This is a genomic window from Paenibacillus sp. J22P59 (assembly GCF_059383895.1).
The window spans coordinates 288358-403700 of sequence record NZ_JBXENX010000002.1 but is presented as its reverse complement, the minus strand read 5'-3'; the positions used below and the strand labels follow the sequence as shown (position 1 = coordinate 403700).

Annotated in this window: 111 protein-coding genes and 1 other annotated feature (1 of these 112 running past the window's edge); of the genes, 80 read left to right on the top strand and 31 right to left on the bottom strand. The window is 46.8% G+C overall.

Annotated features, from left to right (window positions below):
- Positions 1–220: the 5' portion of a WYL domain-containing protein gene (locus AC50YO_RS05105; protein ID WP_494843977.1), read on the bottom strand. It extends 599 nt beyond the left edge of the window; 220 of the gene's 819 nt are visible here — the first part of the coding sequence; it begins with the start codon at positions 218–220; its stop codon lies beyond the left edge, outside the window.
- Positions 168–1520 (bottom strand): helix-turn-helix transcriptional regulator, encoded by a 1353-nt coding sequence (locus AC50YO_RS05100; protein ID WP_494843975.1) that lies wholly within the window; start codon positions 1518–1520, stop codon positions 168–170. The genes AC50YO_RS05105 and AC50YO_RS05100 overlap by 53 nt, the downstream gene beginning before the upstream one ends.
- A gap of 324 nt (positions 1521–1844) precedes the next feature.
- Here AC50YO_RS05100 and AC50YO_RS05095 point away from each other — a divergent pair, with 324 nt between their 5' ends.
- From AC50YO_RS05095 to AC50YO_RS05075, 5 genes are all read left to right on the top strand, one after another.
- Positions 1845–2036: a hypothetical protein gene (locus AC50YO_RS05095; RefSeq protein WP_494843973.1), complete on the top strand. Its 192-nt coding sequence runs from the start codon at positions 1845–1847 to the stop codon at positions 2034–2036.
- A 75-nt stretch (positions 2037–2111) separates the two neighbouring features.
- Positions 2112–3236, top strand: a complete 1125-nt coding sequence (locus AC50YO_RS05090; protein WP_494843971.1) for a slipin family protein — start codon at positions 2112–2114, stop codon at positions 3234–3236.
- A 304-nt stretch (positions 3237–3540) separates the two neighbouring features.
- The gene (locus tag AC50YO_RS05085) at positions 3541–5202 is read left to right on the top strand and encodes a GAF domain-containing sensor histidine kinase (RefSeq protein WP_494843969.1); all 1662 of its coding nucleotides are present in this window, start codon (positions 3541–3543) and stop codon (positions 5200–5202) included.
- A complete protein-coding gene (locus AC50YO_RS05080; protein ID WP_494843967.1) occupies positions 5199–5876 on the top strand; it encodes a response regulator in 678 nt (225 codons plus the stop codon). The genes AC50YO_RS05085 and AC50YO_RS05080 overlap by 4 nt, the downstream gene beginning before the upstream one ends.
- Before the next feature lie 147 nt (positions 5877–6023).
- Positions 6024–6650, top strand: a complete 627-nt coding sequence (locus AC50YO_RS05075; RefSeq protein WP_494843964.1) for an FMN-dependent NADH-azoreductase — start codon at positions 6024–6026, stop codon at positions 6648–6650.
- Between the two features lie 73 nt (positions 6651–6723).
- Here the strand turns inward: AC50YO_RS05075 and AC50YO_RS05070 are convergent, their stop codons facing one another.
- Positions 6724–7602: a LysR family transcriptional regulator gene (locus tag AC50YO_RS05070; RefSeq protein WP_494843962.1), complete on the bottom strand. Its 879-nt coding sequence runs from the start codon at positions 7600–7602 to the stop codon at positions 6724–6726.
- Between the two features lie 112 nt (positions 7603–7714).
- On the opposite strand from AC50YO_RS05070, the gene AC50YO_RS05065 reads away from it, so the two are divergent.
- The 5 genes from AC50YO_RS05065 to AC50YO_RS05045 all read left to right on the top strand — a co-directional run bounded on the left by AC50YO_RS05065 (position 7715) and on the right by AC50YO_RS05045 (position 12137).
- On the top strand, positions 7715–9055 hold the full coding sequence (locus tag AC50YO_RS05065; protein WP_494843959.1) for a purine/pyrimidine permease: 1341 nt from the start codon (positions 7715–7717) through the stop codon (positions 9053–9055).
- A gap of 123 nt (positions 9056–9178) precedes the next feature.
- Complete coding sequence (locus AC50YO_RS05060) at positions 9179–10264, top strand: AI-2E family transporter (protein WP_494843957.1); 1086 nt, start codon at positions 9179–9181, stop codon at positions 10262–10264.
- 105 nt (positions 10265–10369) lie between these two features.
- On the top strand, positions 10370–11104 hold the full coding sequence (locus AC50YO_RS05055) for an MBL fold metallo-hydrolase (protein ID WP_494843954.1): 735 nt from the start codon (positions 10370–10372) through the stop codon (positions 11102–11104).
- Positions 11105–11116: 12 nt separating this feature from the next.
- Positions 11117–11686 (top strand): TetR-like C-terminal domain-containing protein, encoded by a 570-nt coding sequence (locus tag AC50YO_RS05050; RefSeq protein ID WP_494843952.1) that lies wholly within the window; start codon positions 11117–11119, stop codon positions 11684–11686.
- 127 nt (positions 11687–11813) lie between these two features.
- A complete protein-coding gene (locus AC50YO_RS05045) occupies positions 11814–12137 on the top strand; it encodes a hypothetical protein (RefSeq protein ID WP_494843950.1) in 324 nt (107 codons plus the stop codon).
- 193 nt (positions 12138–12330) lie between these two features.
- Here AC50YO_RS05045 and AC50YO_RS05040 read toward each other — a convergent pair whose 3' ends face one another.
- Entirely contained in the window at positions 12331–12558 is a 228-nt protein-coding gene (locus tag AC50YO_RS05040; protein WP_494843948.1) for a 3-dehydroquinate dehydratase, read from the bottom strand.
- A 420-nt stretch (positions 12559–12978) separates the two neighbouring features.
- On the opposite strand from AC50YO_RS05040, the gene AC50YO_RS05035 reads away from it, so the two are divergent.
- The 7 genes from AC50YO_RS05035 to AC50YO_RS05005 all read left to right on the top strand — a co-directional run bounded on the left by AC50YO_RS05035 (position 12979) and on the right by AC50YO_RS05005 (position 18785).
- Positions 12979–13749 (top strand): sugar phosphate isomerase/epimerase family protein, encoded by a 771-nt coding sequence (locus AC50YO_RS05035; protein ID WP_494843946.1) that lies wholly within the window; start codon positions 12979–12981, stop codon positions 13747–13749.
- Positions 13750–13773: 24 nt separating this feature from the next.
- A complete protein-coding gene (locus AC50YO_RS05030) occupies positions 13774–14796 on the top strand; it encodes a Gfo/Idh/MocA family protein (RefSeq protein ID WP_494843944.1) in 1023 nt (340 codons plus the stop codon).
- Between the two features lie 184 nt (positions 14797–14980).
- The gene (locus AC50YO_RS05025) at positions 14981–15301 is read left to right on the top strand and encodes a PadR family transcriptional regulator (protein WP_494843942.1); all 321 of its coding nucleotides are present in this window, start codon (positions 14981–14983) and stop codon (positions 15299–15301) included.
- Positions 15298–15855: an HAAS signaling domain-containing protein gene (locus AC50YO_RS05020; RefSeq protein ID WP_494843937.1), complete on the top strand. Its 558-nt coding sequence runs from the start codon at positions 15298–15300 to the stop codon at positions 15853–15855. Before AC50YO_RS05025 ends, AC50YO_RS05020 begins: the two co-directional genes overlap by 4 nt.
- On the top strand, positions 15855–16805 hold the full coding sequence (locus AC50YO_RS05015) for a DUF4097 family beta strand repeat-containing protein (protein WP_494843935.1): 951 nt from the start codon (positions 15855–15857) through the stop codon (positions 16803–16805). Before AC50YO_RS05020 ends, AC50YO_RS05015 begins: the two co-directional genes overlap by 1 nt.
- Positions 16806–17181: 376 nt before the next feature.
- Positions 17182–18045, top strand: a complete 864-nt coding sequence (locus AC50YO_RS05010) for a CAP domain-containing protein (protein ID WP_494844147.1) — start codon at positions 17182–17184, stop codon at positions 18043–18045.
- Positions 18046–18122: 77 nt separating this feature from the next.
- Complete coding sequence (locus tag AC50YO_RS05005) at positions 18123–18785, top strand: 3D domain-containing protein (protein ID WP_494843933.1); 663 nt, start codon at positions 18123–18125, stop codon at positions 18783–18785.
- Positions 18786–18828: 43 nt separating this feature from the next.
- On the opposite strand, the gene AC50YO_RS05000 is transcribed toward AC50YO_RS05005, so the two are convergent.
- Both AC50YO_RS05000 and AC50YO_RS04995 read right to left on the bottom strand, forming a co-directional pair.
- Positions 18829–19710, bottom strand: coding sequence for a polysaccharide deacetylase family protein (locus tag AC50YO_RS05000; protein WP_494843929.1), 882 nt, complete (start codon positions 19708–19710; stop codon positions 18829–18831).
- 253 nt (positions 19711–19963) lie between these two features.
- Complete coding sequence (locus AC50YO_RS04995; protein ID WP_494844145.1) at positions 19964–21226, bottom strand: methyl-accepting chemotaxis protein; 1263 nt, start codon at positions 21224–21226, stop codon at positions 19964–19966.
- Between the two features lie 242 nt (positions 21227–21468).
- On the opposite strand from AC50YO_RS04995, the gene AC50YO_RS04990 reads away from it, so the two are divergent.
- The 3 genes from AC50YO_RS04990 to trpS all read left to right on the top strand — a co-directional run bounded on the left by AC50YO_RS04990 (position 21469) and on the right by trpS (position 25406).
- Positions 21469–21879, top strand: coding sequence for an O-methyltransferase (locus tag AC50YO_RS04990; protein WP_494843926.1), 411 nt, complete (start codon positions 21469–21471; stop codon positions 21877–21879).
- Positions 21880–23135: 1256 nt separating this feature from the next.
- Positions 23136–24056, top strand: coding sequence for a hypothetical protein (locus AC50YO_RS04985; protein ID WP_494843924.1), 921 nt, complete (start codon positions 23136–23138; stop codon positions 24054–24056).
- Positions 24057–24102: 46 nt separating this feature from the next.
- Positions 24103–24370, top strand: a binding site (T-box leader).
- Between the two features lie 49 nt (positions 24371–24419).
- Positions 24420–25406: a tryptophan--tRNA ligase gene (gene trpS / locus AC50YO_RS04980; protein ID WP_494843922.1), complete on the top strand. Its 987-nt coding sequence runs from the start codon at positions 24420–24422 to the stop codon at positions 25404–25406.
- 34 nt (positions 25407–25440) lie between these two features.
- Here trpS and AC50YO_RS04975 read toward each other — a convergent pair whose 3' ends face one another.
- Positions 25441–25623 (bottom strand): DUF5325 family protein, encoded by a 183-nt coding sequence (locus tag AC50YO_RS04975; RefSeq protein WP_494843920.1) that lies wholly within the window; start codon positions 25621–25623, stop codon positions 25441–25443.
- Positions 25624–25753: 130 nt separating this feature from the next.
- Between AC50YO_RS04975 and AC50YO_RS04970 the strand changes: the two genes are divergently transcribed.
- Positions 25754–25969 (top strand): alpha/beta-type small acid-soluble spore protein, encoded by a 216-nt coding sequence (locus AC50YO_RS04970; protein WP_494843918.1) that lies wholly within the window; start codon positions 25754–25756, stop codon positions 25967–25969.
- 178 nt (positions 25970–26147) lie between these two features.
- Here AC50YO_RS04970 and AC50YO_RS04965 read toward each other — a convergent pair whose 3' ends face one another.
- Positions 26148–27131: a metal-dependent hydrolase gene (locus AC50YO_RS04965; protein WP_494843916.1), complete on the bottom strand. Its 984-nt coding sequence runs from the start codon at positions 27129–27131 to the stop codon at positions 26148–26150.
- A gap of 86 nt (positions 27132–27217) precedes the next feature.
- Between AC50YO_RS04965 and AC50YO_RS04960 the strand changes: the two genes are divergently transcribed.
- Complete coding sequence (locus tag AC50YO_RS04960; RefSeq protein ID WP_494843913.1) at positions 27218–27532, top strand: hypothetical protein; 315 nt, start codon at positions 27218–27220, stop codon at positions 27530–27532.
- On the opposite strand, the gene gerQ is transcribed toward AC50YO_RS04960, so the two are convergent.
- Together gerQ and AC50YO_RS04950 are read right to left on the bottom strand one after the other, a co-directional pair.
- Entirely contained in the window at positions 27529–28170 is a 642-nt protein-coding gene (gene gerQ, locus AC50YO_RS04955) for a spore coat protein GerQ (protein WP_494843911.1), read from the bottom strand. The genes AC50YO_RS04960 and gerQ overlap by 4 nt on opposite strands.
- Before the next feature lie 24 nt (positions 28171–28194).
- Entirely contained in the window at positions 28195–28617 is a 423-nt protein-coding gene (locus AC50YO_RS04950; protein WP_494844143.1) for a cell wall hydrolase, read from the bottom strand.
- 233 nt (positions 28618–28850) lie between these two features.
- On the opposite strand from AC50YO_RS04950, the gene cyoE reads away from it, so the two are divergent.
- Genes cyoE through AC50YO_RS04935 form a run of 3 tightly spaced genes read left to right on the top strand, consistent with a single transcriptional unit; the run spans position 28851 to position 31288 of the window.
- Positions 28851–29726 carry a heme o synthase gene (cyoE, locus tag AC50YO_RS04945; RefSeq protein ID WP_494844141.1) on the top strand — a complete coding sequence of 292 codons (876 nt, stop codon included), beginning with the start codon at positions 28851–28853 and terminating at the stop codon, positions 29724–29726.
- Positions 29727–29741: 15 nt separating this feature from the next.
- Complete coding sequence (locus AC50YO_RS04940) at positions 29742–30359, top strand: SCO family protein (RefSeq protein WP_494843909.1); 618 nt, start codon at positions 29742–29744, stop codon at positions 30357–30359.
- A gap of 2 nt (positions 30360–30361) precedes the next feature.
- The gene (locus tag AC50YO_RS04935) at positions 30362–31288 is read left to right on the top strand and encodes an AEC family transporter (RefSeq protein WP_494843907.1); all 927 of its coding nucleotides are present in this window, start codon (positions 30362–30364) and stop codon (positions 31286–31288) included.
- Here the strand turns inward: AC50YO_RS04935 and AC50YO_RS04930 are convergent.
- The gene (locus AC50YO_RS04930; protein ID WP_494843904.1) at positions 31279–31647 is read right to left on the bottom strand and encodes a toprim domain-containing protein; all 369 of its coding nucleotides are present in this window, start codon (positions 31645–31647) and stop codon (positions 31279–31281) included. The two genes, AC50YO_RS04935 and AC50YO_RS04930, sit on opposite strands and share 10 nt — an antisense overlap.
- 69 nt (positions 31648–31716) lie before the next feature.
- Positions 31717–32868: an MFS transporter gene (locus AC50YO_RS04925; RefSeq protein WP_494843901.1), complete on the bottom strand. Its 1152-nt coding sequence runs from the start codon at positions 32866–32868 to the stop codon at positions 31717–31719.
- 163 nt (positions 32869–33031) lie between these two features.
- Here AC50YO_RS04925 and AC50YO_RS04920 point away from each other — a divergent pair, with 163 nt between their 5' ends.
- The 18 genes from AC50YO_RS04920 (at position 33032) to AC50YO_RS04835 (ending at position 52707) form a co-directional block, all read left to right on the top strand.
- A complete protein-coding gene (locus AC50YO_RS04920; RefSeq protein WP_494843899.1) occupies positions 33032–33502 on the top strand; it encodes a hypothetical protein in 471 nt (156 codons plus the stop codon).
- Between the two features lie 37 nt (positions 33503–33539).
- Complete coding sequence (locus AC50YO_RS04915; RefSeq protein ID WP_494843897.1) at positions 33540–34694, top strand: transglutaminase domain-containing protein; 1155 nt, start codon at positions 33540–33542, stop codon at positions 34692–34694.
- Positions 34695–34722: 28 nt separating this feature from the next.
- On the top strand, positions 34723–36762 hold the full coding sequence (locus tag AC50YO_RS04910; protein WP_494844139.1) for a peptidoglycan D,D-transpeptidase FtsI family protein: 2040 nt from the start codon (positions 34723–34725) through the stop codon (positions 36760–36762).
- Between the two features lie 585 nt (positions 36763–37347).
- On the top strand, positions 37348–38307 hold the full coding sequence (locus AC50YO_RS04905; RefSeq protein WP_494843895.1) for a metal ABC transporter solute-binding protein, Zn/Mn family: 960 nt from the start codon (positions 37348–37350) through the stop codon (positions 38305–38307).
- Positions 38308–38330: 23 nt separating this feature from the next.
- Positions 38331–39140, top strand: a complete 810-nt coding sequence (locus AC50YO_RS04900; protein WP_494844136.1) for a metal ABC transporter ATP-binding protein — start codon at positions 38331–38333, stop codon at positions 39138–39140.
- A 7-nt stretch (positions 39141–39147) separates the two neighbouring features.
- Positions 39148–40104 (top strand): metal ABC transporter permease, encoded by a 957-nt coding sequence (locus AC50YO_RS04895; RefSeq protein ID WP_494844134.1) that lies wholly within the window; start codon positions 39148–39150, stop codon positions 40102–40104.
- On the top strand, positions 40101–40976 hold the full coding sequence (locus AC50YO_RS04890; protein ID WP_494843892.1) for a metal ABC transporter permease: 876 nt from the start codon (positions 40101–40103) through the stop codon (positions 40974–40976). The genes AC50YO_RS04895 and AC50YO_RS04890 overlap by 4 nt, the downstream gene beginning before the upstream one ends.
- Positions 40977–41115: 139 nt before the next feature.
- Complete coding sequence (locus tag AC50YO_RS04885; protein WP_494843890.1) at positions 41116–42477, top strand: ABC transporter substrate-binding protein; 1362 nt, start codon at positions 41116–41118, stop codon at positions 42475–42477.
- A 93-nt stretch (positions 42478–42570) separates the two neighbouring features.
- Positions 42571–44025, top strand: coding sequence for an ABC transporter substrate-binding protein (locus AC50YO_RS04880; protein ID WP_494843887.1), 1455 nt, complete (start codon positions 42571–42573; stop codon positions 44023–44025).
- A 177-nt stretch (positions 44026–44202) separates the two neighbouring features.
- Entirely contained in the window at positions 44203–44955 is a 753-nt protein-coding gene (locus tag AC50YO_RS04875) for a Cof-type HAD-IIB family hydrolase (RefSeq protein ID WP_494843885.1), read from the top strand.
- Between the two features lie 6 nt (positions 44956–44961).
- Positions 44962–45444, top strand: coding sequence for a DUF456 domain-containing protein (locus tag AC50YO_RS04870; RefSeq protein WP_494844132.1), 483 nt, complete (start codon positions 44962–44964; stop codon positions 45442–45444).
- Positions 45445–45471: 27 nt separating this feature from the next.
- A complete protein-coding gene (locus AC50YO_RS04865; RefSeq protein WP_494843880.1) occupies positions 45472–46194 on the top strand; it encodes a ThuA domain-containing protein in 723 nt (240 codons plus the stop codon).
- A gap of 30 nt (positions 46195–46224) precedes the next feature.
- The gene (locus AC50YO_RS04860; RefSeq protein WP_494843874.1) at positions 46225–47850 is read left to right on the top strand and encodes a putative polysaccharide biosynthesis protein; all 1626 of its coding nucleotides are present in this window, start codon (positions 46225–46227) and stop codon (positions 47848–47850) included.
- Positions 47851–47955: 105 nt separating this feature from the next.
- A complete protein-coding gene (locus AC50YO_RS04855) occupies positions 47956–49539 on the top strand; it encodes a copper amine oxidase N-terminal domain-containing protein (protein ID WP_494843871.1) in 1584 nt (527 codons plus the stop codon).
- 22 nt (positions 49540–49561) lie between these two features.
- Entirely contained in the window at positions 49562–49909 is a 348-nt protein-coding gene (locus AC50YO_RS04850; RefSeq protein WP_494843868.1) for a thioredoxin family protein, read from the top strand.
- Positions 49910–50083: 174 nt separating this feature from the next.
- Positions 50084–51016, top strand: coding sequence for a COX15/CtaA family protein (locus AC50YO_RS04845; RefSeq protein ID WP_494843866.1), 933 nt, complete (start codon positions 50084–50086; stop codon positions 51014–51016).
- Between the two features lie 169 nt (positions 51017–51185).
- Positions 51186–51905 (top strand): Cthe_2314 family HEPN domain-containing protein, encoded by a 720-nt coding sequence (locus AC50YO_RS04840; protein WP_494843864.1) that lies wholly within the window; start codon positions 51186–51188, stop codon positions 51903–51905.
- A 25-nt stretch (positions 51906–51930) separates the two neighbouring features.
- Entirely contained in the window at positions 51931–52707 is a 777-nt protein-coding gene (locus AC50YO_RS04835) for an SDR family oxidoreductase (RefSeq protein ID WP_494844129.1), read from the top strand.
- A gap of 64 nt (positions 52708–52771) precedes the next feature.
- Here AC50YO_RS04835 and AC50YO_RS04830 read toward each other — a convergent pair whose 3' ends face one another.
- Positions 52772–53017, bottom strand: a complete 246-nt coding sequence (locus AC50YO_RS04830; protein ID WP_494843862.1) for a NifU family protein — start codon at positions 53015–53017, stop codon at positions 52772–52774.
- A gap of 85 nt (positions 53018–53102) precedes the next feature.
- Here AC50YO_RS04830 and AC50YO_RS04825 point away from each other — a divergent pair, with 85 nt between their 5' ends.
- Positions 53103–53333, top strand: coding sequence for a YuzB family protein (locus AC50YO_RS04825; RefSeq protein WP_494843860.1), 231 nt, complete (start codon positions 53103–53105; stop codon positions 53331–53333).
- Positions 53334–53339: 6 nt separating this feature from the next.
- On the opposite strand, the gene AC50YO_RS04820 is transcribed toward AC50YO_RS04825, so the two are convergent.
- Complete coding sequence (locus AC50YO_RS04820) at positions 53340–54407, bottom strand: NAD(P)/FAD-dependent oxidoreductase (RefSeq protein ID WP_494844127.1); 1068 nt, start codon at positions 54405–54407, stop codon at positions 53340–53342.
- A 73-nt stretch (positions 54408–54480) separates the two neighbouring features.
- The gene (mqnE, locus tag AC50YO_RS04815) at positions 54481–55584 is read right to left on the bottom strand and encodes an aminofutalosine synthase MqnE (protein WP_494843858.1); all 1104 of its coding nucleotides are present in this window, start codon (positions 55582–55584) and stop codon (positions 54481–54483) included.
- Between the two features lie 250 nt (positions 55585–55834).
- Here mqnE and AC50YO_RS04810 point away from each other — a divergent pair, with 250 nt between their 5' ends.
- The 7 genes from AC50YO_RS04810 (at position 55835) to AC50YO_RS04780 (ending at position 64272) form a co-directional block, all read left to right on the top strand.
- Positions 55835–56197 carry a HesB/IscA family protein gene (locus AC50YO_RS04810; protein ID WP_494843856.1) on the top strand — a complete coding sequence of 121 codons (363 nt, stop codon included), beginning with the start codon at positions 55835–55837 and terminating at the stop codon, positions 56195–56197.
- Between the two features lie 191 nt (positions 56198–56388).
- Complete coding sequence (locus AC50YO_RS04805; RefSeq protein ID WP_494843851.1) at positions 56389–56868, top strand: hypothetical protein; 480 nt, start codon at positions 56389–56391, stop codon at positions 56866–56868.
- Positions 56869–56973: 105 nt separating this feature from the next.
- The gene (gene fabI, locus AC50YO_RS04800) at positions 56974–57753 is read left to right on the top strand and encodes an enoyl-ACP reductase FabI (protein WP_494843846.1); all 780 of its coding nucleotides are present in this window, start codon (positions 56974–56976) and stop codon (positions 57751–57753) included.
- A 930-nt stretch (positions 57754–58683) separates the two neighbouring features.
- Entirely contained in the window at positions 58684–60342 is a 1659-nt protein-coding gene (locus tag AC50YO_RS04795; protein ID WP_494843843.1) for an ABC transporter substrate-binding protein, read from the top strand.
- Positions 60343–60363: 21 nt separating this feature from the next.
- Positions 60364–61287: an ABC transporter permease gene (locus AC50YO_RS04790; RefSeq protein ID WP_494843840.1), complete on the top strand. Its 924-nt coding sequence runs from the start codon at positions 60364–60366 to the stop codon at positions 61285–61287.
- Positions 61288–61305: 18 nt separating this feature from the next.
- Positions 61306–62199 carry an ABC transporter permease gene (locus AC50YO_RS04785; RefSeq protein ID WP_494843838.1) on the top strand — a complete coding sequence of 298 codons (894 nt, stop codon included), beginning with the start codon at positions 61306–61308 and terminating at the stop codon, positions 62197–62199.
- Positions 62200–62208: 9 nt separating this feature from the next.
- Complete coding sequence (locus tag AC50YO_RS04780; protein ID WP_494843836.1) at positions 62209–64272, top strand: ABC transporter ATP-binding protein; 2064 nt, start codon at positions 62209–62211, stop codon at positions 64270–64272.
- 493 nt (positions 64273–64765) lie between these two features.
- Here AC50YO_RS04780 and AC50YO_RS04775 read toward each other — a convergent pair whose 3' ends face one another.
- The 5 genes from AC50YO_RS04775 to AC50YO_RS04755 form a co-directional block, all read right to left on the bottom strand.
- Positions 64766–64921, bottom strand: a complete 156-nt coding sequence (locus tag AC50YO_RS04775; protein WP_494843834.1) for a hypothetical protein — start codon at positions 64919–64921, stop codon at positions 64766–64768.
- A 44-nt stretch (positions 64922–64965) separates the two neighbouring features.
- Positions 64966–65868 carry a phosphate ABC transporter permease PstA gene (gene pstA, locus AC50YO_RS04770; RefSeq protein ID WP_494843832.1) on the bottom strand — a complete coding sequence of 301 codons (903 nt, stop codon included), beginning with the start codon at positions 65866–65868 and terminating at the stop codon, positions 64966–64968.
- Positions 65865–66806, bottom strand: coding sequence for a phosphate ABC transporter permease subunit PstC (gene pstC / locus AC50YO_RS04765; protein ID WP_494843830.1), 942 nt, complete (start codon positions 66804–66806; stop codon positions 65865–65867). Before pstC ends, pstA begins: the two co-directional genes overlap by 4 nt.
- Before the next feature lie 101 nt (positions 66807–66907).
- Positions 66908–67759, bottom strand: coding sequence for a phosphate ABC transporter substrate-binding protein (locus AC50YO_RS04760; RefSeq protein WP_494843828.1), 852 nt, complete (start codon positions 67757–67759; stop codon positions 66908–66910).
- A 29-nt stretch (positions 67760–67788) separates the two neighbouring features.
- On the bottom strand, positions 67789–69231 hold the full coding sequence (locus AC50YO_RS04755) for a hypothetical protein (protein WP_494843826.1): 1443 nt from the start codon (positions 69229–69231) through the stop codon (positions 67789–67791).
- Between the two features lie 217 nt (positions 69232–69448).
- Here AC50YO_RS04755 and AC50YO_RS04750 point away from each other — a divergent pair, with 217 nt between their 5' ends.
- The 5 genes from AC50YO_RS04750 (at position 69449) to AC50YO_RS04730 (ending at position 74791) form a co-directional block, all read left to right on the top strand.
- Positions 69449–70162 carry a response regulator transcription factor gene (locus AC50YO_RS04750; RefSeq protein ID WP_494843824.1) on the top strand — a complete coding sequence of 238 codons (714 nt, stop codon included), beginning with the start codon at positions 69449–69451 and terminating at the stop codon, positions 70160–70162.
- Positions 70162–71220 (top strand): sensor histidine kinase, encoded by a 1059-nt coding sequence (locus tag AC50YO_RS04745; RefSeq protein WP_494843822.1) that lies wholly within the window; start codon positions 70162–70164, stop codon positions 71218–71220. The genes AC50YO_RS04750 and AC50YO_RS04745 overlap by 1 nt, the downstream gene beginning before the upstream one ends.
- A 133-nt stretch (positions 71221–71353) precedes the next feature.
- The gene (locus tag AC50YO_RS04740; RefSeq protein ID WP_494843820.1) at positions 71354–72130 is read left to right on the top strand and encodes an ABC transporter ATP-binding protein; all 777 of its coding nucleotides are present in this window, start codon (positions 71354–71356) and stop codon (positions 72128–72130) included.
- Positions 72105–74036, top strand: a complete 1932-nt coding sequence (locus AC50YO_RS04735) for an ABC transporter permease (protein WP_494843818.1) — start codon at positions 72105–72107, stop codon at positions 74034–74036. Before AC50YO_RS04740 ends, AC50YO_RS04735 begins: the two co-directional genes overlap by 26 nt.
- Before the next feature lie 173 nt (positions 74037–74209).
- Complete coding sequence (locus tag AC50YO_RS04730) at positions 74210–74791, top strand: NAD(P)H-dependent oxidoreductase (RefSeq protein ID WP_494843815.1); 582 nt, start codon at positions 74210–74212, stop codon at positions 74789–74791.
- 978 nt (positions 74792–75769) lie between these two features.
- Here AC50YO_RS04730 and AC50YO_RS04725 read toward each other — a convergent pair.
- Complete coding sequence (locus AC50YO_RS04725) at positions 75770–77359, bottom strand: helix-turn-helix domain-containing protein (RefSeq protein ID WP_494843813.1); 1590 nt, start codon at positions 77357–77359, stop codon at positions 75770–75772.
- Positions 77360–77565: 206 nt separating this feature from the next.
- Here AC50YO_RS04725 and AC50YO_RS04720 point away from each other — a divergent pair, with 206 nt between their 5' ends.
- The 6 genes from AC50YO_RS04720 (at position 77566) to AC50YO_RS04695 (ending at position 82676) form a co-directional block, all read left to right on the top strand.
- Entirely contained in the window at positions 77566–78021 is a 456-nt protein-coding gene (locus tag AC50YO_RS04720) for a hypothetical protein (RefSeq protein WP_494843811.1), read from the top strand.
- A 39-nt stretch (positions 78022–78060) separates the two neighbouring features.
- Positions 78061–79341 carry a stalk domain-containing protein gene (locus tag AC50YO_RS04715; protein ID WP_494843809.1) on the top strand — a complete coding sequence of 427 codons (1281 nt, stop codon included), beginning with the start codon at positions 78061–78063 and terminating at the stop codon, positions 79339–79341.
- A 91-nt stretch (positions 79342–79432) separates the two neighbouring features.
- Positions 79433–80446: a FecCD family ABC transporter permease gene (locus AC50YO_RS04710; protein WP_494843808.1), complete on the top strand. Its 1014-nt coding sequence runs from the start codon at positions 79433–79435 to the stop codon at positions 80444–80446.
- Positions 80443–81435, top strand: coding sequence for a FecCD family ABC transporter permease (locus AC50YO_RS04705; protein WP_494843806.1), 993 nt, complete (start codon positions 80443–80445; stop codon positions 81433–81435). Before AC50YO_RS04710 ends, AC50YO_RS04705 begins: the two co-directional genes overlap by 4 nt.
- 178 nt (positions 81436–81613) lie before the next feature.
- Positions 81614–82462, top strand: coding sequence for a hypothetical protein (locus AC50YO_RS04700; RefSeq protein ID WP_494843804.1), 849 nt, complete (start codon positions 81614–81616; stop codon positions 82460–82462).
- A gap of 16 nt (positions 82463–82478) precedes the next feature.
- The gene (locus AC50YO_RS04695; RefSeq protein ID WP_494843802.1) at positions 82479–82676 is read left to right on the top strand and encodes a DUF4177 domain-containing protein; all 198 of its coding nucleotides are present in this window, start codon (positions 82479–82481) and stop codon (positions 82674–82676) included.
- 77 nt (positions 82677–82753) lie between these two features.
- Here AC50YO_RS04695 and AC50YO_RS04690 read toward each other — a convergent pair whose 3' ends face one another.
- A complete protein-coding gene (locus tag AC50YO_RS04690; RefSeq protein WP_494843800.1) occupies positions 82754–83980 on the bottom strand; it encodes a glucose-1-phosphate adenylyltransferase in 1227 nt (408 codons plus the stop codon).
- A gap of 148 nt (positions 83981–84128) precedes the next feature.
- Here AC50YO_RS04690 and glgB point away from each other — a divergent pair, with 148 nt between their 5' ends.
- Both glgB and glgA read left to right on the top strand, forming a co-directional pair.
- Positions 84129–86078: a 1,4-alpha-glucan branching protein GlgB gene (gene glgB, locus AC50YO_RS04685; RefSeq protein WP_494843798.1), complete on the top strand. Its 1950-nt coding sequence runs from the start codon at positions 84129–84131 to the stop codon at positions 86076–86078.
- Positions 86075–87556: a glycogen synthase GlgA gene (glgA, locus tag AC50YO_RS04680; RefSeq protein WP_494843796.1), complete on the top strand. Its 1482-nt coding sequence runs from the start codon at positions 86075–86077 to the stop codon at positions 87554–87556. Before glgB ends, glgA begins: the two co-directional genes overlap by 4 nt.
- 777 nt (positions 87557–88333) lie before the next feature.
- Here the strand turns inward: glgA and AC50YO_RS04675 are convergent.
- Both AC50YO_RS04675 and AC50YO_RS04670 read right to left on the bottom strand, forming a co-directional pair.
- Positions 88334–90082 (bottom strand): alpha-glycosidase, encoded by a 1749-nt coding sequence (locus AC50YO_RS04675; RefSeq protein WP_494843794.1) that lies wholly within the window; start codon positions 90080–90082, stop codon positions 88334–88336.
- Between the two features lie 153 nt (positions 90083–90235).
- Positions 90236–91042, bottom strand: coding sequence for an SDR family oxidoreductase (locus AC50YO_RS04670; RefSeq protein WP_494843792.1), 807 nt, complete (start codon positions 91040–91042; stop codon positions 90236–90238).
- A 280-nt stretch (positions 91043–91322) separates the two neighbouring features.
- On the opposite strand from AC50YO_RS04670, the gene AC50YO_RS04665 reads away from it, so the two are divergent.
- The 4 genes from AC50YO_RS04665 to AC50YO_RS04650 all read left to right on the top strand — a co-directional run bounded on the left by AC50YO_RS04665 (position 91323) and on the right by AC50YO_RS04650 (position 94440).
- Entirely contained in the window at positions 91323–91949 is a 627-nt protein-coding gene (locus AC50YO_RS04665; protein WP_494843790.1) for a DUF4291 domain-containing protein, read from the top strand.
- Positions 91950–91999: 50 nt separating this feature from the next.
- On the top strand, positions 92000–93157 hold the full coding sequence (locus tag AC50YO_RS04660) for a DUF5050 domain-containing protein (protein WP_494844125.1): 1158 nt from the start codon (positions 92000–92002) through the stop codon (positions 93155–93157).
- A 144-nt stretch (positions 93158–93301) separates the two neighbouring features.
- Entirely contained in the window at positions 93302–93772 is a 471-nt protein-coding gene (locus AC50YO_RS04655) for a PM0498 family protein (RefSeq protein WP_494843788.1), read from the top strand.
- Between the two features lie 380 nt (positions 93773–94152).
- Positions 94153–94440: a hypothetical protein gene (locus AC50YO_RS04650; RefSeq protein ID WP_494843786.1), complete on the top strand. Its 288-nt coding sequence runs from the start codon at positions 94153–94155 to the stop codon at positions 94438–94440.
- Between the two features lie 1207 nt (positions 94441–95647).
- On the opposite strand, the gene AC50YO_RS04645 is transcribed toward AC50YO_RS04650, so the two are convergent.
- Positions 95648–96802, bottom strand: a complete 1155-nt coding sequence (locus tag AC50YO_RS04645) for a metallophosphoesterase (protein WP_494843784.1) — start codon at positions 96800–96802, stop codon at positions 95648–95650.
- Between the two features lie 305 nt (positions 96803–97107).
- On the opposite strand from AC50YO_RS04645, the gene AC50YO_RS04640 reads away from it, so the two are divergent.
- From AC50YO_RS04640 to sda, 3 genes are all read left to right on the top strand, one after another.
- The gene (locus tag AC50YO_RS04640; RefSeq protein WP_494843782.1) at positions 97108–99273 is read left to right on the top strand and encodes a DNA topoisomerase III; all 2166 of its coding nucleotides are present in this window, start codon (positions 97108–97110) and stop codon (positions 99271–99273) included.
- Positions 99274–99443: 170 nt separating this feature from the next.
- Positions 99444–100115 (top strand): YheC/YheD family protein, encoded by a 672-nt coding sequence (locus tag AC50YO_RS04635; protein ID WP_494843780.1) that lies wholly within the window; start codon positions 99444–99446, stop codon positions 100113–100115.
- Between the two features lie 284 nt (positions 100116–100399).
- Positions 100400–100546, top strand: a complete 147-nt coding sequence (sda, locus tag AC50YO_RS04630) for a sporulation histidine kinase inhibitor Sda (protein WP_494843778.1) — start codon at positions 100400–100402, stop codon at positions 100544–100546.
- A gap of 10 nt (positions 100547–100556) precedes the next feature.
- On the opposite strand, the gene AC50YO_RS04625 is transcribed toward sda, so the two are convergent.
- Positions 100557–100796 carry a hypothetical protein gene (locus tag AC50YO_RS04625; protein WP_494843776.1) on the bottom strand — a complete coding sequence of 80 codons (240 nt, stop codon included), beginning with the start codon at positions 100794–100796 and terminating at the stop codon, positions 100557–100559.
- 118 nt (positions 100797–100914) lie between these two features.
- Positions 100915–101919, bottom strand: coding sequence for an NAD(P)/FAD-dependent oxidoreductase (locus AC50YO_RS04620; RefSeq protein ID WP_494843774.1), 1005 nt, complete (start codon positions 101917–101919; stop codon positions 100915–100917).
- A gap of 344 nt (positions 101920–102263) precedes the next feature.
- On the opposite strand from AC50YO_RS04620, the gene AC50YO_RS04615 reads away from it, so the two are divergent.
- Together AC50YO_RS04615 and AC50YO_RS04610 are read left to right on the top strand one after the other, a co-directional pair.
- On the top strand, positions 102264–103457 hold the full coding sequence (locus tag AC50YO_RS04615; protein WP_494843772.1) for an NAD(P)/FAD-dependent oxidoreductase: 1194 nt from the start codon (positions 102264–102266) through the stop codon (positions 103455–103457).
- Complete coding sequence (locus tag AC50YO_RS04610; protein WP_494843770.1) at positions 103457–103717, top strand: hypothetical protein; 261 nt, start codon at positions 103457–103459, stop codon at positions 103715–103717. The genes AC50YO_RS04615 and AC50YO_RS04610 overlap by 1 nt, the downstream gene beginning before the upstream one ends.
- 1114 nt (positions 103718–104831) lie before the next feature.
- Here AC50YO_RS04610 and AC50YO_RS04605 read toward each other — a convergent pair.
- Both AC50YO_RS04605 and hemQ read right to left on the bottom strand, forming a co-directional pair.
- Positions 104832–105494, bottom strand: a complete 663-nt coding sequence (locus AC50YO_RS04605) for a helix-turn-helix domain-containing protein (protein ID WP_494843768.1) — start codon at positions 105492–105494, stop codon at positions 104832–104834.
- 396 nt (positions 105495–105890) lie between these two features.
- Positions 105891–106637 (bottom strand): hydrogen peroxide-dependent heme synthase, encoded by a 747-nt coding sequence (gene hemQ, locus AC50YO_RS04600; RefSeq protein ID WP_494843766.1) that lies wholly within the window; start codon positions 106635–106637, stop codon positions 105891–105893.
- A 160-nt stretch (positions 106638–106797) separates the two neighbouring features.
- On the opposite strand from hemQ, the gene AC50YO_RS04595 reads away from it, so the two are divergent.
- The 3 genes from AC50YO_RS04595 (at position 106798) to dnaI (ending at position 109697) form a co-directional block, all read left to right on the top strand.
- The gene (locus AC50YO_RS04595) at positions 106798–107085 is read left to right on the top strand and encodes a YuiB family protein (protein WP_494843764.1); all 288 of its coding nucleotides are present in this window, start codon (positions 106798–106800) and stop codon (positions 107083–107085) included.
- Between the two features lie 106 nt (positions 107086–107191).
- A complete protein-coding gene (locus AC50YO_RS04590) occupies positions 107192–108715 on the top strand; it encodes a replication initiation and membrane attachment family protein (RefSeq protein WP_494843762.1) in 1524 nt (507 codons plus the stop codon).
- A gap of 19 nt (positions 108716–108734) precedes the next feature.
- Positions 108735–109697 (top strand): primosomal protein DnaI, encoded by a 963-nt coding sequence (gene dnaI / locus AC50YO_RS04585; protein ID WP_494843759.1) that lies wholly within the window; start codon positions 108735–108737, stop codon positions 109695–109697.
- 726 nt (positions 109698–110423) lie between these two features.
- On the opposite strand, the gene nagA is transcribed toward dnaI, so the two are convergent.
- On the bottom strand, positions 110424–111602 hold the full coding sequence (gene nagA / locus AC50YO_RS04580; RefSeq protein ID WP_494843757.1) for an N-acetylglucosamine-6-phosphate deacetylase: 1179 nt from the start codon (positions 111600–111602) through the stop codon (positions 110424–110426).
- A gap of 303 nt (positions 111603–111905) precedes the next feature.
- On the opposite strand from nagA, the gene AC50YO_RS04575 reads away from it, so the two are divergent.
- The 4 genes from AC50YO_RS04575 to AC50YO_RS04560 are packed head-to-tail and all read left to right on the top strand — an operon-like array spanning position 111906 to position 115050.
- The gene (locus AC50YO_RS04575; RefSeq protein ID WP_494843755.1) at positions 111906–113006 is read left to right on the top strand and encodes a sulfate ABC transporter substrate-binding protein; all 1101 of its coding nucleotides are present in this window, start codon (positions 111906–111908) and stop codon (positions 113004–113006) included.
- Positions 113007–113040: 34 nt separating this feature from the next.
- Complete coding sequence (cysT, locus tag AC50YO_RS04570) at positions 113041–113880, top strand: sulfate ABC transporter permease subunit CysT (RefSeq protein WP_494843753.1); 840 nt, start codon at positions 113041–113043, stop codon at positions 113878–113880.
- Positions 113881–113893: 13 nt separating this feature from the next.
- A complete protein-coding gene (gene cysW, locus AC50YO_RS04565; protein ID WP_494843751.1) occupies positions 113894–114772 on the top strand; it encodes a sulfate ABC transporter permease subunit CysW in 879 nt (292 codons plus the stop codon).
- A gap of 38 nt (positions 114773–114810) precedes the next feature.
- Positions 114811–115050, top strand: coding sequence for a YezD family protein (locus tag AC50YO_RS04560; protein ID WP_494843749.1), 240 nt, complete (start codon positions 114811–114813; stop codon positions 115048–115050).
- A 145-nt stretch (positions 115051–115195) separates the two neighbouring features.
- Here AC50YO_RS04560 and AC50YO_RS04555 read toward each other — a convergent pair whose 3' ends face one another.
- On the bottom strand, positions 115196–115342 hold the full coding sequence (locus AC50YO_RS04555; protein WP_494843747.1) for a YqzM family protein: 147 nt from the start codon (positions 115340–115342) through the stop codon (positions 115196–115198).
- Position 115343 lies beyond the last annotated feature (1 nt).

Below are 115343 nucleotides of genomic sequence, written 5' to 3'. Positions count from 1 at the left end.
TTATGGGCAAATCTTGAAGGGGGGCAGCAGGCTCACGGAAGTCAGCATCAAGGAGATGCTGAAGCTTAAGCAAGGTATTGGTCTCGAAGGCTGCCGCTGCTTCCGGGTGGGCCAGCATGGTTCTGAGCCAGTCCCGCTCATGAGAGGTGACCGCCATCGCCCCTGCTTCATCCAGTCGTGAGGTCATCTGAAAGTTGAATATTTTCTCGAACAGGTTCATAAAAGGCACTGATCTCCTTCCACTCAGCTATAAGCTCTCTTCTCAGGGAGGCTGGCTCTAGTACTTCGCAGCTAGATCCGAAGCTCCGAAGCCAAGGCTTAATTTCGGTAATTCCATTCACGGTAATTTCGAATAAAAAAGCCGCCTCACTTTCCTCGGTAATCTCTCCCCATTGTCCTTGCAGCTTCACTCGCTCTTTAATGAAATTATGGGCGACGCCTACTGGATTGTAGAAGCGAGCGGTTACCTTAATGGCTCTTCCTGTATCGACAAGCCAGCTGTATCGAGTGCGCTGTTCAAGCAATGCCAGCTTAGCTGTAAATTCTTCCGCAGGGACTGGTTTTTCCTCTGATAATTGCGTTAACCCTTCCATTCGATAGACCGCAATTCCTTGCCTTTTGTTATGTGCAAGCAAATACCAGCGTCCATATTGATGATCATAGGCGACTTGCAGCGGCAGCGCCGTTTCTTGCAGCCCCTCATTATTGCGTTCGAATAGAGGATTAGTATTTTTAGAGCCGTAGCTGGTTGGCGCTTTGGGTGAGAAATAGACAAAGGTCAGCTTGGTTCTCTTACGAATGGCATGCAGCACGGTATAAAGATGTGCTTCATCCAATATACGGGATGGATAATGATATTTATATAACAGCAGGTTCTCTGTTGTATCGAATTGCTCCCGTCGGTTGAGCGATTTTTTCAAGCTGTCTCGCAGCAGATAGCCTTGGACCGAGGGGATCTGTGTATTCGCCATAACATCAACGAAGGCATAAAGATCGGATAATTCTTCCTCGGTCAGGCTATTAACGAAATCATTATGTGCGGTATAACGATAAGGTCTTACGGTGGAGGCTTTGCGGATGACGCCGATTTCCTCCAAATATTTGAGATCGCTGCGAATCGTTTTCTCATCTGGTAGGGAGTAGGTGCCCGGAATATCATTGCAGCAAAGATCCATAATTTCCATTGCGGTTCGAGAATGATCCTGCAATGTACTGATAATGAAAGACAGGCGGTAGCTTTCGGATTCCTTTAAAGATTTGGAGCGGAACAGGAATAGCAGCAGTGGATCGGCCGATTCGTAATAGCTCATGCTCAGCAGCTCGGATAATTCCTTACTCTCCTCATTGGGAAGCTGCTGCTGGGCAGAGCTGACGATTCCTTTGAGCCGGCGCATCGTTTTATCGAAGGTATGTACGGATATGCCTAGACGATCGGCGAATTGCTGTCGATTGTATGCGCCGCTGGTCAGGATGAACATACGCAGAAATTGAATTTCTTTATCAAAGCTCTCTCTCGCCATAATGGATTCCCCCCGTTCTTCCCGAAATACATCTATTTATTGTAGCAAGTGAGGAGGGTTTGGGAAATAAGAAAATGCAGTCGCCATACTTTTGCCATGTTCGTCTGTAGGCTCTTGCGTAATAATGAGGGAGTGAAGCAGGAGCGGGTACGACCAAGGCAGGGATTTCCACAAATCCCGCAGTGCCAGTGCAGGATCTGCACGAGGCATACTGTCGGAAACCAAGCTGCGCTTTACTCCAATTAGAGGTTCGAATCCTCTAACGTCATGAGAGACGTTTATGGCTGAGCAATCGACCTGTAAAGTCGAACTAAAAAATGGTAGGTGAACAAGGCTCAGCAGGGCTGGAAAAGCCTGCGCTGTATCCTGAACTATGCAGCTCTCGGATACCGAGCATTCATGCTGCTGCTTCTGCCGTTGCTGAACTTCATCGCTTTTTTTCAGGCTTGTAAAGCTGAGCTTGAGGGCGAAGAGGCAAGGCTCGGCGGTACAGCGGACAGGATGCTCTTAAGCTGAGCTCCGTTCAAGATGCGGGAGCCTGTTTAACCACAGCATTTCATGTAACAAGAGTAATGAAGGGGGACTACATAGATGAAGACGAATAAATGGATGAATAAAGTGACGGTTCAAAACGATCAGAGAGGCTTGCTGTTCAAGGAGGGAAGCTACGTACGTTTGATTAAGCCAGGCGTGTATCGTTTTTTGCCGCTATCAGGCTATCATGTTGAGCTATTGGATGTCACGAAGCCCTTTATCGTTGCAGGCAAGGACTTGCAATTGTTCAGGCATGACGAGCTTCTTATGAAGGAACTGATCGTTGTTGATGTGAAGGATGATGAGTATGTGCTGCATTACGAGGATGGCAATTGCAAAGAAGTATTGACGGCAGGCAAGTACGCTTACTGGACTGCGGTGAAACAGCATGCTTTTACAAGAGTGGAGACGCAATCGCCAGAGCTTCCTACGGGTCTTCATGCATCCGTTCTGAGTAAGCTGAACGGTCTGTATGCCATTCATGAGGTTGCAGGACATGAGCGGGGCTTCCTTTTCTACGACAATGTGCTGCAAAAGGAGCTGGGACCGGGCAAGTACCGCTATTGGAAAGGGCCGCTCACAGCGGTCGTGAAGACGATCGATATGCGAAGGCAGCAGCTAGATATGACAGGGCAGGAAATGATGACAGAGGATAAAGTGACGCTGCGGCTGAACTTTGTATGCCAATACAAAATAACCGAAGCATTGAAGGCACTTGAGATTAAAGGCTTTGAAGAGCAGCTGTATATAATGCTGCAGCTGATTCTACGCGAATATGTCGGGATGATGAAGCTCGATGAGCTGCTGCGAACCAAGCAGGAGATCGGTGCTTTTGTGCTCGAAAGGCTGGCTGAGAAGGCGGATGATTATGGCGTGCAGTTCATGTCAGCTGGAGTGAAGGATATTATACTGCCAGGAGAAGTGAAGGATATCATGAACACAGTTCTGCTCGCAGAGAAGAAGGCGCAAGCGAATCTAATTACAAGGCGAGAAGAAACGGCCTCTACACGAAGCCTATTGAATACAGCGAAGCTGATGGACGAGAATGAAACGCTGTATCGGCTGAAGGAGCTTGAATTTCTAGAAAGAATATGCGATAACGTAGGCAATGTGTCGCTTACAGGCGGCGGAAACCTGCTGGAGCAGCTTAATGCTTTGCTCGGAGGAAAGCGAACAGGGTAATACTCAGACGGAAAGGCTGCCTATGGGCAGCCTTAAGTTTTTTTGGGAAAAAGAGTGCGTCTGCAGGAGCTCCTTTTTCTACCGGTTAATAGGATGTATTGCTAGGGTTACTGATTGCTCAATTATAGGTAATGAAATTGGGATTTGCGGCATGACGTTCCGCTATTTGATTGTTAATTCCTCGTAGGACAATAATAAAGGAACGGCATTACGTTATTAGTTGGAATTCATTCCTTTTCAATAGAGAGGTGAGACTCTCCATATAACAAAGTGTATAATGTTAGAGAATAAGGGAGGGGAAATTATGTCCCGTGAAATTCGTGCGAATGAACTGGTGGCTCTTAAGGAAATAGCGGAGCTGCTTAATACCACTAATGATATGGATCCTATGCTCAATGATGTATTGGCTAAGCTGCTGGAGGTGACGGGTTTCACGACAGGCTGGATATTCCTTCTGGATGATGAAATACCCGGCAATCTATGTGTAGCGTCGCAGAAGCTGCCTCCTGCACTTACCTCAGGCCATTATTCCTTAATGAGCGGAGAGGATTGCTTTTGTGTAGAAAGTTACCGGCTTAATAAGCTGGAGCATGCTGTCAATATAATTGAGTGTAAACGAATAAACTATGCGGTAGTGCACCAATTGGGCGATACGGAAGGGGTATCCCATCATGCAACCGTGCCTTTGAAGGCTGGAGCTGATCGGTTCGGGCTATTAAATGTGGCGCAGGCAGGGAAGGAGCATTTCACCGAAGATGAGCTTGCTTTGCTTCAGGGAATTGCTCTGCAGATTGGCACAGCAATTAAGCGGATAAAGCTGTATCAGGCACAGGAGCAGAATGCGCTGCTGTATGCTAAGCTGGGCGATGTGATCCAGCATATTAACCGAATTCAAGATATTAAGGAATTGCCATTGAAGGCGGTCAAATATATAGGCGATGCCTTCGGCTGGTCGCATGTGTCATTGTTTATCTATGAGCAGCAGGAGCTGTCTCTGCGTGCCCACTATTCTAATAACAGCGTACAGACACAATCGCTTTCTATTGAAGAAGGAGGGCCGGTGAGTAAAGCCTTTCATGAGAATCGCTTGGTTGTAGAATCCCACAGCGAGCAAGTGTTCTCTGCATCATTGGCCTCAATCGGCATTCCGCCCTATGCCTCAGCGGCAGCAATACCGCTTCGAATTCGCAGCCGCCCGATCGGTGTTCTGTTCATCAGCAGTTCTTGCGTGAAGCAATTTGATGATTACCATGAGGATTTCATGTATTCACTAGGTGATCATTTTACATTGAGCATTGAGAATTTGCGTGTATATGAGCAGCGAAGAGAGCTTGCTCTTATGGAAGAACGGAACCGGATGGCGCGTGATCTGCATGATTCGGTCATGCAGAAGGTGTTCTCGCTTGCTTTTATCGCCAAGGGAGCAGAGACTTTATTACAAGAACGGGAGCCCGTTGTGACCTGCTCGCTTCAAGAGATCAGGCAGCTTTCTCAGGAAGCAGTGAAAGAGATGAGAGCGCTGATCTGGCAGCTGCATCCCGCCGGCTTGGAGAATGGCCTGCTGCCAGCTCTGAAGCAATATGGACAAGGCATGGATCTAACCGTCTATGTACAGGCTGAAGGCATTAAGGAGCTGCCGCGTGCAATTGAAGAAGCGCTATGGCGTATAGGGCAAGAGGCGCTGAACAATGTGAGGAAGCATGCAGGTACCAATGTCGCTTATATTCGGTTAATCAAGACTGTTGACAATGCCAGTCTGGAAATTGCCGATAAGGGCAATGGGATTAACTCCGAGAAGCAGCAAGGGCGACTAACGATGGGAATGATGTCTATGCGTGAACGGGCAGAAGCACTTGGTGGGGAATTAACGATCAGCAGCGGCCAAGGAAAACCGACAAGCGTCAAGGTGACGATACCGATTAGCGTGATTGAGGAAAGATGTAGTGAGGAGAAGGAACGTACGTGAAGATTAAAATAATGCTTGTCGATGATCATCAAATCGTATTGAAGGGTCTTTCCTTCTTTTTAAATATGCAGCCTGACTTTGAATTGGTCGGTGAAGCCCATAATGGGAAAGAAGCTGTGGAGAAGGCCGCAGTGCTGCAGCCTCATATCATATTGATGGATCTTAATATGCCCGTGATGGACGGAATTGAAGCAAGCTCTTTAATTATTCAGAATCATCCAGAGATGAAGGTGCTTGTGCTGACGAGCTTCTCTGACAGCAGCCATATCGTTCCTGCGCTTCAAACAGGAGTATTCGGCTATATGCTGAAGGATGTGGACCCTGAACAGCTGGCAGAAGCGATCAGAAGCGCTTACAAGGGCAATATTCAGCTTCATCCAGACATTTCGAACGCGCTGTTGACTCAGCTTCATCCTCAGCGAGGAGAGGAGAAGGGACGAAGCGCGAATGAGGCTATCGAGGCGTTGACACCAAGAGAAATTGAAGTGCTCCAGCTATTGACAAAGGGGCTTAGCAACAAAGATATTGCCCATACGCTTGTCGTTGCAGAAAAGACGGTTAAGACGCATGTAAGCAGCATTCTGAGCAAGCTGAATTTGAGCGATAGAACCCAAGCTGCGCTGTTCGCTGCTCCTCTGTTCCAAACGGAAGATTATGAGGGAGCTCAGTCCTAAGACAATAGTCGTAAGACCTCTTCTCCGCCCTTTCGACAAATATACTGTGAAAATTCAGTCCATATACCGATGCTACTCGGCTCAAAACTCTATAAACTTAAGGTAGTTACAAAAGATTATTAAGTTCACTTCGGAGGGATATAGATAATGAGTACTGTACTGTTTATTAAAGCGAACGACCGTGATATTGAGCAAGCGGTGAGCGTGAAGTTGTATCACGCATTCCTTGACAGCTATAAGAAAAGCCATCCAGAGGACACAATCATTGAGGTTGATCTCTTCAAGCAAGAGCTTCCATACATGAATGCGGATATGATTAACGGTAATTTCAAGGCTGCACGCGGCTTTGATCTGACACCTGCAGAGCAAGCAGCTGTAGAAGTATCGGGCAAATATATCGATCAATTCCTCGCAGCTGATAAGGTTGTATTCGGCTTCCCACTGTGGAACCTGACAATTCCTGCTGTCCTTCACACTTACATTGACTACATCTATCAAGCAGGCAAAACGTTCAAATATACAGAGCAAGGTCCAGTCGGCCTTATTCCAGACAAAAAAGTCGCTCTATTGACTGCAAGAGGCGGCATTTATTCCGAAGGCCCTGCAGCAGCAGCAGAAATGGCTCATAACTACGTGAAGAACATTATGATGTTCTTCGGTGTAACGGACTTCGCACACGTTATCGTAGAAGGACATAACCAATTGCCGGATCAAGCAGCTAGCCTGATCGCTGATGGCATTGCTAAAGCAGAGCAAGCAGCTGTAAGCTTCTAATTTAACCAAAAGACTGCCTAAGGGTGTAACTCACCCATAGGCAGTCTTTTTTTTGCTTGCTATCAAGGCTAGGCTACAGATTTGTTACAAGCTCAATGAAATTACGTGCTGCTTTGGACAAATAGTGGTCTTTTAACCAGATCAGCCCCGAGGAGGATGCTCGCCCGGAGACGTCAATTTCATAAGCATAGATTTGACGGGGCTGATGCAGCTTAAGAACAGTCTCAGGCACGATTGTCGAGGCGAAGCCCATCGATACGAACTCCATTAGCATTACAATATCAGAGCATTCACCCAGCAAGCTTGGCGTAACCTGCTTTCGAGCGAACTGCTCCATAATCATGTCATACATGCCAAGTCCCTCGGTACTCGGGAGCAGCAGCGGGAATCGCTTAATATCCGGGTAGCTGACGGAATCACCTGTCAGTCCATCGGGATTGGCGGTTACAAAATAAAACGGTTCAGGCTCCAAATGATGGACGGAGAATTGGCTGAGCTCCAGCGGCAAACGAATAATCGCGAGCTCAATTTCTCTAGCCTGTACTAGGCGGCAGAGCTGTGACGATTCATTCTGCTGAATTTTGTAGGTTATATTCGGATATAACAATTGAAACTGCTGGAGCAGCTTGGGCAGGCGCGCATCAGACAGCGTATTGACTCCAATGGTCAGCTTGCCCCTTAGCCCATTGCCGGTTTCTTTCACCTCCAGTTGACATTCTTCCATCTCCTTGGTGATCTTCAAGGCTTGGCGATACAGCGTCCTGCCAGCCTCGGTCAGCTCTAGCAGCTTACCGTTGCGGTTGATGAGGACGACACCGAGTTCCTGCTCCATCTTTTTGAGCTGCTGACTTAGCGGTGGCTGCGCCATATGAAGCCGTTTGGCCGCGGCGGTTATGCTGCGTTCCTCTGTGATGGCGATGAAATACCGCAGCTGGCGCAAATCCAATCCCATTCTCTGCACGCTCCTCCATATGATAAAAGTATGTAAAATTAATATTTATAATATTTTTCATATTGCTAAGCCCATGTTAGCATAGATGAGCATTCTAAGAAAAGGAGCATACTTGATGACTCATTTTGTTAAAAACAGCTTAAGCTCAATACAATGGTTTATATTCATGCTTACGAGTTCCATCGCATTGCCCATCGTCATTGGAGGTGCGTTTCATTTATCAACAGGCGATATCGAGGGACTCATGCAAAGGACGTTCCTGATTGTCGGGATAAGCTCATTCCTGCAAGGCTGGCTGGGACATCGTTACCCGATTTTGGATGGACCGGCAGGCTCATGGGTAAGTGTTTTTGTTTTGTTTGCTGATATTTCGATGAGGCATGGACAGCAGCCCCAGCAAGCTCTGCAATTGCTAATGGGCGGACTTATCGTTGCAGGGGCTATCCTTTTGTTTCTTGGAGTGACAGGACTAATCAATAAGCTGCTGCCGCTGTTTACACCGCTTGTTACGGGTACCTTTCTCTTGCTGCTCGCTGTACAGTTAAGCGGAGTGTTCCTGCAAGGGATATTCGGACTATCCTCAACCAGAGAGATTCCCGATTATGGCGGTTCACTCATAGCCTTCGCAATTTTTGGTGTCGTTACCTGGCTGTCGATTGCGGGGAAGGGCTGGGGAAAAACTTACGCGGTGCTGATTGGCATAGCGGGGGGCTGGATTTTGTTTGCATTGCTTGGGAAAACAACCTTCAGCAGTTCTATGGAGGCGGCTGCGCCGTTCTTTAAACTGCCCGAGTTATTAGCGTGGGGACCACCGCAATTTAATGCAGGCATCGTGACTACTGCTGCATTGTTTACGATAACCCTCGTATCGAATACGATAGCAGCCTTGTCTGCTGTTAAGGAGCAGGTACCGAGTTCATCTATGACAATGAAGCAGAGATTGAATCGGGGCAGTATAGCAGGCGGCGTATCGCATATGCTGACGGCTGGACTGTCTACAGTAGGGGTCGTTCCTCTTCCCGTATCTGCGGGCTTCATCAAGATGACGGGGCAACGTGCGATAAAGCCCTTTTTAGCCGCATGCCTGCTCATGTCAGGGCTGTCCTTGCTGCCTGGCGTTGTGAGAGTTTTGTCTCATATTCCAGGGCAAGTGGCCAACGCCGTACTGCTTGCCTCCTTTGTTCAATTAATCGTGATCGCCTTCCAAAACCTGACGAAAGCCCTAACCGACCAACGTCGCTTCTCGATCCTTGGCATAACGTTATTGCTTGGCATAGGCATGATGTTTTTACCACAAAATGCTTTGAGCGGTCTTCCGCCGACCTTGCAGGATGTTCTTGGTAACGGTCTGTTGGTAGGGACGATAATCGTCATTGTTCTGGAGCAGCTATGGAAGACGAAGCCTGAGCCGGAGAATAGCAAGCCTGAAGGTAAGACAAGCTCGGCTTCTTAATAAATTTGATGGGCGAATAGCTTCGTGTAAGCCTATCGAAGGATATAAGTAATGATTCCTAATTCCCCTTACCGGGTAATAAGCTATAAAAAAGCAGATTACGAGGTAAAGGGGATTATTTGCATGCGCATAACTAAGCTTAATCGTATTTTTATCAGCATCCTTTTGCTGATCTCTATTTTCTATTTGTTGTCCCGCACGCCTTTTCTATCAGGGCCTCTCGTAGCTGGCTTCAAAATTATCTTCTTGCCGATCGTGCTATCGGTTTTTCTTTATTATTTATTAAGACCGCTCATCTCTATTCTTCACCGATGGAAAATACCTGCGTCGCTCGCAGTCATCATTATTTACTTGGGTGCTGCTCTGCTGCTCGTCCTGTTCGGTCTATGGGTATGGCCTCCGCTGCAGGTCCAGCTCACCGCTCTTGTTGAACGTCTGCCGAAGCTCGTCGAGGATATTCAAGCGCAATTCGTTGTACTGCAGAATCAACATATTGTGAAAAGCCTTGATCTCTCAAGGCTCGATTTCAGCGATAAGGCTGCTCAGTATTTGTCTCAAGTGATGAACACGGCGGCGAATTATATAACGAATGCATTCTCCTTCGTCTCCGGATTCGTTATCGTCATCTCCACGGTGCCGATTATTCTCTATTATTTGCTTAAGGATGATTCGAGCATGGTTCACAAGCTGATTGATCGTGCACCGGATAAATATAGAGAAGATTTACGAGATACGATAACCGAGATTGATAAGGCGCTTAGCGGCTTCATTGTGGGGCGGGTGATCTTATGCCTTCTATTGGGGGCGATGGTGCTTATCGGCTTCCTCATATTGGGAGTTCCTTATCCGTTGGTGCTTGCTCTGATTATCGCCTTTATGAATATGATTCCTTACATTGGTCAGCTTCTCGGTCTTATTCCTTGCGTTACGGTAGCTTTTCTAGATTCACCGAGCTCCGCGATTTGGGTTATTGTTATTGTTCTCATTGCTCAGCAGATCGAAGGTAATATTCTGTCTCCGCATATTTATGGAAGAAGGCTGGACATCCATCCGATTACGACGATTCTGCTTATTTTAGTTTCTGGAACGTTCGGCGGCATTATCGGAATTCTTGTTGTTATTCCTTTTTATCTGGTGCTTAAAATTATCGTTGGTCGGATGATTACATTGTTCCGTACGAATGACATCAAGAGGACCTCAGAGCTTTGATGATGAGATAAAAAAAGGGCAATAGAAAAAAGAGTTGCCAAAACTAATGTCATTAGTTATTATAAAACTAATAACATTAGTTTATGAGAAAAAGGTGGTTTTTATATGAGAATATCCCGTCACAATGCCATCATTCAACTTACCTATATGCCTAATTTATTTCCTGTTAACTGCTATTTGGTTGAAGAGGAGGACAGCTTGACGTTAATTGATGCTGCTCTTCCTAATAATGCCGCTGCAATTATTGATGCAGCCAAGAAAATAGGCAAACCGATTACTCGACTTCTGCTAACCCATGCTCATGGTGATCATATCGGTGCTCTCGATAAGCTTAAAGAACTGCTTCCGGAGGTTACGGTCTATATTTCCGAAAGGGATTCTCACCTGCTTCGCGGGGACCGCTCTTTGCGGCCAGGAGAGGGGAACAAGCCTATTCGCGGGAGTGTTCCGAAGCCGGGCAAAGTGAAGGTCATCCCTGATGTGCTGTTGAAAGACGGAGATCGTATCGGCTCACTGCTTGCTATTGCAGCGCCGGGACATACACCGGGGTCGATGTGCTTTCTCGATACCCGAGGACGGGAGTTAATTGCAGGGGATGCTTTTCAGACAAAGGGAGGCATAGCGGTGAGCGGACAGATCAAGCCGTGGTTCCCATTCCCTGCTATGGCAACTTGGGATCGTGAAATGGCGCTTGCGAGCGCTCGCAAGCTGGCGGAATTCAAGCCGTCTCTTCTTGCTGTCGGGCATGGCAATATGCTTGTATCGCCAGAGAGAGAAATCGCGCGTTCCATTGCTATCGCTGAGCAGAAGCTAACGGCAGGACTAACAACTAATGGATAGGAGAGTGAGCTAATGTCACCAAGAATGGGATTGGATCTGCCGACCATTATACAAGCGGCAGCAGAGCTGGCTGATGAACGAGGCTTAGAAGAGCTGACGCTGGCTTCATTATCTCAGAAGCTGGGGATACGTTCCCCTTCCCTCTATAATCATATTGATGGCTTGAACGGCTTGAGATTCAAGCTGGCTGTATATAGCTTGAGGAGCTTGCATGAGCAGTTGCTGCAAGCAGCAGAAGATCATACAGGTGACGAAGCAGTATTAGCTATTGGACAAGCCTATATGGAGTTTGCCCGCAAGCATCCAGGACTGTATGAAGCATCCTTGCCTGCTCAGGATACAGAGGATGCCGAGTTTCAGAAGCTGAGCGCGGATATCGTTCAGCTCATGATTAACGCTGTCCATGCCTATGCTTTGGATAACGAATCGGCTATTCATCTCGTGCGAGGCTTGCGCAGCATATTGCATGGTTTTGCTTCCTTAGAGAGAAGCGGGGGCTTCGGCATGCCGATCAATCTTGAAGAGAGCATACACCAGGTGCTGCGAACCTACCTCCTAGGAATAAGAGCTGCGATTCATTAGGTAGCAGCTATAAGCAGGGGAGTCTGGCCAATAGGGTCGGGCTCTTCTTTTTTATGCGAATGACCCGTAACGGAGAACCATATACATAGGAAGGGATGATTGATGACAAGTAGAGGTGGGATTAGTGATGTCGAACAAACGCTTGCCGCGAAGCTCTTTCCTGTCGCTTGGCGGTATGCTGCTTCCATTGCTGGTACATGGCCTTCATATGCTGCTTCCGCTTCTCGTCGCAGGGGGAATCTCAGGGGAGATTCATCATGCACAGGGAGCAATAAAGCAGGCGAATCCTTTTCTAGATGGATTGCTTGCCGGAATAACGATGATTTCAGTTCTATTTACTGTACTGTTTCTGTATCGATTATGGACGAAGCGAGAATGCAGCCACGCAGCATTATGGGGCTATACCGGAATATCTATACTTTGCTTTGTTCTTCTCGGGATCATGGCCTAAATGGCAGTTGCCAATTTGGCTGATCCCTGTTTTAATGAGGAATATATATAGAATTGACCTCAGAGAGGCACTGCTCTATTCTTGTACGGCAATAGGAAGCAGGTTGCCATTCCTCCGAACAGCTAACAAAAATCTAATAAGTGAAAAGGCTTGTTACTCTGCGCAGCAGCACAGAATAACAAGCCTTTATCTATTAGTATAGCGATATTGTCGTAGTATCTTTCTCATACAAAGAGTGAAGTGTTGCTTCGCTGCCAATAATCTCGACGCTAATAAGCGATCGGATACAGTTCTTCAAAGCGTTCTTGCCGGTGGTAAGCTTGCGGTTCAATACATCGGATAGCTTCTCTATTGCTTTTTTATTCGTGTCAGTCAAATAGACCGGGATGGTTTGATTATTGAATAAAATGATTGTTTTCATAGTATGGGCCTCCATTCCACAGTAGGAATTTCCATTATTTTAATATACGAAATTGAGAGAAAAAAAGTTTCGGTTACCTTGAAATAGATTTTGTCGGTTGTCTATTATCATAGTAACTTAAAAAGATTAAGGAATTCTTAAATAAGGGTTAGAATTTCGTTACAAAATGATGTCCGGCTGAAATATGGCGTTTTGTCTTGTCCGATGCGATGAAATTCTGCCTGAGATTATCTTCACCCGTATAAGCGGATTTGAAACAGGGGTTAAGGGTTCGGATTGCAGGATAGAATGAAAAGAGCAAAATCGCATAAGAAAAGGCTAAGAAGACAGCTGTTTTTTTATAGAGTAAGCGCTTTATAATAAATAGAGCAAGACAAAAACAAATAGATAAATTAGTGAAGAGATAAAAGGAGTGCTAAGATGACACGAATGGGAATCGGTCTGCAAATGTATACGCTCCGTGAAGAAACGAAAGAGGACTTCAAGGGCACTTTGCGTGCAATAGCCAAGATGGGCTATGAAGGGATTGAATTCGCGGGCTATGGCGGAATTGCTGCTGAAGAGATGCGCGAGTTGCTCGAAGAGCTGGGCTTGAAGGCGATTGGCAGCCATATTGGACTTCTTGAGCTGGAAGAACATCTGGATGAGGAAATCGCTTATCTTCAAACAATAGGAGCCAAGTATGCGATCTGTCCGTGGCTGCCTGATGAGAAGCGTGATGCAGCATCGTGGCTGGAGCACTTCGAGAAGTTCGAACAGTATGGCAGACGTTTTCTGGAGGCAGGAATTGCTTTCTGCTATCACAATCATGAATTTGAGTTCGAGGTTAAGATAGATGGACAGGCCGTATTCGATACTCTATATGAACGGATTGGAGCCGATCTGTTGAAGGTAGAGATGGACATAGGTTGGGTACAATATTCAGGAGAGGACCCGCTTGCTTATATAACAAAGTATGCAGGGCGGCTTCCATTACTTCACTTGAAGGATTTCCGTAAAGGTGAGGCTGGGGAAGACATCGATACGGTAGAGCTTGGGCGCGGCGATCTGCCGCTGCTGTCAATTATTAACCGAGCAGCTGAATCCGGCGTAGAATGGATTATTGTAGAGCAAGACACCTGTGCGAATCCGCCGCTTGTGGCAGTCGCAGAAAGCATGCAGTGGCTGAAAAACAATTACTTGAATAATTAATATACGAAAAGGCAGGGGAATCTGATGAATAAAGTAAGAGTTGCCGTTATCGGCTGTGGTTCTATCTCGAAGTATCGCCATATTCCAGAATATACGGATCATGGGCAAGTTGAGCTTGTAGCCTTTGTTGATCCCATTATCGAACGTGCACAGCAATTTGCTGACCAGCATGCAGGAGCGAAAGCCTATGCAGATTTTGAATCCATGCTTGCGGAAGTAAAGCCAGACGCGGTTAGCGTATGTACACCGAATGCTTTTCATGCGCCGATTGCAATAGCGGCTGCAAACGCAGGTGCTCATGTATTGGTAGAGAAGCCTATGGCGGTTACGGATGAAGAGGCAGCAAGCATGATCGAAGCAGCCGAGCGCAATGGCGTGAAGCTTATGGTGGGGCATAACCAACGTTTCATGCCGGCGCATATCAAAGCCAAAGAAATATTGAAAACAGGCGTATTAGGAAAAGTGCTTACGTTCAGAACCTCCTTCGGGCATCCTGGCCCAGACAGTTGGAGTGCAGATGGGGCAAATAGCTGGTTTTTCCGTAAAGAAGAGGCTATTATGGGTGCCATGGGTGATCTTGGCGTTCACAAATCGGATTTGATTCGTTGGATGCTTCAGGATGAAGTAACGGATGTAGCAGCCTTTATCGGTACTTTAGACAAGCAAGGCGACGTTGATGACAACGCATCGGTTCTGCTTCGTATGAAGAGCGGTGCCGTAGGAACGCTTATTGCAAGCTGGACTTATTACAAAGGCGAGGACAATAGTACGATTCTCTGGTGTGAGCAGGGAGTGATGAAGATTGGCACTGACCCGGATGATCAAGTCATCGTAGAGCTGCGTGATGGCACGGTGGAGAAGCATCGCGTTGGTGAAATTTCGACGAATGAGAACCAACTGACGAGCGGCGTTATTGATGCGTTCATCGGAGCGATTGTGACGGATTCAGCGTCACCTGTATCAGGTGAGGAAGGCCGCAGGTCGCTTCAGGTTATTCTCCGTGCATTCGAGTCGCAAGCGAGCGGCAAATTCATATCCATCCCATAGGAGCAAGAGCCCAATACCTGTATCGGACACGATGCAGGTATTATTTTTTGAACAGTATCTTGCATTATAGAATAGCGTGTGATAAATTAGGTCTATGGAATATAAATACAAAAAAGTATGTTCCGCTATTATGCAATATAGAATAGCAAGCAATATAGAGTAGCTGTATGAAGGAGAGGTGCTTGTGAACATTCAGTTTAAGAAAGGGGTTCTAGAAATATGCGTGCTGGTCCTTGCGGCAAGGGAAGATCGGTATGGCTATGAGCTGGCTGTGAAGATATCGGAGAAATTCGAGGTAGCTGTCGGTAGCGTATATCCTTTACTGAACCGATTAACGCAAGAAGGGCATTTTTCCACCTATTTGAAAGAATCTTCAGAAGGGCCGCCTCGCAAGTATTATCAATTGACAGAGAGCGGATGGATGCATATGCGAATGCTTGTTGATGAATGGGGAGCTTTCACTAGAGCGGTTAATGAAATTATAGAGGATGGGATTCAACCATGAGGATGACGAGAGAGAGTTATATGCGGGAACTGGAGCATCTGCTTGCCAAGGTACCGGAGCAGACACGCAGAGAATGGCTATATGATTATTATCAGCATTTCCAACAGGCGCAAGAGAATGGTCAAGCCGAAGAAGAGGCAGCAATGGAGCTCGGTGATCCTAAGATGATTGCTAATGAGCTGTTGTTCGGCTATCGGATCGAGCAAGCGGAGACAACGAACAGCTTCGGGAAGCTGTCGAAGGCCGTATTTGCAACAGCTGGTCTTGGATTATTCAACATTGTCTTCGTACTTGGTCCCTATATTGCTATAGCAGGTGTTCTTATCGCTCTATGGGCAGTAGCAGCATCTTTGGCACTTGCAGGAGTTGCAGTGATCGTTGACTGCGTCTGGGTCCAAACCTTTACAATGGCACAGGCAACATCACTGGCACTCATTTTCTTTGCGCTTGCCTTATTGTTGGGCATAGCACTGAAAGCTTTGACGAAAGGCTATTTCAATATGACACTGAAATATTTGAAATTCAATACAAGAATGATAAAGGGGAATAAATGATGAGAAGATGGGTGGCAGGCGCACTGATTATGCTTGGTATTGGCCTCGCAGGGGTTCTTGTTTCTTTTGACCTCGATGACTTGAAGGATTTTGGGACAGAGCCTTACTTTGAGGAGAAAATCGTAGATGGATCGAGTGCAAGCAAGGTTCATATTGAAAGCAATTCTCTTAGCATCGTTGTTAAGAAAGGCACCTCTAAGGATGTTGTCGTTCGGCTGGACGGTAAGGCAAGCTCGAAATATTTGGATCGGTTCCAGCTTGAGGTGGAGCAACAGGGAGATACCATTACTATTAACGGGGGATACAAGGATATTTTTGTTATAGGCTTTAACATTATGAATGTGAAGATGATTGTCGAGCTTCCGGAGCGGGAATGGGACTCCTTTGATGTGAATAATAAAAGCGGCAATGTGTATGTGTCCGATCTTGCAGGCAAAGAGATAAGTGTCAATACTTTATCAGGCAATATTAAAGGGGAGTCTCTTGCAGCAGATAGCATTCATTATGAGGTTACAAGCGGCGATATTAAATTGTCCAATATCCAAGGCAAGACAGCTACCTTGGAATCGAAGTCAGGCAATATTAAACTAGAAGACTATAGCGCTGATCAGATTTCCTTCAAATTGGGCAGTGGCAATCTAGCTCTCAATAACGGTGAGGGTGAGCTTAACGGCAAATTGCTAAGCGGCAATGTTCGAATAGAAGCGGCTGAAATTGCAGATCCGATTAAGATACAGGTGACTTCAGGCAACGTAACGATTCTGTCGGAGCAGGAACCGAGGTCCGCTCAGGTTAACTTCCGAACCAATTCCGGCAGCAGCAAGATCGAATGGAGCAACTTCAAAACAGAGAACGACAATGATAACGGATTAACAGGGAGCATTGGCCAGGGTGATCCCATCCTGATTGATGTGGAGACGGGATCAGGCAACCTGAAGATTGGTCATTAAGAATGGATTCGCAACGTCCTTAGCGGCAGTAATGCCTAGCTATAGGGCGTTTTTTTGCTGTATAAGAGAGTAAAATGAGCGGCTTCTTAGTAGATTCTAATGTTTAAATCTATTCAGATTGAATGGAGGGCGAGATTGCTAGAATTGCTTCAAGCCCTGACTCAAAAACGCTCATTTTTTGTAAAATGAGCAATTTCTCATAAAGAAGAAATAACGTTGAAAATGCTGATAAATCAAGCTTTCTTCCAGTTTTTGAGCCGTGTAATGCGCTTCTAGGCCATGTTACGATAGTTTGCGTTGGGACGGACATTAACCACAAAGCACACAAGCGTGGGCAATAGATTACAACCATTCGAGGAGGATGATTTCATTGAAGATGCAAACATTACGAGTAGGTGTCGCTAGCTTGGCAGCAGCAGCATTAATTGGTGTAGGAGTAACGGTACCAACTGCAGGTGCAGCACCTGCTGTGAAGACTTACTCTTCTACACTTACAGTTAAGCTAGAGCAAGACATGATTAAGAAGATTGCTGAGCAATGCGGTATCGATTTAAGCAAAATTAATTTCGGTGACATTCAAATACCTGGCTTTACTATTAAACCAGGGACAGGCACAGGAACAACAACGAAGCCTGATACAGGAACGAAGCCAGGGACAGGCACAGGAACAACAACGAAGCCTGACACAGGAACGAAGCCAGGCACAGGATCAGGAACAACAACGAAGCCTGACACAGGAACGAAACCAGGCACGGGATCAGGAACAACAACGAAGCCTGATACAGGAACGAAGCCAGGCACAGGCACAACAACACCAGGTACAGGTACAGGCTCAGGCTCTAACAATGGCTCGAACAGCGGAACGGTATCCCAAAGCGCTTATCAAACCGAGGTTGTTAATCTTGTGAACCAAGAGCGTGCCAAAGCAGGTCTGCCTGCACTAACATCGGATACATTATTGACGAAGGTTGCAACTGAAAAAGCAAGAGATATGGATGTTAACAACTACTTCAGCCATACTTCACCAACTTACGGTTCACCATTTGATATGATGCGTCAATTCGGAGTCACTTATTCTTACGCTGGCGAGAACATAGCCTCGGGTCAACGCAACCCGCAGGAAGTAATGACGGCTTGGATGAACAGCCAAGGTCACCGTGAAAATATTCTGAACAAAAACTTCAAAAAAATCGGCGTTGGCTATGTAAACGGTGAATGGGTTCAAATGTTTATCGGTTAGTATGAATGCGAAATCACAACGCCGGGCCGAACTGCCCGGCGTTTCTTCTATATAAATGTCAGGAGGATTTAACTATTATGAAAAAAACACTTATGACCGCAATATCATTCGGTATAGCACTGCTGCTCGCAGCAGGACCGGCAAGCGCTGCACCTTCAACACATAAGGCAGTTAGCGGAGATTCATTCTGGAAGCTGTCCCAGCAATATGACGTATCCCTGGATGAGCTTATGAAAGCAAATGCTGAGGTAGATCCGTTGAAAATATACATAGGGATGGATCTAACTATCCCTCAAGAAGAAGGAAAATCAGAGGTATCTAAGCCAGCTGCTTCCGAGAAACCAGCCGAGAAACCAACAATGTCGATGAATTCTGTAAAAGCGAATACGATTATGGCAAGCAGCGGCAAGGTGCATACGTTCAGCGAGAAGCTGACAGCCAAAGCAACAGCTTACACTGCTGCAGCTTCTGAGAACGGGAAATGGGGAGCAGTTGATTATTTCGGCAATCCTTTGAAGGTTGGAACGATAGCGGTTGATCCGAAAATGATTCCACTAGGTACCAAGGTTTATATTACCGGCTACGACTATAAATCTCTTCCAAAGGGTGGGATGGTAGCAACAGCGACAGATATGGGCGGCTCCATTAAAGGAAACCGAGTGGACATATTCGTTCCAGGAAGTACTTCGCAAGCAAGCAGCTTTGGCATTCAAGATATCAAAGTCTATATCTTAAAATAGTGAGCATAACCGGCATCATTCTTCCGATTGGAGGAATGGCCGGTTATTTTGTTTTTCTGGGTGATTGTCCAAGCAGCTCTGGCAAGGTGACAATCTCATAGCCTTTTTGACGAAGCTGTGTAATCAAGAGAGGCAAGGCTTGAACCGTACCCGACAGATCTTGGCCTGAGCCGCCTCCAGCATGCTGTAAAACGATCGATCCAGGCTGAAGTGTTTTTTTGATATTGCGTAAAACAGTGCCGCTGGAAGGGTTGTTCTTCCAATCATTCGAATCAGAATCCCAATTGACAACGATATAACCGTTTTTTCTGGTCCATTCGACTTGAGAAGGCAGCATCTCTCCATAAGGAGGGCGAATAAAGCGAGGGTGATAACCAATAATCCGGTTAATAATCCCATCGGTTCGCAAAATCTGTTGGTGGAACTCATTAGCAGTCAGCTTGGAGAGAACCGCATGATTATAGGAGTGGTTGCCGATAATATGGCCTTCCCTCTGCATTCTTTTCACCAATTCAGGATGCTTGGCAGCACGATTGCCTACAATGAAGAAGGTAGCACATACGTCATACTTCGCTAGCACATCCAGAATGGCTGGAGTAAATCTCGGGTCGGGCGCATCATCGAACGTCAGAGCTACGCGTCTTTTGCTTCTTGGACCGTTCAGCACGAATGCATTGGGATAGTTTTTGCTCAGATTCAGCCATGACATACTTTCTCCACGCGTTGTTGCTTTTTTTGAGCTGGGTACATGTACGGCCTTACCAGAAGCTGATAGATTCTTACCCTGTACATAGCTTGGATTAGGAGGGGCTGGATGGTCTTCCGCTGGCCTTGCCCATGCCGTATTAAAAGGTAAAGAAAGGGCAGTCAGGCCTGCTAAGAAAGCCAGGGATAAAGCTTTGTGTTGAATTATGTAGTTCAGCATACGTCCCGACACCATCGTAGGTTGAGCCTCCGTTTCTACAAGCAGCAGATTTTTATCGTCAACGTATTGTACCCGTCAGGCGTTCATTCATACGTTTAATCAATGCCTCATATTTGTGAGTAAGCAGCCCCAGCGAGCTAAAGTTTAAGAAAAAAGAAGCTTCAAATCCACTTTAAGTGTGGATTTGAAGCTTCTTTTTAATCTGAGACTGTCTAAACACATTTGGGACAGCTCCTATAGAACGTTAACCTGATTATTTCATCTTGAATACTTGAAGCGTGCGTTGGAGCTGTGTTGCCATGCTTAGCATCCGCTCCGTCTCGGTTACGACTGCTTGTACGGAAGCAATTTGCTCGTTCATAGAAGCAGATACCTCTTCTGTTCCGGCAGCTGATTGCTGTGTGATTGCAGAGATATTCTGGATGGAACCGGAAATTTTGTTTGCGCCCTCAAGCATTGCATCACTTTCTCTAGCGAAGGCCGAGATTTGGTCTGTGATGAATTGAACGCTCTCGACGATCTGCTTGAACACTTCTTCGGATTCACGAATCCGTTCTGTTTGAAGCTGAACAACTTCTTCATTTATTTTCATATTCTCAATCGTATGCTGGATGCCTTGGTTAATGCTTTTGACGAGAGTAAATACTTCCTTCGTGGAAGCAGAGGATTCTTCGGCTAATTTGCGCACCTCTTGAGCCACTACAGCAAATCCTCGGCCATGCTCTCCAGCACGAGCCGCCTCGATGGAGGCGTTCAAAGAAAGAAGGTTCGTCTGTTCGGCGATATCGGATATTGAGGTCGTAATCGCAGAAATGCCTTGTGCTTTGCGAGCCAGCTCCGTAATCGTCTCTGACACCTTAGCAGTAGCTTCGACGTTGCGGCGCATGCCCTCTGATTGCACTTCAAGTGCAAGACGGCCTTTATCCACCAGTTGCAGCGTCAGCTCCGAGCGTTCGTTCATTTCCTTTGTAGAATGAGCGTAATTAGAAACCTTAGTTTCGATCTCTGCGATAGATTCGGACATTTCGGATACATCCTCCGAAATTTCACTGGCTCCAGTAGCCAATTCATTAGAAGAAGCCGCGACTTGCTCCATAGCGATCTTCACATTATTGTTTTTCTCGAAGATGCTAAGGCTTGTCTCCGATACATGCTTTGTAATATTTGAGGACTCCGTTAGAATGTCGCGAAGCTTGTCTATCATGCTGTTGAAAGCATGGCCAAGCTCGCCAAGAGCAGCCGCTGAAGCGCTGTCAATTTTCTGCGTAAAGTCGCCTTTAGAGATGCGAAAGGCAGCAGAGGTCATATCTTCAAATGAGGAGCTTAATGACTTTTCGATAAAAGAAATAATAGGGAGTACCGCTATTGCAAGAACAATGGTAACAATTAAGCCTGTAATAACTGAACCACCAGTAAAGTGTAAAACGAGAAGCATAACAAGAGCATACAGCGCTAAATTGAAATAGGTGGTGAGCAACAGCTTGTTTCGCACAGATAACGAATAGTACCATTGGATCATTTGCGAGCGCCCCCTGAAATAGAATATCCATATTATAGCACCAAGGGCCCATTCGGTCTACAAATGTTGTTAATTATTTATTCGATAATAAATAGGTCTTTAAGCGCATATACATGGAGTCGAATGCTGTAGAAAAAGAATATATTCTGTATTGTAAAACGTTTGGACATGAACTATAATCAGACGCGAGAACTATTTTGTAATATAATAACTGAAATGTATAAAGGAGGGAATATTTAATGAACTTAGATGCCATGCCCTTGGCACGCCAGGTTGACTTTGTATTTCGACAGTTGGAAGAAGAGCTTACCTATGCAACAGCAGGTACCGTACACATCCATATTCGCAACAATGCTATTGGGAAATTCGGTCTAAGACAGAACCCCATTGAGAGTAAAAATGGAAAGGTAGAGGGGGAAGTATCCGGCCTAACTCCGATTCAGGTACAAGATTTTCGCCAATTGGCAATTGATGCCTTGAAGTACCGGCGCAGTTGGACACATGGCGAGATTATGTATGATTTTGCCGTTAGACAAAGCTCGGGTTCATGGTCGGCTAGCATCTGTTATGAATCGAATTACAATATGTCGAATTGGAGCCATCGTTATCAACCTATGCACCCGAAGCTTAGGGATAAGTACAAGGAGTAAATTTGAGCGAGGGATAGGTACGGAGTGAATGAGTTGAAGTGATCGGTAGGCAGAACAAGAGCCTTACTTTAACATTGGCTTGTACTTCGAACGATTTGCCTGTATTGCAAGGCAACCTCTGGGAAAGGAGTATTCTAATTAGAGCTGCTTTGTACATCGTAAGTGGAACATACTGGGGAGGTTCGATAGGGACAAATACATGAGGATAAGACGGACGTCGCATTTATAGAGTTTTTTTGAAAATAGTTCTCTCAAGATTGCCTTTCCCTCCATTAGTGAGGAGAGAGGCGATCTTTGTTCTATTTGAACTACATTTGCGTTATTTTCTTGATGCGCTATTTCTGGATCAGCGTTGCGAATCTGTATCGTTATTCTTCCTTACATTCTCAGAACAGTACTGCGGAAATGCATGAGTGCTTAGAGGCAGTCGTTTCTCATCATTTTTGTCTGAAATAACTGATCGGTGTTCCGCTATTTTGCTTCGGTAATCCATATATTTAAAAATAACGGAACTGCATTCCGTTATTACTTGAAATCAGTCGCTTCTCATCATTTTTGGCTGAAATAGATGACCGAGGTTCCGTTATTTTGCTTCGGTAAGCCATATATGCAAAAATTGCGGAACTGCGTTCCGTTAACTCCAAAAAAATATCCGTGCACATGCAAGCACCGGCTCTTATCGCACGTTAGGTCGATACTTGCTGGTCGTCTACTACGCGATATCGGTATCTGCAAAGCAGCTCTATAATTTCTGGGGGCGGTTCGAATTGATTAGGAATGAGCTGAAGTCTGGGATGTTCGGAATGACTTGGGCTGGATTGGAATTGCTCACACAAGTTGGGAGTTGCCGCAAACGTTCGGTGATCCTTTACAAAATTCGGGCATTCTTTACAAAGCTCAAAGGGTCATAAAAATAAGAAAAAGTTAGATGAAGTTTGAGACGGGGCGGAATTCAGAACGGCTTTGAAACAGCTTGCAATGGTTTGAATTGGTGTAGATAGCTTTAAATGTTTGTAATATGGTTTGGTATGGATCGAGATGGTTTTGATGTATGTAATGGACTGGTTGGGATGACTTGGAATGACTTTAAATGGTTTGAGCCGGTTGTGAGCGGGACAACACCCTTTTGCAGATGCTGGGCAGACATAGGAGATTTGTAGTGGTTTTTGATAAACCGCATCCATTTGGAACATTAATACGTCTAATCTGTTACGAATACAAAACATTACAATTACAAAAGGGAGAGGAGTGGTCGTATGAAGAAAACCTTGTATATTGGAATTGTCATTGCGGGAGCAATTAGTTTAGCGGGATGCGGGAATGGCAATGTACAGCCCTCGAAGTCGCCTGAGCCTTCTAATACGGTAATGCCAGCATCGCCTGAGCCGCAGCGAGCAGAGACAGTAAGCCCGGAGGAGAAGGCAGTTATCGAGCCCGCCGAGCTTAAAGAAGGGACATGGGGATTCGTTGATCAGACTGGGAAGCAAATTTTAACGAGTGATTTGACTTTTTCAACTGAGCAATTATCGGATATGAACTTTGCGGTTGGTGATTCCGGAAGCTCACTGCTGTCGGTGAAATATATCGGCAAGCAGGAAGCGAACGATCAGGATGATGGAAGGCAGACAATTCTGAACTTTGCCAATCAGGAGGGGTACTTATTTGAAGTAACAGATGGGGCTGCTAAGCCTAATGAAACGTATTACCTGCGAAATGCGGAGGATTTGAATGAACAGATGCTTTTGCCGGTACAGCTGATTGAAGGCCAGGACGAGGAAGCTGTAAAAGCAGAAATAGCTAAAAGCAAAAATCTTGCTGTCCAGTCTATCTGGCCTTTAGCTGCAATCGGCGGTGATCAAACGCTCTATAGCGTTCAATTCGAGCGGAAAGGCGATGACATGCTGGCAAGCTTGGTGCTGCGAACCGACAATAGGCTAGTGTTCTTCGATTATCCTGCGAAGTATGACGCTAATTCGACTTGGCGGGTAGATGATGGCGGTGAAATTACACGCGATATGTTTTCTATATTATTCGCTGCGCGCACAAAAGAAGGCTTAGTTGTCGGAATCAAGTGGATAGGGGCTGAGGGCGAGGCTGTATCCTTCCTCTCGCTATCCGAGAACGGCTTCTCAGAAGTGCCAGATTCGGGCTACTCAAGATACATGTCTCCTGTATAATAGTTCCATCTAGCTTGACTTTTTACTATTCAGCGATATAATCGTTGTAAATGCGATGACAGGAATAAGTAAGCTCAGGTGTTAATGCAGACAGAGAGCCGGTGGTTGGTGCAAATCGGTGCAAGCCTGATAGCTGAATGGATCCTTGAGCGGAAGGCGGAACGCAGCATTCTGTTGCCTATGCTTCTCCGGACGTTCCCCGTTATGGAACAATGAAGGCTTTAGCCGTTTAGAAGCGTATCCCATCTAAGAGCAGATAGGATAGGCGCGGTGACAAGCGAATTAGGGTGGCACCACGGTCCCTCGTCCCTTGCGGCGGGGGATTTTTTGCGTTCATATCTTTAAGAATAGAGGTCGATTAGGATGAAAAAAGTACTATCGGGTATTCAACCAAGCGGACAGCTTACACTTGGGAATTACATTGGAGCTATGCAAAACTTCGTAAAGCTTCAGCACACGGAGGAATGCTTCTTCATGATTGTTGACCTTCATGCTGTAACTGTGCCGCAAGAGCCTGCGGCTCTGCGTGAGCAGACAGAAGCTGTTGCAGCTTTGTTCATTGCAGCGGGCATTGACCCTTCTAAGGCTAATGTGTTTGTACAGTCGCATGTTCGTGCGCATACGGAGCTGGGCTGGTTGTTGACGACAATAACCAATATGGGCGAGCTTGAGCGGATGACGCAATACAAAGACAAATCAGCAGGCAAAGAATCCATTCCAGCAGGCTTATTCGTCTATCCGGCGCTGATGGCTGCCGATATTCTTATCTACAATGCCGACCTCGTGCCAGTTGGCGATGACCAGAAGCAGCATATGGAGCTGACTCGTGATGTGGCCCAACGGTTCAATCATCGCTTCGGGGAATACTTCACAGTGCCAGAGCCTTACATTCCTGAGGTAGGCGCAAGAATTATGTCTTTGGATGATGCGAGCAAGAAGATGAGCAAGAGCAATCCGAATCAGGGCAGTTATATTGCGCTGCTTGACCCGCCGGATGTTATCCGCAAAAAGATAAGCCGTGCAACGACTGATTCTGGCCGTGAGGTAAAGTATGATGTTGTTAATAAGCCGGAGATCAGCAACTTGATGAGCATTTATGCCCATTGCGCTAATATATCGCTAAGTGAGATCGAAGCACGTTATGAAGGCCAAGGCTATGGACCTTTCAAGAAGGATCTGGCTGAGCATGTCGTAGCTGTTATTGAGCCGCTTCAAGAAAGATACCGTGCAATTCGGGAATCCGGTGAAATTTATGACATTCTTAAGCAAGGTGCTGAACGAGCATCGGAAATTGCAGATCGAACGGTTGCAGAAGTAAGAGAACGGATGGGGTTTTTGGCTCGCAGATAGGTTAGGACAAAAGAAGGCTGGCGCGAATTTCGCGTCAGCCTTTGTTTTCTTGGCGGCGACGAAGCCTGGCTTTTACAATGAAGCCTCCGCCTATAGAGAATAGGGTAAGCAGGGCGAACAAGATAGCCAGCCAAGCGCTATGAGCAATGGAGATTGCAGTTGCACTCATTAGCAGAATAGCAAGCACAGCGAACAGCAAGGATAATGGCTTGGACATGCAATAATCTCTCCTTTACAAAAAAAAATAATATTTTTTAGAAGCAAGCATAGATTGATGGCTGATGCACATAATAAGTTTGCAAGCTTGCAAAACAACACAGTGGTTATACTGAAAGGAGCAATTCCCCATGTCTAATAACAGAAGCAGCAATCAATTGGTTGTACCTCAAGCACAACAAGCTATTAACCAAATCAAGCTAGAAGCAGCACAAGAACTTGGTGTGCAAATTCCAGCTGACGGTTACTACGGAAACGTATCCACTCGCGATGCAGGCTCTTTGGGTGGCTATATCACTAAGAAGCTTGTCCAAATTGCCGAGCAACAATTGTCAGGCAACCGTTAAGCCACTTTTTATACACAATGCTACATTAAGATCGAGGAAAGGCTCAAGGGAAACCTTGAGCTTTTTTCTATGTCTATTGTAGAACTTTGCTTTGCCTAATGACAAGGGCAATCTTTTACACCTTAATCTGAGCTAACAAAAAAACGAGCCTTCAAAATCAAGGCTCGTTCTCAATTCATTAATAGGAATTCATTCGGAGGCGCTTGGTTAACCGTTCGTCGCTTAGCCAGCCAACATAAGAGCCTACGGTCTGGTATTCTTTGTCCATCAGCAGCACTCCAACGAAAGGGTATTGCTTGCGATGACGATAACGAACATCAGACCAGCGCACTTCATAGCCCCATTCATGCTCGGTCACATCGGCACAAGCAAATTTGGTGAAATATAAGAAGGAGCATATAGCGGGATCATTTTTGGATTTATCTACAGCTTCATGCTCAGAGCAGCGTACGTGATCCTGCCATTGCAGCTTGCCTCCCCGCAAATGCCCCACTGCAAAGCTTCCGTCTGCCAACCGCTTAACGACATTCCAATTGGCAAGGGAAATGGTCGGTATAGCGATATATTGATCGTTTGGCTTATAATTGGTGTCCAAGGCAGCCAGCTTCCGCAGCGTTGCTCGTTGGGCAGTTGTTCGCCATATAAAGTACAAGGCAGTGAATAGATACAGAACCGGGAACACGATAGAGGGATTGAACCCAAGCGCCCACAGCGCTATGGCTATTGCATGCGTAGTAAATACAACGGGGTCAAAAATATGAATGATATTCCATGAAATCCATTTGTCTGTGAATGGGCGCATCGCTTGCGTGCCATAGGTATTGAATAAATCAGTCAGAACGTGCACGCTTACGGCAAGCAGTGTCCATCCTGCTACATGGAGCCAAGGCAGACTTCCTCGGTACAGAAGCTGCAAAATGCCTGTAATTAGAACCGTCCATATCAGAATGGCGGGGAGTGAATGTGACATCCCTCGATGATTCTTAATATAGCTTGCATTGCCCTTGAGCCTGAGAAAAGTGTCAAAATCCGGCGCTTGCGAGCCTACAACTGTACCGATTAGCACAGCAGTGTGTATCGCTGGACTAGCCGCTACGACAGGATCAATGGCGGCCAAGCCACCGAGCCCGATGCCTATAACAAGATGTGTGCCTGTATCCACAGCAAGACCCTCCTTGGAATGATGTGAATGTAGTATCAGCGAATTGAAACAACTTTATCAGTGGCAAATGAAAGGGGACAGGTGAATTGGATACTTATATCTGTTTTGCGGAATATCGGATTGCTCCAGAGCATCGAGTTGCTTATCTCGATTACACGAATAAGCTGCTTGAACTGGAGAAGGCAACAGCAAAGGTTCAATTATATGAAGGAACGGACCAACTGAATTTGTTCGTAGAAATATGGGAGGGCAGTAGCGCGAATGAGGTGGAGAGGATAAAAAAAGAACGCTGCGATGAGCGTTCTCCTTGGTTCCAGATTGCCCAGTGGATTTCTGGCGGAGCAGGCAAAATGCATGTATGGACGTTCAAGCCAGCGAAGGCCGGCATGAATGGTAATTAAATATCGTTTTCTTCTTCTCGTGAATTCAAAGGTGTTCCGTTGTTAATTACACCGCCTTGGAATGGATATTCGTAAGCGATCGGCCCATCGAAGGTCACATAATCCAGGTTCAGTGTCAACAACAAATAACGCATGCCGGTAGCTGTATCGCTTATTACAATATGATCACGGCCTGCTGCTTCAATTACGCCGCGGAACACTTTGGCATTCCATTCCCGATTGTTCTCATAAGTCATGTAGAAGGTTGCTGTTTTGCCGCGGTTTAATCGAAGAATATTTTCTACATAGGATTCTTCAACACCAGGAATGGTTACAATATTACCGCCAGTCGGCGTTACAAAGGCGCCATTGGGAATATTAGTGGGAATACCTTGTGCAGCGATATTGTTGGCAGGCAGTGTCATCGGCGTGTTAGGTCCAGCAGGTAATGCTTGAGCCATTGGGAAGTTAGGGCCGATATTGGCAGGAAGCGTAGTCGCTTGTTGACCCCATTGCTGTTGACCCCATTGTTGACCCTGTGTATTGTTGCCATAGCCGCCGTAGCCGCCGCCATAGCCTCCTGTGTTAGCTGGGCTAACCGCATTTTTGTAACCATAGCCATAACCGTTAGACATAATAATATCCTCACTTTCAATCATGGGAAATTTTTGTGATGCTGCTAGTTAATACACGCTTGGGCAGTCTTCTTGCGTTGGTATGAAGAAGCAATGGGCCTTGTATCTTCCGCTATTTGCTTGATCATACCAAGTACCTGGACATCCGCCGGCAGGCCGGAAAAACCATAGGGCATTCGAGGCCGGATGCTGGCGCTCGCCATTAATTACTCGCTTTGCTAAACGAACTTCACTGTCACGGGCTTTTTGATAAAAGTAGCCTTTTTGTGAAGCTTCAAAGCCACCCGGACTTTGGTAAATCATTTGCGGAATAGAACGGATATTTTTGAAATCAAGACAATTTCCGCGAATTCGGTTAACGCCAACATTGCCAACCATTAGCATTCCTAGATCGCCTTCGCCTTCGGCTTCGGCTCTCATAAGCCTCGCCAGCATCCTCGTTTCTTCCGCGTTGGTTTTTATAACTGCGATAGGTGGCACATCCCTTCCTGACTTACTACTGTCTAAGCCTTGATTATCTGGGCACCCGACTACATAGTCATTGTATTGTGCGCCCATCAAAAGGGTTACAAATTTATTGTCACAATTTGAATGACGAATTGATGAACAATAGTAGTGAACATTGTCATCATGAGGTTTTTTCTGTATGATTAAGAACGATTCATAATGAAATGTATAGGCGTGAATGACTAACGCCTTGTTGCATAACTCGGGAGGCTCGCTTCGTGCTTAAAGACTTGATTGCATTGACTAAACCGCGCCTGCTTAGGCTGAATGTATTCGCGGCTATCGGCGGATTTTGGGTAGCATCTAAATGGAGCATTGATTGGTTAATGCTGCTATGGGTAGTAGTTGGTTCGACCATCACGATCGCATCTGCTTGTGTCATTAATAACTACTGGGATCGTGAGCTTGATCTGAAGATGGAGCGGACGAAGAACCGTGCGCTGCCAACGCAGCGTCTGAAGCCTAATTTCGTGCTGGGATACGGCATTATATTAGGAATAGTTGGACTTGCTGTACTGTTCTTGCTCGTTAACCCGTTAACTGGCTGGCTAGGATTTCTTGGCTGGTTCGTTTATATTTTCATTTATACGATGTGGTTGAAACGAACTTCGACATGGAGCACATCCATTGGAGGAATATCTGGCGCAATGCCGCCAGTGCTTGGTTATTGCGCGGTTACAACAGAGGTGGATGCGGGTGCTTGGCTATTGTTTGCCTTTTTATTCCTATGGCAGCCGGCTCACTTCTGGTCGCTGGCGATTCGTCGTGTGGAAGAATACCGCAACGCCGGCTATCCGCTATTGCCTGTAGTGAAGGGCATTAGACGGACGAAGCTTCAGATGATTCCTTACACCGTATTGCTCATTCCAACTTGCATACTGCTATTTACCTATGGCTATGCCGGCTATGTGTTCCTGATTATTTCCTTATTGGCGGGAATTATCTGGGCTGTCCACACGGTTATGGGCTTGAAGGCGAAGGATGATGAGAAATGGGCAAAAGTGAATTTTCTTATTTCGGTTAATTATCTGATGGTTGTATTTATTGTAATGATGGCTAATACGTTGAAGTAAGGGGAGATTGGCAAGATGGCTTTGATGAAGAAGCATGGCTTCAAAATCGCCGTATTGGCGCTTTGCTTGGCAATGGGCATTTATTTAATTATTACAAATCTTTCAGAGTCAAAAGAGGCGGCACTGCCAATTGAAATGGCAGCTCCCGCCTTCGAAATGAACGACATTGATGGCAACCCAGTATCACTTGCCTCGACAAACGGCAAAGCGCGCATCGTTTATTTCTATTTTGCCAATTGTCCTGATGTTTGCCCTCCGACTACGTTCTTGCTCTCTGAAGTGCAGGATCAGTTAGAGAAGGAAGGCTTGCTTGGGACAGAAGTGGAACTGATGTCTATTACATTCGATCCGACAAGAGATACGCCAGAGGTTATCCGTGAGTTCGCCAAGCGGAACTATGCAGACTTTAAAGGCTGGCATTTCTTGCGCGGGGAAGAAGAGGCCACGATGAAGCTGGCTCAAGATTTCAGCGTAGGCGTAAAGAAGGATAAGGAAACCAACTCCTTCATTCACTTTAATGTGATCACGCTAGTGGATAAAGAGGGAAATATTCGCGACTGGGTTAATGGCAGCGATGAGGAGCTGACGCCAGAAGCGCTGGTTGCTTCTCTGAAACAGCTTGCCAAGGAGTAAAGATGGCGATTTTTTGGCATATTGTATGGAATAATGTATTGCCGCTGACTTTGTTGATAGCCGTTGGCTTCATCATGCAGCGGCTTTTTTCTTTGGACATCAAGACGTTGTCGAAGCTGAACTTTTATGTTTTTTCTCCTGCTGTTATATTCAAGCTGCTCTATACGACTGAAATATCGGCTTCATTAATTGGCAAGGTGCTATCGTTCGTCGTTTTGTTCATGGCTTTGCAATTCGCGGTCGTTGAAGCGGCAGTCAGACTGCGCGGACTGCAAGGCGGGATGCGCGGAGCGATGAGGAACAGCGTGTTATTTTATAATAGTGCGAACTATGGAATACCGATCAATCAACTGGCCTTTTCCGGGAATGCTTATACGCTGTCCATACAGATTATTATTATGGTGACGCAATCCTTGCTTCCTAATACGTATGGCATTTATAGCGTCAATGCACATCGTATGGACTGGCGCTCGACAGCGCGAGCGATAGTATCGCAGCCTATCATTTATATTATTCCGCTTGCTTTTGCACTGAATGGACTTAACATTAAGCTGCCCCAGCCGGTAGAAACGCCGATTTTTTATTTGGCAGATGCTTTTATCGGAACTGCGCTTGTGACGCTGGGCGTTCAGCTAGGGAGCATGAAATGGGTCATTAATAAATACATATTGGGCAATGTGTTGTTGTCTAATACGCTGCGCCTGCTGGTAGCTCCGCTTCTAGCTGCTATTGTTGTATGGCTGTTAGGAATTGAAGGGCTTATGGCTGCTGCCTTGATCGTGTCTTCTGCTGTACCGACTTCACTAAGCAGCGTGCTGCTGGCAGTAGAGTTTGATAATGAGCCGGAATTTGCCTCGCAGGCCGTATTCCTATCAACGGTTATTAGTATTGTAACGGTGTCCTTCGTTATATTTCTTCTTCAAATTTGATCTTCTTTGAGCCATATGGAAGCGGGATCGGGGTACAGAATATGTTCCTCGAGTCCCGCTTTTTCCAGTTGTCCGATCAAATATTCCTCTGGCGTATGCTCAACTCCGGAATAACCCTTTCTTGTGTAGATTTGCTCGGAGTCGGGGAAGACATCTCGAAGAATACCGCGTATGCGTTTGCCAGAGGAGTCATTGTCTGTAAATAAATAGACGTGCTTGCTGCCAACCTGCTTGCGCAGCTTCTCAATCTGCTGAGAGCCTGGCGTACCGAAGGTGCAATAGATCGGAACATCTTCATGCAGCACGCGGCGAATTCGGCTTCTATCGTTTTTTCCTTCGACGATGATGGCAATATCCATTTCTCGATCACCTGCTTTAGTTATATAGGCTTAGTGTATCAAATACGAAGGAAAATATCTTAGGCTTGTTTATGAAAATTTCGTGCGTGAAGGCAAGGTGGTGCGGCGACCGTGAAAGGGCAGCACAGTTACAGCAATCATCAGGGCCAAGAAAGCTAAATAATATGGCGATATGTAATCGCGAAGCTGCCCAGCCAGCATTGGACCAATAAAAGCGCCTATGGAATAAGCAATGGATAAGACCGAAAAGGTTCTGCCATAGTGAGAGCCTCCGCTTAATTCGATCAGCAAGGTCGATATGGCCGGTATAATAATTCCTTTTGCCATCCCGACAAAGAGGAGCATGACCGCAAGCGGGAATGGAGGGTCCGATGCAATCGTAAAGTACACGATAGCGAGAGCAAGCGATCCCCATAGCGTTCGATGAAAAGAAGAGATACGGTTGAGAAAGAGCAGGCTTAGCGTAATAAGAGCGCCGATACTGACGACAGAGAACAGCAGCCCTGTTGTCATCATATCCTGCTGTGATTTGCCGATCAATGGCAGCTCGAAGGAGAGGATGCCCTGGGCGCAGCTGGTGGCTACTGGAAGGATGAAGACGAGCCAAGGTATGGATGTAGCCTCCTGCTTAATCGGCAGCTTTATTGGGACGCTGTCAGCCTCAGTTGAGGCTGCTTTGATATCTCGAATAAAGAATAAGGCGCAGATGGCGGTAACAATGAGAATCCAGCCCAGTATGTAGAAGGCCGTCGTGAAGCCGATCTTGGCTACGAGATAGGCGCCAGCAGCAGGTGAAACAACGGTTGCCAGCGTATGGACAAGGCCGTTGCCTGCCATTAGCTTGCCTTGTTGAATGCGATCCGTTGACAAGCGTGCAAGAAGGGCCAGGCAAGCGGGCGAGAGAAACGCCAGCACGAATCCGCTGATGGAGCGAAGCAAGAGGAGCTCCCAAGGATCGGTAACCTGTGATTGGAATAGCAGAATAACGCCTGCTCCCATGAGGCTGAAGACGATAAACAATCTGCTTCCGTATCGATCAATGGCGAAGCCTGCCATTAAGTTGCCAGGCAAGTGCGTGATGGAATACATCCCCATCATAAGCCCGATGAAGGATGGCGCCGCTCCTAACGAAATGGCAAACGGGGTGAGAATTGGATATTGGGCATGCAGATCAAAAAAAGCGACGAACAAAAATAAGTAAAGCCATATAGCTGTTTTCACTAGGGCTGCTCCTCCTTAGGAAATGCCTTCTTTATCTACTTGTACGTTCAAGTAGGACAGGATATGTCTAGGTAACGGGGAGTTGGACGTTTACGCCATATTATGGGTGGGTTATAATGTTTGATAATGAGTCTATGCTCGCGTTATAATAGGAGGGATTGGGTTGGATTTTTTAGATTTTTCAAGCTATGACTGGAGTACTTGGACTGCCTTTTTTGAGAACAACTGGCTGTTGCTTGTTATAGCGCTTGTCGTACTGCTTATTATCATTGGGATTGTGAAGACGGTTGTGAAATGGGCGCTTGTTGCGGCTATACTGATTGGTGTCGTTGTATACAGCGGCTACAGCATGGATGACCTGAAGTCAATTGATCTGAATGCAATGGGTACGAAGGTAGTGGAAAGCGTGAAGCAAGAAGCGATTACAGCCATGGTCGGCGAGGTTGAGAAAGCGACATTCAAGACAAATGCAGATGGCACTTATACGGTGAAGACAGATAATGTAGAGCTGACAGGAGTACCGAAGTCCGGTGAGGTGGCTGTTACTTTCAAAGGAACCTCGCTTGGCACTTGGAAAATTAATGATACGATAGAAACGTTGATTAATCAGGCTAAGCTGAACAGTAAAGTCTAGAACCAGGCGTTATGATCTAAGGAAGCGAGGGATGCATATGGCGGATTGGGTTCGCACGGCTAGTATTTGGGAACCTGTCTCGATTATTGTTCTCTTGCTTTTGATTGGCTCATTAATTCAAGGGATGAGGAGAGGCGCGTCGGGTTCTGCGAGGCGTCTTTTCTATTTTATATGGGATACCTTTATTATCATTGTGTGTCTGCTCCTTGCAGGCCGCTTGGCAATGATTCTATCCCCTATTGCAGCAGATTGGCTGCTTGCAAATGTGAAATTGCCTAATCAAGAGCTAGGGGAGCTTGCACAGCTATGGTATACACTGCTTACAAGCCTCCGCGATTTTGCTATGCTTCGTTTTGGCGTGTTATTCTTAGTTTTGTATTTGCTGTTCCGATTGATTTTCTCTATGGCAACACCAGTGATCGAGTGGGTATTCTCGGCGTGGATGAGGCATGATGGGCATGAAGATGCTCGACTTCCGGGTAGTTCTACTGCAAGCAGGGCGGCAGGGGCGCTGCTAGGAGCTATTCTTGGGGCTGGACGTTCCTTTGTGTTAATCGCTATTTTGTTTATTTATGTCACATTGGCTCCGGAAGGACTGCTGGCAGATGAAATTCGGCAATCACCGTTGTATACTGAAGCAGCGGCAGTGCTGGAGCCGGTAGCCGGAGATATCATTACGAAGCAAGGTCCGGTTCTTGCTGAAGCGGTGCAAGCTGAATTCCAGAAAGTGTTGCAACGCAAATACGAGGTTATTGATTACGCGGTGCCTGAGAAGATTGAAGAAGCTGCCTTGCATGTGACCAAGGATGCTGTGACAGATGAGGAGAAGGCACGAGCCTTGTATGAATGGCTTGGCACCCGGATCGCATATGATTGGGATAAAGCTCGCAATTATGTAGAGCGCGGTATTTGGAAGGAACAAAATCCGCAGCAAACCTTTGATTCCAAGCAGGGAGTTTGTATTGATGTTGCTCGCCTCTATGCGGTGATGGCCCGTTCTGCAGGACTAGAGGTTCGTGTTGTAACGGGCCTAGGCGCAGATGGGCAGGGTGGATATGGTCCGCATGCTTGGAATGAGGTTAGAATTGGCGGAGAAGCGGGGCACTGGATACCGCTGGATGCAACCTGGGCATCCAGCGGCGATTGGTTTAATTCACCTGAGTTTGATCAGACACATATTCGAGAAGCATAACATACGCACAGGACATGAGGTGAAGGAAATGCACGATGATCCACAAAAACGTCAAATTAATAACCGAAGGCAATTTTCTTTTCGTCTGAACTTCTTTTTCTTCATCGTATTTGGACTATTTAGTGTTCTAATTATTCAATTGGCTATTCTGCAATTTGTAGAGGGACCGAAACTTAGTGCACAAGGAAACAAGAAGAGTACGAGGAGCATTAAGATTGCTCCGATTCGCGGCAATATTTATGATTCCACGGGAGAACCAATTGCTTATTCGACTGCGACACAGTCGTTATACTTTACGATATCCCCGGATTTCAAAACAGAGGATTCAGAAGAAATTGCCCGCAAGCTCGCTGAAGTATTCGATAAGTATGGAGATCCGGAGCTGACAATGACGGTTGAAGATATTATTAGGCAGATGGATCTTGATTTCCGCAGAAATATTATCTCGACGCCTCGACGAATCAAGTCCGGGCTGACGAATGAGGAAATTGCTCATTTCTTGGAGAATCGCAGTGACTACAAAGGCATTGATATTCTTGAAGAAAGTGTCCGCAACTATAGTAAGGATTCTGTCTCCGTACAGCTTGTCGGCTATTTGAAGAAGTATAAGGGTGTACGGGAATCACTGACTTATTATAAGGAGAAAAGCGAAGAACAGGATCCTCAGCTTCAATATTTGGAAGAGGAGGATGTCGGGTTCGATGGGCTTGAATATATGTATCAAGAGGTGCTCCGCGGGAAGAATGGCTTGAAGAAATATCCCGTTAATAACGCGGAACGGATTATCGGTCCTATGCAAATAACCAATCCACAAAAAGGCTCGGATCTCTACTTAACGATTAATCGCAATATACAATTAAAGACCGAGCAAGCGATCGTTGATCATATTAAAAAGATCAGTACTTCTACACGTAGAAGTGAGCGAGCACAGTACGCTAAGACAGGTTATGCGGTTGCGATGGAAGTAGAAACCGGTAAGATAGTTGCAATGGCGAGTATGCCAGACTATGATCCGAATATCTGGGCTGGAGGAAGAATCAGCAATGAAGATTACGAGAACTTTGAATCCGTCCTTGGCAACGGTACAATAAGCGAGGTATATGCCAAGTATGCGACTAAAGAAGAAAGGGATCGTCATCCTTCTTCTCTCGTTCCGCCAGGTTCAACTCTCAAACCGCTATCTGTTTTGATTGGTCTGAATGAGAAGCTGTTCACACCAAGCAGCCAATATAATGATACAGGCGCGTTCTTCTTTGGTCGTGAAGGACATCAGGTTCGAATTGGTAATGCCTCGAATCATGCCTATGGCTTGCTGGACCCGGCAGCCGCGATCGGCAAATCATCCAATCCATTCATGGCAGCGATGATTGGCAATAATCTGTATAACAAGTATAAGGGCAAAGCGGGCGTCGATGTCTGGGATGAGTACATGAAGCAGTTCGGGCTTGGCGTCTTAACCGGAAGCGGCCTCAAGGGCGAGTCTAAGGGGACGATCGACTATTACCATGAAGCCGAGACTGCAAGTTCTCAATCTGCCCTTGTACGTGCTTCTTTCGGACAGCAGGCTAGGTATACGACTCTGCAGTTGGCGCAATATACAGCAATGATGGCCAACAGAGGGAAACGAATGAAGCCGCAGTTCGTAAATGAAATCAAAGATGCCGATGGAAATGTGCTTCAGAGCTTTAAGCCTGAAGTATTGAACACGATAGATATTCCTGATGCGTATTGGGAAGAAGTCGAAAGAGGAATGGCATTGGTTAAGCCTCAGGGCTTCGACGGCGTAAGCTATACTTACGCGAGAAAAACCGGTACGGCGCAGTCCAGCGTTAAAGGACGTATGGCGGATAATGCCGTATTTATTGCCTATGCACCAGCTGATAAGCCAAAACTGGCGGTTGCTGTTATTGTGCCAGATGGTGAATTCGGCGGTTGGGGTGCCGCTCCGATTGCCCGTCATATATTTGATGCATATGACTATGAGATTGGTCTGAAAGGAGTGCCGGGCAAGCTATCCGATACTTCTAAAAACGGTGAGGCTGGTGACGGCTCCACGAAGTCAGAGTAATAAATTTAAGTGACTCAGAATTTATCTGAGTCACTTTTTCTTTTTCTAATTAGTACTATAAGGAAACGTAAAAATTAGTAACAGGAATAGTTCGACTTGATTGCATACTGCCTGTTAAGGGTTAAGTAGGTAAACAGAGGTCTGAGATACGCCGTTAAGTTGCAGGAGGATTATTCTGGGCGACGAATAGCGGAACGGGGATCCGTTAAAAGTAGCAAATGGAGGATTGGAGCGAGAATAGAGGAACGGAGTTCCGTTAAGGTGAGTATAAGAAGGTTTTTTTGTTAGTCGAAGAGCAATAGCGGAACGGCGATCCGCTAAAAGTAGCAAATGGAGGATTGGAGCAAGGAAAGAGGAACGCAGTTCCGTTAAGGTGAGCAAAGTTCAGGTAGTAAGTAAGGACCAGCGATGCGCAGGCATCGCTGTCTGTTGGAGCGGAAGAATTAGGGTCAACTGGACAAGTGGCAGAATATTTGCATAAAATAAATGTTGCACAAGCACAACATTTTTGTGTAATATAAAAAAAGAGGCACTAAGCTAACTAATGTTCGTTCGGGCAACAATAGGGACAGGGAGGAGCTGCACATGCGTATATATAAGGAAATAAGTTCTGCTAATAGGAGACTGATCTTCACAATTACTTATTTGATAGCGATTATGCTGCTAGTAACTGCATGCGGCAATTCAGACGGAAGCAAGCATGACGGCATGCTGAAAGTGACAACGACAACAGGAATGATTGCAGATATTGCCAGAGCAGTCGGCGGCACGGATGTCGCTGTTACTGGCCTCATGGGCTCCGGCATTGACCCGCATTTATATAAAGCGTCTCATGGCGATGTGAAGAAGCTGGATCAGGCGGATATCATCTTTTATAACGGGCTGCATCTGGAAGGCAAGATGGCGGAGATGTTCGAGAGGCTGGAGAAGAAAAAGACGACGGTAGCTGTTTCTTCGCAAATACCGGAATCGGATCTGCTTACCATCGGTTCGGGTAAGGATCTCACACATGATCCCCATATTTGGTTTAATGTGAAGCGGTGGATTTCGGCTACGGAGGTCGTTAGAGATACATTGGTGAGCAAGGACCAGGCTCATGCAGACAATTATAAGAAGAGGGCTGCTGAATATATTGCGCAGCTTGAGGAACTGGATCAATATGCAAGGCAGCAAATTGCAACGATACCGAAGGAACGCCGGATACTTGTCACCGCACATGATGCTTTTGGATACTTTGGTGCAGAATATGGGCTAAAGGTAACCGGTCTTCAAGGAATGAATACGATGTCAGAATACGGCTCGAAAAATGTGAGCGTACTTAGGGATTTCCTTGTGCAAAATAAGATTAAAGCTGTATTTATTGAGTCAAGCGTGCCTCGCAAGTCCATTGATTCCGTCATTGAAGGTGCTCGCAAGCTTGGACATGATGTAACGATTGGCGGAGAGCTGTTCTCAGATGCCATGGGTGATGAGGGTACAGTTGAGGGTACTTATATTGGAATGGTTAAGCATAATGTGGACACCATTGTGAAAGCTTTGAAATAAAAGGAGAGAACGGAGTGATCCAAATGACAATTTCAGAAGCAGCGGTGAATGCCAATAGGATAAATAAGCGGAAGGCCGCACCTTTGACAATAGAAGGATTAAGCGTTGCCTATCAGAAAAAGCCTGTGTTGCAAAACGTTTCTTTCTCAATTACGGAAGGAGAGCTAATCGGTGTAATCGGACCGAATGGAGCGGGCAAATCCACGATGATGAAAGCGGCTCTTGGTTTGATTCCGAGGCTGAGCGGCGATGTGCTTGTCTATGGCAAGCCCTATAAGCAGCAGCGCAAGCTGGTCGGCTATGTCCCGCAAAGGGAATCGGTGGATTGGGATTTTCCAACCAATGCGCTAGATGTTGTGACAATGGGGCGTTATGGTCATTTAGGCTGGTTCGGACGTCCAAGTGCGAAGGAACGTGAAATCGCAATGGAATGCTTGACCAAGGTAGGAATGGCGGATTATGCTTCACGCCAGATTAGCCAGCTGTCAGGCGGACAGCAGCAGAGGGTCTTTCTGGCGAGAGCACTTGCCCAGGATGCTAGCCTTTACTTCATGGATGAGCCGTTCGCAGGCGTAGATGCAGCGACAGAGAAGGCGATTATTACGCTCCTTCAAGAGCTGAAGCAGCAAGGGAAGACGGTTATTGTCGTTCATCATGATCTCGCAACGGTGCAAGAATATTTCGATTCGGTGATGCTGCTTAATGTGGAGCTACAAGCATTTGGCCGGACGGAGGAAGTATTTACACAAGAGCTGCTGCAGCAAACCTATGGGGGACGTCTTGCTTTTCTCGATCGCAGCAGCAATTCAGGCTTGACGGTCACGAAGGGGTGAGACAATGATGCAGATGCTATGGCTTTTGCTTAATGATCCTAATATGCAATGGATTTTCATTAGCTGTACGCTGCTTGGCTTAAGCAGTGGAGTTATCGGATGCTTTTCATACTTACGCAAACAGAGCTTGATGGGAGATACGCTGGCCCATGCTGCGCTGCCTGGAATTTGCATAGCATTTATGCTTACAGGTACGAAATCCCTTTTGTTCTTCTTAATCGGGGCAGGGATAGCAGGCGTAGCAGCTACCTTCGGAATTGGCTGGATTACACGCCATTCTCGAATCAAGCATGATGCAGCGATGGGAATTGTACTGTCCAGCTTCTTTGGCTTAGGAATCGTATTATTGACTATTATTCAGCATGGCAGCTTCGGCAATCAAAGTGGACTAGATAAATTTATTTTCGGGCAAGCTGCGGCTATGGTTGGATCTGATGTTCTGACGATGTCGATCGTTAGTGTTCTGCTTATAACGGTATGTTATTTGTTATTCAAGCAATTCAAGCTAATTTCCTTTGATTCGGGCTTTGCTAAAGGGCTTGGTTATCCTGTTGCTTTTCTAGAGCAGCTGCTCATGTTCCTAATGGTCATTGCCGTAGTGGTAGGCATTCAGGCAGTAGGGGTTGTACTTGTTGCTGCACTTATCATAACGCCTGCTGTCTCTGCAAGATATTGGACGAATAAGCTTGGCTTAATGGTTATTTTATCAGGCTTGATCGGCGCGGTAAGCGGAGCTTTGGGGACGCTGATTAGTTCTACGGCATCGAATCTTCCTACAGGCCCGTTAACGGTGCTTGCAGCAACCTTATTATTCGCAATTTCGGTACTGTTCGGACCAGAGCGGGGAATTATTGCGAAGAGGTTCGTACGGCGTAATGTAAAACGCCAGCTGGAAGAAGAAACTTCAGGTGGAGAGCGTGCGAGGCAGCGCGTAAAGGACATTAATGAGGGGGCGATGCTATGAGTGACTTTTGGATTTTGCTCACAGGCTCACTCGTCGCAAGCTGCTGCGGTATTTTAGGTGCTTTTCTCGTTCTTCGCAAAATGGCGATGATCGGCGATGCAATCAGCCACTCGGTCATGCCCGGTATTGTCATTGCTTTTCTAATTAGCGGCTCAAGGGATTCCTTAATGATGATGGTGGCAGCTATGATATGCGGACTCCTTGCCGTCTTCCTCATTCAAATGTTCCAGCAAAGCGGCATTCAATCTGATGCTTCTATAGGTGTTGTATTCACCGCGATGTTCGCCGTTGGCGTATTGCTTGTCAGTGTGTTCGCCAGACAGGTTCATCTGGATCAGGATGCGATACTATATGGTGAAATTGCTTATGTACATTGGAATACCTGGATCGTCAATGGCGTTGACCTAGGACCCAAGCCGGTCTGGCTGCTAGGCACTACATTATTGATCATCCTTATTATTATTTCTCTGTTCTATAAGCAGTTCAAGCTTTGTGCATTTGACCCGGCATTAGCCGCAGCATGCGGAATTCCGGTCGCTCTGTTTCATTACCTGCTGATGGGGATGGTCTCCATGGCTACAGTAAGCTCCTTCGAGAGCGTAGGCGCCATACTTGTCGTCGGTTTGCTTGTAATACCAGCCTCTACAGCTTATCTTCTGACAGATCGTCTTGGCATGATGATTGTGCTCAGCGCGGTTACGGGAATTGTCAGCACATTCATCGGATATGGAACAGCTATTGTATTAGATGCTTCCATTGCCGGCTGTATCGTCTGTGCAGCAGCACTTTTATTCATCCTTGCATTTCTGTTCTCTCCATCGCATGGGCTCGTTATTAAAAAACTGCGCATGCGCAAACTTATTCAATTATAAAAATAAAAAATACCATGTAGACCGCTTGGTTTTCTTCATTGAAGAAACCGGGCGGTTTTTTTAATATTTGTAAAAAAAGACTGTCTTAGTGGTATTAGTTGGCCGATATATAAGTTAACCAAAGTTCAAGGGGGATAAGATGAGAGCTATAAAGGGGTTCATTGTCATGGTAGGAACAGCAATCATGCTTATGGGCTGCTGGTCGAACCAACCTATACGAGAAAAGGAAACGAATGATATAGAGAACGGACAGCAGGGAAATGGAGAGGAAGAGAAGGTAAGGATTAATTATTATCATTGGGAAACAGGGGAGTCGTTAAATACGATTCAAGCGATCATAGATGATTTCGAATTAACGTATCCGAATATCGAGGTCAATAGTGTGCAGTTGGTTGCTGATGGCAATAGCGAAAATTTTTACAAAAAACTGGATATCATGGCGGAATCCGGTGCTGTCATTGATGTGGCTGCATTCTCCCATATAGATTTCCTTATCGAGCGGGCAGCAAGAGGCATGCTGTCACCTATTGATGACTATTTGAAAGCGGATACAATCATTCCTTCCGAGCAGTTTTTCATTAATCCGATGTATGAAGGAAAAGTATATGGGATGCAAGATATCGCTTCGCCTTGGCTGATCGCCATTAATAAAGATGCGTTGGAGGAAGCAGGTCTGCCATTGCCGGAATGGGGCTGGACCTGGGATGATTTCAGGGAGTATGCCAAGAGGATGACAAAAGGTACAGGAGAAGGCAAACGATACGGCGCTTATTTTCACACTTGGGGAGAGTACGTCAATTTCCCTGCTTTCACGGAAAAAGAGCATCCTTACTTGGATAGAGACGGGCAGCCGATCTTTGAAGATCCTTCTTATAAGGCCTTTTTCGAGCTTCGCGGCGCGATGGAGAAAGAGGATCATTCCGTCCAAACCTTCTCTGATATCGTCGGCAAGAAGCTGCATTACAGCACCGAATTTCTGAATGGGCGGACGGCAATGCTGCCAACAGCGACCTTCATCTTAGCGATGATTAAGGATAGTGAGAGATTTCCGCATAAGTTCGAGACCGTATTCGCTCCCCTCCCCCGATCCTCTAATGAGGTAGACATTGGCTTGTCTTATATTGGCGGACATTATAATGCGATAGGTGCGACGTCCGAGCACAAGGAGGAGTCCTACAAATTCATTCGTTATATGGCCAAGCAAACTAAAGTCATCCGTGATGTTCCCGGCACTAGGAAGGTGGATCAAGCGGTTGTCATTAAGGCGCTTGTTGCTGGAGGAGAGCAATGGATTGATGCGGAATCCTTGTCCAATACGATCTATGACAGCCGGGTCAAAATGATATATGACTCCTCCCTTACAACTGCCTATGCCAGCCAGTTGAAAAAAGTGATACAGTCGGGATTTACGCAATTTATATTGGATGGCGTTCCAGCTGAGCAAGCACAGGAGACAATGATGAAGGAGTCTTATAAAATTATCCAACAATTTTCCAAATAGTTGCAACTTATATCAAAACCAATCCGTCTTATAAATGGTGCAATTTGTATATGCATTCATGAATATAGACTTATTTGGAGGGAAACGGGGAAAATGAAACGATTGAAATTAATCACTTCCATGCTCGTCATGCTGACGCTTCTTGCCGGCTGCAGCTTCGGGGCAGAGGGAAAAGAAAAAGCAAATGAACAATCAACACTAAGAGTTATGTTTTATGATGAAGGACAGTTTTTCAGCCAATACGGCATGCTTTTCTCAGCGCTCTATCCCAAAATTGAGATAGAGGTCGTATCTACTTCCGGTATTCGAACGGAGAATGGAGAGAACTACAAGGATCTTCTCAATAAGTTCATTGAAGAAGAGAAGCCGGATATTGTCATGGTTGACATTGAGCAGTATGAGCAGATGGCAACAGACGGCAAATTGGCTGAGCTAGATTCTATGATTGAGAAGGATAAGTATGATGTAGAAGGTCTTGTACCTGGTGTAGTAGATTATTTGAAGGAAAGAGGGGCTGGCAAGCTATACGGCCTAACGCCATCTTATAGCAGCCAAGCTCTGTTCTATAATAAAGATTTATTCGATAAGTACAAGCTTACTTATCCAACTGATAAGATGAGCTGGAATGATGTGCTGCAGTTGGCGAGACAATTCCCGACTGACGGAGATAGCAAAGAACGGGAGTATGGCTTGAAGGTTGGCTACAGCGGCTCTATCTATGAAATTGCGAGCAATATCGCTAATTCCAAGCAATTGAGCTATGTCAATCCTGACAAGAAAGAAGTAACCATTAATACAGACGCATGGAAAGAAGTATTCCAAATGACGCTTGATGCTGTTAAATCAGGCGCTATTTATTCGGAAGACGATAATGCAGGAATGAATAATGGTACGAGCTACGAGGAATATTTGCTTAGCAATCCGTTTATCGGCAAGAAATTGGCGATGATGATTGAGTCTCCTTACATGCTGCAGCAGATTAAGCAAGCTGCAGATTATTTCAAGGAAAAGCCGGATAGTGTTGTAAGCAATTGGGACTTGGTGACGGTGCCTGTCGATCCTAACAATCCGGATTTCAGCAGCAGCAGTGCTTTTTATAATATATTTGCTATTGGCGCTCAGTCACCTAACAAAGAGGCAGCATGGACTTTTATTAGTTATATTACGGGGGATGAGTTCGCCAGAGTATCATCTAAGAGCTCACGCTACGGAGATCTTGGCATTCGACCTAAGTACTTCCAGGATGAGAAGGACGGACGTAATTATCAAGCATTCTATACGTTGAAGCCAAGTTCATTCAATCCTTACAAAGGATTGGATAAGCTGCCTGAGGAGTTCAATATGTCTTTTAGAAGCAGTGTAGAGGCTGAGCTTGAGAAAGTGAAGAAGGAAGAAGTGACGCTGGAAGAAGCTCTAGTGAAGCTGCAAGCTGATGGGCAAGTGCTGCTCCAGAAAGAAGCAGAGGAACCAAAAGAGTCGACACAGCCAGCTGAAGGAACAGATGCAGGTGGCGGAGCTGTACTAGAAGGAATTACAGTAGCCGAATAGCGATGTCTGGCAGAGGGAGTGGGAATGGTCTTGTTGACTGTTCCGGCTCCCTTTTTGCTGTGAAATAATAATTAGTGATGGGGGAAGGAACGGGAAGTGACGTTTGGAATCCTTCCAAACTGTGCTAAAATGACTTATAGCAGGCTTAAAAAGCATAACTTTTGAGGAGGATTCACAATGGGGGACTATAAGCTTATTGCGCTTGACATGGATGGTACACTACTGAATGAAATGAGCGAGATAAGCACAGAGAACGCATTATGGATACAGAGAGCTATGGAGGCCGGTGTTACGGTTAGCTTCTCTACAGGACGCGGATTTCGCAGCGCTCTGCCCTTCGCTGAGCAGTTGAAGCTGGAGACGCCGATGATTACGGTTAATGGCGGCGAGATCTGGTCACGGCCGCATGTTCTGCATCAGCGTTCTTTATTGAGCGCGAGCTATGTGAAGCGGCTGCATGAGCTCGCTTTGAAGCATGCAGGAACATGGTTCTGGGCTTATTCGACAGAGGATATTTATAATTTGGAGAAGTGGATTGAACCTAGTCATGATTATGAAGCCCATCATTGGCTCAAATTCGGTTATTATACAGAGGATGATGTGGTACGCCAACTGATATTAGAGGAAGTATCTGAATGGGATGCGCTTGAAATTACCAATTCCTCACCTTGCAATCTGGAGCTGAATGCAAAGGGGATATCGAAGGCAAGCGCCCTTCGTGAGCTGTGCAGCTTGCTTGGAATTGAGATGTCGCAGGTCATATCCGTTGGAGACAGCCTCAACGATATTGCAGCCATTCGTGAGTCTGGTCTTGGTGTAGCAATGGGGAATGCACAGGATGCGGTCAAAGAGGCTGCCGATGCGGTCACATTGTCCAATAATGAGCATGGCGTAGCGGAAGTCATTAAGAGATTTGTTTTGAAAGGTTGATGCTTGGTGGACATTCTAGGCTGGTCGTTAATTGTTATTTTATTCCTGGTAGGTATGGCAGGAACTATTTATCCGATATTGCCAGGGGTCGTAGCGATTTACGCGGCTTTTTTCGTATACGGCTGGTTTTTCTCCTTCGAGCCGTTCGGCTGGGTGTTCTGGACGATTCAGACGGTTATTCTCGTGGCCTTATTTATTGCGGACTATGCGGTTAGTGCATGGGGAGTGAAGAAGTATGGAGGCTCTAAGGCATCGGTCATAGGAAGCACAATCGGTCTTATCCTAGGACCCTTCGTGATACCGGCTTTTGGCCTTATAATTGGGCCTTTTGCTGGTGCTGTGATCGGAGAATTGATTATTGGCACTAGTCTCGAGCGTGCCTTAAAGATTGGCTTCGGCTCTCTTGTTGGCCTATTGAGCAGCGTCTTTGTAAAGATTGTATTGCAGCTTATCATGATTATTCTATTCGTTGTTTGGTTGCTGATGTAACAATAACTCCAAAGGGGCTGAGCAGGCATGATCAGAGTTACGATATGGAATGAGTATTTGCATGAGAAGGAAGAGGAAGAGGTCAAGCAAGTATATCCTGATGGCATACATCAGGCATTAGCAGCAGGGCTAGGCTCTGAATCGTTCACTATCCGTACAGCAACGCTGGAGGAGCCTGAGCATGGCCTTACAGAGGAAGTGCTGGGTAATACGGATGTATTGCTCTGGTGGGGGCATATGGGCCATGATCGTGTCGATGACGGCATTGTAGAGCGAGTCCATCAGCGTGTGATGAATGGAATGGGATTAATCGTATTGCATTCCGGGCATTTCTCCAAAATCTTCAAACGGTTGATGGGAACAGGCTGTGACTTGAAGTGGCGTGAAGCAGGGGAGAAGGAACGGATCTGGACCGTGAATCCTGCGCATCCAATAGCGTCAGGCCTGCCAGAGTACATCACACTGGATCATGAAGAGATGTACGGAGAGCACTTTGATATTCCGGCGCCGGATGAGCTTGTGTTCGTCAGCTGGTTTGAAGGCGGGGAGGTTTTCCGAAGCGGCTGTACATTCTTCCGTGGACAAGGGAAAATTTTCTACTTCCGTTCTGGCCATGAAACTTATCCCACTTATTATCACCCGCAAATACTGCAAATCATTAAGAATGGCATTAACTGGGCGCAGCCATCTGGTGCTGCAGCACCAGTAAGAGGCAATCATCAGCCTCTGGAGCAGCTCAAACAACACTAATTCAAGATGCAGGGAAAGTGACGGTTCATCATGAAAAAAGATTCACTAATTAAAGGTACGCTTATACTGGCAGCTGCTGCTTTAATTGCAAGGGTGCTCGGTATATTTCAGAAGACCCCTCTCGATTATATATTAGGGGAAGAGGGCGGCATTTACTTTGGAGTTGCGAATACGATTTATTTGATGCTTCTCATTATTGCTACGGGGGGCATTCCAAGCGCAATAAGCAAAATGGTATCGGAACGCTATGCACTAGGGCAAGAGCATGAAGCAAAACGAGTCTATCAGGCTGCCTTGCTGTTCGGAGCGGTTACAGGTGTAATCATGACGGTGGGGCTTTACCTCGCAGCGCCTTTTTACGCTGTGCATATTGCCAAGGCGCCAGGCGCTGAGCTCGCCATTAAGGCGGTAGCGCCTACCCTTCTCATCTTTCCTATCATTGCTATGATGAGAGGTTATTTTCAAGGACGCCAAATTATGATGGCTGGCGGCTTATCGCAGATAGTCGAGCAGATTCTGCGGGTTGCCGTATCGGTTGGACTAGCTTACTATGTCGTTTCCTTAGGCTGGGGTATCAACTGGGGGTCAGCAGCAGCTACTTTCGCCAATGTAATTGGCGGGATCGGGGCATTGCTTGTCATGATCTGGTTTGGCTTCCGTCTTCAACGAATGGATGCTAGAGAGAAGAAGATGACAAGCAACAAGGAGTCAAAAGTTCCGTTCCGCTCGATTTACCGTGAAATTTTTACAATGTCTATTCCGATCGTCATCACTGCAATGACGGTTCAGCTCATTTATTTCTTCGATGCCTCCTTGCTAATACGGCTGACGGAGAATATTTATGGTTATGACAAGGCTTCACAAGTGTTAGGTCACCTAAGCTTCCGGGCACAGGCAATCGCTGGCATACCGCCGATTCTGGCTATTGCGCTAAGCACTTCGATTATTCCGGTATTGTCTGCTGCCTATTCCCTGCGGAATATGGGAGAGGTTCAGCGCCAGACGTCGACCGTCATGCGCATCGTTTTATTTACAGGGGTGCCTGCGGCACTCACTCTTACAGTAGCAGCTCATTCTGTAACCGGTCTTCTATTCACAGGTCCTGGCGGAAGCGGGATCGTGGCCGCTCTAACGGCAGGAACGATCTTTCAAATTACGATGATGACGAGCAACTCGATCTTAACGGGGCTTGGAAAGCCGCGGATTCCGATGAGGAATACCTTTGTAGGGATTGCGCTTAAGCTGCTGTGCAGCTTCGCTCTAGCTCCAATAATGGGCGTATACGGGCTTGTAGTTGCAAGCAGCATTTGCTTTATTGTAATCGCATGGCTCAATCTTGAAGCGATTACCAAAGAAGTGAAGCTCCAAGTGCTTGGGCGTCGCTGGGCTCCATATCTGATTACGATTATGTTGTCCATGGCAGCAGGCTGGGGAACCGATATTGGGGTACGTAAATTGCTTCATGGCTTGCCTGAGAAGGTGGAGTTTTTGCTAGCGGCCATTGCGACAGGCACGGTAATAGCTATTTTATATTTGGCGCTGCTTATCGTATTGCGGGTAGTAACGATGGAGGATGCGAAGTCCTTCCCAGGCCCTCTAAGAAAGCTGTTCGTGATTTTACTTAAGCCTTTTAATCGAAAGCAGGCACAAATCTAGCGACCGAAGGGGAAAACTTACTTTTCCATACATTTACATGGAAGGGGACCCTCATGTACAATGGTAGATATTCTATTTATTGTACTAAGAGAGGAGTTTTGTTCATTGAAGAAGCTAGTTACTGTTAAAAAGGGGATTATGCTATTCCTTGCCTTGGCACTCGTACTAGTTGCGGGCTGTCAGGCTGTGTCTGGCGTAGACCTTAATGCTGTACTTAAGAACTCATTGAAGGTAACGTCTATGGAAGGCAAGCAATCCTTTGAGCTGAAGCTGCAGCTTAATGAAGCTACGTTCGAAGGCCTTGATGAGGAAGAAACAGCTCTTATTAAATTATTCTCGAATATGAAAATACAATTGGATGATATTAAAGTTCAGGATCAATCGAACGCATCCTACAAGGGCAAGCTAATTTTCGGGGAAAAGACAAGCATTGGCTTCGGACTTAAGCTTTCGAAGACTTTAGCTGTACTCGAAATCGAGGGTGCTAAGCAGCCGCTCGTGATTGATTTGAGTGAGGAAGGTCTTTCCACACTGCTGGGTGTTCCAGCCGTGGGTGAAACGCCAGCAGCAAATCAAGAGTCGCTGACAGCACTTGGACATAAAATTATTGATGAAGCTTCGAATTATTTCATCAACAACCTGCCTAATCCAGAGAAGTTGACAATCGCGACGGTTAATGAACCTATTAACGGCGTATCGACTTCATTGGTTCATGTTCATACCGAGCTTGATGGCATGAAAATTTGGGAGTGGGTCAAGAAATACGTTGATGCGCTCGTAGCTGATCGTAAGGGTCTGGATACGCTTGTAACGAATGTTGTAACGATCTTGGCTAGTAACCCTGATGTATGGGAAGCGCTTGGAACGGTTAACCCATTCGAAGAGCAAGGCCTGGATGCACCAACGAAGGAAGATCTAATTAAGGAAGCATCGACGCTGCTTGCTGAAGAGCTTGTAAGCTTGCAAGGCGAGTTGGCTAAGTTTGAAGCACAGGAAAAAGAAACGCTGAACAAGGTTTTAAGTAAAGAGACGACGCTAAAAGCGGATGTCTATGTGGACAGCAAGCTGGATATTCGCAAGCAAGTGATCGAAGCCACGCTTAAGCCATCTGATGCTTTCTTGTTCCCGCTTGAGGCTATCGTAATCCGTACGGAGACAGAGCAATGGAATGTGAACGGCACAGTTAAGCCGGAAGTTCCTGTTGCACCGGAGAACGCAGTAACGGCTGACCAATTGTTCGACTTGCAAGGCTATCAAGCACTGAGAATGTTTGATGAGAAGTCGGTGGCTTATGATTTGCTCAAAAATAAATTCCATATCGGTCGTCAAGAGGTTCGACTGTATGCTAATTATGATGAGTACCCGCCGATTGTAACTCCTAGCTATGTTACCATCATTCCTCTTCGTATAGCTGCAGAAGAGCTTGGAGCAACGGTCGGCTATGATAAGAAAACGAAAAATATTACCGTATTTGATGGAGCTACGAATACAACAATTGTTCTTAAAGAAGGCAGCGACAAGGTGACTGTAAATGGAAAATCCGTGAAATGGTCATTCCCTACTAAGACAATTGATGGAGCTCTATATGTTGCAGGCCGAGACTTCTCCACAGCTTTCGGCGCTAAAGTATATTGGGACAAATCCTATGGCGATGCCAAAGTGTTCGTCATCGAACGTGAAGTAAGCTAGTTAAAGCAGGAGGATGAATGCAATGAACAAACTGACAACCGATGAGGCTTTTCGCGAAGCGGTTCAAGGTGAAGGAATTACAGTAACGGTATTCAAGACGACTTGGTGCAAAGACTGCCATTTCATCGACCCGTTTATGCCGGAGCTTATCGAGAAGTACAGCGGAAAAATCACCTTCCACGAAGTTGATCGCGATGATCTTCCTGACCTATGCTCTGAATTGAACATACTGGGTATTCCAAGCTTTATTGCCTTCAGCAATGGGCAAGAAATTATACGTTTCGTAAGCAAGCTGCGCAAATCACGGGAAGAAATTGAGCAATTTCTGGATCGTGCGATTGAAGTAGCGGGCGCGCTTCCGAAACAATAACCAAACATTTCCGTGCGGCCTGGGATCACTCCAGACGCACGGATTTTTTTGTGCCATTCGAAGCATGCTAAGTTTCACCTCCACCTTGAATCGTCACATTTTCAACATGGCTTTTGAACCATGTTATCGCTATAATGTGAGGTATAACAAAACCGGAAAAAAGGTGATTTTATTATGGTAACCGGCCGTTTTCGCAAGCTTGCTATCGCATCTTGCATCGGAATGCTTATTGTACTGCTTGCCGGAGCTCTTGTAACGAATACCGGATCTGGAAGAGGTTGTGGAGATGATTGGCCTCTCTGTCACGGAAAGTTCATACCTGCTTATACGTTGGAATCATTGATTGAATATTCTCATCGTCTTGTTACAGGCTTCGAAGGATTATTAGTCGTAGCGGCATTCGTCGCAGTGTACCGGTTGTATCGTCGCAATAAGGCGGATTTCAAGGAGCCTCTGTTTTACGCTGGCGGTGCTTTGCTCTTTACGATTATTCAGGCCCTAATGGGGGCTGCTGCTGTTATGTGGCCGCAATCAGATCCAGTCATGGCGATTCACTTCGGTATTTCTTTGATCGCCTTTGCATTGACGCTATTGTTAGTCGTGTGGAGCTATCGAGTTAAGGACGGCAAGCAAGCTTCTTTTGTAGTGCCGAAGAGTATTTTTCCAAGAATGGTTGCGCTATGGATTTTTTGTTACATCGTCGTTTATCTAGGCGCCTTTATTAGGCACACAGAATCCGCAGGGGGCTGCGTCGGCTGGCCACTTTGCAATGGACAAGTCGTTCCTGCGTTTGAGGGAGCAACGACTGTTGCTTTTATTCATCGCATAGGCGCCGTTCTGTTGGGGCTCGCTATTGCGGGCATGTATATTCATATTCGTCGAGTGAGCCGCGGAGAAACAAGCCTGACAAGATCTGCAGGCTGGGCGCTAGTATTAGTTATTGCCCAAATCTTCAGTGGAGCGTTGGTCGTATGGACGCTTACGAATGAAGATGTGTTTATTTTCACGAGCTTGCTGCATAATCTTATCATTACGGGCTTATTCGGAATCCTGTCGGATATGATGATACGCTCTTGGCGGTTGAGAGAAGGAAGGATTCAACGTTAAGCTAATCAGGCATAGTATGGCTGCGGCTTATCACGGCTGCCGTACTAAAGCTGGTCTATCCGGCAAGCTATTTCAGCGGGAAGAACAAACAGAGCTTTTTGATCGCAGATGGCAATCATACTTCTAACCGCATATCTCACGATTGACCTATGAATGAGGAGGCTGCACGGTGCTGCGATTTCTGTTTGATGAGCCGGAGAGACAAGCAAGCGGAAGACTTGGAGAGACATTCGAGTTAATGGATCAGTTCGTATTGCTAATTCGGAAACGTATGGCAGCTGGAAATGCTGCTGTCGATCATAATAAGCTGTGCAGCTATGAAGTATGGACGCTGGGACTCTCTGCATCGTTGAATGAGCTTGAGCAAAGCTGTTATGCCGCTCGTCGCTATCGCGAGTCGATTATTTCGCAGCTAGTAAGCCAAATGTCCGCTGAGGAGAAATTAGCTTATAGTCGCCACGTCTATTTCGATAAAAATTCATTTATACGGGTGTTTGCTTTGTTGGACAAGCTTGGCATTTTACTTAATGACTTATTGGGCATGAGAACCGAGCGAATAAAACCCCATTTCTCTTATTTCACTGTTCTGCGGAATATGAGGGAGAGCAAGGCGCATCCTAGCCTGACTTTTAAATTGAATGATCTTAAGGAAAAGACCAAGGAGCCCATTAACAGATTGCGCAAGCGGCGTAATACAGAAATCCATTACATGAACACAGAAATGCAGGATGATCTTGCTCAGTGTCGAATAACGGATGGAGGACTAATTAAGCTGGAGAACGTTCAGGTGCAATTGAATGATCTGGCGCAAGGCCTGGATATGGTAACGGAATCTTTGCGGCTTACCTTCCAGTACGCTTGCAGTCTAATGAGAAGCAGACAAGCATAATCGCGAGGAGGGGATACTCGTGGGGCTGAATGGCAGAACAGCTCTCATTACGGGCAGCGCGAAGGGACTTGGCAAACGGACTGCGCTGCAATTAGCTGAGCAAGGCTGCCATATCGTCTTGAACTACGTGGAGAGCGAGCAAGAGGCTATTGCTCTTCAGCAGGATATCGAACGGCAGGGCGGCAAAGCGACAACAATTCAAGCAGACATTGCGACGCTTGAGGGAGTCAGGAAGCTTGCAAACGAGGCAGAAGCATGGAACGGTGCGATTGACATATTAGTGAACAATGCAGGACCGTTCATACGGGAGCGGCGGTTATTTGCTGGATATGAGGAAGAGGAAATCGCTCATCTGATTAATGGCAATTTAACGGGAATTATGCTGCTTGATCATAAGCTGCTGCGGGGAATGCGGCAGCGGGGCTGGGGACGAATTATTCATATGGGATTCGGTCATGCTGGAGAGGCAAGAGCTTGGCCGCATCGTGCCGTGTATGCAGCAGCCAAGACTGGCTTAGTTTCCTTTACGAAGTCTCTGGCTGTTGAAGAAGCGCCGTATGGAATAACCGTCAATATGATCGGACCGGGTGATATTCACGGAGTCAATAAAGAACGATCCATTCAGGATGTGGAAGGCTTGATCGATGAAGAGTCACCGATTGGCAGACCAGGCACAGGAGAAGATGTGGCGCGAGTCATTGCGTTCTTATGCCACAAGCAATCCGATTATCTAACTGGCAATATTATTAATGTTACGGGTGGCTTCGATCCTATCCGTCCGAATATTATCGGAAATTATTAATGAGGTGGATATACAAAAAGAGTGTTGCCGGCGTAAGCGGGCAACACTCTTTTGTGTCGTTCATTTAGAATACTTGAACAACTTCTACGACACCTTCAACCTCTTCGAGCAGAGCGCGCTCGATACCGGCTTTCAGTGTAATCGTGGAGCTCGGGCAGCTGCCGCATGCTCCCATCAAACGGAGTTGGATAATGCCACCTTCGACATCAACCAGTTCTACGTCTCCTCCGTCGCGTTGCAGAAACGGACGCAATTTATCCAGTACGTCCAATACTTCATCGTACATTTTGTCTTGTGTTTGTTCACTCATTGCATTCAACTCCTTTCTCCCCTATTATAGTACAAAGTGAAGCAATTGAAAATGGATATCAACCTTTAAGGTCAGGTGACAACCTTTGTTAAAACCAGTCGTTGAATTTTGTGCCAGTAATATGCATCATGGCACAGATCGTATTATGCAGCTTTTTGAACAGGATGAGCAGGTGAAGGTTATTGAATATGGCTGTCTAGGCAATTGCGGCGAATGCTATTTGAGCCCGTTCGCACTTGTTGACGGCACCATCACCTCAGCTGTCACTGTCGATGAATTATACGATAAAATTATGCAATCTATTCAATCAGCTTAATAAAAACTAGCCGAAATGGCGTTTGGATTTCCAGAGAACGCCGCTTTTTACCAAGCGAGGTATTTTACCCATGAGAGGCGTTCCGCCCATAAGGCCGAAGCCGCTTTTCTTACCTAGTGAACCAAGAACGCCTTTGAGCTTGAGCTTGCCAAGCCGAGGCGTTTTGTTATGCCATACGGCATGCATCACTTCAGCAATCTGCTTGCCTTGCGCTCCCGCCGCTTGTCCGCTTGGCGATAACGGAAGGGCAGCGCAGTCTCCAACAACGAAAACATCGGTGTGATCAGGCAGCTGATGCAGCTCGTTGATGATGAGTCGTCCCTGATTGTCTTTGGGGAGATTCATTCTTTGTACAATAGGTACAGGCTGAATACCTGCAGTCCATACCGTGACATCAGTTAGAATGGATTCATTAGCATGAGAGTCATAAAGAACACCTTGCTCAATTTTGGATAGAACCGCATGGCCTCTCATTTCTACTTGATGCTCAGTGAACCATTCTGCCACGAATTTCTGCAAGGAGCCCGGGAATGCAGACAATACACTTGCTCCACGGTCAATGATGCGAATGTTCAGATCGGGACGGCTCTCTCTCAGCTCAGCCGCTACCTCAACGCCGCTGAGCCCGCCTCCTACAATGGATACTTGTCCATAAGGCTTCACATCATTGAGAAGCTGATAGGTGCGTCTTGCGGCTGAGAAGGTCTGAATGCTGGTTGAGAATTGCTCTGCGCCTTCAATCCCATGGTATTTGTCGGTACAACCCAGCCCAATAACAAGCCATTCATAATCGATTGGGTCTTGCCCATCGAGATGAACGAATTTATTGTCAAGATCAATATCCATAATCTCGCCGTAAACCATAGTGATCCGTGGATCATGCGGGAATTTAACCCGCAGTTCCAAATCCGATACCGTGCCTGCAGCAAGTGCGTAATATTCTGTTTTTAATCCCTGATATGGCATGCGGTCAACGAGAATAATCATCGTATCAAGCGGCAGCTGCTTCTCAAGCAGTTCATTCGCGATAGCAAGCCCGCCGTATCCGCCACCTAAAATAACAAATTTTTTCATCATAAGTCCCTACCTCGTAGCTCTTCTTTTTAGAATGATGTTTGGAGTGCTGAATTATGCGCTGTGGGTTAGATTACTCATAAATTTTGATTTCGTTATAGAAGGTATCGCGTTCGACAGGAATACGTCCTGCGCCTTTAATCAGCCAAATTAAGTCCTCGCGAGTAATGCCTTCCGGTGTAAGTGCGCCTGCCGCATGACTAATTTTTTCTTTGACGATCGTGCCGTGTGCGTCAGAAGCGCCCATTGTTAAAGCAACCTGTGTAAGCTGGGTGCCAATATTAATGAAATAGGCTTTAATATGCTGGAAGTTATCCAACATTAGGCGGCTGATTGCAATGGTCTTCAAGTCTTCGAATGCCGAGTTGCGGCGTCTGATGCCAGCCTTTGGATTGATTGGCTGCATAGATAATGGAATGAAGACAAGGAAGCCGTTCGTCTCATCCTGAAGCTCTCTAATCTGAAGCAAATGCTTGATGCGATCCTCATGGGATTCAATCGAGCCATAGAGCATAGTCGTATGGGTGCGAAGACCAAGCTCATGAGCTGTGCGATGGACCTGCAAATATTGGCTGACATCTGCTTTGTCTACCCGCATTTTTTTACGATAATGATCAGATAATATTTCTGCGCCGCCGCCGGTTAACGATTTCAATCCGGCCTTCATCAGTTCTTGAAGAACTTCCTTATAGCTGAGTCCGCTTATCCGGGAGAAGAAGTCAATCTCAGCAGCTGTGTAAGCCTTGAGCGTCACTTCAGGAAATCTTTCATTCAATGCTTTGAGGGAGTCCACGTAATATTGAAAAGGGACATGTGTATTATGACCCCCGACGATGTGAAACTCACGCACGCCAGGATGGAAACTCTGCTCGACGTATTCAATCATCTGCTGACCTGTAAGCGTATAGGCACCATCTTGGCCTTCATCCTTGCGGAAGTTGCAGAAGGCACAATGAGCTTCACACACATTGGTGAAATATAAGCTCATATTTTCAATGAAATAGACCTTTTTACCGTTTTTGCGGAGATTAACCTCATTGGCTAATTGACCAATGGTAAGCAGATCATCCGATTGGTATAGGAAAACGCCGTCTTCTAAAGTAAGTCTTTGACCATTGCGTACTTTCTCGATAATGGCTTGCATTTGTGTACTTTCATTGGCTACTGCAATATTCATAGGGGTGGCCTCCTTGACCTGCGAAATAGGAGATTGTGAAAAAAATAACATGATATTCCGATTAAGAAGCTGTCATTATTATAAACCCGTACACTAACAGGGGCAACCATAAAAGTCAATAAGACTTCGTTAACGTAATATGGAAGGGATGTTGATCCCTTGAGCAAGTGACGGAAGAGGAGTATACTAAGGGTAGAGAAATCTGTTCTTACATTATACATCTACAATATAGATTCAGGAGGGATGAAGCATGATCACAATCAGTGATTCGGCATCTGTCAGAATAAAAGAAATGCTCGAAGAGGAAGGCACACCAGGACTGTTCTTGCGTTTAGGCGTGAAGGAAGGCGGCTGCACCGGCTTCTCTTACGGGATGGGCTTCGATGATGAAGAGCATGACAATGATCGCACGCTGGATATGTCCGGCTTGAAGGTTGTAGTTGACGAGGACAGCATCAAATATTTGAACGGCCTCCAAATCGACTTCAAAGAGTCGGCAATGGGCGGCGGCTTCACCATTGAGAACCCGAACGCAACCGCTACATGCGGCTGCGGCTCCAGCTTCCGCACAGCGTCGGATGCAGGGAAGCCAGCTGCTGCTGGCGAGTGTTAAGAACGGAATAGCAGCCTTTAATTGAGAGCAATTCAGCAAAGAGCCTTCTGGAAAGGTGTATGGGAGCATACACGTCCAGGAGGTTTTTTTTGTTTAATAAAGTATGAAGGAAAATGGAGAGGGTTTAAATTACCTGGAATACCCATTTAATGCTATAATCGGATGAAACTTATCTGAGGGGGAGTAGTCTAATGAATTTTAACAAACAAATAATAATGGTTGGATGGAAGACGGTATCATTGATCTTCGCTTTGTTGCTTATAAGCGCATGCAGCCAGACTGAGAAATATGAGCATATTGAGGCGTTTGCAATAGAGACCTACGATAATCAGCTGGAAGGTACAATTTCTGAAGCAACGGGCTATAAATTAGTGAATGCTATAACGAATGTGGAGGAAGGGAAAAATCATCTCAAAGCAGATGTCAAGGCAATTGAGGATTATTACGATACGGAAGGCCGATATATTAAAACAGAAATAAGCCATTCCTATTCCAATAAATCTAAGATCATGCTGACTGAAGAAGGGGATACCTTAAAAAAAGAGCTTCAAGAGCCTTCTACGATTCTTATCACGCTTGATGCTGCAAAAAAATTTGAATTAAGCAATTTAACTGAGGCACAAAAATTACGGGTGAAAGAGCATGTATTAGCTTATATGAAAAAGCTATAATAAATTTTTTATATATATTAGTACTAGATACTAATACCTTGTGTTAAAATAGGGGGAGATTTCAAAATGAGCTACGTGGATTCGCAATAGAGGAGGAATGATGTAATGTCCGGAATAATGGATGGGAAAAATATCGTTGTGATGGGTGTCGCTAATGAACGGAGTATTGCATGGGGGATTGCCAAATCGCTGCATAAAGCAGGTGCGAACCTGATCTTCACATATAGGAAGGAACGGTCATTTGATAAGCTCTCACAGTTGTTAGTCGCTAATGGCATTGAGCCGCTGCTTTGCGTTTCTTGTGATGTAGCTGATGATGACAGCATTAAGCGGGCATTCGAAGAGCTGAAATCCAAGGTGCCCGTCATTCATGGGCTGGCGCATTCGGTTGCTTTTGCAGAGAAAGAAAATTTGCAGGGGGAATATGTCGAGACGAGTCGTTCCGGCTTCCAATTAGCTCATGAGGTGAGCGCCTATTCCCTTGTAGCGTTAGCTAGGGAATGCAAGGGCTATATGTACGAGGGAGGGAGCATCGTTACCCAGTCGTACATTGGCGCAGAGCGTGTTATGAAAAACTATAATGTAATGGGCGTTGCGAAAGCCGCATTGGAAGCTAGCGTACGGTATTTGGCTGAGGACTTGGGCAAGTATCGGATTCGTGTGAACGCGATTTCCTCAGGTCCTATTCGGACACTGTCAGCAAAAGGCGGAGTAGCTGGATTCAATGATATTGTGACTGCGATGGAGGAGAAGTCCCCTTTGCGACAAAACGTTGACCAGGACGAAGTAGGAGATGCAACGATGTTCCTGCTTAGTCCTTTATCCCGCGGTATTACAGGTGAAGTGCTTCATGTGGATTCCGGTTACCACATTATTGGCTATTAATTTTCCGAAATAGAATTCTATAGGGCTGAAATAAGCAAGTTAAGAATGGATTTCATACGAAAAAGCGTAGGTTACAGGGAGAAGCTAGCCCGAAACCTGCGTTTTTTGCATCCGTGAAGCCCCACTTTGAGCAATTGCGGGCAGGTTCGCATTGCGTGCATCTCTCGGCACGTCGTGCTCGGTCACACGTCGGCGGTCACACCTCATGCGAAAGGCACTAATTCATTGGCATCAATAGCTTTTCCCTACGTGGTTGCCAGAGAAGCGATCCGTGCAGATATTCGTATAGCCTCCTTGCTGGCTAATAAAAGATTGGCGTGTACCCAGCTTGGGAAATCAATCAATAGCTGACACAACTTAATGGAATGCTATTCCATTAACAAGCCCTCAACTGGGAGTCACTCTCCTCACTGATAGGTGAAGCTAATCTCACCCAATGGTTAACTCTCCCCAACCTAACAAGCATTGTATGAGGCTAGCCTCACAGTTCAGGAGGACAGCTTCCCGAGGCATGAGGTTGACCTCATACCTTTCAAATTTCAACCTTTAAATATCATAATATAAGGGTTTTTCTTTACACTTATGTGAGTTTGCCTCATAGCGGAGCCATCACGAATTAAACATGGCTATGAATAAAGTGGTGGATTATTTCGCCAATGGCGGCGTTTGGGATAGTTCTTTCCTTTCGGCTGCCGGCTAACGTTTCTAGCATTACCGTTAAGCCCCAAGCCTTTTATGAGGCTTGGGGCTTTTTCTGTAGCTAGCCATATCAACAGAACATACTGCACGAATGAAATGGTTATCGAATTTTTCTATTTATATATTCAAATTGATAATTAGACGCCATAGAGTCAAGGTGTTAAATTTACATACAATAAAACCCAATAAATACAGTAGGAATAATGAGATATGCAGAGGAGATGGAGAGAAATGACGAAGTACAGGATGCTGTTGTTTGTAGTAGCTGTGGTGCTGGCAGTTCAGGCTCTAACGGGCTGCACGGATACGGCTAATTCTAATACAACGAAGGCTAGCGGAACCAAGGATACTGTCAGCAATGACAAGGCTGGGGCGAATAAAGGCGGGTACCTGACTTATGCACTGGCTACTTCGCCAGACTCACTTGATCCGCATCGAAGCGGCTATGCGGTGGCGGTACGGGTGATACGTACGATTCATGACAATCTGGTTGCCCAATTGCCAGATGGAACGATAGAGCCATGGCTGGCAACAGAATGGTCGATCTCGGAGGATAGAAAAAGCTACACTTTTAAACTGCGGCAGGATGTGAAGTTCCATGATGGTACACCCTTCAATGCTGAAGCAGTGAAATACAATTATGACCGCATACTTAATCCGGAGACGAAGGCTGCTAATTCGACTGCATTAGTAAGGCCTTATGAATCAGCGGAGGTTATTGATGAATATACGGTAAAGCTGAATTTATCATCCCCCTCGAATGCTTTTCTAGGGAATTTAAGCCAAGCTCTTCTCAGTATTGTATCGCCGACGGCCGCAGAGAAATACGGCGATCAGCTTGGCAAAAACCCGGTAGGCACTGGTCCATTCAAATTCGTCAGCTGGGATGAGAATGCCCAAATAACAGTGGAGCGCAATCCGGAATATAAATGGGGGCCAGCGCTGGTGGACAATAAAAATGCCCCGTATCTGGATAAGCTGACGTTCAAAATTGTTCCTGAGGAGGCCACGCGAATCGGCAGTGTCCAGAGCGGCCAATTGCTGGCAGGAGAAACCGTTCCTCCTCAAAATATAATCGCACTCGAGAAGGATAAGCGGTTCCAGCTATACAAGTCTAATACTCGGGGCTTGCCGTATACGCTGTTCATCAATCAGAAAAAGCAGCCATGGAATGAGCTGAATGCGCGATTAGCGCTCCAAGCGGCAATAGATGTCGATGCGATCGTCAAGACACTTTATTTGGGCACCTATGATCGTTCGTGGTCGCCTTTAACTCCTGGTACTCTTGGGTATGATGCTTCGCTGGAGAATGGTATTAAGCCGGATCTGGAGAAGGCGAATAAGCTGCTTGATGAAATCGGCTGGCTGAAGGGCAGCGACGGGATACGGACGAAGGATGGCAAGAAGCTGATCCTTCATTATGTTGATGCCTCGCCGAATCGGGAGAAGCGCAATGACATTGCCGTAATTATTCAACAGCAATTGAAGCAGATTGGCATCGTTGTAGAGATTAAGATTACGAACGATGTTCGTACAGTCGTCAATCAGAACAGCGATTATGATATTTATGGCAACAGCCAAGTCAATTCTGATCCGGAAGCGCTCCGTACCTACTATCATTCGAAGGCGGTAAGCACCGGCAGCAAGCAAAATTATCCGGGCTATGCCAATCCCGACGTAGATGAATGGATCGATCAAGGTCTGATCGAGCAGGATGCTGAGAAACGCAAAGAGCTCTATGCCAAAGTACAGCAAGCGGTTATTAAAGATGCCGTTATTATTCCAATCTATGTATTCCCGTACACTGTAGCTGCATCCACATCAGTCAAGGACTTGAAATTCGACTCTCTAGCCTATCCTTTGTTCAATGATGTATTTATTGCGCAATAGAAGGGAGGAGGAGGGGAGCAAATGTTAGGAGTTGTACTGGGAAGAATTTTCACCTCGTTGTCTGTTATATTTGGTTCTTTGGTGCTCGTATTCGTCATTGTTTATTTACTCCCGGGAGACCCGATTCTCTCGATTCTTAATCCAGATGAGGTACCGCCGGAGACGGTAGACAATTTGCGCAGGCAGCTCGGCCTGGATCAGCCGCTCTACAAACAATTTGGTTCTTACGTGTGGAAGCTGCTGCATGGTGATCTGGGTACTTCTATCGTGAATGATGAGCCTGTTATTCATAAAATCGTAAAGCATTTGCCAGCAACCTTAGCGTTGTCGGCAGCCAGCTGTGCGATTGCAGTAATAGCTGGTGTCTGGCTCGGTATATTATCTGCTATTCATCGCGATCGCTGGATTGATTATATGGCGCGGGCGGTTGGGCTATTCGGCATTTCGATGCCGACCTTCTGGTCTGGCATTCTGCTAATCCTTATTTTCTCAATCACGCTCGGCTGGTTCCCTGCTATGGGCTCAGACGGCTGGAGGACGCTCGTGCTTCCGGCTATAGGGCTTGGAATTGTTGGTGCTGGATTCGTTGTAAGGCTTGTTCGCAATAGTATGCTGGAAGTAATCAATGAGCCGTTTCTTGTCACGCTGCGTGCCAAAGGCTTATCTGAGCGTCTCGTTATGTATAAGCATGCGCTGCGCAATGCGCTTATTCCAGCGGTTACGATGGTCGGTGTAATCATAGGGGATCTGCTTGCAGGGACAGTCGTCATTGAGACCGTTTTTGCGAGACAGGGGATTGGGAGAGTGATATCGGATGCGCTTATAGCCAAAGATATGCCTGTTGTTCAAGGAGTCGTACTGTTCTCTGCTATTATGTACGTTCTGATTAATGTGCTTGTTGATTTGTGCTATCGGATCATTGATCCGAGAGTGCGACATTCTTAAGCAAGAGGAGGCTGGAGGATGAAGGGTGCTGTACTGTTAAAAAGAGCGTGGCCGCTGGTCCAATTAGAGAGGCGCATGAGGCGTCCACGTGTAAATCTGCATGCATCGAATCGGGTCGTGTATGCTGCAGCGGTTATCGTACTGTTTATTGTGCTGTGTGCCCTGTTTCCGGGACAGATTGCTCCTTATTTGCCGACGGAGATGATGAGCGAGGCCATTATGAAGCCTCCTAGCCTGACGCATTTTTTCGGTACAGATTATTATGGGAGAGATGTGTTCAGCTTAGTGGTGCATGGAAGCAGAGACTCCTTGCTGATTGGCTTGTCGGCTGTCTTTGCCGGCGGCGCAGTCGGCTCCTTGATTGGCGCAATTGCCGGATTCGCGGGAGGTGTGCTTGATCGGCTGTTGATGGGATTCATTGAGGTATTAATGACAATACCCGGTATTCTGTTCGCACTGGCGATAGCAGCTGCCCTAGGGCCTAGCCTGATGAATGTCATTCTGGCGGTCGCTTTGTCAGCGGTGCCGGGGTTTGCCAGAGTATTCAGGGGACAAATCATCAGTGTTAAAAGCAAGCCTTACATTACAGCAGCACGCTCCGTAGGTGCAGGCTATTGGCGGATTTTTTTCCGCCATGTGCTTCCCAATGCCTGGTCGCCTCTGCTGGTCATGGCAACTATCGGCCTTGGAACCTCGATTCTGGTCGGTGCTGGCTTAAGCTTTCTTGGGCTTGGAGTGATCAAGGATATTCCGGATTGGGGAACCCTGCTCTCACAAGGTCGAGGCTATTTGACAGTGGCATGGTGGATGTCGACGTTCCCAGGCCTTGCCATTACGATGCTCGTATTATCGGTTAATCTGATGGGCGATAAGCTCAGAGACCATATAGATCCCAAAAAGAGCCGGTTATAAAGGAGGCCTATGCCAGTGAAGCCGCTGCTTGAAGTAGAACAGCTGACGGTCAAGTTCGCAACACCAAGCGGTTGGCTAACCGCAATCTCTGACGTGACCCTAAGCATACAGCCAGGTGAAACGGTAGGCTTAGTAGGGGAATCCGGGAGCGGCAAGACGATTGCTTCTAAGTCCGTCATGCGGCTGATTGATTATGAGAACGGCGTAATAACGGCTGGACAGATGAAGCTGGATGGGATTGATCTGGTTGGGCTGCCAACTTCCGCTATGCGATCGCTTCGTGGGAAAAGGCTGGCAATGGTATTTCAGGAGCCAATGGCTGCTTTTGATCCCGTATTTACGATTGGCAGTCAAATTATTGAGGTCCTTGTTGGCCATAAATTGGCGGGGCGCAAGCAGGCTTGGAAGCGGGGCACCGAGCTGCTTCGCCGGGTAGGTATACCGGAACCGGAGCTGCGGATGAAGCAATACCCGGGGGAACTGTCAGGGGGGATGCTGCAGCGTGCGATGATTGCCATGGCTTTGGCATGCGGGCCAGAATTGCTGATCGCCGATGAGCCTACTACGGCACTGGATATGACGATACAGGCACAGATTCTGCAATTGCTGCAGGAGCTGAAGACGGAATTCAATATGGCGATTCTGCTTATCACGCATGATATGGGGATTGCGGCTGAGATGGCTGATCGCATTGTGGTCATGTATGCTGGGCAAGTTGTAGAAGAGGCCACTGCCCAGCAGCTGTTCGATAGGCCGCATCATCCCTATACGCAGGGCTTGCTTCGCTCTGTTACGACGCTTGATAGTCCGCGGGGGGCTCCGTTGTTCTCCATACAGGGGAGTATTCCCAATCTATTCGAGCTGCCTGCTGGCTGTCGGTTTCACCCCCGCTGCTCCCATGCTACAGACAAATGCAAGCAGGAAAGTCCGCCTTTGCAGAAGATCAATGGCAGACAAGCAGCTTGCTGGCATGCTGAAGAGCTGTCATTAATAGAAAATTGGAGGGGAGCCGCACTAGAGCAAGAGGCAGGCCGAATAGAAATCAGTATGGGCTCAGAAGGGGAATCGGATGATAAGCTGCTTAAGCGACGGCTTGAGCAAGAACCGAATGTAGACCTGTTTCAAATAGAAGGCTTACATAAATATTATCCTATTCCTAGAAGTGGAATAGGTCGTTCTCCGAGCTATATTCGTGCTGTGGATGATGTTTCTTTTCAGATTCGCAAGGGGGAAACCTTCGGGCTGGTCGGGGAGTCTGGCAGCGGGAAGTCAACGCTTGGCCGTGTCCTTATGCAGCTGGAGCGTGCGACCTCAGGGATGGTGAACTTTGCGGGAGAGAAGATTACTGACCTGAAGGAAGCGCAGCTGCGTCATGTCCGCAAGGAGATGCAGATGATTTTCCAAGACCCGTATGGCTCGATGAATCCCCGCTGGCGGATAGGTGATATTGTTGGCGAGCCGTTGTCTATCTATCAGCAATTGAGCCGTGCCGAGCAAGAAGAGAGTGTTGAGGAGCTGCTAGAGCTTGTCGGACTTCGCGCTTCGTGGAAAAATCGCTATCCGCATGAGTTCTCTGGAGGCCAGAGGCAGCGAGTTGGCATTGCCAGGGCGATTGCGCTGCGTCCCTCTTTTGTATTGGCGGATGAAGCAGTCTCTGCGCTGGACGTATCGGTGCAAGCACAAATTGTGAATTTGATGCAGGATTTGCAGCAGCGCCTTGGACTTACTTATTTGTTCATTGCACATGGGCTTCATGTGGTTAGGCATATCTCTGACCGGATCGGTGTCATGTATCTAGGCAAGCTCGTAGAAATAGCGGATAGCGAAGACCTGTTCACCTCCCCTGCGCATCCTTATACAAGAGCATTAATAGCTTCCATTCCGTGGCCTGACCCTAATTATCGAAGAGCGCAAATTTCCATTAGCGGCGAAATCCCGTCTCCTTCAAGCCCTCCTTCTGGCTGTCGTTTCCATCCCCGTTGTCCTGCCGCTACCGGATTATGCCGTACCCAGGAGCCTGAGCTCAAAGCGCTTCAGCAGGGGCATTGGGCTGCTTGCCATTATCCGGCTTGAGGATGGACAACGTGACAGCAAGGGCTGTCCCAAAAGTAGGCCTGCTCACTTAAAGTGACAGCTCGTTTAATGGAAATTTGGAAAGACTAAAGAACTGGCGATGCTAGGGAGATTATCCCAGTACCGCCTTTTTTGCTCTTTGGTCTATTGCTATCTTCTTAAGCAAATTGTGAGCGAGCGAAAGCCACTCGACCGTAAGGGCACTTTTGGCAGGCATGGAAGCAGAAAACGCTAGCATTGCGGGTTGTTCTTGATTTATCCGCACACACACTTCGGTCCAATCCTTCTTCATAAAAGGTGACGTTTGGTTCCTGTAGTTGTTCCAAGCGCCTCCCTGAAAAAAGAAAGGGCTGGCCCAAAAGCCAGACTCCCAAGCTAGAGAGGGAATGTCATGTGTAAATGAATGAATCTACTTGCTCTATCTTACTGCTCAGACAGGTAAAAAGGAGCAACAGTGAAGCTATGTTCTTTAGTGGAGAAGGTCGGTTTCCGACTACGGCATATAGCTGGCGTTATCTGCGATATGCCCCCAGATTTTTGCGAACAACGATTCATAAAATAGGGTAAGCTCTTCATACGCGCCATCTGTAACGAAACGGATAGTGCATCTAGGGATAGGATAAGGGGCTGTTCCAAAAATCATCTTCATGACTTTTGGGACAGCCCCTTGTCTTTAACTTAGCCTTACCTAGATTAACGCTTTAACCGCCTTGCATTCATCCAGAGCGGGATTCGGAACAGCAAATTCAGCATGAGAACAATGAAGACGAGCACCGCTGCTGACTTCTGGGCGATCTCCTGGGCGTCGGGAACGATCGCTTCCGACTGAACGTACCAGAGATGGACCGCCAATGTCTCACCAGGCGAGAAGAGGCTGAAATCCCACATTTCGCCGGATGTCGTGACCCCGGCGGTTAGAATAATAACCGCGCTCTCGCCGAACGCTCTTCCGGCAACGAGGCAGATGCCTGTAATGATACCGTTCAGGGCAGCGGGGATCAGTACGCGTGCAATTGTCTGCAGATGCGTTGCGCCCAGAGCGAAGGAAGCATTCTTCAGATCTTTGGGAACAGCACGGATCGACTCCTCGGTTACCCTCGTAAGGACGGGAAGGTTGAGGAAGGCTAGCGTGACAGCGCCGCCGAGAATCGTGAGTCCGACTTGGAATATTTCGACGAACAGCGCAATGCCGAACAATCCGAAGATGATGGAAGGGACGGAAGCAAGCCCTTCGACGCAAATACGGACGAACCCAATCAGCTTATTGTCAGGGGCGAACTCGGCAAGATAGATGCCAGCTGCCATTCCCAGTGGAATGCTGATCAATAGCGATAAGAACAAAATATAGAAGGAATTGATCAGCATTGGACCTATTCCGCCGCCCTCGTCAATTTCACTAGGAAGCCCGAATAGAAAATCCCAAGTGAGCTTCGGCAAGCCATCCTCTAGAATGAGGAAAAGCAAACCAATAATGAACAGGATAGCTAGTATGCCTACGAGCCATACCATTATCGTGAATAGACGATTGTACAGCCGATTAATTCCTTTTTTGCCGCTGAACGGATTGTCAGTACCTGAGGAAGCAGGGTTGATCATTGCGGCACCCCCTTACGCTGCAGCCAGCGAACGGCGACAATCATGAGCAAAGAAATGACGAGCAGCAGGAAGCCCATTAGGTAGAGGGCGTAGTTCCACGTCGAATCAAAAGGCACATTCGATATTTGCATAACGATATTGCTCGTAAGTACAGACGTAGGCTTGAGCAGACTGTCAGCCAGCTGCGGCGTATTGCCGATGACCATCACCACCGCCATCGTCTCGCCGATTGCTCTGGCCATTCCGAGGATGACGGCATACATAATGCCGCTCCGGGCTGATGGCAGCAGCACTCGCCATACGGTTTGCAGCCTCGTAGCGCCTAGTGCGTAAGAGGCATCACTGAACTTTTTGGGGACAGCCGTAATTGCATCATCACTAATGCGGCTGATGGTTGGCAGCACCATAATGCTAAGTACCAGTGCAGCCGCCAGCAAGCCATCCCCCATGCCAGTGCCTGTCACAGTGCGGATCAGCGGAATAAGCACTGTCAAGCCGAGATAGCCATACACGACCGAGGGAATGCCGACAAGCAGGTCAAGAACAGGGCGAAGGGCATTCTTCATCCATCCCGGGACAAATACGGATAGGAAGACAGCGATCACGAGGGAGACAGGCACACAGATCAGCAGCGTCAATAGCGTCAAGGCGAAGGTGCCGAAGATGAATAGAAGTGCGCCATATTGTTCATCCATGGGACTCCAGTTCGCCGAGAAGAAGAAATCAGCAAAAGAGATATCGTTGAACGTCAATACACCTGTACGGAACATCAAGAATAAAATAAGAAGCAGGATGACGCAGACGAGACAGGCGCTGGCTACGCAAATATAGCGAAACATACGGTTCATGGCTGTAAGCCGTGATTTGCGATCAAATGGCTTGCCATTCTTTGTCCGTATGCTGTCCCCTAATGGGCGGACAGGAGATGGCTCTAACATAACAATCGTTCCTCCGATGAAGAGCGGCCTCGTAGCGCCTATTCGCGCAAACAGGGCCGCTCCATGATCAATTCGTTATCGCATGCTGCGAAGGGAAAAGCTTATTTAATCGCTGAGATCGGAATGAACTTCAGCTTTTTCAGCGATCCGTTCTGGAACTTCGTGCTTTGTACGTACTCGATGAATTGCTTTGTTGCACCAGTAGGCTCGCCTTTAGTCATGTAATAGCCGTAGCCCCATACTTTATATTTGCCGTTAATGACGTTTGCTTCGCTGGCTTCAACGCCATTGATTTTGATAGCTGTCATTTTGCTTGTCACATAAGCGAGGTCAACATAACCAATAGCATTAGGCGTCGTTTCGATAGCGGTCTTCATATCGCCGCTCGTCTTCACTTCCTTGTAATTGCTGCCTTTGCTCATGAAGTCTGTGCCAAGCAGCGCTTTGTCTTGGAAGTTAACGCGCGTGCCGGAGCCGAAGGTCCGATTGACGACAATAATCTCAGCGTCCTTGCCGCCGACATCTTTCCAGTTCGTGATTTTGCCGGAGAAAATGCCTTGAAGCTCCTTCGTAGTCAGCTCAGTAGCTGTCACACCTTTGTTCACTACTGCAGCGAATGGAATAACCGCGACTTTATGAGCGACTTGGCCTTCAAATTTTTTGAAGCCCGGTACGTCCATGGAAGCATCCCAGTCTACTGCTCCAATATCTGCAATTCCTTTGCGCACAGCCTGAGGACCCGTGATGGAGCCTGCTGCGGATGCAGAGATTTTCACCTTTGGATGCTGCTTTTTGAACTCGTTAGCCGCTTGAAGAGTAAGAGGAAGAAGAGCAGATGAACCATTGATGACGATTTTACCGCTTAATTTACTTGCTGCGTGCACCGCTGGCACGACAGAGAAGCCGATGGCCGCGATAAGCGCGACGACTGTTAATTGTTTGAACCATTTCATTGATATAACCTCCATTATTGACTATTTTTTTAGCGTGTAATTGTAATGAATTTGCCGTTAGCAGCAATAGCGAGCTGACCGTTGCTGATCGCAGCGATTTGACCTCCGCTCGATACGATAACCTCGGATACACCGTCTGATACCGCATGTAGAAGCTTGGATGTGCCGGATGCCGCATCAATTTCATAAATCGCATTGCCGCCTGCGGCATTGGCAGTCAATAGATACAGCTTGCTGCCTCCTTGTGTGAGCTGATAGACATCCTGCTCAGCGAACACAGCTGCGCTAGTCTTGCTCGTATTATCGATGGCAGTGAGGGAGCCAACGCTGGCTTCGTCTGCGCTCAGGCTTACATAATAAGTTTTCGCCCCATCTGCTGACAGCTGGAGGAACACCTTGTCGTTCTTGTCATTGGTCAACTGAATGGATTTGTTGTTTCCAGCAGCAGAGTTGTAGAAGTACAACTGAGGCTCTGTACCCGTTGCATCAATAGACACATCGTCCTCGTTGACGTCCTTGGCACTGTCAGCTGTTACTTTAGGTTGCTTGAATACGGTATAAGCAAACTTCGTGCCATCTGCTGAGCTATTCAGATTAGCCTTGTAGTCGATCTTGTCCTCAAGCACTTTGGACACTGTTCCATCTGCCAAGTTAATCTTAGCGATCACAGAGCTTTTGTCCCCTTGAAGGAAGAAGAGAGATTGGCCGTCAGCTGCCCATTGCAGCTCGTTTTTGATAGATTCGTCCGCAGTTGCTTGACTTGCCTGCTTAGTTGCCAGATCAAGGAGATAGACTGCACCTTTCTCATCGGCATAAGCTGCTTTCGTCCTATCAGGCGACAGGATAAGCTCAGAGGTATTGGCAGAAGCAAGCAAAAGCTCGCTGGAGCCGCTGACCGCGTCTACAATATAATCTTCTCGACCGTCTTCTGTCGTTTTGGAGACGATTAAGGAAGTATCATTAAGCCATACCGCATGATCAATATCCGATAAGAGCTGGATCGTCGTGATCACAGGGCTTGAAGCGGAGCCAGAATAAGTGGCGCCAAGCGCCTGGACGAAGGCTGCAGGATCAGTGAAGCCTGAGCCGTTCACCTTAACAATCGCAGCTGGCTGTAATTGAAAGTAACGGTGATTCAGCTGTGCAGTGATTGTGCTGCCGGAGAGCTGGAGTTTGGCGCCAATCGCTTGCGCAAGATCACGGATCGAGGCAAGTGCGGTTCCGGAGCTATGGATAACGCGGATGTCTACAGCGTTGCCGTTAACAATGAACGTTGTCGTGCTAATAGCGGGGGCTTGTTGCGAGTGAGGAGCAGCAAGAGCAGTTAGTGGTGCAACCGCGGTGGCGCCCAGAGCTGCGGCAAGCATGGAAACAACAATTGTTTTTTTCATTTGCATGGGATTCTTGTCACCTTTCTCATTATCGAATGGGGTATAGCGTTTGTTGGAGCTGCCTTTCGTCTGGACGTGCAATATGTAGGTGGAATCCCTCCTAAAGTTGTATCTGCAATATGTTTAAGGAGAGTGTAGCAATTGATTATTATCCCAGTATTTAGAATATGTAATGATTTTGTGAAGGGGGTTTGATCGTGCAGCCTATAATCTGCTATCATTTCATTAGGAATTGGATGATTGGCATTGTCTCCGGAATAACGGGGGCATTTTTTTGTATAGAGGGAGTGGCGAGAGCATGTACCGGATATTTATCGTTGAAGATGATGAGAAAATAAGCGGAATACTGAAGACGACTATGGAAAAATACGGGTTCGAGGCGAGGCGTGCCATTAGCTTCAAAGAGCTGCTGCCAGAATTGGAGGCTTATGATCCGCAGCTCGTGCTGCTCGATATCAATTTGCCTTACTTCGACGGCTATTACTGGTGCAGGCAGATTCGTACGCGCTCGAATGTTCCGATTATCTTTATATCTGCTCGTGCAGGGGCAATGGATCAGGTGATGGCTATTGAGAATGGAGGGGATGATTATGTGTCCAAGCCTATTCATCTCGATCTGCTTATGGCCAAGGTGAAGGGAGCTTTGCGCCGTGTATATGGAGAATATGCGGTGTCCGCTTCTGGAGGGAATAATGGGGAGCTTGCTGTTAGTGGGCTGCGCTTGCATAGTAGCCGTAATGAGCTGGAATGGCAGGGCCGCAAGGTGGAGCTCACCAAGAATGAGCGGCTGCTTGCCGAGTGCTTGATGAATCAGCCTGATCACATTATTACGCGGGAACAGCTGCTTGAGGCATTATGGGATGATGTTCAATTCGTCGATGATAATACGCTGACTGTGAATGTTACAAGGCTTCGCAAGAAGCTGGAAGAGCTCGATATTACGAAAGCGATAGAGACCGTGCGCGGGCAGGGGTATAAGCTATTGTCTAGTGCTATGCAGGAGGATACCTGATGATTAGAGCATTTTTATGGGATAGGAAGGTATATATTTTCCTCTATTTTATTTGCATCGGAATAGCCTCGCTGATGTTTCTATTAGATAAGCTTCGATATTCCGAGCAAGTAGATACGGGCATTGTGTATTACTTTATTGAATTATCGTTATTCGTGCTGCTCTTAGGGCTATTCATTGATTTCATTCGCCAGAGGGATTATTACAGGCAGATGAATGAAGCAATTGAGCGAGGAATGGAGCTGAAATCCTCCAGTATCATGAAGTCGGGTGTTACGGTCGAGCAGAGGAATGTACAGCGCTTGCTGGAGCTGCAGCATGGTGCCTATATGACCGAGCTGAGCAAATATCGCAGGCAGCAGGAGCAGCATAACCACTTCGTTATGCAATGGGTCCATCATATGAAAACGCCTGTATCCGTTATCGACTTGATCACCCAGGAAGCACGTCTCCAGCAGCAATTGGATGAACAGCAGAAGGAGCTTCTGCTTAGTGTGCAGGAGGAGACGGAGCGAATTGCGAGCGGGCTGGAGATGATGCTCTACACCGCGCGGCTCGATAAATTCGAGCTTGATCTTCATCTGCGTTCGATCTCGCTGCATGATCGCATCCGCAGTGTTATTAATGCGCATAAGCGTCTATGTATTAGACATGCCATTTTTCCCCGAGTAGAAGGAGAGGCTTTTGTCGAGAGCGATGAGAAATGGCTCACCTTCGTATTGAACCAGCTAGTCAGCAATAGCATCAAATACTCGAAGCGCAAGCCCGGCAGCAAGAAGCTGCTGCTTACTATTGTACATGAGACGGGCGGTGTGGTCAGGCTGCATGTGGAGGATGAAGGGATCGGAATTGAAGCGCAGGATTTGCCGCGTATTTTCGATCCTTTTTTCACAGGAGAGAACGGGCGTGCCGTAGAAGAGTCGACGGGGATGGGGCTATATCTGGCGAAGCAGGTATGCAGTCGTCTTGGCCATTCCTTGTCTATATCGTCGCAGGCTGGCAAGGGAACGGTTGTAACGCTGTCTTTTCACCCGGAGGGCATTCATCTGATAAAGTAGTGGTCTAAGTGACAAAAGTGTAAGGTTAATGCTCCATATTGAAAGGGAAAACGATGGGTATCACCCTCTTCCCAAGGCTATACTAGGTTTGTAAGCAAACAATAGAGAGTTTTGAGGAGGAGCAGCAACTAATATGAGCATATTGCGCACACAGGGCTTAGGGAAAATATATAGCTCCAAAGGAAATGTATCTTATAAGGCACTTCAAGATATTGATCTGAACATAGAAGCGGGAGAATTCGTAGGGGTGATGGGGCCTTCGGGCAGCGGCAAAACAACCCTTCTTAACCTGCTGTCCACCATTGACCGTCCAACATCGGGCGAAATTGAGATTAACGGCATTCAGCCCGGCAGGCTAAGCGATAAAAAGCTGGCACTATTCAGACGCAGAGAGCTTGGATTCGTCTTTCAGGATTTCAATCTGCTCGATACGATGGGCATCAAAGAAAATATTATTCTGCCTCTGGTACTAGAGGGAGTGGCACCTAGAATAATTGAAGAGAAGCTCCAGCCAATCGCAGAGCTGCTTCAAATTAAGCAGATTCTTGGCAAACGGACCTATGAGGTATCGGGTGGGCAGAAGCAGCGCGCTGCAATCGCAAGAGCGATTATTCATCAGCCTTCACTAGTGCTTGCGGATGAGCTGACAGGCAATCTCGATTCCAAAGCGGCGAAGGATGTCATGGATGCGCTTAAGGATATGAATGAAAGATTGAAGGCGACTGTCCTTATGGTGACGCATGATCCGTTCTCGGCGAGCTATTGCCAGCGTATCGTGTTCATCAAGGATGGGAAGTTCTTCTCAGAAATTCGCCGGGGTTCTAACAGGCAAGCGTTCTTTCAACAAATTTTGGATGCACTGAGCGTGTTGGGAGGTAATTTCGATGACGTTTCGTTCACTCGCGCTTAGCAATATCAAAGGCAACTGGCGATCCTACAGCGCGTTTTTTCTGAGCAGCGTCTTCTCGGTTATTATCTTCTATATTTATGCGGCATTTATTTATCATCCTGACGTTATTAATGGACATATAATGGCCGCCTCCAAGGTGCGCTCGGGTATGCAGTTCTGCTTGTACATTATTGCTATTTTCTCATTCTTGTTCGTGCTTTATTCTAACTCAGCCTTTCTCAAGACCAGGAAGCAGGAATTCGGCTTATTCTCCTTATTTGGGATGACGCGTTCCCAGTTGAAGAAGCTTGTCGTATACGAAAGCGTGGCGATCGCTCTCTTGTCGATCGGAACAGGAATTGGTCTTGGAATGCTGTTCAGCAAGCTGTTCTTCATGGCGATGGCCGTTATGCTGAAGGTAGCAGACCCGATTCCCTTCGCTGCCCCTATAGAGGCAATAGGCCTGACGGGTATTGGTTTCTTCGCTTTGTTTGTAATCATTGCTATCTTAACTTCGATGCGTATTGGCCGTACAGAGATTGTGGATCTGCTGAAGGCGGGTCGCCAGCCGAAGGGAGAATTGTTGTTCTCAAAATGGCTGGTGCTGCTCTCTGTGGTCTGCCTCACGCTTGCCTATACGATGGCTCTGATGATGAACGGGGGCAACTTCGTATTGTTGGCGCTGCCAATTCTGATAACAGTCGTTATCGGCACTTATTTCTTATTTACGCAGCTTAGCGTTCTGCTTATTCGCTTCTTGCAGAAGAGACATTCGCTCTACTACAATCGGACGAACATGCTCGTATTGTCTCAACTAGGCTATAAGCTGAAGGACAATGCTCGGATCTTGTTCATGGTGTCGATCTTAAGCGCGGTTATCTTAACTGCCTCTGGAACCTTTTATTTGATGCAGCTAAGCTCGAAGCAAATATTGCTTGAAAGTGCGCCTTTCACTATTGCTTACATTGAAGAGGGACTGGGATCGCATAAAATTGTTGATCCGGCTGCAATGAAGCAGTCGCTTGAGCAAGATGGCTTCAAGATCGCCAAGGAACGGAAATATGCCGGGGCGAAAGTCACGAATCTAGAGATGAAAAGCAGCTCTGGCCAAGTGATCAAATATAATGAAGTAAGCGCGATGACGATGTCTCTTACGGATTACAACCGTCTCGCCAAGGAGCAGGGAGTACCCCAAATTGAGCTTGAGCAGGATACAGTGATGCTGCAAACCCATTGGTTCGGTCCGGAGCAGACCATTGAAGGGGAAGTGAATGGGAAGCCAATTTCCTTTAAGGCAGCTGGAATAAAAAAAGATTTTGTCATGAACTCGACGAACCTGAATATTGCTACGATCGTGATGGATGATTTCGCCCATGCGAAGCTACTTGCAGCTGTACCGCCTGAGGAGCAACTGGTCGCCTACGGCTATGAGCTGAACAATTGGGAAAATGCGGCTTCTGCAGTAGCCAAGATCCAGAAGCAGGTGCCAGAGGAGCTGCAGAGCCAGATCAGTATGTATCGAGCGGAAAACTTCGCACAGATGAGGGAGCTCGGCACTCTTACGCAGTTCGTTGGCTTATTCATCAGCCTATTGTTCTTTATTGCTTCCGGCAGCCTTATTTACTTCAAGCTATTCACGGAGCTGCAAGAGGATCAGGCGCAGATTCGGGCATTGAAGCGCGTAGGGATGACCAGACAAGAAATACGCAAGATGATTACGACGCAGATCGGCATCATTTTTTATATACCTTGTATAGTTGGTACGGTACATGCATTGTTCGCAATGAAGGCGCTGGATCAATTAATGATGTCTTCAGTATGGAAATATTCATTCGTAGTCATTGGCATATTCGTCGTGATGCAGACGATCTACTTCCTGGTTGCTTGCATGAGCTACTTGAGAGGCATGAACCGGTCCGCGGTATAAGGGATAAAGGATAGGGATAAGGGAAACGCACAAATAATAAACAATAAGGGTAAGGAAAAAGGAATAAACGATAAGCAAAAAAGCATAAGCACATAAAGCGAAAAAAGGAAGGAAAGAATAGAAGCGTCTGTTATTCGTAATCGAACCATTTCGATGAAGGAGGCGCTGTGATTTTGAAGCATTTGGTCATCTATTCCCATCCCAATGAACGAAGCTTTAATCATGCCATATTGGATACTTGGACGGCCACATTACGTGAGCAAGGTCACGAAATCGTTATTCGCGACTTGTATGAGCTGAACTTTGACCCGGTATTAAAAGGCACCGACTTTGAGGCATTCCGGTCAGGCAGCATCCCCGAAGACATTAAGGCAGAGCAAGAGCACATTCGCTGGGCCGACGTAATTACGCTTATTTATCCCATCTGGTGGACAGGCTTGCCTGCAATCGTGAAGGGATATATTGATCGGGTATTCTCGTATGGCTTCGCCTATGCTTATGCTGAGGATGGTACGATCAGCAAGCTGCTCACAGGCAAACGAGGCTTCATATTGAATACACAAGGCACGCCGAAAGACTATTATGATCAGATTGGCATGACCGAGGCGTTAGAAAAAACGTCAGACACAGGCATTTTTGAATTTTGTGGAATAGAAGCGGCAGGCCATCTGTTCTTCGGCAGCGTTCCACAGCTTGATGATGAGGAACGCAAGCATATGCTGGAGGATGTCAAAGCTGCGGCTAATAAGCTGTAAGGAATGGAAGCACCCCCGAAGACTGCTGGAAGCAAGCTGTCTTCGGGGGTGTTTTTTTAAATGCTGGAATCGAGCTTAAGCTGTTGGACTGCCTATGTTGTTGATTGGTCCATTGCTGTCATGATGTGATACCGAGAGAATTGCTTACATATTTCCAGCATGAAAGGCAGGAGCTTGCGTTCGCCAGAGTTCACACATGAAGCATTTTCGCTATTAGTGAGGTTATTAACGCTTAATAGAGTGCTTTTTGAGCATAATCAGGGTTTAACGTAATCAAGCTCATGGCTGGAAAAGTCGCTCGAACGCACTAATGCTGCGTTATATGCGTGAGTACTTAAGTAGATATTGAAGGGCAGGAGCCTACGTTTGCAAGAGTCCACGTATGAAGCATTTTCGCTATTTAGTGAGCTAATTAACGCTTAAAAGAATGCTTTTTGAGCATAATCCAGGCATAGAGTAACGAAGCTCATGGCTGGAAAAGTCGCTCGACCGCACTAATGCTGCGTTATACGAGTGAGTACTTAAGTAGATATTGAAGGGCAGGAGCCTACGTTTGCAAGAGTCCACGTATGAAGCATTTTCGCTATTTAGTGAGGTAATTAACGCTTAAAAGAATGCTTTTTGAGCATAATCCAGACATAGAGTAACGAAGCTCATGTTTGGAGAAATGGAGTTTTTCACTAATGAAGCTAGCTTCACTATTTCACTTCTCAGCCAATCCGAGCAGTCGAATAAGGAAAGAGCGGTCACTAATCAACGAAATAGTTTCGCTCTTCAAACGTTGTATTATCAGCTATGGAGATGCCGGAACCCTCTTAGATGATCTAGAATATCTAGAAGATCTAGATGATCTAGATGATCTAGACGATCTTAAGTGATCTTAATTGATCTTAATTGATCTTAATTGATCTCAGATGATCTCAGGTGATCTCCGGCTGATCCTTGGTTCATTTTAAGTTATTGTCAGACCTCTTCATCTCAGTTGATCAAATAACCGCTTAGCTCTCGAATCATTTTTTCTCTTCCGATTGGCCCCCAAGGGTCCCACTCCTTGCTGTCTGGATAATAGACGCGTTTGTTCTGGACAGCTTTTAACTCCCTCCATCGAGGATTAGCCGCTGCTTTTGCCACTTCTTCACGCTCACTCCAAATAATGAAGAGATTATCTGGGTCCAGTTCGATTAGTCGATCATAGGCTTGTCCTGCATAGTAAGTATGGTCGAGATAATCGGGAGACCGAAAACCAAGCTTTTTATAAAAAAGCTCATTGAGCGCATTGCCCGAGGTTCCATATATCCGGCAGTCGCCAGGGAGGAAACGAACAATCGCCCAGCTTCCTGATTGAGCAATAGCTGCTAATCTTTTGCGTGCGGTTCTCTCTATGGAACCGATATGTTTAATGATGCGTTCGGATTCCTTTTCCTTGTTGAGACGCACTCCAATCTCTAGCTGGAAGGCATCCCAATCCGCATAATCGTCAAGGATAATACGATTGGCTTCTGGATGTATGATTCGATCGCTGTTGGGGCTTGTCCAGAACTTTGTCTCCAATATGAGGTCGGGGCTGCTGCTTTGAAGCTCTCTAGCCGGGATAGCTTGTTCGGCATTCAGCGGCTTGGTTCCTTGCAGCCGTTGGTCAAGATAGGCTGGATAGCCGGATTTTGCAGCGTAATAAGAAGGGAAGCCTGTAGCAGCTACCGGCTGCAAACCTAGAGCTAGAAGATGATCCTGCAGAAAAAAACGGCTTACGACAGCAATCCGCTGATCGCTTCGTTTCATATAAATAGTCGGTGAGACGCCTTCTGTTTTTTTGAATACACGGCTGAAATACAGCTCATCTTGAATGCCGATGCTTTGCGCGATTTCCCGGAGGGGCAGGTTTTTCTCGGCAATCAGCTCCTTGGCTCGATCTATACGGAGCTTAGTCAGGAAGCTGCCGGGTGTTGCTCCGGTCATTCTCTTGAATGCGCGAGAGTAGGAGCTTGGGGTCATGCCTGCGAGCTGAGGCAAATCTCCAAGCGGGAGAGCTTTCGTAAAGTGCTGGCGCATGTAGTCGATCGTACGTTGAATAGCTTCGCCTGCTGTTTTGTGCTGCGCTGCTTCCCAGTTGTCTTGCAGGAGAAGCAGGAGCTCGCATAGCAAGATCTGCCGGCGAAGCGAGCTGCGCTGCTGCAGCTGCACGGATTGCAACTGCAGCAGCAGCTGCTCGAAGGGCGCTCGGGCGGACAACGCAATGAAGCTCGGTTCTCTGTCGAATGCAGGTGATGCAATAGGAGGCAGGCTGGAGGCAGAAGTGATCCTATCATATTGAACCCAGTACAAGTGCAGAGGCGCTGCGCCTGTGATCTGAAGCTGAACAGCTCTATCAGGCTGCAATACAAAAGCTGTTCCAGGAAGGATTGCGTTCGGCTTTCCTTTCTCATCAATTATCAGGCTTGCCTCGCCAGATAATACATATCCTATGCCATGGCTTTTTAATCGAAGTGTACGGAGCGAAGTGTCCGCGGTGATTATATGTCTCTTAATAGAGGTAGGGATATATGCGGCATATTCAACTCTCTTATTCATGAAAATCCACTCCCATACTGATAATCATTATCAATAACAGATTATAGGTTTTCTTGCTATAAAAAGCAATAGTTTTAGGGCAATTTTGTCCATATAAATCGGGCAATGGCGTGTATAGCTATTAAAATCAACGATCGGTACAATGTAAATGAAAATGATTATCAACAAGAATGGAGGGTTTATCCATAGCAAGAGTAACTAGAAGTTTGGCTGCCCTTAGTGTCATGCTCCTTTTATCCATTCTGCTAGGCTGTGCCTCTAACAAGGCTGCCGAAGGCAATGGAGTTGAACATAACAAGAAGGAATCGGAATCACAGACAACTGGAGATCCATTCACAGGAGCTGCTGATATTGAGGTTGCAAGTACGCAAGAGGGAGTATCGGCGATGACCGATCTGATCAAATCGTACAAGCAGGCCCTCGAAGCAGATGATTTGGAAGCAGCAATAGATTCTGCAGGGCAGATGGCGAGCATATGGAAAGCGATTAGGGATGAAGTGAAGGCGGCTAATGAGCAGCAGCATCAGACGCTCAGCGAGGATCTTGCAGCGCTAATCGAAGGAACAACATCTGGATCGGTAGATAAACAGCTTCTTATTGATCTGGACTACAAGCTCTATCAAGGATTCAGAGATTTATCGCAAGGGTTGCAAGGGCAATAAGGATAATACCATAAGAATAGTAGAAATGGGGATGTATTCATGCAATCGGTTCAAAAAAGATGGATTAGCTTATTCGTATGCTTTGCGCTTCTATTGACGGTAATGCCAGTTACCGTATTGGCAAAAGAAGCGATCTCGGTCACAATTGACGGTAAAAAGGTCTCGTTCGGAGTAAGCCCGCAACAAATTAATGGACGTACAATGGTGCCATACCGCACGCTTGCCGAGCAGCTTGGAGCTAAAGTTGCGTGGAACGAAAAAACAAAGAAAGCAACGATTACTAAGGGCAGCAAAAAGGTTGAGCTGACCATTGGCAGCAAGAAAGCGACGATCAATGGCAAGTCTATTACGCTCGATACTGCTCCTGTTGTCCGCAGCGGCAACACGCTTGTGCCTTTGCGCTTCGTCGGCGAATCACTTGGCGTATGGGTAAGCTGGAATGCAGCAAGCTCGACAGCATCGCTTGCAACGAAGAAGACGTTCACGCATGCAATGGGCAAAACAACATTGAACAAGGTTCCTGAACGCATCGTTATTTTGTTCAACGGCATGGTGGATGTATCTGTATTGCTCGGCGTTAAGCCGGTTGGTGCAGTGGAGTCCTATGTGGAGCAGCCATTCTATAATTTTATTAGAGCAAATATGAGCAATGTTAAAGTACTGGGTGATGAGACGCAGCCGAACCTTGAAGCGATCGTTAGCTTGAAGCCGGACCTCATCATTGCGACTAAAGTTCGCCATGAGAAAATTAATGCTCAACTGAGCAAAATCGCTCCTACGATTCAAACGGAAGATTTCGTTGACTGGAAGGACAACCTCAAGACTGCTGCTGCGATTCTGAACAAAGAGGAAGTAGCTAACAAATTCCTCGGAGAATGGAATTCACAAGTTGCTGATTTCAAGAAAAAGATGGGCTCCCGCACATCGAATACAACGGTATCGGTTATCCGCTTTAACCCGGATGGAAGCTCCCGTGCTTATATGAGCGGATTTGCTACGAACATTCTGAAGGATCTTGGCTTCAAATTCCCGAAAGCACAGATTGATACAGGCAAAGAGATCGTGACAATCACGACGAAGGAGCAAATTCCGATCTATGACGCGGATTATATCTTCGACTTCACGAAGGATTGGAATGGAGACGGCGGCGTGTACAAGGTACAGAAGGAATGGACCGAAAGTCCGCTTTGGAAGAACTTGAAGGCTGTTAAGAATAAAAAGTATTACAAAGTTAATGCCGTATCCTGGAACTTCTCGGCAGGACCATTGGCAGCCAAAATGCTGCTGGACGATCTTTATTTCTACTTTGATCTAGAATAGAATGTCTCTGGCCCAAGCGGCTTACTCGTCTACGGACGATGTAAGCCGCTTCTGCCTGTTGCTCTAGGAATAGCTAATTGGAGGAAGAACGATGAATAACCGTATTGGCGTGCGAATCTATAAAAGCGCTGGGCTGCTGCTTGGCTTAGTCATTCTGCTCGGAGCTCTGTTAGCAAGCATCGCTCTTGGCGCGACGCCGGTAGGATTGAACGCAGTAATGGATTCCTTTACTCATTATGATGAAGGCTCTATGGAGCAGGTTATTATTCAGACTACACGGGTTCCACGGGCATGGATGGCAGCAGCCATTGGGGCAAGTCTGGCAATCGCTGGGGCCATGATGCAGGGACTAACTCGCAATCCGCTTGCCGCACCGTCTACGTTAGGAATTAATTCAGGGGCTGCGCTGGCGGTAGTCTCTGCTGTTACTATTTTTTCAATTGTGGATCCTTCCAAGCTGATGTGGATATCCTTCGCGGGAGCTGCGATTGGTGCTGCTACCGTCTATTTGCTTGGCTCATTGGGAAGGGAAGGGCTGTCCCCTCTCAAAATTATTATGGCAGGTACAGCGATGTCAGCCTTGTTCATGTCAATGACACAAGGGCTTCTCGTCCTCAATGAGAATGGACTAAATGATGTTCTATACTGGTTGGTTGGTTCAGTAGCTGGCCGGCCGATGGAAACGCTGGAGGTTGTTTTTCCTTTTCTCGCTGTCAGTTGGGTACTGGCCTGGCTGATGTCCCGGCAGCTCGACCTGCTCGCAATGGGCGATGAGACGGCAAAAGGCTTAGGGCAGCGTACGATGGTGGTTAAGCTGATTATTGGGCTCCTTATCGTAATACTAGCCGGGGGATCCGTTGCGATAGCCGGGCCTATTGGCTTTATTGGCATTGTCATTCCGCATGTGGCTCGTTTCTTTGCGGGAATGAGCTTCGTATGGCTGATTCCTTATTGTGCGATTCTTGGAGCTGTACTTCTCCTGCTTGCAGATGTAGCGGCACGGTTCATCATCATTCCGGAGGAAGTTCCAGTAGGGGTTATGACGGCGATTATTGGTACGCCCTTCTTCATTTATATTGCGCGTAAGGGGAGGGCGGGCGCATGAAGAGAAGAACCAAAAAGGTATGGCTGCTGTTATTCCTGGCGGCTATCGCCGCTGCTGCCTTGAGCATTAGTCTTGGGGACCGGAGTGTAGGCTTGTCTGCAATCGGTGGTGCTCTATTTGGGAAGGGTGATCCGGGAGATGTGCTCGTTGTCCAGACCTTGAGGCTTCCACGGATGATTATTGGGTTTCTGGTTGGCGCATCTCTGGCGGTTGCTGGAGCTATCCTCCAAGGTGTTATCCGTAATCCGCTTGCTGCTCCCGACATTATTGGAATAACGGGGGGAGCGTCGGTTGCTGCTGTGGCGTTCGTTACTTTTGTCCCTAAGACGGTCAGTGTGCAATGGCTGCCTGTGGCTGCAATGGCAGGGGCTCTGCTCGTATCCTTGCTTATTTATGTGCTGGCTTGGAAAAAAGGCGTCTCTGCCACCCGTCTTATTCTGGTGGGAATCGGCATCGCCTCACTTATGTCGGCACTAACGACGATGATGATCGTCATGAGTCCGATGTATGCGGCAACGGATGCTTATATTTGGTTGACGGGCACAGTGTACGGCACGTCTTGGCGACATGTCGTGACGCTGCTGCCGTGGACATTTGTATTTATGGCAATTACAGTGCTGTATCGTCGGCAGATTGACGTACAAATGCTGGGCGATGATCTTGGAACGGCGGTTGGCAATCGCGTGCAACGTGGAAGGCTGCTGCTTATCCTGCTCAGCGTAGCGCTGGCTGGGTCTGCCGTCTCAATGGGCGGCGTGATCGGCTTCGTTGGTCTAATAGCTCCGCATATGGCGCGCCGCCTGACCGGACCGCTGGCGGGTGCTTCCCTGCCCGCTGCCGGCTTGCTTGGAGGGATCATCGTCGTGCTGGCTGATCTCGTGGCTCGGACTGCTTTTCTGCCGCTGGATATTCCAGTTGGAGTATTCACATCGGCGATCGGCGCACCATTTTTCATTTATCTATTATACCGTACGAGAAATATTCGATAGAGGCTGTTGCCTTGGTAGAGTAACGGGATTCAATCGGAGCTAGCGGCCCGATTGAATCCCGTTATTTGTGCTGCTGCATGTTGACGTGCAGGGACGTTGGTTCTTTTGTCGTATTTTACTATAATGACAATCAGTAGCAGTAAATATTAGTAGCATAACTGATAAAGGGGAAGATTGAATGTTTATGGGAACGATTACGGTGCCTCCATTTTTAAAGAGCGTTATGGACTGGGAGAAAAGGGTTGCTTCTCAGCTAGATTATCTGGAGACGCCAACTCGCTTGTTTCTCGGTATTCATGCGGATGGCAATGGCGGGTATTTCTGCTCCCCGATTGATTCGATTATGTTTGCAGGAACGGGAATGGATGGCATTCATTATTCTCTGCTTACAGACTTCAGTACGATTCCTTTGGAGGAGGCATCCGTTATTTGTGTGTCCCCAATGGACTTTGATCATTGTGTTCGTTTGGTTGCTCGTAATATTCGAGACTTTATGGCACTTCAGTTATTTGGCAATGAGCTTCTATTGTTGAATGAATTCTCCACTAGAGAGCAATATATGGCGGCGGTTCGCCGTGAAGAGGCCGAGCAAGGTACGGAATATTTTGATCGCCAGAAGTGGGACGCTCAGAAGGAGCAGGCTGCTCAATTAGCACGAGATGAATTAGGGTTGGAGGCTATTCCAGACCCTTTTGAATATATACAGCAAATTCGCAGCGAGAGGCAAAAGAATGTTGTGCTTTCGACGAGTGACGGCATAGGGATCATGCCTCTCAGAAGCCATAGCGTATTCCCAAGCAGATCATCACATCCTTGGGCAGACAAGGAAATTCCTTATGATCTGCTTGGGCAGATTAAAGCGTTCTTAGCTGAGGGTGAGCCAGAGGCTAAGCTAGCTTTTATACGTGACTATCAAGCGCAGGCAGTGTCCGATACAGCCTCACAATTGTTATTGTATGATGAGCTCGAGGCGATGGGACTGCCTCTTGAAGCGAAGAAGCTGTTAGTTTGTTTAAATAACCATTAGATGGGGGAGCAAGTTCATGGTGCAATGGGAATATAAGACATTGAAGTTTTTAACGAATGGTTTTTTTTCAAATGGCAAGCTGAATTTGTATGAATTTGATAAAGAACTTAATGAATTAGGGCAGCAAGGCTGGGAGTTGGTTTCTTGCTTCGATATGAGTCATAATCAAGCCTCCGCCAAGGAGGTCATTTGTGTGTTAAAAAGAAGCAGATAACTAATGGATGTGAAAAAGAGCTGGCTCCTGATCTATTCAGAAGTCAGCTCTTCATGTATTAGGCCAATAGCAGCTACTTAGCGTGCTGCCACTTTACGCCCGCTGTCGCGGCGGCCCGTATGGATAAGCTTGGCAAAAGGCTCCAAGACCCTTCTGTGGTCGGGAAATGTGACCCATGCCTTGCCTGGTTCAATTACTGTTACCTCTTCGGAATGAAGGCTGCCGATTACCGCACCGTCAGGAACGACGGCTCCTTCGCCAATGATGGCTTTGTGAATCGTTACATTTTTACCGATTTGGGCACCGGCCATAACGACGCTCTCCAGCAGCTCGCTGCCTTTGCCGACCGTTACACCGGAGCAAACGACGGAGCGAATGATGCTTCCCTCGACTCTGCATTCGGGGTGGGTAACAGATTCACTAATTACAGCATTGGCACCAATGTAAGGCTTGTCCAGCATACGCAGCTTATTGGTTCGGATCGGCCAGTTGACGCTGCCAAGCACAAGCTCTCCTTCGACCAATTCCATATGAGCCTCCCATAGGCTGTCGACGGTGCCAACGTCCCGCCAGTACCCTTCATAAGGATAAGCAACCAGTTTCTCGCCAGCTGCAAGCACGGCCGGAATAATATCTTTGCCGAAGTCATGGCTGGATTGCGGATTACTAGCATCCTCTATTAAGCTCCGCTTCAAGTCCGCCCAGCGGAATAAATAAATCCCCATAGAAGCGAGATTGCTTTGCGGATTCGCTGGTTTTTCCTCGAATTCTACGATTTGCAGCTGCTCGTTCGTATTCATGATGCCGAAGCGGCTCGCTTCTCTCCAAGGCACCTTTTTGACTGCGATTGTCGCAGCGGCACCATTCTTTTTATGAAACTCCAGCATCGGGCGATAATCCATTTGATAAATATGGTCTCCTGAGAGAATGAGCACATGCTCTGGGTTATGTGAATCTATATAATCGATATTACGATAAATGGCATCAGCCGTTCCTGCGTAGCAGCCGTCGCTAGTTACCCGATCAGCAGGCAAGGAAGCAATCTCTCCCGAATGCCTTGTACGACCCGATTGAAGCCATGCTTCTCCGTTACCAATATGCGATTGCACCGATTCGGAGCAATATTGGGTAAGCACTCCAACGGTGCGTATATTGGAATTCATACAGTTGCTAAGCGGAAAATCAATCATGCGGAACCGATCGCCAAATGGAACTACAGGCTTGGCGAATCGGCTTGTTAGTGGGGCAAGCCGGCGTCCTTCTCCTCCAGCTAGCAGCATTGCAATACAATCATTGTTCATCATCGTACGTCCCTCCAGCCCGTTATAACGGTTTATGTACTCTATGCTTAAACGTCCCGAAGCTATTTGAAACCATTGCTTCAAAACCTTTTTTTAAGGTTAATAGATACTTTGCAGGTCTTATTCTGTTAATAAAGAACGGGAGAGAACAATGGCCGATTATATACTGGACGAGCAAGATATCTTTCTATTTCATGAAGGAACCTTGGCGCATAGCTACCGCAAGATGGGAGCGCACCATGATGTTGAGAACGGTGTGGAGGGCTACCGCTTTAATGTATGGGCCCCTCATGCAAGTAAGGTTGGAGTAGCAACGGAGCACAATAACTGGGATGCAAGCAATCATCAGCTGTCGCGCATCGAGCTTTCGGGAATATGGACGGGGTTCATTCCGGGATTGCAGGCAGGCGCATTATATAAATATGAAATCATTACAACTGGCGGATACAAGCTTCTAAAAGCTGATCCTTATGCGGTCTACGCAGAGCTGCGTCCGGGAACGGCGTCGAGGCTGTGGTCGTGGAAGGGTTATGAATGGGGAGACGGTGATTGGATTAACAAACGGCGTGATCCCTATGAACGTCCAATTAATATATATGAAGTGCATTTGGGCACTTGGAAAAAGCATGAAGACGGCTCCTTATATACTTATGACGAGCTGGCAGTTGAACTGCTTGATTATGTCGTCAGCATGGGGTACACCCATTTGGAGATCATGCCTCTTACCGAGCATCCTTATGATCGTTCATGGGGATATCAGCCGACTGGATTTTATGCTCCTACAAGCAGATACGGGGAGCCTCAGCAGCTGATGGCGTTCGTGGATCGCTGTCACCAGAGAGGAATAGGCGTTATTCTAGATTGGGTTCCGGGACATTTTGCGAAAGACGAGCATGGGCTGCGGATGTTCGACGGCACCTCGTTATTCGAGAATGATGATTTGCTGATCGCAGAGAAGGTGCAATGGGGGACGCTGGCCTTTGATTATGAGAAGCCGGAGGTACGCAGCTTTCTGATCTCTAACGCTCTGTATTGGATGGAGGTCTATCATATTGATGGGCTGCGGGTAGATGCAGTGACAAGCATGCTTTATAGGGATTTCGACAAGCCAGACGGAGAATGGCGCCCGAACCGTTATGGAGGAAAGGAAAGCCTGGAGGGCATCGAGTTTTTGCGGCAGCTTAATACGGAGGTATTCCGCTACTTTCCCCATGCCTTAATGATGGCAGAGGAATCTCATGCGTTCCCTGGCGTAACGCTCTCTCCTCAACAGGATGGTCTGGGCTTCAACTATAAATGGAACATGGGCTGGATGAACGATACGCTGCGGTATGTCGGCATGTCGTTCGAGGAGCGCCGGAACGCTCAGCAATTGCTTACTTTTCCAATCTGGTATGCGTTGCAGGAGTCGCATTTGCTCCCGCTTTCTCATGATGAGGTCGTACATGGCAAGCGTTCGCTATTGAACAAGATGCCAGGCACCTATGAGCAAAAGTTCGCCGGACTGCGGCTGCTGCATGGCTACCGGATGACTCATCCGGGCAAAAAGCTGCTTTTCATGGGCGGGGAATTCGGTCAATTCGACGAATGGAAGGATGAAGGCGAGCTGGATTGGCTGCTGCTGGACTATGACCTGCATCAGCGCATGTCGCTTTTCTCGAAGAAGCTGAATGAGCTGTACAGAGAGGAAAAGGCGCTGTGGCAGCTTGACCATCAAGGGGACGGATTCCAATGGATCGATCATCAGGATGCCGGGCAAAGCGTCATTGCATACCGTCGATTGTCCAAGAGCGGCAAAGAATCACTGCTTGTCATTTGCAATTTCGGAGAACATGCGCATCCTGCCTATCGGATTGGCATTCCGTCACAAGGGGAATATCGCGTGCTGCTGAGCAGCGATGATCCGCAATACGGTGGCTGGGGCTTTGAAGGACCTCGCCTTCGCGAAGGAGCGATTATAGCTTCCGAGCTTAAGAGCTGGCACGGCAAACGGCAAAGCTTGGAGCTGCCGCTTCCTCCTTTGTCCGTAGTTATTCTGAAACGGGAGAAAAAACAGCGTACCCAGAAAAAAACGAAGACGATTGGGAGGAATGGAGTGTGAAAATCTTATTCACGGCTGCGGAATGCGTACCTTTTATTAAGACAGGCGGCCTCGCGGATGTCATTGGGGCTTTGCCGTCGCAGCTAGGCGGGAAGGGGAGCGAGAAAGGGAATGCCAAAGGGAATGACAAAGGGAGGCAAAAAGGGAATGATATTCGCGTTATGCTTCCTCTGTATGATGTGATTCCTCAGCAGTATAGAGAACAGATGAAGCTGAAAGCTGTTGTTCATGTGCCTGTTGGCTGGCGCAGCGCTTATTGCGGCGTGTTGGAATTAGAGCATGAAGGGATCTTGTATTATTTTTTGGATAACGAGCAATATTTCAAACGGGGATCAGGCCTTTATGGTCATGGTGATGACGGGGAGCGATTTGCTTTCTTGTGCAGAGCGGTGCTTGAGGTGCTTCCAGCCATTGATTTCATGCCTGATGTTTTGCATTGCCATGACTGGCATACGGGAATGATTCCCGCGCTGCTCCGCCATCACTACGCATGGCGCAGGGAATACAGTGAAATCAAAACGGTATTTACGATTCACAACCTCCAATATCAGGGCAATTTTCCTTATGGTATATTGGCTGGCCTGCTTGGGCTGCCGCAGCATTATTTTGCCGCGGATGGCGTTGAGTATCACGGTTGCGTAAGCTTCATGAAAGCCGGCATTCAGCTTGCGGATCGCGTAACGACGGTAAGTCCCAGCTATGCTGCAGAGATCTGCTCGCAGGAATATGGCTGCGGGATGGAAGGCGCTCTGCGTTACAGAGGTGATCAGTTGGTCGGGATCGTGAATGGGATTGATACAAGGGCATACAATCCGGCATCCGATCCTCATCTGGAGGTGCAGTACCGGACAAGCCTTCAGAAGAAGACGGCCAATAAGACAGCACTGCAACGGGAGATGGGATTGCCGACTAACGGCTCGATCCCGCTAATCGGAATGGTTGGCAGATTGGCCGAGCAAAAAGGTCTGCCGCTCGTCCTTGAAGTTATTGATGAGCTGATGCATACGGAAGAGGTTCAGCTAGTGCTTCTCGGCACGGGCGAGCCCTATTTGGAGAATGCCTTTCGAGAGGTGGAAGCCAGATATCGGGGCAGGGTTGTCTCGTATATTGGCTTCGATGATGGAGTTGCACGCCGTATTTATGCCGGCTCAGACCTGTTCCTGATGCCTTCGTTGTTCGAGCCTTGTGGAATCAGCCAATTGCTGGCTTTGCGATACGGGAGCCTGCCAATTGTTAGAGAAGTAGGCGGGCTGAAGGATACGGTCCACAGTTATAACGAGTTTACAGGAGAGGGGAATGGCTTTTCTTTCTCAGCGTATAATAGCTCGGATATGCTGTATACGATCCGCAGGGCCATTCATTTCTGGGCAGATACCTCTGTGCGCAATAGGCTGGTTGATAGAGCCCTTCGCGGCGACTACAGTTGGAATAAATCGGCGTTGCAGTATCTGGAATTGTACGAGCAACTGAAGCGTTAGTTGGTGCGCGAGCAGGGGATACAAGTAGGATGGGGAAGCGGAGAAGTGCATCGGATAAGTGGAACGGACAAGTAGAATGGACAAGGGCAACAGGTAAACAGATCGGATAAGTGTAAGAGGTAAGTAGAACGGATAAGTAGAACGGATAAGCGAAACAGATAAGCAGAACGGATAAGCAGAATGGATAAGTGAAACAGGTAAATAGAACGGATAAGTGAAACAGATAAGTGAAACGGACAAGCTTGTACGCAAATAGAACACACAAACACAAAAATATGTATCTTTGAAACATCGGCTGATTCGCTCATTATACATATAACTATGAGGGTAACCTCATAGAAAAGCTGAGTTTCTTGGGCGAAATAGCGAATTTAATACCATGTGTGAGGCTAGCCTCATAGTTGGGGAGGGTAGCTTCTCGAGCTATGAGCCTAGCCTCATACATGGCTTTTTATCTTGAAAATGTGCGGTAATGTATGAGCCTAGGCTCATATATTTATGAGAATGGTTCATGAATCTCCTTCGGAGAACGTTCAAGTAATGAGCAGTCAAAGAATAGATGATTACATGCGCCTTCACCTCTATTCATTATCCGTAGATAATATAAAAGGGGGATGTCCCAAGTCATCTCTGGAAATTTACCTGCACGTATCACGTAATATTTGGGCAAAAAAGAACCTTCAGATCCACTTAGTGGCTTTGAAGGTTCTTTTGCACATATTATGGTCACATTGAGCTTTGCCCTCTGGGACAGCCCCTGCCAAGCTTGTTCAGCTGTTAAATAATCTCACGCTGCAAAATGCGGTAGCCGTGCGGCTCCAGCTCGATCTGAAGCTGGCCTTCGTGCGTGCCAACCTCCTCCGAAGTCAGCGCGTCACGCCATCCGCCTGCTTCCATTGGATGCGATAGCGTTTTGACATGCTCGGTGTGATTCATCCAGATTGTAAAATGCTGCTTCCCATCCAACCTCTCATACACCAGCGTGCCTTCTTCGTTGCTTGCCTGCAGGAAACGGAAACGGCCGCCGCGCAGCGCTTTGTGATCCTTTCTAAGCTGAATAAGCAGCTTGAAAAAATCAAATAGCTCCCTGTCCTGCTTGCTTTCTTCCCATTCCATGCATTTTCGGCAATTCGGATCGTCTCCGCCGTCGATGCCGATCTCATCCCCGTAGTAGATGCATGGAATACCCATCGACGTCATCATGAAGACGACAGCCAGCTTGAGCCGCTGCTTGTCTCCGCCAACACGGGTCATCGCCCGAGGAATATCATGGCTGGAGATCAAGTTGAGCAGCGCTTCATTCGTTTGCTGCGGATAGCGCATTAGCAGCTTGTTCACTTCCTCGGCGAATAAGGAGGCGGTCTTGTCGCCAGAGGAGAAGAAGTCGAGAATGCTGTTCGTCAAAGCATAGTTCATCGCAGAATCGAATTGGTCGCCTTGCAGCCATCGGAGGGCATCGTTCCAAACCTCACCGATAATTAGCGCGTCGCTTTTTTCGGCTTTTACCATGGTGCGAAAATCACGCCAAAAACGATGATCGATTTCGTTGGCTACATCTAGCCGCCAGCCGTCTATATCAGCCTCGCGAATCCAATGTACAGCGATATCGAGCAAATATTTTTTTACTTCTGGATTCGCGGTGTTCAGCTTAGGCATATTGCCGAAAAATCCGAACGTATCATAGTTGGCTGTGCCATCAACGACCTCAACGGGAAAGCCGCTGAGATGGAACCAGTCCTTATATTTGGAGTCGGCTCCATGCTTCAGGACATCCTGAAAAGGCGGGAATTCTTCGCTTACATGATTGAACACCGCATCCAGAACGACGCGAATGTCCCGGTTATGGCACTCGTCAACCAGCTTTCGCAGCAGTTCGGTATTCCCTAAGCCTGGATCAATCTCAAGGTAGTTGACGGTATCGTATTTGTGATTGGAGGGCGAGGTGAACAGTGGGGTCAAATAAATAGCATTCACTCCAAGCTCTGACAAATAGTCCAACCGATCTAGAATACCTTGAATATCCCCGCCGAAGTAGGAATCGCCCTGGGGCTCATCTCCCCACGGTGCAACCCATTCCGGGTCATTGCTTGGGTCGCCATTGGCGAATCGGTCAGGCATGATCTGATAAAATATAGCATCCTTTGCCCATTCTGGTGCATCGAACAAATCCACTTCGTGAATATAAGGCACCTCGAAATAGCCGCCCGGTGGAGTAGGCTGCTCAGTGAAAAATCCAGTTTCGACTTTCCATAAATATTCGTCCCCGCTCCGTACTCGGAAGCCGTATACAAAACGTTTGAATTCCGGTCTAATAACTGCCTCCCAATAATCAAAGAGCTGGTCTGACGCAATGTGATCCATAACGACTTCGTGGGCACACCGCTCCCAATCATATTTGTCGCCGATCACGGCTACAGCTTCCTCAACATCGTCCCGCTTGGTGCGCAAGCGCAGATGGTAAGTTTGAATGTCGTAAGCATAAGACCATTTTTGGGTTGGAGAATGATGAATCGCTTCCTTAAGCATGGGCGAACGCCTGCCTTTCTTCACTTTTAATATCGTATTAACGCTTGCAGTTACTTTTATGTCGTATTAATGCTTGTCATCATTTTTAATAACGTAGCAATTAATGCTTGTAACCGAGTTTGTTATCGGACTAACAATAGTTTGTTTCTCTTGTTATCCGCGAAGCAACGATTCTGCGCCATCAATATAGATTTCGGTTCCTGTAATATGATTCGAATCATCAGAGCCAAGGAAAAGGACCAGATTTGCGACTTGGTCGGCCTTGCCGGGTCCTTTCTGGAGAGGCTGATCGCCAGCGGGGAATTCGACCGGGATGTGCACCTCTTCAAGCTCCGGCGTTCGTTCGGTGCGCTCTTCGATTTTGGTGTCGATAGCGCCTGGACAGACAGCATTGACACGAATGCCATAATCGGCCAGCTCCAACGCCGCCATTTTCATGAAGGCCACTTGTGCTGCCTTTGTACTGCTATAAGCAGTAAATCCGACATTGGAGAACACGCGGTTGCCATTGATGGAGCTGGTGATGATGATGCTGCCTCCACGTTCTTTGAGAAGGGGAATGGCATGCTTCACTGTAAGGAAGCTGCCTGTCTGATTAACGGCAATGGTAGCATTCCAGTCATTAAGCGTCATATGCTCAATCGGTGCGATCACACCATTAATACCGGCGTTGGCGAATACGATGTCCAAGTAACCGATTCTCGCGCTGATTTGTTCGTATGCATCTCTGAGATCCTCTTCTTTCGAAATATCGGCTGTAAGGGCTATGGCAGTAGCTCCCAAAGCCTGTACCTGCTGAAGTACCCGCTCCAGCCGTTCTTCTTGCATGTCCAAGAGGGCGAGATTAGCTCCTTCTTTGGCGAACTGAAGTGCTGTAGCTTTCCCGATCCCCGAGCCAGCTCCTGTTATGAATGCTGTTTTTCCAGCTAATCTTCCTTTATTAGAAGAGTAAGTTGTCATTATGATCGACCTCCAGCTTTCTTTGTTCCTTTGTAGATGGATTAAAAAAGTAATCATGCTTACTTACTTCTTTCACCGTAACGAAGAAGCTGTAAACAAGGTGGATGAATTTATATTAAAAAGAAAGCTGTTAGGCCAACTGAAAGTGTTAAGAAGACATTTTTATTGATGTAAGAGTATGGAAAGTCTAGTAGAATACAAATAGGTACCAACTTACAACAAAACTGCTAAATAGCAAGTAGTCAGAGAAAATGACTAGATTAGCAAGGAGATGCTGCTGATGAAAGACGATCGTCAACCTATGCCTAACCTTACAGAGGAGAAAAAAATTCTCGCTCATTATAATAAAGACACCATTAGGGTCTATCAGGCCTATAATCATACAATTGCCGATGAAGTGTTAAGGCTAGGGAAGTTCGGTCCTTCTTTTAAAATGGAAAGGATGACTTGGATCAAGCCATCTTTTTTGTGGATGATGTATAGATCAGGCTGGGCAACTAAGGTTGATCAGGAGCGAATATTGGCAATTGATATGACGAGAGAGGGCTTTAATACGATCTTGTCCGATGTAGCCTTATCCTCATATAACCCTGACGTATACCCTTCTCAAGAGGCGTGGAAAGCCAAATTAATGGAATCACAGGTGAGATGCCAGTGGGACCCGGATAGAGACATACATGGGAACCCTCTAAATAGGCGTGCTATACAATTAGGGCTAAAAGGAAGCATGGTTGAAAAATATGTGAATGATTGGATTGTCCAAATTACAGATATAACGGAGTATGTTGGAGAGCTTCGAGAGCTGAAGAAGGAAGCAAGCTTTGAGGTTAATCGTTTGCCTGTTGAACAGGAGTATCCGTTGGAGGATCGCTTGAAGGAGATTATTGGGCTAAACCGTTCTGATTAATAAGCCTGTCAAAAATGAAGAGTGAAGAAGGAGCGATACAATTGAAGCGTATGTTAGTCATGGTTCTTGTTTTTTTTATGTTGTCTATATCCTCTGTTGAAGCAAAGAATATGCAATATTCTAAAGAATCACTAGAGCAGCTTGCCGTAAGCCTGGCAGACTTGGGGCCAAAATCACTCTATGGTGTGACTAATGATGGGTGGATCTATTATTCTGAGCACCAATACGATATTTTTGCTGAGAAAAATATTCGCATGATGAGATATGATGGAAGTGACGATCAGTTGGCCAATACGGACGAGCTATTAAGATTTATTTCTCAATCTGAAAAATGGGGCTATGATTTGTATCGAATCGACAATTACAAGCTCCTTCAAGAAATTTCCGAGCCGAGCTCCTATCTTGAACTGATTACTATTTCAAATGACTGGGTTTACTATAAATCTTATTCAAGCGAGCAATTGTTCAGAGGAAAGCTGGATGGGTCTGAACGCAATGTGATTGTTAATGATTTTGAACAAGCCGAAACGATGACAATCTATAAAGGGTATCTTTACTACACAAAGCCTAATGAGGACGGAGCAAGTTCTTTATATAGAGTTGGTTTGAATGGCAAAGGCCACAAACTTTTATACGGCGAGTACTATAATTCTGTTGAACTAAACCGCAACAATCAATTAGTTGACCAGTTATATTTTTATAATCCCAATAAAAAGGGTGGGGACCCCATCTGCGTTGTTAACGATGTTATTTACTTTGTTGGTGATAAAGGAACGGTCAGAATGAATGCGGATGGAAGTCATTTGAAAGTATTATCTACGAATAAAGTTGTTCCAACACTAGACGGTGACTACATTTATTATTCTGAGTATTGGAAAATTAAGGATGAAGATAATTCATATTCAAGTAATGGGCCAATTTATAGGGTGAAATTAACAGGGGGAAAGCCTCAGAAGCTTACGAATGGGTACAACTCCCTTTTTCATGTCAACGAAGGATGGGTGTATTATACTGACAAGAATGGGGCGTTTATCAGATTCAAAGCATCAGAACCAGCTAAGAAGCAAACGCTGCTTAAAGCAAAGAAGGATACGCAGCGCTTTTTAAACTATATTTATGGTGATTGGCTTGTTTATTCGGAGTATAAAGGCTCGGCATCCATGCCGAACATCGGTAAAGTAAAGCTTGATGGGACAAAGAGGGCTTAATTGAATTAAGAACGACCGTTTAAGTCCACATCAGACGATTGTAACTAGCCACATAAAGACTTTTGCTTGTTGAAGTATGTACAAAATAACTTATCCTCGTACAACTATAAGGGAAAGGGTGAAAGAGTGAGATCTAATTCCAGCATGCAGAAACACCTTGATGGATTGGTGAATTCTGATATAAAGCTCGAGAGCTATGTGATTAATAATAATGGCTTAGAGAGCATTATATTTCCACAATTTTTGGAGTGGAATGAATGTGTTCTTTTAAGTCACGTAAGTGATAATGAACTGCCAAACTGTTACTCCCCCAATTCTGTCTTGCCAGATAGAACGGCATTTGAAGCTTATCATAACCACATTCACCTGAATGATTTTTTTGATGAGTCCTATGCTCCCGTTGATGTATTGAAGATCGGGGTGAAAATAGTTGAAATTTGGCAGGGGCTCCTTATTAGGGAGTTTAACAGAAGTAGAGGCTTTCATATTATTCTTTCATTTGATGGCGAAGAAACGGTCCTACGATTCTATACTGATAGAGCAAATGAAGTCTCGTGGCTTAACACCTCTCTATTAGAATCCTACTCGGAGGGATTAATGCTCGTAGAAATATGATTTGAGAAATCCTTCAAAAATACCACTTAGCGTCAATAGAAAACAGGAGTAGAGGTTTATTCTTATTGTGGCTATAAGTTCATCACGTATGAAATTGTGTATGGGAATTGGAAGAGCAGCTTACGTTGTATGACGGACAACAAGCCAAGCTACAAATATAATCGACCATTTCCTCCTCAATTATTCGTTCTAGCAAAGGGAAAGGCAGGGTGCTTGCAGAAGTTTTAGAGGAGCAAGATAAACTTCTATAACAGCAACAAAAGACCTGTAGATTGAAAGAGGGTAGAATAGCTATTATTACTATATTTTTTGAAAATGGTTTTGAACGTATAGACACGGAATCCCTTTATAGGGGTGATCGAATTAATGTTTATACTCGTGTGAGCAACCGGTTTTTCAGAATCGTAGTTTATAATATTGCCAGATTAAAGCAAGATTTTTACAAGAGCATTGAAGAGAACGGCTTCTTTGACATGGAGCCGAACACTATAGTGGTACGCGACGTTAGAAAAGAAGCTATTATTTATACGATAGAAAAATTATATAAGGAGAATCGATTCGATAAAATGAAGTCGATGGATGAGAAATATATTGGAAGGTTAGATGGTGGGGAAATTATGATTAAGAGTGAGTATTACGGAAACAGCAAGTTGATACAAGTGAATTAGCAATTGTAGAAATGATTATCAGCAAGCAAGCAGCTAACTACCTGAGGAGATCATTACATAAGCAAGTTGTTTTCAAACGGTTGATATAAAGGCTCTATCTCTAATGGGAAACAATAAGGGATGTCCTAAAAGTAGGTCTGCTCACTTGAAGAAACAGCTCGTTTAATGGGAATTTGGTAAAGATTAAAGAAATGGCGATGCTAGGGAGTTATCCCTGTACCGCCATTTCTGCTTTTTGGTCTGTCTTCTTGAGCAAATTGTGAGCGAACTCGTCCGTAAGGCTCACTTCCAGCAGGCATGGAAGCAGAAAACGCCAGAATATCTGATTGTTCTTGATTTATCCGAACACACTTCGCTTCAATTTTTCTACGAATCGTTAGCAAATACCTTTTACTTCGATAGTGTCGATTCCTTACTTCATATCTGTTTTATTTATTCTTGCTATGCTAACAGAACAGCCTTTTCGCCCAGCCGTGCACGTCCATGTATCTTCGTCTTCACTGACCGCCAGTATTTTGCTTACTTAAGTCTTACTGCCGTTTCTTTGGATTTTTCCTTGTCATACGTGCTCTACTTCACTACTGCTTCCAACTGTTGGCTTTCCACGCAAGCATAATTTTTTCCCAGCCGCAGCCGATAATAAATTGGTTTTCCGTTCCGATCTACACATTGTAGACGGGCTTAAGTTTATCATTACGCATATGATCTTTTTTCGTTTACATGAAAGGCGGCGTCAGGTTCCTACAGCTCTTTCAATAGCTACGCTGAAAAAAGAAAGGGCTGGCCCAAAAGCCAGGCTCCCAAGGTAGAGAAGGAATGTCATGTATAAATTAATGAATCTATTTGCTCTATCTTACTGCTTAGACAGGTAAAAAGGAGCAACAGTGAAGCTATGTTCTTTAGTGGAGAAGGTCGGTTTCCGACTACGGAATATAGCTGGCGTTATCTGCGATATGCCGCCAGATGAAGCCTATTTTTGCGAAAAACGATTCATAAAATAGCGTAAGTTCTTCATACGCGCCATCTGTTGAAACGGATAGGGCTTCTAGAGGTTTAGGAACCGTAAGAGCGGTGAGAGCGGTAGGAGCTTTAAGAGCTTTAAGAGCTTTAAGAGCCTTGAGCCCTTCTATCTATAAAAACACCTGTGAAGTAAGGGGGTGACCCAAAAATCATTTTCATGATTTTTGGGTCACCCCCTTACTGTTGTTCACGTAGCAGGCGTGAAGGTGATATCGACTTGAATAATCTCGCAGCGGCTGCCGATGCGTACGGGCGGGCCCCAGGTGCCGAAGCCGGAGGAGACGATGGCGTGAAGGCCGCCTTTCTTCAAGTAGCCCCAATCCAGTTCGAACAACCGCCTAGTAATGAGATGGTTCGGCGCCATTTGGCCGCGGTGGGTGTGCCCTGATAGGGAGAGATCAATGCCATTGGCGGCTGCCTGACCGAGGTCCGAAGGCTGATGATCCATCATTATGAGCGGAAGCGTCGTATCAATGGAAGATATCAAGGCGCTGATCGGCAGCCTGCCTTCCGAATCGCTTCGATCAGCAGTTAGATCCTTGCGTCCAACGACGTAGAAGCTGTCTTGAATAAGCACGTTCTCGTCCAGCAGAACACGGATGCCGATTGCTTCCATCTCGCGGAGATAATCCTTAATGCGTCCCCCGTAATATTCATGGTTCCCGAGAACGGCGAATACGCCCATCGGAGCCTGCAAGGACTTCATGACAGAAGCCATATTACTACGGATGAACGGATCAATATCATCATCGATTACATCACCGGGCAGCAGAATCAGGTCCGGCTTCATAGTCTCCATCCCAGCAACGAGCCGTCTTAGATGGCGCTTGCCGACGATAGTCCCAAGGTGAATATCAGAGGCCATGCCGATACGCAGGGTATCGAGTGAGCCAGCTTTCTTAGGAATCGTGATATCATACTTCCGAACGATAGGGCTCCATGCATTCCATGTACCTCTTGCTATAAGCGCAGCCATTAGGATGAGGACAATCGTTCCTACTAATAATACGGCGCTCTCTGCAGCAACACCTGAGCGAATCATCAGCCAGACGATGAGATTGGCAGGCGGTAGTATTAGAACGGCGTATTCGAGAATAGCGAACCAATAGGAGCCTATAAATTTGAAGAGATAAGCGATAGGACGGTAGAAGGCTGACGAATGTCCTACTCTTCCAAGGAGGTACGAGAAGGATACGATTGCGACTATAATGCCATACCATAATGGGTTTTCCAGCGTAGTGACCGTAGAGAGATAGACCCAGCCATTCCATCCAATATACCAATTAATAAGCCCGAAAATAATAAGAACAGAAGCAATAGTAACAATGAAACGCGGCTTCATTAATCAGCACCCCTTGTGTAATGTGAATGATTCTGAGATAGAATCGTAAGGACAATATATCATAATCGGAATTGCCCGGTAAAATGAATGAAGAAATCGTAATTTTTCAAATGATGATTATAGTGAAAGCGAGCAGCGGGAGCTGAATTTATGGTCTGTATCAAATGGCAGAGGCGTTCTCACCATGGCTGCGAGGAAACTGGAGCGTGCGGGCAATAGATTCTGCTTCTTTGTCCAAGCGGTGAATATTAAGTATACTAGAGATAGGAAATCGGTATACAACAGGAATGGGGAGAATGGAAGCGATGAAATCATTAGTTCTGGCAGAGAAGCCAAGCGTGGCGAAGGAACTTGCCCGCGTACTCGGCTGCAGCCACAAACATAAAAGCTATATTGAAGGGCCCAATTACGTCGTGACTTGGGCATTAGGACATCTCGTTACATTAGCGGAGCCGGAGGAATATGATCCGAAATATCGGACATGGACGTTGGAGGATTTGCCGCTGCTACCGCCTAAGATGAACCTGAAGGTGATGAAGGAAACGTCGCATCAATATAAGGCGGTTGCCCAGCTATGCAAGCGTTCGGATATTGGCGAGCTGATAATTGCTACCGATGCAGGTCGAGAGGGAGAGCTTGTTGCCCGCTGGATTATGGAGCTGGTCCATTGGAGAAAGCCGTTCAAGCGGCTCTGGATTTCCTCCCAGACGGATAAGGCGATCAAGGACGGCTTCAAGGCGCTTCGACCGGGCAAGGAGTATGACAATCTCTATGCATCGGCAGTCTGCCGTGCCGAAGCAGATTGGCTCATCGGCCTTAACGTGACACGTGCCTTAACGGTAAAATATAACGCTCAGCTCGCAGCAGGGCGTGTCCAGACACCGACGCTTGGTGCGCTGATAGATCGGGAGCAAGAGATCAATCAGTTCCAATCACAGCCTTACTGGACAGTATCGGCTGATATGGGCGCGTTCCAGACGGTATGGCGGGAGCAGGATTCGCATGATGGAAGACTGTGGAGCCGTGAGGCTGCGGAGGCTGTTGTGACCCGCCTTCAAGGCAAGGGAGCGAAGGTAGACAAGCTGCGTACAGTAGAGAAGTCGGAGCCGCATCCGCAGGCGTATGATCTGACAGAGCTGCAGCGAGATGCGAATAAGCGACTTGGCTTCTCGGCGAAGCAGACGTCCAATGTGCTGCAGAAGCTCTACGAGCAGCATAAGATCGTCACTTATCCGCGTACGGATTCGCGTTATTTGTCCAGCGACATTGTGCCTACGCTGAAAGGCCGGCTGGAAAGTGTAGCCGTAGGGCCGTATGCGCCGCTGGCACGCAAGCTGCTTCGGGGGCAATTGCAGGTGACGAAGCGTTTGGTCGATGACAGCAAGGTTAGTGACCACCATGCCATCATCCCTACGGATGAGTATGTTAATCTGTCAGCCTTGAACAATGAGGAGCGGAAGCTGTACGATCTAATTGTCCGCCGCTTTATTGCTTTATTTTACCCTCCGTATCGCTATGATGAGACCAGTGTCGTTCTGACGGTAGGCAGTGATAAGCTGTACGCCAAAGGAAAGGTGCAGAAGGACATTGGCTGGAAAGAGCTGTATAGCGGTGCTGCTCATGCTGCTAATGATGAGGATGACGAGGAGGATGGAGAGGGTGGCAGCCGTACGCAAGGGGATCGCCAGCCGGAGCAGCTGCTACCTGCGCTGACTGCGGGACAGACGCTTCCTGTGAAGCAGAGCAAGCTCAAGGAACTGCGCACTATGCCTCCGGCACGCTACACCGAGGCGACCCTGCTCTCGAAGATGGAAAAGCATGGGCTCGGAACACCAGCAACGCGGGCTGATATTATCGAGAAGCTGCTCGCAACCGATACCATTGAGCGGAACCAGAATCGGATGAAGCCTACGGGCAAAGGCAAGCAGCTGATTGAGCTGGTCGTCGGCGAGCTTCGCAGCCCTGATCTGACGGCGAAGTGGGAGCGCGAGCTGGAGCAAATAGCGCAGGGCAAGGGGAATGCCGCCAAGTTCATGGCAGGCATTCGTGAGCAAGCTAGCAAATGGGTCAATGAGGTTAAGCTGGAGACGAAAGAATACAAGCCGCATAATCTGACGCATTCACGCTGTCCGGAGTGCAGCAAGCCGTTGATGGAAGTGAAGGGCAAAAGAGGCAAATCACTCGTCTGCTCCGATCGTGAATGCAGCTACCGGCGCGCAGCAGAACCGGCCCTATCGAATAAGCGCTGTCCGCAGTGCCATAAGAAGATGGAGATTCATACCGGCAAAGCGGGCAAATACGCCCAATGCCGACCGTGTAACGTAATTGAGATGCTTGGCGACAAGCAAGGCGGCCGTGTGAACAAGCATCAACAGAAGAAAATGATTGAGCAATACAGCGACAATGTGTCATTATCCAATAGCTTGGCAGATGCCTTGAAGGCAGCAATGCAGCAGCAAGACAAGGATTGATGATGGAGAGAGAAGCTGGGCGATAGAGCCCGGCTTCTTTTTGCTATCTATTAAGCGTCACTATTGAATCTACGAAAGAGGGGCTACTAGCCTCCGACAATCATCCAAGAGACAAAGAGCTCTCCGTCATATGCTATGGATGAAACCGTAGGAAAGGAGCCTGATAGCTTGTGGGTGAACATCAAGGCAGGCAATTGGCCAGCAAATGGACCAAAACAGCCGTCCTGCTTTCTCATTCGGCTATAGCCCCGCATATCCCCCCGACGAGGAGATATACAGGAGATAATCTGAGAAGCATGCTGAATACGCATCAGATGGTAGTCGTGAAGCCGGTTTGCGGTGCAGGAGGGCATGGCGTCATTAAAGTGACGAAGGATAGCAGCGGTTATTCTTATACGTATTATTCGCAGACGAGTCATTTTTCCAGCTTTGAGGGATTGAAGAGCGCATTGGATAGAAAGAGGAAGGGCCGTTCGTATATTATTCAAAAAGGGATCTATCTAGCGACGGTAGGCGGCCGTCCGATTGATTATCGTGTGAAGTATGTGAAGACCGACAAGGGCTGGGTCTACCGCTCAATGGTAGGGCGAATTGCCAAGCCAGGCCTGTTCGTAACGAATCTATGCCGGGGAGGAACGATGGTGACGGCGGCACAAGGAATTAGCCGTTCATTGTCGTCTGAGATGGTAGGAACGAAGAAACGCAGAATGAGAGAGCTGACGGTGCTGTCAACGCAGCTGTTAGAGAGTCGTTTTCCGGGAATTGGACAGCTTGGATTCGACTATGGCATTGATAAGAGCGGGAAGATATGGATCTTTGAAGTGAATACGCGCCCGCAATAAACCCGTGAGGGTTTTTTTTTGATAATTTACATCATTAAAATATTCCATTGATAGATCCACGAATATTCATTAAAGTTTTTTATGGATTTGTAAATAAAATAGCCTGTGTATAACGATATCCACATGATCCACTGTGTTGTTCCTCATTATTCGACGTTTACCCACAAATGATGCACACCATATCCACAGGGATCTGTGTATAAGCCGTACAGTTGTTCTAGTGAAATGCCCATGATACTATGAAGAAAGATTGGGAAATCCTACAAGGAAAGGATGTGTCTGTTATGGAACTATTATCGGACGAGCTGCTGGAAGACACTTATCATGCGGCAATTACATTCGAGCTAGAGCCTGACTTCATTCACATGATCCTACTTGAAATGAAACGAAGAAAGTCGTCGAATCCTGAAGTAGAGCGGATTACAGCATAGATAAACCGGCTTATTTCCATTCTGCTACTTCGATCTGAGCCGTTAACTTGCAAGTTGAACAAAAAACGATGTGCCTGCAATTCGTTGCACCCGCCAATTGATTATATAGCTCATTTGTAGCATCCAAAGATTCATAGGGAGCATAAGGGCCCGTCCAGTCCGTGATTCGTCCCCAATCTTCATTCATACCATCACAAGTACTACACTTCACAGAAAGCGGCAGTATGCCGTTGCACACCGGACAAAACATAAGGGTATCCTCCTTGGCCTTGCAGAACCGTTAGCGGCTCTGCTTGTAGAATGAACGCCAAAGTTAGGATACCCTTATTGATTTTACTTTATGATGATGGTGGGGGTGCAGTTGACTGTTATAGCTTCATGTTGCTGCTATGGCCGGGTGACAGCTTCGCTTCCGGATCGACATAGACTTTGGCATTGTTAATAGCCGTGGGCGCTTCACCGAAGCCGACAGCGATAAGCTTGAGCTTGCCCGGATAAGTGGTAATGTCGCCTGCTGCGAATATGCCGGGCACACTAGTCTCCATCCTTGTATCCACAACGATAGATCCGCCTTGTATGTCCATTCCCCAATCAGCGATAGGACCAAGAGAAGATACGAACCCGAAGTTAATAATGACAGCATCAACCGCAAGCTCCGAGGCTTCCTTCGTCTTCACATTGCTTAGGGTTACACGCTCGATACGACCGTTGTTGCCGTGCAGGGATGTAATTTCGGAAGGTGTCACGACCTTAACGCTTGAATTCATCAAGTTCTCTACACTATGTTCATGAGCGCGGAATTTATCACGTCTATGGATAAGCGTGACACTGTCGGCGATTGGTTCAAGCATGAGCGCCCAATCGACCGCGGAGTCGCCGCCGCCGCTGAGCAATACCTTTTGCCCTCTGAACCGCTGGAGGTCACCTACAAAATAATGAAGGTTGCCCTTCTCATAGGCAGCAGCTTCAGGCAGCTCCAGCCGTCTTGGCTCGAATGCCCCGACACCAGCAGTAATGATGACTGCCTTGGCATAATGAGTGGTTATATTCGTTACAATTGCGAAGAGGCGCTCATCCTGCTTGATGACCTCTTTGACTTTCTCCTCCAGCAAGATTTCTGGCTTGAAATGCTCTAGTTGCTGGATCAATCTATCGACAAGCTCCTGTGCGGTAACCTTAGGGAAGCCTGCGACGTCATATATATATTTTTCGGGATATAACGCGGTGAGTTGCCCGCCAAGCTGGGGCATGCTTTCAATCAATTTCACGGAAGCTTGACGCATTCCCCCGTAAAAAGCCGCGAACAGACCAGTCGGCCCACCGCCAATGATTGCGATATCAACAACGTTATCGGATGATTCGTTTTGAGACAAGGAAAGCACCTCCAAAGAATGGTTATTTCATCTATTATTATAAGCGTAGCGCTTACAAGTATGAAATCAATTTAATTTGTATGCTGCTCTAAAGATTTTCGTATATTTTGCCCTTGATGTTTCATTGAAAACTATGTAAAATTTCTGATGTATGTTAGGTATGATACGGATAGCAGGACTCACTTTATGCAGATATTTGTCGGATAGAGACGAAACGTGGCGTAGGGATGGAGATTTCATAATTAGGAAATATGTTGCACAAACTAGAGATAACTATCATAAATTTATAAAAGGGTTTGTGTAATTTTTCACAAAGTAACCATAGGAATGGAAGGGATCATACGATGAGCAACATACCCAAAATTGTTATTCTAGGAGCGGGTTATGGCGGCGTGCTGACGGCGCTTCGTTTACAGAAAGAGCTTAACTACAACGAAGCAGACGTTACACTTGTCAATAAACATGACTATCATTATATTACGACGCATTTGCATATGCCGGCAGCTGGGACAGATAACCCGGAGAATGCACGCGTCAGCATCTCGAAGCTGATTGATGAGTTCAAGATTGATTTCGTCAAATCAACAGTCGTGCAAATCCGTCCCCAGGATAAAAAAGTCATTCTTGAAGATGGCACCCTTTCTTATGATTACCTCGTGATTGGTCTTGGTGGAGAACCCGAAACCTTCGGTATTCCTGGTCTTGGTGAATACGCGATGAATATTCGCAGCCTCAACTCGGTTCGCTTGATACGCGAGCATATCGAATATCAATTTGCCCGCTTCAAGCGCGAGCCGCATCGCACGGATTACTTAACCTTTATCGTTGGCGGAGCAGGCTTCACAGGCATAGAGTTCGTAGGAGAGCTGTCTGATCGCATTCCTGAGCTGTGTAAGCAGTTCGATGTCGATCCTTCGCTCGTTAAAATATACAATATAGAAGCGGCTCCAACAGCGCTTCCAGGCTTCGATCCTGAGCTGGTTCAATACGGCATGGAGGTTCTGGGGAAAAAAGGCGTGACGTTCCGTCTAGGAACAGCCATTAAAGAATGCACCCCAGAAGGTGTCGTAATTGGCGATGGGGAAGAAATTAAGTCGCAGACCGTAATCTGGACGGGTGGCATACGTGGGAATCGTCTTATTGAAGAGGCGGGCTTCGAGACGATGCGCGGCCGGGTCAAGGTCGATGAGCATCTTCGTGCGCCAGGGACAGAGAACATTTATATCGTCGGCGATAATTCTTTGATGTTCAATCCGGAGGAGCGTCCATATCCGCCAACTGCTCAGATTGCTATGCAGCAAGGTGTTGTATGTGCACATAACCTGGTTGCTTCGATTCGCAACCAGCCGCTCAAGGGCTTCACGTTCAGCAACAAAGGCACGGTTGCCTCGCTAGGCAAAGGGGAAGCGATCGGAATTGCTTTTGGCAAAAAGTATAAAGGCCGCGTAGCAGCTTGGCTCAAAAAAATGATCGACCTTCGTTATTTGTTCATCATCGGCGGAATACCGCTCGTGCTGCGTAAAGGCAAGTTCCTATAATGCGGCATTGCAGCGTGCAGGTGCGTGGGTTGCTAACAAGAGAGGAGCTCGACCGTTATAACGCTCTGATGGAGGTGGGCTCTTTTCTAGAGTCGCAGAGTCGTTATGATCTCGCTTATACGGTGCAGAAGGAAGTTGATCTGCTTATTCAGCCCGCCATCGAGCGACTGAAAGAAAAAGGCCGTGAACGTGATCGGGCTACGCAAGAGTATCTCGAATCCAAGCGTCAGGATATTGAAGAGGACGAGGAAGAGTACTAAGATTAAGCTTAAACATAAGATAGAGCAGCATAAGCTCGAAGGGCGGTGTTTCCTTCGAGCTTATGCTTTTTTTATCAGCTGAATGCTGCGTTAGTAACTGTTTTTATCAACTGAATGTCCTCGTTCGAAACTGTTTTTACTAACTGAATGTCCTGATTCGTAACTGTTTTTATTAACTGAATGTTCTCGTTCGTAACTGTTTTTACTAACTGAATGTCCTCGATCGAAACTGTTTTACTAATTGAATGTCCTCGATCGAAACTGTTTTTTTTACTAACTGAATGTCCTCGCTCATAACCTTTTTGATTAGTCGAATTCTTCGTTTTATTAAAGGGGGGCTGTTGACGTTTGAATATCTCGGACTGGGCGTGGTTACAACGGACGCGGGATGCAGGGCTGATGGACGCACTTTATTCTTATTGCTTGCATGATGCTGAAAGCGCCTCAGGTTGGTCTTAATTGGGTTAGAAGAGGACAGTTGACCGGCGCTGTTCAGCATCAAAGAAAGAGATACGTTAATGAGTGAACGCAGCCTCATTAAAAAGTCTGAGATTAGCGCAGAAACACCAACTAGTGAATCTAGGTTCAGTAGTCAGGCAACTTGTTGCGCGAGTAGTGAGCTTAGCTGTCCTTAAATCGCATTTACTCCTCCACAAGACAGTAAAAAGCGTAAATGGATTCGCTAATTATTAGAGTAACGTTTGCGTTATGATGCTGGGCGTAAGCTTGGGCCATAAATAGCTCCAAATGAGGAGTCGCACATAGCTTAAGTAGGTTAACCCAGAGAAACAACCATATGTAGCAGCAATGATAATTAAAAATAATAGAGTAATAAAACAAGAAATAAGCTGCATGGACGACAGTTCACTGGAGCTGCTCAGCTCAAAGAAAGAGATACGTTAATGAGTGAACGCAGCCTCATAAAAAAGTCTGAGATTAGCGCAGAAACACCAACTAGTGAATCTAGGTTCAGTAGTCAGGCAACTTGTTGCGCGAGTAGTGAGCTTAGCTGTCCTTAAATCGTATTTACTCCTCCACAAGACAGTAAAAAGGGTAAATGGCTTCGCTAATTAGGGTAATACGTGTGTTATGTGTGGTAGTTACGCAACCATCCTTAACTCATATAGTTTGGCAACACATAAGCGGTTATGCGATGTGGGGAAGGGAGCGACTGAAGCGAGCCATTAGCTTCGAATCGCTTCAACCAATTAGCAGCGGTTCGATTGGATATTTGAAAATGCTGCGCAACTTCAGTTGGTTTGATTTTGCCATCACGGCGCATGGCCATTTGGACGACCAGTTCTTGTCTGGAATCCCATATCCCTTCGATGCCTGCCACATTTGAGCGGTAGGTCTGCGACCACCAATGACCGATAGCCTGTTTAATTTGACGCTCGCACAAGTAAGGCTGCTTCTCAACCTGCCAAGCTGAGAAGCGCAGCAGCATCCAGCCTGACAGCACCAAATCATTCTGCCGCTGCAGATGATCGTTGAACTCCCCAGGTGAGATATCCCTCGCATGCGTAGTGAATCCATCCAGCTCAATAACAAGCCGGACGCCATTCTTTACATAGGCAAAATCAGCGAAGCGCTGCCCGCCCTTATAGTCGAGGAAGGGATGCTCGGCAGATAATCCGTCATAAGAGTAGCCGAATGCAGGACCCCATACCTGCTCCAAAAATAGTAATTCGATCTTGCCGAGCTTATTTCTGTATCGCCCACTTAGAGCAGCCCCTTTATCGAAAGCATCAATAAAACTAGCTAATTCTTTCCTCATCCTTCATCCTCCTCTTATTAGGTGAAATCGCAGTAATCACAACAACATAACAACGGCTATAAAAGCTCCTTTAAGTGAAAGCTTGGTATCTCAACAACATAAATAACAACGGCAATAGAAGCTCCTTTAATTGAATTGTAGTAAACACAACAAAATAAGTAACAGCGACGATAAAAAGTTCCTTTAGTGAAAGCTTGGTATCACAACAACATAAGTAACAACGGCAATAAAAAGCTCCTTTTAGTAAAAGCTTAGTAATCACACAACATTCGTATCAATAGCTATAAAAAACACCCCGACCACAGGCTTTCGCCGTGATCGGGGTGTGCTTCACTCCCGTAAGGGGTTGTTTAAGGTTAGTTATCCAGCGCTAAAAGTTAAGAGCTAACGTTCGGTCTACACGCTGAGCAATGAATTGAATTTATCGGCTGTCAGCAGGTTGCCTACGTAGAAGTCGCCGAAATCGCCGAAGCGGGCACTGACTTCATCGAAGCGCATTTCATAGACAAGCTTCTTGAATTGGAGAGCATCGTCAGCGAATAGCGTAACGCCCCATTCCCAATTATCGAAGCCGACGGAGCCGGTAATAATTTGTTTTACTTTGCCTGCATATTGACGGCCAATCATGCCGTGGCTGCGCATCATCGTACGGCGCTCGTCCATGCTGAGCATGTACCAATTGTCATTGCCATCGCGGCGTTTGTTCATCGGATAGAAGCAGATATGGTTCGCTTTTGGCAGCGTAGGCTTCAAACGTGCTACGATATCCGGATTCTGCATCGGATCAGCGCCTGGTTGGCTCATATAATTGCTCAATTCCACTACGCTTACATAGGAATAAGTAGGAATAGTATAAGCAGCGAAGGACGTTTTGTTGAAAGCCGTCTCTACTTCTTGTAGTTCTTCGAGTGTCTCGCGCAAATGCATGAATGTGAAATCAGCTTTTTGTCCAAGAATGGAATAGACAGCTGTGCTTCCTTGCTTGCTCTCTTCAACATCTGCCCATTGCTTCAAGAAGCCTTGAAGCTCGTCCGTCGCGCGATTGCGCTCAGCTTCAGTTGCAGATCTCCATGCGGTCCAGTTGATGCTGCGGAATTCGTGGAGCGCGTACCAGCCTTCTAATGTAACAGCTACTTCACTCATTGGTAATAACCCCTTTCTTCTCCAGTGCTTTCTAATCATTGTATCGTAAACAATCCGAGCAGAGCAAATGACGGACTTGTGACAATTGAAAGGTTCACATTGACTTCCAGATTACCATTATTTAAACTGAAGATCGAGAGCTCGAAAGGAGAAGGGGTACATGCTTCAGTTAACAGTAGCAACGGTGCTGTTTCTAGTCATGATGTTTGGCATCGGTTTTATACTTAATATGCTTTTAAAAACAACATGGTTTCCCATTTACTTATTCGTTATTGTACTGATTCCGCTCGGTATTTGGTGGACTTGGGATGATACGAAATCCGGTGTTGAGAATTTCACTGCTTTTACGATTATTGATCTGGTCCCGGTTATTGGTGCTCTTGTAGGGGCCTATATAAGCGGTTGGGCTATCCGTGCGCTTCGCCGCGGCGGTTATAAAATGTTCTAATGACAAAAATCCTCCTCTCGGGGGATTTTTCTATTTATCTCCTCCTCTTTCGACACGTTATTTATGTTAGAATAATAGAAAGTATGGACAGGATGGGGTAGATGCTATGCGCATCGGTAATATACTAGAATACACAGAACATCACCGTTATTATATATTTCGCGATTTTTCAATGAGCAGTCTCAATTTCAAAATGCTGTCTTTAATCTATCAGCCGATGATTGGCGCCTTTGCCGTAGGCTTATACCAGCAGCTATATCATGCGATTTCGGAGGGAACCTCCGGCTATTCCACGATTGAATCACAGCGGAAGCTGTTCCTTGGGCTTGGTCTTGAGATGAATGAGCGAGGCAGAAAATATTTGATGCAGCAAGCTTCGAAGCTTGAAGCAGTCGGCTTGCTCCAAACCTCTCGCGTTATCGTGCCAGATCAGACCGATATGATTTACGAATATGAATTATCTGAGCCTATGTCTCCGATTGAATTTTTCCGTAATCAGCATTTGACGCTGCTGCTGCGGGATAAGGTCGGTAAGTACGCGCTTATTTCCTTGCGGGAATCATTCGGCGCGCAAGAGCCGGAGGAGCTCCGTCAAGCGACGGTGACGAAGGAAAATATATCGGTGCCTTTCTATGAGATGTTCGAGCTGAACACCAATTCCTATGATATGGAGCTTGAGCAGGCGCTTGCGGAAGTTGCGCCAACGCGCCAAGCAGCACCAAGAACACAATTAGAGACAGCAGCTATTCCGTATGGCGAGATCATTCTTCGGTTCCCGCGTAATTCTGCGAATCGGAGCTATGTAGAGCGTCTTCGCAACGATACGGAGCAGCTTGCACAGATTAATTATGTCGCCTACAAATATAGTTTATCCGTTGCGGATGTGTGCCGTTTGTTAGATGAGGACGGTATCTTTACCACGGAGGGCACGTTAGTGCTCGATGAGCTTCAGCTTCGCGCTAATCAGCTGTACAGGCAAGACAAGAAGCGTGATGGCGATCGCCAGAGGACGCTTGCAAAGGTACAGGCCTTTGTGGCAGAGTCGGAGGAGAGCGAAGAGGAGCTTGAAGAAATCGGCGTACAAGAGGAATATTATTTGAATGTGCCAGGACAATTGAGTGGAAGATGTGACATTCACCAATACAATATGCTGATGCGGAATGAACCGCATACCCGGTTCTTGCATCGTTTTTTCCCGGGGGCGGTACCGGATTGGATAGAAAGGTCATTCGAGCGTATTGATCTGAATTATCGGCTGCCAGCGCCCGTTATCAATGTACTGATTCATTATATTATCGGTACGAACGATGCGCAGCGGGTGACCAAGACGTTCGTCGAGGCGGTTGTCTCGAATATGTTGGTTAAGCAAGTCGATACCTTCGAGAAGGCTGTTATCTATGTTCGCGAGCAGGTACAGGTTGAAGCGGATAAAGAACGCCGCAAAGAGGGCATGGCTTCCACGGGCGCTGGATCAAGAGGCAGCTCCAGAAGCAATGGAGGCCGAGGAGGCGTCTCGCGTAAGCCATCCATCCCAATCGTTCAGGATGTGGAGCCGCAGGAAGCGGCTATCTCGCCAGAGAAGCTGGAAGAAATGCGCAGGCTGGCAAGAAAACTGGACGGGAAACTATAACTACAAGAGGTGAAGAAGGATGGAATCGCTTGGTGAATTATTGAAGGCATGGCCTACAGGCAAGTCAATGACGGAGCAGGCGGATCAGAAGCTGTCCGAGATGATGTCGGAGCCGCTCGTGCAAAAGCTGTTCGCCAAGTATCCCGAGCTTGATGAGCAAGCGGTTCGTCTTAATCTGAACCGTGTATACCAATATGTCACGGAATATAAAAGCTGCTCGAATTGTCCAGGGCTCGACAACTGCCCGAATGATTTCGAGGGACATTATACATTGCTGTCGACTGAGACAGTCAAGGATCAGGTCCAACTGCTTGATCGGAAGGTATCCTGCAAGAAATTCATTGCCCGCAGAACCGAGGAGCAGATTAAAGGCCGTATTCGCAGCTTTTACGTGGACGAAGTGGCGCTTAAAGATGGTTATTCTGCGGATGAAATTTTGTTCAAGGATACGAAGCGGACGGAAGCGGCTTATCAGATTCTTGCCTATATTGACAAGACCAAAGAACAAGGCCTGCAGCATGAAGGGCTGTACTTGGCAGGGAAGTTCGGTACAGGAAAAACCTTTCTCATGTGCTACCTCCTCCATGAGCTTGCCAAAGTAGGATACTCCGGCGCGATTGTTTATATGCCTGAGTTCGTCGAGGACTTGAAGTCGATGATGCATGAGCCTGGCAAGCTGCGTGAGACGGTTGAGATCATGAAGGAAACAGATTTGCTGATTTTTGATGATATCGGAGCTGAGAATTTGAATCCTTGGGTGCGCGATCATGTGCTGGGGGCTATCCTAAACTATCGGATGAATCGCAAGCCGACGCTCTATACCTCTAATTATGAGCTTGATGCGTTGGAGAAGCATTTCAGCTTCACCAACAAGGACGGCGATGAGCAGTATAAGGGAGAGCGTCTAATGAACCGCATAAGGCCTTATGTGGAGGTCATTATGGTCACTGGCGACAACAAACGATTCAAGGGGAAAAGCTAGAGCAGTACAAATCTGAAGAAAAGCCGCATATCCATGGGATAGGCAGCTTTCAGCTTAGAGTGTCGAGATTGTCCATAGGACTTCTCGGCATTTTTTTTATTTATGGTTAGGGTTGTTTGTGGTTTTAGGTCCCTTAAGGGTACTCTTGATAATCGTACTCGATAAAGTAACGGAACGGAGATCCGCTATAAAGCATATTGTTGCTTGACTAGACAGAATAGCGGAACAGCGTTCTCTTATTCAGGGAAAACGGACGGCAGAGACACAGAATCCCAATCATAACGGAACGCAGTTCCGTTACTTTTATCCGAAGAGGAATTAATCATAAAATAACGGAACACCGTGCCGGAGTACAACGTTGGCAACTGGTTTGGGCAATAGCGAATTTGTGATTACGGAATAAATGAGGAGCAAGTATGAGGAGCAGGTATACCTGCTCCTCAATTAACCTGTATGCGAGGTGAACAAACACGTTGTTCAGCAACTAAGAGCGGTAAGCAACCGCCGTTCAACAACTAAGCGGGTGCGCGGCATCTAGCCAAACTACGGAAGCGATAAAGAAAGCATTTCGTTAAAAAGTTAAGCGTGTTTGATCGTGTTCATTTCGTCAAACAGCTGGTCATGACACATAAATCATTCGTCAAGCAACTATCCACGGAGCGCAAACCCTATCCTATAAGCGACCACCCGTTAACTACCCTACGCGATAGGCATCCCGTTAAACCACTACGCACGATATACAAATTCACCATCAACCATCGTCCATACCACTTCAAACTGTTCGTCGACTAATACGAGGTCTGCATCGCAGCCTTGCTCGATTTTTCCTTTCTGATGCAGGCCGAGAATGCTCGCTGGCGTTGAGGATGCCATTTGAATCGCATCGGCCAAGGAAATGCCCAATTCGACAGTGAGGCGCAACGCTTTATTCATCGTTACCGTGCTGGATGCCAAGGTGCCATCGGTTAATCGGGCGATACCGTCTTTGACCGTCACATCATGGCCGCCGAACTGGTAGCTTCCGTCCCCGAGTCCCATCGCCTGCAAGGCGTCTGTGATCAGTACGAGCCCTTCAGGCCCTTTGATGCGATGCATTAATCGGATGATGGCGGGATGAAGATGAACGTCATCGACAATCGCTTGCAGGCTGACATGGTCCTCCTCGAAGGCGGCAGTTATAAGGCCTGGATCACGATGATGAATCGGACGCATGCCGTTGAAGCAATGCGTGACATGGCTTGCGCCAGCTTGGAAGGCAAGCTTAGCCTCCTCATAAGTGGCATCAGAATGAGCAACAGCGACGATAACGCCTCTTTCCTTCAAGAAGGAGAGAAGCTCCATGCCTCCGGGCAGTTCAGGAGCTATCGTGACCATTTTGATCAGTGACCCGGCTTCCTCAAATATGTGTTTCATCTCGTCAAGGTCAGGGTGGCGGAGATGCTTCTCATTCTGCATGCCTTTGCGCTTCGGGTTCAAGTAGGGTCCTTCTAAGTGCATGCCCGCAATAAGAGCTCCTTGTTCTTTGCCAATGACTTGCTTCACGCTTCGGATCATCCCCATCAAATCCTCGATGGTTGAGCTTACCGAGGTTGCGAGGAAGGAGGTGCAGCCGGATGAAGCACAGGCCCGGGATACAGCCTGAATGCTGTCATTAGAGCCATCCATCATGTCATAGCCGTCTGCTCCGTGAATATGGACATCGATCATGCCGGGTATGAGCAGCTGCCCTTGCCCGTCGATCCATTCATAGTCGGCATCTCGGTCGATCTGGCTGCCATCCTCATATTGTATTTGTGCAATCTTGCCGTTCTTAATCCATATCGTTGCTAGTTGTTCCCTTTGATCAGCAAGCACTACCTTTACATTATGAATAATCTGATTAGGCAATCTGATTCTCAACTCCATCTGTTTGGTTGGTGGCCTTCCCCTTTATTGTAGGAGACGTAGGGAGGGGGGACAAGCAATTTGTTCTCACTCCGCACAAAAAACCTTCAATCTAGTACAATTCTTTCCTCAGTCTGGCCAATGGATATAAGCTTAACTTATAGAGACTATAATTTTTTTCCATTTTTCTATTGACAGGTAATGGGTGACGCTGATATTATTCTCCCATAACCAACTAAACAGGTGGGAATAATTGATTAACTACCGGACCACCGGATGCCAACCATTATTCATCTACCCCAAAAAATTAAAGGGCGTGTTGATATGAAAAAACGTAATAGCGTGTATTCGGTGGTCTTGCTTGTCATTCTAACTTTGGTTCTGTCCGCATGCGGAACGGGCTCGAATAAAGAAGTGAAGGAATCAGCTTCACCATCTCCTACAACAGAAGCAAATACGGCGACAGAGTCACCCAAAGCCGAGCTCAAGCCTGTGGAATTATTGAATGTTTCTTACGATCCAACTCGTGAGCTGTATGTGGAGTACAATGATGCATTCGCGAAGTATTGGAAAGAGAAGACAGGCCAAGTAGTAACGGTTAAGCAATCTCATGGCGGCTCAGGCAAGCAAGCTCGTGCGGTTATTGATGGATTGAAAGCAGATGTTGTAACGCTGGCACTTGGCTACGATATTGATGCACTAGTAGAACCAGGCTTGCTGAAAGCCGATTGGCAGACCAGCTTCGAGCATAATAGTGCGCCTTATACTTCAACGATCGTCTTCCTCGTTCGCAAAGGGAATCCGAAGGGCATCAAGGACTGGAATGATCTGATCAAAGATAAAGTTGAAGTCATTACGCCTAATCCGAAGACATCGGGTGGAGCGCGCTGGAATTACCTAGCGGCATGGGGCTACGCACTGAAGCAGAACGGCAATGATGAAGCCAAAGCGCAAGAGTTCGTTAAGGAGCTGTTCAAGCACGTGCCTGTATTGGATACTGGCGCTAGAGGCTCAACAACGACGTTTGTAGAAAAAGGAATCGGCGATGTATTGCTTGCTTGGGAGAATGAAGCATTCTTATCAGTGAAAGAGCTTGGTCCAGACAAATTCGATATCGTATATCCATCCCTTAGTATTCTGGCAGAGCCTCCGGTAGCGATTGTTGACAAAAATGCTGACAGCCAAGGCACAAGAGAAGTAGCGCAAGCCTACCTGGAATATTTGTACTCGGATGAAGGACAGGAGATTGCTGCGAAAAACTACTATCGTCCGATCAATGAGACGATTGCAGCCAAATACAGCGAAACCTTCAAATCGCTTGAGCTGCTTACGATCGACAAAGACTTCGGCGGCTGGAAAGCAGCCCAAGAGAAGCACTTCAATGATGGCGGCATATTCGATGGAATCTATACGCCAGGCTCGTAATGAAACCAAGAGAGAGGAATGGAGCTGACTTCACATGAAAGGTTCCAAGACGAGATCCAAAAATGTATTGCCTGGCTTTGGTCTATCCATGGGCTTTACCATCACGTATTTGGGCTTAATTGTACTTATACCGCTCGCTGGTGTGTTTATCAAAACAACCGGCCTTAGCTGGAACGAATTCTGGACGATTATTACGAATCCGCGCGTCGTGGCTTCTTATCGCATCAGCTTTACGACGGCATTTTTCGCAGCATTGGTTAATCTGGTATTCGGCTTGTTGATTGCATGGGTGCTGGTGCGCTATAAATTTCCGGGCAAAAAGCTTGTGGACAGTCTCGTTGATCTGCCCTTCGCATTGCCAACAGCAGTTGCCGGTATCGCGTTAACCGCGATTTATGCTCCTAATGGCTGGGTCGGCTCCTTGCTTACGCCGCTCGGCTTGAAGGTAGCCTATACACCGCTTGGCATTACGATCGCCCTTATCTTCATTGGAATTCCATTCGTCGTTAGAACGGTACAGCCCGTCCTGCAAGACTTCGAGAAAGATACAGAGGAAGCGGCGGTTATGCTGGGAGCTTATCGGTTGAGGACGTTCTGGAAGGTCATCCTGCCGGAGCTGCTGCCAGCGTTGTTAACAGGGTTCGCGCTGGCATTCGCTCGAGGAATTGGCGAGTATGGCTCGGTTGTATTCATATCCGGCAATATGCCAATGAAGACCGAGATTGCACCGCTTCTCATAATGACGAAGCTGGAGCAATTCGATTATGCGGGAGCTACGGCGATTGCTCTTGTCATGCTAGTCATCTCTTTCCTGCTCCTGTTGTTTATCAACTTCTGTCAATGGCGAATCAATCGCCGGACGATAGCGGATTAGGGGGGATGGAAAAATGGCTGGAGCGATTACTACCCACTTGTCGGAAGAAGCCTCGGTAAGACCGAGGCATATCAATGAACCGGCTGCGGTTCGATGGATTCTCATCAGCATTGCCTTATTATTTCTAAGTATTACGGTTGTTCTGCCGCTCGTATCGATATTCGTCGAGGCCTTCAAGAAAGGCTTCGATGTCTACCTCGCAGCAATTATGGAGCCCGATGCCTTATCAGCCTTGAAGCTGACTTTACTAGTAGCCGTCATTGCGGTTCCGCTCAATACGATATTTGGCATAGCGGCAGCATGGGCGATCAGCAAGTTCCGCTTCAAAGGCAAAAACTTTCTTATTACCTTAATTGACCTGCCGTTTGCTGTTTCGCCCGTTATTTCTGGCCTTATCTACATTCTTATGTTCGGTGCACAAGGCTTCTTCGGGCCTTGGCTCGATGAGCGGGGCATCCAGATCGTATTCGCTCTGCCTGGTATCGTTCTTGCTACCGTATTCGTAACTGTCCCCTTCGTGGCACGAGAGCTTATTCCGCTCATGCAGGCGCAGGGCGTTCAAGAGGAAGAAGCGGCAGCGAGCTTGGGAGCCAAGGGCTGGCAAATTTTTTGGAGGGTCACAGTACCCAACATTAAATGGGGGCTGCTGTATGGCATCATTCTAAGCAACGCCAGGGCAATGGGGGAATTCGGAGCTGTCTCCGTCGTATCGGGTCATATTCGCGGAGAGACCAACACCTTGCCGCTTCACATTGAGATTTTGTACAATGAATATCAATTTTCTGCTTCGTTTGCGGTAGCCTCCTTACTTGTCATGCTTGCCGTCATTACTTTGCTGGCTAAAGCGCTATTCGAATGGAAGACAGCGCAGCGCGCGACCAAAGAAGTCTAATAGCTATGATTTTAAAATGGATAATGGAGGGGTTTATAATGGCGAAACCATTAGAATTGGATCAACAGTGGGTTGAAAGAATTACGGAGCAGGTGAACGGGATGCAATATGGCTCAATCAATATTACCGTTCATGATGGAAGAATTGTGCAAATCGACCGGACAGAACGGACCAGGTATGACCAATCGACGCATAAGCAGTCGCATAATGAGCAGCCAGTGAAATCCACCAGCAATAATAATAATAGTAATAACGATACGCTTCGCATCGTTCAATAATAAGCTTTAGACAATAGGCTTACGCGCTTCCCTCGCACTCTATGGCGGTGAAGCGCGTAAGCCTATTGCTTATTATTCTATGCAAGACAAAAGCTCCGCCCGAACTTGGAAGTTCGGGCGGAGCTTTTGTGTTAGTGTCAGTCCGTTAGGAAATCACAAATTTGACAATTACAGCTACTGCGAAGATGATCGTCATAACTCCCAGCATGCCGCCAAATCCAAATACGACATCCATCAAGTCATGGCGAGGCTCTTCATTGATATGTTCGCGCGGATCTCTTACTTGCTCCATT

What these genes read in the sequence shown, in the direction of transcription:
- AC50YO_RS04830 (WP_494843862.1), bottom strand. Translation starts at nt 53,017, where the DNA reads ATGAGTGAACAAACACAAGACAAAATGTACGATGAAGTATTGGACGTA.
- AC50YO_RS04880 (WP_494843887.1), top strand. Translation starts at nt 42,571, where the DNA reads ATGAAACGATTGAAATTAATCACTTCCATGCTCGTCATGCTGACGCTT.
- AC50YO_RS04700 (WP_494843804.1), top strand. Translation starts at nt 81,614, where the DNA reads ATGTTTATGGGAACGATTACGGTGCCTCCATTTTTAAAGAGCGTTATG.
- AC50YO_RS05005 (WP_494843933.1), top strand. Translation starts at nt 18,123, where the DNA reads ATGAAAAAAACACTTATGACCGCAATATCATTCGGTATAGCACTGCTG.
- pstC (WP_494843830.1), bottom strand. Translation starts at nt 66,806, where the DNA reads ATGTTAGAGCCATCTCCTGTCCGCCCATTAGGGGACAGCATACGGACA.
- AC50YO_RS05070 (WP_494843962.1), bottom strand. Translation starts at nt 7,602, where the DNA reads ATGGGATTGGATTTGCGCCAGCTGCGGTATTTCATCGCCATCACAGAG.
- AC50YO_RS04795 (WP_494843843.1), top strand. Translation starts at nt 58,684, where the DNA reads ATGACGAAGTACAGGATGCTGTTGTTTGTAGTAGCTGTGGTGCTGGCA.
- AC50YO_RS04610 (WP_494843770.1), top strand. Translation starts at nt 103,457, where the DNA reads ATGCGGCATTGCAGCGTGCAGGTGCGTGGGTTGCTAACAAGAGAGGAG.
- AC50YO_RS05040 (WP_494843948.1), bottom strand. Translation starts at nt 12,558, where the DNA reads ATGAAAACAATCATTTTATTCAATAATCAAACCATCCCGGTCTATTTG.
- sda (WP_494843778.1), top strand. Translation starts at nt 100,400, where the DNA reads ATGGAACTATTATCGGACGAGCTGCTGGAAGACACTTATCATGCGGCA.
- AC50YO_RS04725 (WP_494843813.1), bottom strand. Translation starts at nt 77,359, where the DNA reads ATGAATAAGAGAGTTGAATATGCCGCATATATCCCTACCTCTATTAAG.
- AC50YO_RS04605 (WP_494843768.1), bottom strand. Translation starts at nt 105,494, where the DNA reads ATGAGGAAAGAATTAGCTAGTTTTATTGATGCTTTCGATAAAGGGGCT.
- AC50YO_RS04915 (WP_494843897.1), top strand. Translation starts at nt 33,540, where the DNA reads ATGGCGGATTGGGTTCGCACGGCTAGTATTTGGGAACCTGTCTCGATT.
- mqnE (WP_494843858.1), bottom strand. Translation starts at nt 55,584, where the DNA reads ATGAATATTGCAGTAGCCAATGAAAGTACACAAATGCAAGCCATTATC.
- AC50YO_RS04710 (WP_494843808.1), top strand. Translation starts at nt 79,433, where the DNA reads ATGAATAACCGTATTGGCGTGCGAATCTATAAAAGCGCTGGGCTGCTG.
- glgB (WP_494843798.1), top strand. Translation starts at nt 84,129, where the DNA reads ATGGCCGATTATATACTGGACGAGCAAGATATCTTTCTATTTCATGAA.
- AC50YO_RS04895 (WP_494844134.1), top strand. Translation starts at nt 39,148, where the DNA reads ATGCAGATGCTATGGCTTTTGCTTAATGATCCTAATATGCAATGGATT.
- AC50YO_RS04780 (WP_494843836.1), top strand. Translation starts at nt 62,209, where the DNA reads ATGCCAGTGAAGCCGCTGCTTGAAGTAGAACAGCTGACGGTCAAGTTC.
- AC50YO_RS04560 (WP_494843749.1), top strand. Translation starts at nt 114,811, where the DNA reads ATGGCGAAACCATTAGAATTGGATCAACAGTGGGTTGAAAGAATTACG.
- AC50YO_RS04555 (WP_494843747.1), bottom strand. Translation starts at nt 115,342, where the DNA reads ATGGAGCAAGTAAGAGATCCGCGCGAACATATCAATGAAGAGCCTCGC.
- AC50YO_RS04625 (WP_494843776.1), bottom strand. Translation starts at nt 100,796, where the DNA reads ATGTTTTGTCCGGTGTGCAACGGCATACTGCCGCTTTCTGTGAAGTGT.
- AC50YO_RS04930 (WP_494843904.1), bottom strand. Translation starts at nt 31,647, where the DNA reads ATGGATATTGCCATCATCGTCGAAGGAAAAAACGATAGAAGCCGAATT.
- AC50YO_RS05060 (WP_494843957.1), top strand. Translation starts at nt 9,179, where the DNA reads ATGCGCATAACTAAGCTTAATCGTATTTTTATCAGCATCCTTTTGCTG.
- AC50YO_RS04745 (WP_494843822.1), top strand. Translation starts at nt 70,162, where the DNA reads ATGATTAGAGCATTTTTATGGGATAGGAAGGTATATATTTTCCTCTAT.
- AC50YO_RS04715 (WP_494843809.1), top strand. Translation starts at nt 78,061, where the DNA reads ATGCAATCGGTTCAAAAAAGATGGATTAGCTTATTCGTATGCTTTGCG.
- dnaI (WP_494843759.1), top strand. Translation starts at nt 108,735, where the DNA reads ATGGAATCGCTTGGTGAATTATTGAAGGCATGGCCTACAGGCAAGTCA.
- AC50YO_RS05000 (WP_494843929.1), bottom strand. Translation starts at nt 19,710, where the DNA reads ATGCTGAACTACATAATTCAACACAAAGCTTTATCCCTGGCTTTCTTA.
- AC50YO_RS04705 (WP_494843806.1), top strand. Translation starts at nt 80,443, where the DNA reads ATGAAGAGAAGAACCAAAAAGGTATGGCTGCTGTTATTCCTGGCGGCT.
- AC50YO_RS04735 (WP_494843818.1), top strand. Translation starts at nt 72,105, where the DNA reads ATGACGTTTCGTTCACTCGCGCTTAGCAATATCAAAGGCAACTGGCGA.
- AC50YO_RS04675 (WP_494843794.1), bottom strand. Translation starts at nt 90,082, where the DNA reads ATGCTTAAGGAAGCGATTCATCATTCTCCAACCCAAAAATGGTCTTAT.
- AC50YO_RS05015 (WP_494843935.1), top strand. Translation starts at nt 15,855, where the DNA reads ATGAGAAGATGGGTGGCAGGCGCACTGATTATGCTTGGTATTGGCCTC.
- AC50YO_RS05085 (WP_494843969.1), top strand. Translation starts at nt 3,541, where the DNA reads ATGTCCCGTGAAATTCGTGCGAATGAACTGGTGGCTCTTAAGGAAATA.
- AC50YO_RS04785 (WP_494843838.1), top strand. Translation starts at nt 61,306, where the DNA reads ATGAAGGGTGCTGTACTGTTAAAAAGAGCGTGGCCGCTGGTCCAATTA.
- AC50YO_RS04860 (WP_494843874.1), top strand. Translation starts at nt 46,225, where the DNA reads ATGAAAAAAGATTCACTAATTAAAGGTACGCTTATACTGGCAGCTGCT.
- AC50YO_RS04810 (WP_494843856.1), top strand. Translation starts at nt 55,835, where the DNA reads ATGATCACAATCAGTGATTCGGCATCTGTCAGAATAAAAGAAATGCTC.
- AC50YO_RS04820 (WP_494844127.1), bottom strand. Translation starts at nt 54,407, where the DNA reads ATGAAAAAATTTGTTATTTTAGGTGGCGGATACGGCGGGCTTGCTATC.
- AC50YO_RS05075 (WP_494843964.1), top strand. Translation starts at nt 6,024, where the DNA reads ATGAGTACTGTACTGTTTATTAAAGCGAACGACCGTGATATTGAGCAA.
- AC50YO_RS04750 (WP_494843824.1), top strand. Translation starts at nt 69,449, where the DNA reads ATGTACCGGATATTTATCGTTGAAGATGATGAGAAAATAAGCGGAATA.
- AC50YO_RS04695 (WP_494843802.1), top strand. Translation starts at nt 82,479, where the DNA reads ATGGTGCAATGGGAATATAAGACATTGAAGTTTTTAACGAATGGTTTT.
- hemQ (WP_494843766.1), bottom strand. Translation starts at nt 106,637, where the DNA reads ATGAGTGAAGTAGCTGTTACATTAGAAGGCTGGTACGCGCTCCACGAA.
- AC50YO_RS04850 (WP_494843868.1), top strand. Translation starts at nt 49,562, where the DNA reads ATGAACAAACTGACAACCGATGAGGCTTTTCGCGAAGCGGTTCAAGGT.
- AC50YO_RS05055 (WP_494843954.1), top strand. Translation starts at nt 10,370, where the DNA reads ATGAGAATATCCCGTCACAATGCCATCATTCAACTTACCTATATGCCT.
- AC50YO_RS04970 (WP_494843918.1), top strand. Translation starts at nt 25,754, where the DNA reads ATGTCTAATAACAGAAGCAGCAATCAATTGGTTGTACCTCAAGCACAA.
- AC50YO_RS04885 (WP_494843890.1), top strand. Translation starts at nt 41,116, where the DNA reads ATGAGAGCTATAAAGGGGTTCATTGTCATGGTAGGAACAGCAATCATG.
- AC50YO_RS04640 (WP_494843782.1), top strand. Translation starts at nt 97,108, where the DNA reads ATGAAATCATTAGTTCTGGCAGAGAAGCCAAGCGTGGCGAAGGAACTT.
- AC50YO_RS05100 (WP_494843975.1), bottom strand. Translation starts at nt 1,520, where the DNA reads ATGGCGAGAGAGAGCTTTGATAAAGAAATTCAATTTCTGCGTATGTTC.
- AC50YO_RS04660 (WP_494844125.1), top strand. Translation starts at nt 92,000, where the DNA reads ATGTTAGTCATGGTTCTTGTTTTTTTTATGTTGTCTATATCCTCTGTT.
- AC50YO_RS05020 (WP_494843937.1), top strand. Translation starts at nt 15,298, where the DNA reads ATGAGGATGACGAGAGAGAGTTATATGCGGGAACTGGAGCATCTGCTT.
- gerQ (WP_494843911.1), bottom strand. Translation starts at nt 28,170, where the DNA reads ATGATTGAAAGTGAGGATATTATTATGTCTAACGGTTATGGCTATGGT.
- AC50YO_RS04645 (WP_494843784.1), bottom strand. Translation starts at nt 96,802, where the DNA reads ATGAAGCCGCGTTTCATTGTTACTATTGCTTCTGTTCTTATTATTTTC.
- AC50YO_RS04975 (WP_494843920.1), bottom strand. Translation starts at nt 25,623, where the DNA reads ATGTCCAAGCCATTATCCTTGCTGTTCGCTGTGCTTGCTATTCTGCTA.
- AC50YO_RS05045 (WP_494843950.1), top strand. Translation starts at nt 11,814, where the DNA reads ATGTCGAACAAACGCTTGCCGCGAAGCTCTTTCCTGTCGCTTGGCGGT.
- pstA (WP_494843832.1), bottom strand. Translation starts at nt 65,868, where the DNA reads ATGATCAACCCTGCTTCCTCAGGTACTGACAATCCGTTCAGCGGCAAA.
- cysW (WP_494843751.1), top strand. Translation starts at nt 113,894, where the DNA reads ATGGCTGGAGCGATTACTACCCACTTGTCGGAAGAAGCCTCGGTAAGA.
- AC50YO_RS04790 (WP_494843840.1), top strand. Translation starts at nt 60,364, where the DNA reads ATGTTAGGAGTTGTACTGGGAAGAATTTTCACCTCGTTGTCTGTTATA.
- AC50YO_RS04905 (WP_494843895.1), top strand. Translation starts at nt 37,348, where the DNA reads ATGCGTATATATAAGGAAATAAGTTCTGCTAATAGGAGACTGATCTTC.
- AC50YO_RS04760 (WP_494843828.1), bottom strand. Translation starts at nt 67,759, where the DNA reads ATGAAATGGTTCAAACAATTAACAGTCGTCGCGCTTATCGCGGCCATC.
- AC50YO_RS04845 (WP_494843866.1), top strand. Translation starts at nt 50,084, where the DNA reads ATGGTAACCGGCCGTTTTCGCAAGCTTGCTATCGCATCTTGCATCGGA.
- AC50YO_RS04590 (WP_494843762.1), top strand. Translation starts at nt 107,192, where the DNA reads ATGCGCATCGGTAATATACTAGAATACACAGAACATCACCGTTATTAT.
- fabI (WP_494843846.1), top strand. Translation starts at nt 56,974, where the DNA reads ATGTCCGGAATAATGGATGGGAAAAATATCGTTGTGATGGGTGTCGCT.
- AC50YO_RS04940 (WP_494843909.1), top strand. Translation starts at nt 29,742, where the DNA reads ATGGCTTTGATGAAGAAGCATGGCTTCAAAATCGCCGTATTGGCGCTT.
- AC50YO_RS04665 (WP_494843790.1), top strand. Translation starts at nt 91,323, where the DNA reads ATGAAAGACGATCGTCAACCTATGCCTAACCTTACAGAGGAGAAAAAA.
- AC50YO_RS04875 (WP_494843885.1), top strand. Translation starts at nt 44,203, where the DNA reads ATGGGGGACTATAAGCTTATTGCGCTTGACATGGATGGTACACTACTG.
- trpS (WP_494843922.1), top strand. Translation starts at nt 24,420, where the DNA reads ATGAAAAAAGTACTATCGGGTATTCAACCAAGCGGACAGCTTACACTT.
- AC50YO_RS04805 (WP_494843851.1), top strand. Translation starts at nt 56,389, where the DNA reads ATGAATTTTAACAAACAAATAATAATGGTTGGATGGAAGACGGTATCA.
- AC50YO_RS05035 (WP_494843946.1), top strand. Translation starts at nt 12,979, where the DNA reads ATGACACGAATGGGAATCGGTCTGCAAATGTATACGCTCCGTGAAGAA.
- nagA (WP_494843757.1), bottom strand. Translation starts at nt 111,602, where the DNA reads ATGGAGTTGAGAATCAGATTGCCTAATCAGATTATTCATAATGTAAAG.
- cysT (WP_494843753.1), top strand. Translation starts at nt 113,041, where the DNA reads ATGAAAGGTTCCAAGACGAGATCCAAAAATGTATTGCCTGGCTTTGGT.
- AC50YO_RS04900 (WP_494844136.1), top strand. Translation starts at nt 38,331, where the DNA reads ATGACAATTTCAGAAGCAGCGGTGAATGCCAATAGGATAAATAAGCGG.
- AC50YO_RS04910 (WP_494844139.1), top strand. Translation starts at nt 34,723, where the DNA reads ATGCACGATGATCCACAAAAACGTCAAATTAATAACCGAAGGCAATTT.
- AC50YO_RS05030 (WP_494843944.1), top strand. Translation starts at nt 13,774, where the DNA reads ATGAATAAAGTAAGAGTTGCCGTTATCGGCTGTGGTTCTATCTCGAAG.
- AC50YO_RS05010 (WP_494844147.1), top strand. Translation starts at nt 17,182, where the DNA reads ATGCAAACATTACGAGTAGGTGTCGCTAGCTTGGCAGCAGCAGCATTA.
- AC50YO_RS04935 (WP_494843907.1), top strand. Translation starts at nt 30,362, where the DNA reads ATGGCGATTTTTTGGCATATTGTATGGAATAATGTATTGCCGCTGACT.
- AC50YO_RS05090 (WP_494843971.1), top strand. Translation starts at nt 2,112, where the DNA reads ATGAAGACGAATAAATGGATGAATAAAGTGACGGTTCAAAACGATCAG.
- AC50YO_RS04655 (WP_494843788.1), top strand. Translation starts at nt 93,302, where the DNA reads ATGCAGAAACACCTTGATGGATTGGTGAATTCTGATATAAAGCTCGAG.
- AC50YO_RS04890 (WP_494843892.1), top strand. Translation starts at nt 40,101, where the DNA reads ATGAGTGACTTTTGGATTTTGCTCACAGGCTCACTCGTCGCAAGCTGC.
- AC50YO_RS04740 (WP_494843820.1), top strand. Translation starts at nt 71,354, where the DNA reads ATGAGCATATTGCGCACACAGGGCTTAGGGAAAATATATAGCTCCAAA.
- AC50YO_RS04615 (WP_494843772.1), top strand. Translation starts at nt 102,264, where the DNA reads ATGAGCAACATACCCAAAATTGTTATTCTAGGAGCGGGTTATGGCGGC.
- AC50YO_RS04690 (WP_494843800.1), bottom strand. Translation starts at nt 83,980, where the DNA reads ATGATGAACAATGATTGTATTGCAATGCTGCTAGCTGGAGGAGAAGGA.
- AC50YO_RS04990 (WP_494843926.1), top strand. Translation starts at nt 21,469, where the DNA reads ATGAACTTAGATGCCATGCCCTTGGCACGCCAGGTTGACTTTGTATTT.
- AC50YO_RS04865 (WP_494843880.1), top strand. Translation starts at nt 45,472, where the DNA reads ATGATCAGAGTTACGATATGGAATGAGTATTTGCATGAGAAGGAAGAG.
- AC50YO_RS04595 (WP_494843764.1), top strand. Translation starts at nt 106,798, where the DNA reads ATGCTTCAGTTAACAGTAGCAACGGTGCTGTTTCTAGTCATGATGTTT.
- AC50YO_RS04575 (WP_494843755.1), top strand. Translation starts at nt 111,906, where the DNA reads ATGAAAAAACGTAATAGCGTGTATTCGGTGGTCTTGCTTGTCATTCTA.
- AC50YO_RS05050 (WP_494843952.1), top strand. Translation starts at nt 11,117, where the DNA reads ATGTCACCAAGAATGGGATTGGATCTGCCGACCATTATACAAGCGGCA.
- AC50YO_RS04670 (WP_494843792.1), bottom strand. Translation starts at nt 91,042, where the DNA reads ATGACAACTTACTCTTCTAATAAAGGAAGATTAGCTGGAAAAACAGCA.
- AC50YO_RS04775 (WP_494843834.1), bottom strand. Translation starts at nt 64,921, where the DNA reads ATGAAGATGATTTTTGGAACAGCCCCTTATCCTATCCCTAGATGCACT.
- AC50YO_RS04985 (WP_494843924.1), top strand. Translation starts at nt 23,136, where the DNA reads ATGAAGAAAACCTTGTATATTGGAATTGTCATTGCGGGAGCAATTAGT.